The organism is Pseudomonas nitroreducens, assembly GCF_024170165.1.
Taxonomy (GTDB): Bacteria; Pseudomonadota; Gammaproteobacteria; order Pseudomonadales; family Pseudomonadaceae; genus Pseudomonas; species Pseudomonas nitroreducens_C.
In genome coordinates this window covers 169113-258135 of sequence record NZ_JALJXP010000011.1, presented here as the reverse complement: position 1 = coordinate 258135, position 89023 = coordinate 169113, and the positions used below count along the sequence as shown (strand labels likewise).

The following is an 89023-nucleotide window of genomic DNA, read 5'->3' as shown; positions in this document are numbered from 1 at the left end:
TCGTGAGGTGACCCCTGCAGGTTAGAAACTGTTACCCATGTGCCTGAACAAAACTGTCACCTATGTGGGTGAGTCGTACCGGGGCAAGACCTTTGGTTACTTTCTGTCGTTTGAGAAAGTAACTCGCCCGAGGGGGCGAAACACAGAGTTCGCGCGCAAGCTGGAGCGGCGCTGAAATACCCAAGCTGAGGCAGCACATCCCAAACATTGGAGCCAGGGCAGGCGCCGGCCCTGCCGACGGATCGCGGGCATGGCCCGCTCCTGCAGGGAAGCGTCAGCCGAGTACGGCAAGCACGCCCCCGATCACCGGCATCGCCGCCGCCGTCGGCAACGCCCAGCGCGGCCGCCAGGCCAGCAGCAGGACCAGCGCCGCGCCAGCGATCATCAGCAGGCACGCCCAGTAGACGATGCCCAGCTCGACGCCCATGCGGTGAATCGAATACGCCAGCGCCAGTGCACCATCCACCAGCGCCACGAGCCGCAGCAGGCGCACGCGGGACTGCGAGGGCGCGCTGCCGAACAGGTCGCGGTGATGGCGGGAAAGCGACAGGCAGGCCGCCGCCAGCGCCAGCAGGTTGAGGCCGAATACCAGCAGCATCAGGCGTACTCCTCCTCGTGACGGCTACGACGTGCCCGGGCCGGCTCGGCACGCTCCTGCCCCAGGCGCCAGCCGAGGAAGGCGCAGAGACCGCCGATCAGCAGCAGACCGAGATCGATACCGACCATCATCCAGTCCCCGTTGGCGACATGCGTCGTCACCCGGCCCGGCTCGGGGCCGAACAGGCTCAGCACCGGCAGCAGCAATGCCAGTACCGCGAGGGCAGCAAACTGCTCGCGAGCCATGGCGCGGCTGCCACGGCGCAGCAGCGCGTGGGCCAGCGCCAACAGCCAGATCACCACGAAAGCGTTGGCTTCCCAGCGAGTGCGCTGGAGCAGATCGGTCGGCAGCAGACGCGACGCCGCCAGCAGGCCGAGGGAAGCGATCGGCAGACCGCCGCAGACTGCGCCGTTGAGCGTGCGCACCAGCGCCAAGCCACGGTGGCCGCGAGTTTCACGCTTGCTGACCCACACCTGCAGGCCGCCAAACACCATCACGCAACCCACCAGGCCGAGGGCGAAATACATCACCCGCAGCAGGTCGTTGCCGAACTGCGCCATGTGCAGGCCGGTCAGCCAGGCATAGGTCTTGTATCCCGGCTTGTAGGGCTTCTGCACATGCAGCAGCGCGCCGCTGCCGGAGTCGAAGGACACGGTGCGCTGGTCGTTGACCATGCTCTTGTCCACCGCCTTGCGGATCTGCACCATCGCCGCGGCATCGCCCGGATTCTCGACGTTGATCCAGCCCACCTGGCTGTCATCGCCCCAGGCCTCGCGGGCCTTGAGGATCATGTTATCGATAGACTTGGTCGCCTTGGCCGGCTTGCCCAGCGCCTCGCGGTCGAAGGCGCCCTGCACGTCATGGAAGAAGTGCTCCATGTCGTTCTTGTAGGCCACCTTGATGCCGGCGGTCATATAGAAGGTGATGAAGATCGCCAGCCCCGTGTACGCCATCAGCAGATGGAACGGCAGGCCGAGCACGCCCAGCACGTTGTGCGCGTCCAGCCAGGCACGCTGCCTGGCCGCCTTCGGGCGCAGGGTGAAGAAGTCCTTGAAGATGCGCCGGTGGACGATCACCCCGCTGACCAGCGCCACCAGCATGAACACGCCGGCCACGCCGACCACGTAGAGGCCGAGGATGCCGCCGTGGAGTTCGTAATGCAGTTCGAGGAAGAAGTTGCCGCCAACCGTCCTGGGCAGCACCTCGCCGCTCTGGGCGTCCACCAGGAAGGACTGGAATTCGCTGAAGTCGGACGGCTCCCAGCCCGCAGTCCAGTAGGGCATGCGCTCGGTGGGCGGGTGCATCCAGTAGCCGTGGGCTTTCGGTGCACGCTCGACGATCAGCTCGCGCACCTGGTCGGCGCCGACCTTGGCCTCTTCCAGCTTGTGCAGCTGCGGGATCATCCAGCGGGTGAGTTCCTTGTCGAACACCGCGACGGTGCCAGAGAACAGCACGACGAAGAGAATCCAGCTGACCAGCAGTCCGGCCCAGGTATGCAGGCCGGACATGGATTGACGCAGGCTCATGGGCGCACCCCGTATGTGGTCGGCGCGAAGGCCGCCACGCCTAGCACGAGACTCAGGACAACCGGCAGCCAGACGGCGCGCCACGGGCTCTTCGCGCCGAAGGCATAGATGATCGCCGCGACCCAGACGATGAAGCAGGCCAGACTCGACAGCGAAACGCGGTCCGGACGCGACATCGGCAGATAGACGCTGAGGAAGGCGGTGGCGGTGTACGCCAGCGCATAGCCGCCGACGACGGCGCTGAGGATCCGGGCCGCGACGGCGCCGCCTTGGGTTGCGCTCATGCGGCGGCTCTCGGTTGGGTCGGGCGCGGGGAAACGCACATCGAGGTGATTCCTGCGAGGCGGCCCGGGTGTGGCCCAGGCACGCGATTGAAAAGCGGGATTATATGATATTAATTCTCAATTAAAAGAACTCAGCAACGCCGTTTGTGAGTATCTGTGTCGGAAATTCGCTGAACGGCATAGGTTGCGCTCACGTCCATGGCGCGCAGCAGGCTGTTCATCATCAGGTCGGCCTCGGCCGTGAGGCGCGGGGGCGGCTGCTCTTCGAGGATGCGCGAAACGCCGGGGGTCAGTTCGACGGCGGCCACCACGCTGCCCTTGCCGAACAGGTATTCGTAGATCAGCAGGTAGTCCGTGCCGGGCAGGTCCTTGAACTCGGCGATGCGCCGCAGCACGTTGATCGAGCCGAGTATCCAGTCGCGGCTTTCGGTGAATTCCAGCACGCCGAGGCTCCAGGTCTGGCTCACCTCGTCGTAGTGATTCCAGGCGGGCGAGCGCAGGTGCCTGCTCCAGCCCGCAACCCAGGCCGCCGCCGTCGTGCCCTGTCCCAGCTCGCACAACTCGCCCCAGGTGAGGCCGCCTCCTCGGTGGCGATTGCCGTCCAGCCACTGTTCGAGGTCCCTGAAACAGGCGGCGGAGCCCGCTTCCCGTACGAGGAACTCCTCGAGTCTGGCGCGGCTGATGGAGACCTTCAGGTATAACTGGCACGGCTCGGCCATGGTGCATCCTCTTTGCTGATCCAACGATTCACCTCGACTCACCCATCGCGAGCCAGAGGTGCTGAATCGATAATCCTAGAGGTTTGGCCTGTTCGCGGTTCGCCCTACCTTTTCGACCGTGGGGTGGTATTTTTCAGATCCTGTTGTACAACCGTTCAACTTTCCGCAGGCTTTTCAGTCAGTGCAGGGCGTATTGTCTTCCCCTTCCCTTTTTCTGCCGGCCCCAGGAGAGGGAAACGCTCTGGATTCACGTGAAGAAAAGGAACCGCCGGCTGGTTCTGAGCCCGATTTCTGTCAGCGCCCGCGAGACTGCGCCATGGCCCGTTCCAGCCCCTCGAAGACGCGGGGCGACAGGCACTGGGCAACATTGAAACGCAGGTAGCCACCCGCACTCTGGCTCAGACTGAACACATTGCCCGGCGCCAGCACCAGGTTGTCCGTCAGCGCCGCCCGCGAGACGTCGGCGGCATCCAGCCCGCCCGGCAGGCAGGCCCAGACGAACAGCCCGCCGCGAGGCTCCAGCCAGGGCTGGATATCCAGCGCGCGCAGGCGCAGCAAGGTCTCGCCCATGGCGTCGGCCAGGCGCCCGCGCAGGCTGTCCAGGTGACGGCGGTAGCTGCCCTTGCGCAGCAGTTCATAGAGCATTTCGGCGCTGAACGGGCTGTTGCCGAAGCTGGTCGCCAGCTTCAGGTCCACCAGCCGCTCGCACCATTCAGGCTGGGTGGCGATGTAGCCGCAGCGCACCGAAGCCGAGAGGGTCTTGGAGAAGCTGCCGACCTGGATCACCCGTTCCAGCCCGTCGAAGGCCGACAGGCGCGGCGCGCTCTCATGCTCGAAGTCGCCGAAGATGTCGTCCTCGACGATCAGCAGGTCATGGGCCTCGGCCAGTTTCAGCAGGCGGTGGGCGACCAGCGGCGAGAGCACCGCGCCGGTGGGGTTATGGAAAGCCGAGTTGGTGATGTACAGGCGCGGGCGGTGCTGTTCCAGCAGGGCCGCCAGGGCGGCGATGTCCGGCCCGGTCGGCGTGTAGGGTACGCCCACCACCTGCACGCGGTGCGCACGCAGCAGTGCCTGGAAGTTGAAGTAGCCGGGGTCGTCCACCAGCACGCAGTCGCCCGCTTCCAGCAGGAAGCGGCAGACCAGGTCGATGGCCTGTGTCCCGTTGTCGGTGAGCACCACCTGCTGTGGACCGACCGGCACGCCGTAGTCCGCCAGCCGCCGCGCGAGTTGCTCGCGCAGGCCGGAATGGCCATAGGGGCGGCCATATTCCAGCAGGCTCGATTGCGGCGCGCGGGCGATCTGCCGCAAGGCACGGCGCAATTCCTCCTCCGGCAGCCAGGACGGCGGCAGCCAGCCGCAGCCGGGCTTGAGCGAGGTGTCCGCGGCCTCCAGCGACTGGCGGGAAATCCACAGCGGGTCGATGCTGCGGTCCAGTGCCGGGCCGACGTCGGCCAGGGACAGCGGCGGAGCATGACCAGCGACATAGAAGCCGGAGCCCCGCCGCGCGGCGATCACACCGTCCGCAGCCAGCCGGTCGTAGGCTTCCACGACGGTGGTCTTGGACACTTCCAGCTGCTCGGCCAACTGGCGAATCGACGGCAGTCGCTCACCAGGCACCAGTGCCCGCGCGGCCAGACGCTCAAGCACGTGGTGCATCACCGAATCGACTCGCGTGCTTCTGGGTCTGCCCATGCCGCCCTCTCCTGCCCCGGAACCCTCTGTACCGGGAGAATGTGTACCGAGATAATTTACGGACAGTTTGCGCAAATTGTACCCTTCTGTCACTGGCCGCCCGGCGGCTCCGCGCGCATCCTCCAGGCTCGCTCTCCTGCCGGAAGACCCACCATGAACAACACTCACACTCTGGCCACGAACAGCAACCTCGGCGGCTGGCTCAGTGGCTTCCTCGGCGTCCTCATCTTCAGCGGCTCGCTGCCGGCGACGCGGGTCGCAGTGGCCGACTTCGACCCGACCTTCCTCACCCTCGCCCGCGCCAGCATCGCCGGCCTGCTGGCGGCGGCAATTCTTCTGCTGCTGCGGCAGAAACTGCCGGCGCGCAAGGACCTGATCCCCCTGCTGGTGGTTGCCGGTGGCGTGGTGGTGGGCTTCCCGCTGCTCACCGCGCTGGCGCTCAAGCACGTCAACTCCGCCCACGCCATCGTCTTCGTCGGCCTGCTGCCGCTGGCCACCGCGCTGTTCGGGGTGATGCGCGCCGGCGAACAGCCGCGGCCGGCGTTCTGGATCTGCTCGGGGCTGGGCAGCGCCGTGGTGGCGGGATTCGCCCTGTCGCAGAGCGGCGCGGGCAATTTCACCGGCGACCTGCTGATGCTCGCCGCCGTGGCGGTCTGCGGCCTGGGCTACGCCGAAGGCGGGCGTATCGCGCGCCACCTGGGCAGTTGGCAGGTGATCTGCTGGGTGCTGGTGCTGTCCTTGCCGCTGATGTTGCCGCTGGCCTGGTACACCCAGCCGGAAACCTTCAGCGGCGCCAGCTGGCCGGCCTGGATCAGCCTGGGCTACGTCTCACTGTTCAGCATGCTCATCGGTTTCTTCTTCTGGTACCACGGCCTGGCTACCGGCGGCATCGCCGCGGTCGGCCAGTTGCAACTGCTGCAGCCGTTCTTCGGCCTGGCGCTGGCCGGCCTGCTGCTGCACGAGCAGATCAGCCCGCTGATGGCCGGCGCCACCGTTGCCGTGGTGCTGTGCGTCGCGGGGGCGAAACGCTTCGCCCGCTGACCGCCGGTTTCCTTCCGCGTCCCGCCCGAGAAAAATCGCGGTATCATCGGGCGTTTGCGTACTCGGCTGGACTGCCGGAAGGACACTCGGATGAAGCCACCCGCCGAATCTCCACTGCCTGCCGTGGAGCGCGACGAACTCGCGCCCCGGCCACGGCTGACCTTGGGCAGCCACGTGCACAGCGGCTTCGACCTGCGCAGCGGACGCATGCAGAACATCTCCCGGCACCGTGCCGCGCTGGCGTTCCTGTATGGCGACATGCCGGTCTCGGGCAGCGTCACCCCGCGCTCGGGCCGCGAGATCCGGGTGTTCCGCGATGACCAGATCGTCCGCGTCAGCCGCGAGCTGGAACGGGAGCACGCCTGGCGCCTGGACCTGCGCGAACTGGGCTTCAAGCCGGCGATGCGCCGCAGCGATGCCCTGGAAGACAGCGCCGGGGAAATGTTCGAACTGCCCGACGACAGCGCCTGGCAGGAGTTCATGCGCGAAGGCCTGCCGCAACTGCGCGAACAGGGCTGGGAAGTCGACATCCGCACCGAATTCGTCTTCGACCTCACGCCGGTGGAAAACTGGTACGCCGAGATCGAGGAAACCGACGACCGCCAGTGGTTCGACCTGGAGCTGGGCATCGAGGTGGAAGGCCGGCGCATCAGCCTGCTGCCGGCGCTGATCGAGCTGATCCGGCGCATGCCGGCGCTGCTCGACCCGGTGGCCCTGGCCCGCCACGCCGACGATGAACAACTGGTGCTGCGCCTGGATGCCGGGCGCAACCCGATCCACACCTGGCAGACCGCCTCCGACCGCCCGCTGCGGGTCTCGCTGCCGTTCGGCAAGCTCAAGCCGATGCTGGGCACGCTGTCGGAGTTCTATACCGGCGAGCAACTGCCGGTGCGTCGCCTGCGCATGGGCGCGCCGGACGCCGCGCGCCTGACCGAGCTGGAAGAACTGCCATTGACCTGGCAGGGTGGCGAGCAATTGCGCGAGATCGCCCATCGCCTGCGCGACTACCGCGCCCAGCCGGCACAGATTCCCGCCGGGCTCAATGCCGAGCTGCGTGCCTACCAGCACGAAGGCCTGAGCTGGATGCAGACCCTGCGCGAAGTCGACGCCAGCGGCATCCTCGCCGACGACATGGGACTGGGCAAGACGCTGCAGTCCCTCGCCCACGTGCTGCTGGAAAAGCAGGCCGGGCGCCTGACCAGCCCGGCGCTGGTGATCATGCCCACCAGCCTGATCCCCAACTGGCTGGACGAGGCCGAGCGCTTCACTCCCGAGCTGCGCGTGCTCGCCCTGCACGGCGCCGGACGGCGCAAGGCATTCGCGAAGATCGCCGAGCACGACCTGATCCTCACCACCTACGCCCTGCTGCCGCGCGATGCCGAGAAGCTCGCCCTGCACGAGTATCACCTGCTGATCCTCGACGAGGCACAGAACATCAAGAACGCCACCACCAAGGCCGCCCAGGCCGCACGGCACCTGCGCGCACGCCACCGCCTGTGCCTGACCGGCACGCCGCTGGAGAATCACCTGGGTGAGTTGTGGTCACTGTTCCACTTCCTGCTGCCGGGCTGGCTGGGCGATGCGCGGCAGTTCGCCGTGGACTACCGCACGCCCATCGAGCGCCACGGCGACCAGGGCCGCCTGGCGCACCTGGCCGCGCGCATCCGCCCCTTCCTGCTGCGTCGCACCAAGGAACAGGTGGCCTCGGAGCTGCCGCCCAAGAGCGAGTTCATCCAGCACATCGAGCTCAGCGAGGCGCAACGCGACCTCTACGAAACCGTGCGCCTGGCGCTGGACCGCAAGGTGCGCGACGAGATCGCCCGCCGTGGCCTGGCACGCAGCCGCATTATCATCCTCGAAGCGCTGCTCAAACTGCGCCAGGTCTGCTGCGACATCCGCCTGGTGAACAAGGACGCCCCGCCGCCCACCGGCAAGTCCGCGCGCGCGGTCACCTCGGGCAAGCTGGTGTACCTGCTCGACATGCTCGAAGAGCTGCTCGCCGAAGGTCGTCGCGTGCTGGTGTTCTCGCAGTTCACCTCGATGCTCGCGTTGATCGGCGAGGCACTGGCCGAGCGCAACCTGGAGTACGCCCTGCTGACCGGCGACACCCGCGACCGCCGCGCGCCAGTGAAGGATTTCCAGGAGGGCCGCGTGCCGCTGTTCCTGATCAGCCTGAAGGCCGGAGGCGTAGGCCTGAACCTCACCGCCGCCGACACCGTGATCCACTACGACCCCTGGTGGAACCCGGCTGCCGAGAACCAGGCCAGCGACCGCGCCTACCGCATCGGCCAGGACAAGCCGGTGTTCGTCTACAAGCTGATCGCCCGTGGCACGGTGGAAGAGAAGATCCAGCGGCTGCAGCGCGACAAGGCCGCGCTGGCCGCCGGCATACTCGACGGCTCGGGCAGCGACTGGCAGCTGGACGACGCGGACATCGACGCGCTGTTCGCCCCTCTGCCCAAGGCAGTGTGATCCCTCGTCACCCCCTGCAGGAGCGGGCCATGCCCGCGATGGCACGCATGGCGCGCTCCTGCAGTCCGGCTCCGACGCGGTTGCCGGGCCCAGGTACGCGGGCAAGTTCGTGCCCTTCCATGCAGAGATCCCTGACAGCACGACAGGGAAACCCACTACATAGCCATTTGCCGATCTGAGGGATTCTACTGCTGCGCCGACGCAACCAGCCCGGCCCCGGCAGAGGCAGACGCCCCGGGCGAACCAGGGCTCTTGCCGGCGCAAATGAAGTGTTCATGCAGTCCTGGCCAGAGCCCCTCGCTGTCCGGGGCTGCTGCTTTTGTGCAACCCGACTCAGCGCATGCCCCAGCCATGACTCACCAGCACCGACTGGCCGGTGAGTGCCGCCGAGGGGAAACTGGCGAGGAACAGCACGGTCTGCGCGACATCCTCCAGCGTGGTGAACTCACCATCCACAGTGCCACTGAGCATCACTCGCTTCACCACCTCCTCCTCGCTGATACCCAACTCCTTCGCCTGCTCGGGAATCTGCTTCGCCACCAGAGGCGTGCGCACGAAACCAGGACAAACCACGTGGGAGCGCACACCGTGGGGGCCGCCCTTCTTCGCCAACGTACGAGCTAGCCCGAGCAGACCGTGCTTGGCCGTGACATAGGCGGACTTCAGCGGCGAGGCCTCATGGGAATGCACCGAGCCCATGTAGATCACCACCCCGCCACGCCCCGCCGGGTACATATGGCGCAGCGCTGCGCGGGTGGTGAGGAAGGCGCCGTCGAGGTGGATAGCGAGCATTTTCTTCCAGTCGGCGAAGGCGAAATCCTGCAGCGGGCTGACGATCTGGATGCCGGCATTGGAGACCAGGATATCGACGCTGCCGAAAGTGGCGACCACCCGCTCGATGCCACTGTCCACCGCCTGCTCGTCGGTCACATCCATGGCCACCGCCAGGGCCTTGCCACCGGCGGCTTCGATCTCAGCCACCACGCGCTGGGCGGCTTCCTGCTGCAGGTCGGCGATGGCCACCGCCGCACCCGCATGGGCCAGGGTCAGGGCGATCTGCCGGCCGATGCCGCTGGCCGCGCCGGTGACCACCGCGACCTTGCCGTTCAATGCATTCATCACAGCGCTCCAGGGGAAGATGGAACTCTCACTCTAGACGGCTCTATTCACGCAGTAGCTGAATGTCTCCATCGCGACTCTGGCGATACAGGGTGTAGGGCAGCGTCACCGTATCCGCGACTGCAGAAAAGCCCATGTCGAGAAATGCTACCGGTACTTCCATCGGCGCGATCTTGTAAAGCAGTCCTCCACGTGTCTGGGAGTCTCCACTCATCACACACAGGTTGTAGACCACCCCACCATAGACGCGCGGCAGCGTGTCACCACAACCCGTGCCCTTGAGCTCAAGATCGTCAACCTTGGCGACGCTGTCGCTGGTAAGCGTGCGGGTCGAGCCACACCCTGCAACGCAGACAGCGATTGTCAGGACCATCAGCAAACGAACAAGCATCACTCATCTCCCTTGAAACTCAGCTTCAACGTAGCTCGATACTGCCGTCGCGATTCTGCCGATAGATCGTATAGGGCAAGGCCAGGGTGTCGACGACACCCGATAGCGCCATGTCCAGCACCGGCAGAATCGGCCGGCCGAACTTGTAGTTGGCCGGTGTGGCGGCGGGCGTGTAACCATCCTGGACGGGAGGCTCGCCGAACAATTGGCAGGCATCCCACACGACACCGCCATAGACTCGTGGGATGGACCCGCAATAGGTGCCTTTCAGGCGCAGGTCGCTGGCCCTCACCACATCATCGCTGCGCAGCGTGTGGTAGGAGCCACAACCGCTGAGCAAACCGGCCATGAGCAGTGGCCAGGCCTTGTACATTCTCATATCGAAACTCCCTCTCGATAACGCAAGTGACAACTTACCAGCCCTTGAGCTGGTCCCAGCGCCAGTTGCGGTACTGGTAGATCAGTGTACCCAGCAACCCATAGGCCGCCGCCATGGCGAAGAGGATGAGGATACGGTCGGCCACGGCTGAAAGCGGCAGGTTCATCTGGTTCATTTCCACCACCGCGCGGATTGCCCAGGTGGAGGGAATCGCGTCGGCCAGCAGTTGCACCCACTGCGGCATGGCCTGGGGCGGCCAGGTGAAGCCGGCCATGTAGAACAGCGGCAGGGTGATGAAGGTCATGGTCAGGTAGACCGCCTCCTCCGACGGCAGCAGCTCGGCGATGAATTCGCTCATGGCGATCACCGCCAGCAGGAAGGGCAGCACCAGCCCCATCAGCATGAAGAACGAGGCCGTCTGCCGATACCCCATCATCCACGGCCAGATCACGTAGAACAGCATCGACAGGACCATCCAGATCGACAGCTGCGCGGCGTAGCGGCCGAAGCGGGTGGAGGCTGGCTGACGGAACGAACGTGGCGTCCCGCCGCGCAGGTTGAGGTTCACCCGCGTGCAGGAGAGCAGCAGGCTGTGCTGCAGGATCAGCGTCACCAGCCCCGGCAGGACGATGGCGGCGAAGCTGGTGCCGGGGTTGAACAGATCGGTGAGCTGGCCGATGGCAGGCTGCAGCAGGACGTTCGCCTGTACCTCGGAGAAACCGCCGCGCATCAGCCGCTCGCGGTTGTAGCGCAGCGACAGCTCGCTGTAGGTGGCGCTGATGTCCTGCTGGATCTGCCCGTTGGCCATGCGGTTGGTGGCGTCGCCGAAGATCGGCACGGTGACCGCCTCGCCGCGCAGCACGCGCTTCTCGAAATCCAGCGGGATCACCACGATGGCAAACAGCTTGCGCCAGGCCAGGTCGTGCTGCGCCGCGGGCAACTGGTCATAGCCGACCGTGGCGATCTTCGGCGCCGCATCCAGCTGGCGCACCAGATCGCGGGACACCGCGCTGTGGTCCATGTCGATCACCGCCACCGGCAGGTCATCCATGGTGCGGTGGGCGTAAGGCAAGGTAGTCAGCGCCACGGACAGCACCATCAGCAGCCACAGCGGCTTGCCGAGCATGCCGGTGAGGGTTTCGCAGAAGACCTTGTAGAAGTTCTCCATGGCGGCTCCTTACGCCGGGCTCAGGTCGAGGCGCCGACGCAGGCGCATCTTGGCGATCATGTAGGCGATCAGCGGGTAGAGCAGCAGCTTGCAGCAGGTGTAGAGCCCGGACTCGGCCGGCGCCTTGCGCAGGAACTGGTCGAACAGGCCGTGCAGGGTGTGGGTCAGCGGCTCGGCCTCGGAGATGATGCGGGCGATAGGCGGCATCGCCAGTTCCGGCAGCAGCACGCCGGAATAGGTCTGCGCCACGCCGATCAGCAGGCCGATCAGGGAATAGGCGCTGTAGCGGTTGGCGGTGAAGATGAACAGCATCAATCCGACGCTCTGCGCCGCTGCCACATAGCAGACGGTGATCGCCAGCATCCACCAGGGATTGCCGTTGATCCGCGCGCCATTGAGCTCCACCAGCAGGAACAGTTCGACCATCAGCAGCGTGCTGAACAGCAGCGTGTAGGGCGCCAGCTTGCCCAGCAGCCGCGCGCCGAGGGCCTGGGCGCGCAGGATGTGCGGCGAGGACGCACGCAGCTCCGGCGCTTCGCGCGCCAGCACGTGCACGGTGGCAACGATCACGAACAGTTGCAGCAGGTGGACGATGGCGGCGAACTGCTGGAAGTAGATGTAGTTGCCGCTGGCGTTGAACAGGCTTTCGTAGGACACACTGATGCTGGCCAGCGCCGGCATGGCGCGGTCCATCCCGGTGGCCAGGCGCGGGCGCAGTTCGGCATTGACCGAACTCATCAGGCCACTGAAATCCTGGGTCGAGTAGAAGCCGGCGGAATAGAACAGCGAGTTGTAGTACAGCTCGGCCACTGGCTGGCGGCCGGACAGCGCGTCCGCCTCGAAGTCACGGGGGATGTACAGCAACGCATAGTCATCGGCCATGCGCAGGCGGCGCAGGCCTTCCTGCAGGCCACCACCGAGCACCTCGACCTTGGCGTGGGAACCGGCATCCAGCTCGCGGACGATGCGCCGCGACAGGCTGCTGTGGTCGGCGTCGACCACCGCTACCGGCATGTCGAGCAGCGTCCCGGCCTTGTACACGCCGCTGATGACCACGAACAGCAGCAACGGCCAGAGCCAGCCGAGCCAGTGGATGGTCCAGCTGCGCAGGGCGACCCGCGTTTCGCTACCGAAGGCCTGGGCGAAACGCAGCAGGTTGCGCCTTACTGCTTCCACTGCCACAGCGCGCTCATGCCCGGGCGCAGGCCTTGCACCGGCTGGTCCGGGTACAGGCGCACCTCGAAGGTCTTCAGGTCGAAGTCACCGGTGGCGCGGGTCGCGCGCTTGGTGGCGAAGTCGCCGAGCGGTGCGATGTAGCTGACCTTCGCCTTCACCTCGATACCCTTGAGTGCCGGAACCTGGATCGCCACTTCATCGCCTTTCTTCACATCGGCGAGGATGTCTTCGCGCAGGTTGAACACGAAGTAGGCGTCGGACAGCCGCACCAGCGTCAGCAGCGGGCTGTAGGCGTTGACCAGTTCACCCTGCTCTGCCGGGATCGGTCCGACCTCGCCGTCCACCGGCGCCACCACATTGAGGTCGTCGGTCTGCGCCTGCAGTTCGAGTATCTGGGCGTCGGCTCGGCGCACGGCGGCTTGCAGCGCCTGACGGCGCTCCTCGCGGTCGCCCTGGTTACCCTGGTCGAGATTGGCCTGGGCCTCGGCGACGCGGTTACGCGGTTACGCGCCACATCGCGGCCGCGACGGGAAAGGTCCATCTGCGCCTGGGAAACGAAGCCGCGCCCAGCCAGCTCCTCGTTGCGCTGGTACTCCAGCTCGGCGTTGCGCAGTTCGGCCTGGGCCTGGGACAGGCTGGCCTGCAGGGCGCGCAGGGTTTCCTCGCGGGTGCCATGCAGGGATTCGTCGAGGTTGGCCTGCACCTGGTTGCGCGCGGCGCGCAGGGAGTCCAGCTGGGCCTGCAGCTCCGGGCTGCTGAGAGAGATCAGCACCTGGCCCTGCTTCACGTCGTCGCCGCGCCGCACATGCAGCACTTCGACCCGGCCCTTGGCCTTGGACGCGACGATGACGTTGGTGGCGTCCGCCTCACCCTGCAACAGCAGCGGCTGGGTGTGCAGGCGCAGGTAAAGGGTGACGGCGATGATCACCAGGATCAGCAGGGGAGCAAACAGTTTCCATCCCTTCATGGAGTGGTCTTCTCAGGCAGCGGATGCACCGATGGTAGTGCATCCGCTGGCGGAGCGGCGGCTCTGGACCGAAGCCGCCGGGCAATCAGCGCTCGTCGTCGCTGATCAGGTCACGCTCGCCGCCGCGCTGCGGCGAACTCGGCGAGGGGAAGCGCGAGGAAGCGTAGCGCACCACCAGGATCGCCAGCGCCAGCAGCAACAGGGCCACGGAGACCAGGATGATGCCGTCGTCGGGCACGTGGTTGTGCTGGATATCGGCGATCATCAGGCGGGTCAGCGCGGTCATCGCCACATAGATCAGGAAGCGCACCGGCATGTGGTTGGTCTTGAAGTAGATCCCGACCATGGCGCCCAGCTCGAGGTAGATGAACAGCAGCAGGATGTCGTCGATGCTCGCGTGTCCCTTGCCCACCATCTCGCCGAAAGCCACCGCCGCCGACCAGAACACCGTGCCGCCGATGGCGAACAGCGCCAGGTAGTGGAAGCCCTCCACCAGCAGGTTGCCCAGTGACTCGGCACAGCCGTGCATCCGCTCGCTCAGGCGCTCGGCCCAGTTCTGTTTCATTCGTCGGTTCTCCGCAATACAAGGCTTTGTTGGCGTGAAGCCTGCAAGTGCTACGCCATTGATCTTGCGCAGTCATGGCACAGATGCGCTGCGCGAATATGACTGCGAACTTTTTCGGCCAGCCCCGAGTCCATTCAGGGGCATGCCACAAAACAGGCAGGAACGAGTGATGGAAAGTCCCTTTCAGAAGCTGACCGACGCCTTCCAGGACCAGTACCGCGTCAATTTCAGCCTTGAACGGCCCGACGGCAGCATTGTCCTGACCCTCTCCACCGAGGCAGGCGTCGCCGCGCGCCGGCTGATCCGCCATACCCAGCTGCAGGACCCGGAACAGCTGCAGCGCTTCATCCAGAGCATCCGCTTCGGCATCGCCATCGAGCAAGGCGGCACGGCGCCGCAACTGCTGGCTGCCATGACGCGCGGCGAAAACGGCCTGCCGATCGCGTCCTGACGCCTCCCCTCGCAAGAATTCGTTCCCGCACAGCCATCTGACTGACGATTCATTGCGCCAGTCACCTGGCCGCGTTGCGCGCGCCCGCGGGGCGCGCGCACTGCTTTGGGCCACCGCCAATACTGGCCAACTACAGGCACATCCCTTGCCTGCGTCTACGCTGCTGGCAACGATTCGCACAGAGTCGGTAGCATTGCGCGATCATTTTACTGTATAAATGAACAGTAATTTCGAACTCCCCCAATCAAAGAGAAGGCACAGAGGTGATGAATGGCCGTCGAAGTGGTGTACCGCAGCAGCCGCGATCCGGAGCGCCTGTTCATGGATAAGGCAGAAGCCGACCGGCACGACAAGATGCTGGAGCTGGCGGAAACGCTGGCCGACGTGCTGCAGAAGGCGGTGCCTTCGCTGAAAGAGGATCAGGTCGAGGAGATCGGTATCTTCATGGCGAGGAATCGCGACGCCTTCGCCCGCGCCTTCAAGAACCAGCCCGATGCCCTGAGCGAGATCTTCAGCGAGCCTGCCGCCGAAGAGTGAGCTGGCGAGCAAGCCGCTTGAACCCGGGCGATGAGCGAGGCCGTCTTGATCATCGCCCCGCCTGCCGTCCCCAGCTCCCGACTGACGGGGCCGCCAGCGTCTGAAGGCGGCTTGTCCGGGTACTGGCCCTGATGCCAGAATGCGCTAAGAAAATTCCTATAAGATTCTTAACGCACCGTGCACCGGGAACTGTCGGCGCGCCGGCCTTGCCGGAGCGCGGATGTCCGCCGCGTGGTCGTGATCAGGACGACCGACCATGCATGATGCACCCGCTGCCGAACTCATCCGCTGCTCAGCCCTGAGCAAGAGTTTCCGGCAGTATGCCAAGCCCAGCGATCGCCTCCTCGATGACCTGAGCCATGCCTGGCCCCGCTGGCTGGGCGGCCGTCCACGCAACAGCGCCAACGAGTTCCACGCCCTGCGCGGCATCGACCTGACACTGAATGCCGGTGAAGCCGTCGCTATCATCGGGCGCAATGGCTCAGGCAAATCGACCCTGCTGCAACTCATCGCCGGGACCCTGAGCCCCGGCGGCGGCGCGGTCCAGGTGCATGGCCGGGTCTGTGCCATGCTCGAACTGGGCGTCGGCTTCAATCCCGAGTTCACCGGCCTGGAGAACGTCCGCCTGTACGCCGCCGTGCTGGGCATGAGCAGCCAGGCGATCGAACAGCGACTGCCCTCGATCATCGCCTTCGCCGAAATCGGCGACTTCGTGGACCAGCCGGTGAAGACCTATTCCAGCGGCATGTATGTCCGTCTGGCCTTCGCCGTGCTCGCTCACTCCGATCCCGAACTGCTCATCGTCGATGAAGCGCTGTCGGTGGGCGATGCGGCTTTCCAGGCCAAATGCATGCACTGGTTCCGCAACTTCCAGGAAGCCGGCGGCAGCCTGCTGCTGGTCAGCCACGACGTTGCCACCGTCCGCGCCATCTGCAGCCGTGCCATCTACCTGGAGTCCGGACGGATCAAGGCAGAAGGTCCGTGCGGCGAAGTCACCGATCTCTACCTGCATGACATCCACCAGACCCAGAATCAGGTGCTGGCGCAGCCGGCCGCCCCCTCCGAGGGCACGGCTTCGATCTGCCAGGTCACCGACGCAGCCTACCTCGCCCGCTGCCAGGCTTTCGAACAGCGCTGGATCAGCAGGCGCCAGGGCACCGGCGACAGTCGCGTTCGTCTGGTGGAGTTGCTCGACGCCTCCGGCGAGCCGAGCGAGCTGTTCCAGTTCGATGCTCCGGCGATCGTCCGCATTCATGTCGAGTGTCTGCGCAGCGCCGCCGTTTCAGTCAACTACAAGGTCCGCGACCGCCACCTGGTCTCGGTGATTGGCGCCGACTTCCTCATCGCCGAGCAGCCCCTGCTGACCATGCAGCCCGGCGAGATCCACTGCATCGAATACCGCACCCGGCTGCCACTGATGCACGGCGACTACAGTCTGCGTCTATCGATCAGCGAACCCGTCGACAAGCACGCCCAGGCGGTCTTCCACGACATCGTCGAGGTGGCGCTGCCCTTCAAGGTTCTGCCGGCCGATCGTGGCTGGATCTACACCCAGAGCTACCTGCCCAACCAGGTCAGCGTCCGCCAATGGCAGGACCAAACCCAACTCGAGAACGCCTGACACCATGCATGAACTCGAACAGCGCTTCCCCGAAGTTCGCTTCTACAACCCTCCACTCACTGAAGTGCAGGACAACGTCGAGATCGGCCCGCAGAGCCGGGTCGGCTCGATGACGCTGATCCACAGCGGCGCGCGCATCGGCGCCGGTGTCACCATCGGTTCGCACTGCAACATCTGCGACTGCCGCATCGGCGAACGCGTGTCGATCCAGACCGCCTGCCACATCACCCGGGGCGTCGTGGTCGAGGACGATGTCTTCATCGGTCCGCACGTGGTCACCCTCAACGACAAGCTCAAGGGTGGCCCCATGGTCTACCCGCGTATCTGCCGGGGCGCACGGATCGGCGGCGGCAGCGTCATCCTGCCGGGCGTGACCATCGGCGAGAACGCCGTGGTAGGCGCCGGCAGCGTCGTCACCAGGGACGTCCCGGCGGGCGCCACGGTAATCGGCAACCCCGCGCGCAGCCGCGCCGGTGTGACCGTCGAGCGCGACTGAGACGACGATGGAAGGATTCATCCTCAATCTGGCTCCCACCGGCATGCTGCCCACACGGGCAATGAGCCCTCATGTGCCGCTAAGCGTGGAAGAGATAGTCGCCGACGCCTGCCGCTGCGCTGCCCTGGGCGCCAACATGCTGCACCTGCATGCACGCGATGAACAGGGTCGCCCGACCTATCAGCGGGAGATCTACGCGCGCATCATCGGCGGCATCCGCGAGGTGCATCCTGAAGTCGTCATCTGCGTCTCCCTCAGTGGCCGCGATTTCGGCGAGTTCGAACAGCGTGCCGATCCGCTCGGGCTCACCGGCGACCTGCGACCGGACATGGCCAGCCTGACTCTCTCCTCGCTGAATTTCAGCCGCAGCGCGAGTGTCAACAGCCCCGAGATGATCCAGCGCCTGGCTGAGCGCATGGCCGAAGCGGGCATCCGCCCGGAGCTGGAAGTGTTCGACGCCGGCATGCTCAATTACGCGCACTATCTGCTCGAGCGCGGGCTGATCCAGCCGCCGCTGTACTTCAACTTCATTCTCGGCAATGTGGCGGGCGCGCAGGCCAGGCCAGGCGCGCTGGCGCTGCTGCTCAGCGAACTGCCGCAGGGCGCTCTCTGGAGCGGTGGCGGCGTAGGGGCCTGCCAGTTGGCGATGAACACCCAGGGCCTGCTTTACGGCAACGGTGTCCGTACCGGCCTGGAAGACTACCTGTGGCTCGATCCGCAGCGCCGCGTACTGGCGAGCAACGAACAGATGGTCAGCCGCGTGATCGACCTCGCCTCCCACTTCGACCTGCGTCCGGCCAGCGCCGCCGCGGTTCGCCAGGCACTGGGGCTGCGCCATGTCTGAAGCGACCTTCAAGCCCTTGCGTGTGCTCATCACCAACAACACCCTGGGCGGCCGTGCCGGTTCCGAACTCTACGTCCGCGACCTGGCGCTGGCACTCATGCGCCGCGGCCACTTGCCCGTGGCGTACAGCTCGCAGCTCGGCGAAGTCGCCGAGGAGCTGCGGCGGGCCACCGTTCCGGTGATCGACGACCTGAATGCGCTGAATACTCCGCCCGACGTCATCCACGGCCAGCACCATCTGGATGCGGTCACGGCGATGCTGCACTTCCCCCGCGTGCCGGCCCTGTACATCTGCCACGGCTGGCTGCCCTGGGAGGAAGTTCCTCCGGCTCTGCCCGCCATCGGTCGTTACCTGGCCGTGGACGACCTGTGCCTGGAGCGTCTGCTGACGACACCGGGTATTCCCCCGGAGCGCTGCGAAGTGCTGTACAACTTCGTCGATCTGCAGCGTTTCAAACAACGCCCGGCATTGCCCGAGCGTCCACGCTCCGCACTGATCTTCAGCAACTACGCGGCTGGCCAGCCTGCCCTCGAAGCCATGCGCAACGCCTGCCATCGCGCGGGCATCGAGCAGGTCGATGTGGTCGGCAGCGGCTCGGGCAACTCGGTCAAGGAACCGGCCCGGATTCTGGGCAACTATGACCTGGTGTTCGCCAAGGCTCGCGCCGCCATCGAGGCCATGGCCAGCGGCTGCGCGGTCATGGTTGCCGATCAGGTGGGCCTCGCCGGCATGGTGCGCAGCGACAACCTGGCCGAGCTGCGCCGCCTGAACTTCGGCGTGCGCAGCATGCAGCGCCTGCCGCTGGACGAAGATACCCTGCTGGCGCAGATCCAGCGCTACGACAGCCAGGACGCACGTCGGGTCAGCGACTGGATTCGCCAGGATGCCGATATGGAACGCGTGGTGGATCGCTGGCTGCAGATCTATGCGCAACTCATCGATGAGTCCGCGAACGGCAAAGGCACCTCGACGCCCGAATCCCAGCTGCGAGCGGGAGCCGCCTATCTGCGCTGGCTCGCGCCGACCCTCAAGAGCCAGTACCAGACCGCACACCATGCCGGGCAGCTGCAGCAAAGCCTCACCCACGCCGAAGGGCAGCTCCGCCAGCTCAACGAACACCTACAGGGCTGCGGCGCGCAACAGGCCGCGCAGGAGCAGCACAGCCAGCACTTGCAGGCCCGGATGGCCGAACAGGAGCAGCAGCACCAGCAACTACAGGCGATGCTCGCCGAGCAGGAACAGCACAACCGGCAGTTGCAGAGCCAACTGTCGGAATGGGAGCTGCGCAATCAGCAGTGGCAGCACCAGGCAACCGCGCAGGAGCAGCGCCTGCGCAAGACCGAGTCCGACCTTGCCGAACTTCTCGACTCGCGCGCCTGGCGTGCCCTCGCCCCCTACCGGAGCCTCAGGCGATGGTTGCGCAGAGGATGAGCACAGCTCCCGATAAGCCATTGCGCATTGCGGTCGTCGGTCTCGGCAAGATGGGCCGCCTGCACTGCGCGGCCTGGCAGCGCCTGCCCGATGTCCGGCTCACTACGCTGGTGGACTGCGACCCCGGGCAGATCGCCTGGGCGACGGCCCAGGGCATGACCTGCTTCGATAACGCCAGGGCACTGCTGGGCCGGGTGGACGCTGCGGTCATCGCCACGCCCAGCGACCAGCATGTCGACAGCGCCCTGCCCCTGCTCGAAGCTGGCATCCATTGTCTGGTGGAGAAGCCCCTGGCGCTGACTTTCACCGGCTGCCGGCAACTGATCGACGCCAGCCGGCACAGCGGCGCACTCCTCGCCGTGGGCCACAGCGAACGCTTCAACCCCGCTCTGCACCTGGCACGCAGCGCGCTCTCCGGTCATGCGCCCTGCGTCGAGGTGATACGCGCGGCCCCTCCTCCACCCGGCTCGCCGCGCGGCGACAGCGACGTGGTGCAGGACCTGATGATCCATGACCTCGACTGGCTGCTGGATACCCTCGGGGCTCCCGAGGAAGAGCTGCGCCTGCTCGAATGGCGCCGGCAGGACGGCCAACTGTCGCACGTCCGCTGCCAATTGAATTACGCCAACGGTCGCCGGGTGAACCTGACCGCGTGCCGTGAAAGCGACCGCCGGCAGCGCCAGGTAAGACTCTACGAGGGTGACCTGGCGAACCGGGTAATCGACCTGGACGTACGCTACGCCAGCCACGAGCCGGACGCCCTGACACGGCAGGCACAGGCCTTCCTGATGGCGCTGCGCGGCGAGCCCTCGCCCATCGCCCTGGGCAGCCAGGCCCTGGAAGCGGTCCTGCTGGGTGAACGCATCCGCACTGGCTGCCAGAGGGCAGAAACCGTACTGTGATTTATTCCCGGAGCAACGAATGACGACTGCGGTTCCCTTCATCGACCTGGTGGCCGACTGGCAGCCGCTGAAGGACGAAGTGCTGGCGAGGGTAGCCCGCCTGTTCGAGCATGGGCATTTCATCATGGGCCCCGAAGTGCAGGAGCTGCAGCGGCTCCTGGAGGCCGACTGCGGTGTCGCCCACGCCCTCACCTGCAGCTCCGGGACCATGGCCCTGCAATTGGCGCTGATGGCCCTGGACATCGGCCCGGGCGACGAAGTGATAGTGCCGGCGTTCACCTTCGCCGCTCCCATCGAAGCCGTCCTGCTACAGGGCGCCACACCGGTGCTGGCCGATATCCATGCCGAGACGCTCAATATCGACATCGAGTCCTGCGCCCGGCTGATCGGCCCGCGCACCCGGGCGATCATCGCCGTCTCGCTGTTCGGACAGCCGGCCGACTTCGACGCGCTCAATGCGCTGGCCCGCGAGCACGGCCTGCGGGTCATCGAGGATGCCGCACAGAGCTACGGCGCGACGCTTCACGGCCGACGCAGTGGCGGCCTGGCCGACATCGGCTGCACCAGTTTCTTCCCCACCAAACCCTTCGGCGGCGCTGGCGAGGGCGGCGCCCTGTTCACCCAGGACGAGCAGCTCGCCCAGCGCATTCGCGAGGCCCGCGATCACGGCCAGTCCGCCAAGTACCTGCATAGTTCGGTGGGTACCAACGGACGGCTGGATGCGTTGTCGTGCTGTGCACTGCTGGTGGCCCTTGGACGCCTGCCGGAACAGCTGGCCCGTCGGCAGGCGATAGCGCGACGCTACGACCTGGGACTGGCCGAAGCCGACAACCGCCTGCGGCGTCAGGGGATGCTGGCCGGTGCAAGCTCGGTCTACGCCCAGTATGCCGTGCGCCTCGAGGAACGTGACCGCCTCGCCGAACATCTGCGCAAGGCAGGTATCCAGGTAGCCGTCCACTACCCGACGCCCGCCCACCGGCAACCTGCTTTCGCCAACCGTTGCCGCCATGAAGCCCTGCCCAACGCTGAGCAGGCATCCCGTCAGGTGCTGTGCCTGCCGCTCTACCCCACCCTGACAGAAACGGCGCAGGAGCGCGTCGTCGATGTGCTGCTCGAGGGACTATTGCGGTGAGTGGACAACCACAAGACTCCCGGCCCATGCCGGTCATTGTTGGCGTGCCACGCTCGGGCACGACATTGCTGCGCTTCATTCTCGATGCGCACCCACAGCTGGCGATTCCTCCGGAAACCGGCTTCCTGCTCAACGCAGCCCTGTTGCACAATCCAGCTCCGGCCGCCGAACTGGCCCGGCAGTTGACTCTGCTGCCAGAGTCCGCTCCGGCCTGGGCCGACTTCGCGCTGGACGCGGACCACTTCATCGATGCCGCGGCCCGTCTGCCAGAACCGGCTGACCTCGCGCAGGTGCTGCGGCTGTTCTACAGCCTCTACGCCGCGCGCCTGGGAAAATCCCGCTTCGGCGACAAGACGCCCTCCTACCTGCAACACATGCGCACTGTCGCCGAGCAGTTACCGGAAGCCCGGTTCATCCATATCCTGCGCGATGGTCGAGACGTCGCCTTATCCTGGGGGCGGACCTGGTTCGCTCCCGAGCGCGAACCGGAACTGCTGACAGCGCGCTGGGCGCAGTTGATCGGCGATGCTCGCCAGCAGGGGCAGGGCCTGCCCTATCTCGAAGTGCGCTACGACCAGTTGCTCAACGAGCCCCGAACACAGATCAGGCGCATCTGCGAGTTCATCGAACTCGACTTCCATCCGGCGATGCTCGACTACCACCTGGGTTCGGCCGCTCGCCTCGAAGAGCACCAGGCTCGCTTTCAAAGCAATGGCCAGCTGCTGGTCAGCAAGGAGCAACGCCTGCACCAGCAGTGGCGCACGACCCTGCCGCCGGACACCAGCCGCCTCGACGTCTGGCGTCACCAGCTCAGCCCCGCGCAACAAGCCGCCTGCAAGCGAGCAGGCGGCGCGTTGCTGGCAGAGTTCGACTGAACCGGCTTCGGCCCGCCTACCCGTAGAGAATCCGCTCGGCCAGCACGTCAGCGATGCGCGCCGGCGAACGGTGATCGGCCTGGGCGTGGGCATAGACCTCGGTCAGGCGCTCGGCAATGCGCGACAGATGCGCGGTGATGGTCGGCAAGGACTCGCCCTGATGTTGCAGGGCGACGTAGATCAACCCGCCGGAGTTGATCACGTAATCCGGCGCGTAAAGGATGCCCCGTCCCTCCAGCTCATCGGCGACGTCCGGGTGCGCCAGTTGGTTATTGGCCGCCCCGGCCACGGCGGCACAGCGCAGGTGGCCGACGACGTTCGACGTCAGCACGCCACCCAGCCCGCAGGGCGCCAGGATGTCGCAAGGCGTGGTGAGCAGCGCTTCGTTGGGCACCGGGCGGGCCCCCAGTTGCTCGACGGCGAGTTGCACCTTGCCGGCGTCAATATCGCTGACCAGCAACTCCGCCCCCGCGGCCGACAGGTGTTCGGCCAGCGCGTAGCCCACATTGCCCAGGCCCTGGATCGCCACGCGCAGGCTGTCCAGGTCATCGCTGCCCAGGCGCGCCTGGGCGCTGGCGCGGATGCCCGCGAACACACCGAGGGCGGTGTGCGGTGAAGGGTCGCCACCATGGGTGGTGCTGGTGACATGGCGGGTGAACTGGGCGATGCAGTCCATGTCGGCACTGGAGGTACCGCTGTCCACCGCCGTGATGTACGCGCCGCCCAGGGAATCGATCGCACGGCCGAAGGCTTCGAAGAGTTCGCCACGATTGTTGACGTGCGGGGGGCGCAGGACCACCGCCTTGCCGCCGCCCTGACGCAGGCCGGCCAGCGCCGCCTTGTAGCTCATGCCCTGGGCCAGGCGCGCGGCATCGCGCAGCGCCGCAGCGTCGCTGGGGTAGGGCAGATAGCGGCACCCTCCCAGCGCAGGGCCGAGGCGGGAGTTGTGGATGGCGATGATGGCCTTGAGTCCCGTGGCCGGGTCCTGGAAGAGATGCAGCGACTCGAGCCGGGTGGCTTCCATCATGTCGAACATGGCGGCGCTCCCTTGCTGGGGGTGGACGGCGGTCCGCAGGCGGACCCCCTTCAGTATAGGCAGCGCCTGTCACAACACCTTCACGGGCGACGACCGTACCACTGGACGAGTGCCCGGCGCTCCGGTTACAACCGCAGGGTCAGCCGGAGAACGCCATGGACCCGCGTCAAGCCTGTCTTGCCTGTCTTGCCCAGGACCCGCCCGCCCTGTTCGAAGCGGCCTTGTGGATCGCCGCCGAGCACGAACCGCACCTGCCGCCGGAGCAGGCCCTGCGGCTGTTCGACTCGCTTGCGCACCAGGTCGCTGTGGCCCTGCCCCAGGGCATCGGCGATGCGGAGCGCGCGCAGTTCCTGCTGCGCCGGCTGAGCGAGCTGGGTTTCGCCGAGGACGACGAGTACCCGCTGCACCCGCGCGCCGCCCTGCTCCCCCAGGTATTGCAGCGCCGCCATGGCCAGCCGCTGTCGCTCGCGCTGATTGCCCTGGAGATGGCACGGCGCAACGGCATTACCCTGGTCGGCGTGAACTTCCCCGGACGTTTCCTGCTGCGCGTACCCGGCGCCGATCATCTGCTCGACCCCGCCACCGGCCGCCGCCTCTATACCCGCGACTGCCGTGACCTGCTGGCACGGCAGATGGGCGCCAACGCCGCACTGTCCGCCGAGCACCTGCGCACCGCCAGCGCTGCCGACATGCTGCAGCGCCTGTCGCGCAATCTGCGCCACCTGCACCTGGCCGCCGGGGAACCGCTGGCGGCGCTGAAGGATGCCCAGCGCGTACTGGAACTGGGAGCGCCCAGTGCCGGCGATCACCTCGCCCGCGCCGACCTCTACCACGTGCTGGATTGCCCGCAGGCGGAGCGCTACGACCTGGAGCGCGCCATGCTGCTCAGCGACGATCCCGCCGAGCAGATGCGCCTGGCCCAGCGCCTGGCCGAGATCAGCGTGCCGCCCAAGGCGCTGCACTAGCAGCCTCAGACCTTCAGCAGGCCGAGCTCCTTCGCCCGCGCGACCGCCTGGGTGCGGCGCTCCACGCCGAGCTTGCCGTTGATCCGGCGCGCGTGGGTCTTCACCGTGTGCAGGGAGATATACAGCCGCTCGCCGATTTCCAGGTTCGAGCAGCCTCGGGCGATCAGCTCCAGTACCGAGAGCTCGCGCAGGCTCAGCAGGTTGTGCGGGGCCATCTCACCGGAGTGCGGGCGCAGGCCGAACAGGCCGGGCTGGCGGCGCTGGGTGTCGCGCAGGGTCGAGAGCAGGCCGAAGCGCTGGGCCAGGGAGACCCCTTGGTCCAGCGCACTGCGCGCCTCTTCCAGGCTGCCGGCGATGAAGTGCGCCTCGGCCAGCCCCAGCCAGACGTCGCACGCCAGGGTGTTGCGCCCCTGGCGCAGCAGGTCCGGGAGCATCGCCAGCAAGCGCTGCAGGGCGGCGTCCACGTCGCCGTCATAGAGTTCGGCCAGCGCCAAATGGTGTTCGACTCGCAGTATCTGGTCCGGCGCCGCCGCCGGCGGGCAGAGGCGGTCGGTGCGATATCGCGAGGCCACGCGCTGCAGGACTTCCCGCGCCGGCCCCGCACGGTTCTGCCGCAGGTTCAGCGCGCCACTGGCCAGCAGCAGCGGCCCGCGGTAGATCGGCTCGGGAACATGCTGCAGTTGCATCAGCCGCTCGACTTCCAGCAGACGGCTGAAGGCGCCGTCCGTATCTCCGTCCACTGCGTCCAGCCAGGCCATGCCGGTAAAACCGTAGATCAGGCTAGGGTCGTGACTGCGCCGGGTTTCATTGAGACCGGCGATGAACAGCTCCCGGGCCTCCTCGTCACGCCCCTGGCGCAGGCACAGCCAGCCCCGGCGCAGGGCCACGCGGCCAGCCATGGCGTTGCAGGTGATGCGCATCTCGTCGAGGTATTCCTGCACCCGCGCCAGCAGCGCATCGGCACGCTGCAGCTCGCCGCGCTGCTCCAGCCACTGGGCGCGGTCCAGTTCCAGCAGCGCTTCGAAGGTGGTGCTGCCTTGCAGGCGTGCGCGCCGCAGCGCCTCGCGGTTGATCAGTCGTGCCTCGGCCAGGCGCCCCTCGGCCTGGGCCTGCTGGGTCAGCGCGGACAGGCAGATCAGGGTTTGCGCCCAGGCCTCCTCGGGCAGGTGCTGCAGGGCTTCGCGCAGCTGCTCGCGGGAGCCGGGCAGGCCGCGGCCATGGGTGAGCATGCCGCTCAGGCCCTGCCATTGGGCGATCAGCGCGCGCTGGCGGTGTTCACCGGGCATCGGCAGGAAGCGGTCGAAGCCGGTCAGCAGTGCTTCCACGTCATCCAGGCGGCCGACGAACAGTAGCGTCCAGGCGTTGAGAATGAGCAGGCGTGGTGTGCTGCACAGCAGCTCCTCGGGCAGCGACTCGCGCAGTTGCAGCACACGCTCGACGTTGCGCCCATGCAGCAATTGCTCCTCGGTCAGGCGTTGCAGCAGGCTGGCGGAAACGTCCGGCTGCTCGGCGTACAGCGAATGCTCGAACGCCGAGTGGATTTCCCCGCACTGGGTGAACCACTGGCAGGCGCGCCGGTGCAGGGTCGCCGCCGGCCAGCGCGACAGGCTCGCCAGCACCTCCGCGACCATGGGGGCCACCTGGAACCAGTGCTGGGTGTTGTCCACCGCCTCGATCAGCACGCCCCAGTCCTGCAGGCCGTCCAACCCCAGGCCGGGTTCGTCGAACAGGTAAGCACAGAGTTCGCGGTTGAAGCGGGCGACCTGCGCCAGGCCGCAAAGGGTTTCTGCCAGCTCCGCCGGCAGGCTCGCCAGGACTTCGCGCTGCAGGTAGTCCTGCAGCAGGCCGTTGCCGGTCTCGGCCACCTGGGTGGCGCAGGGCGCGATAGGTTCAGCTCCCAGGCTGAGCAGGCGCAGGCGCACGCCAGCGAACCAGCCATGGGTCGCATCCTGCAGCGCCTGGCGCTGGGCCTGCGGCCATTCCAGGCCGGCGGTCTGCAGGTAGGCATCGAGTTCGTACTGGGTCAGTGCCAGAGCGCTTGCGCCCAGCTCCAGCAACTCGCCTTCGAGCAGCAGGCGGGTGAGGTTGCAGGCCGGGCGGCGGCGGCTCGCCAGCCACCAGCCGATCTGCGGCGAGGCCACGGCGAGCAGGCGATCGAAGCAGTCGTCGAGGGCGGGATCGGGCGCGCGGGGATAGTCGTCGAGCATCAGCCAGACCGGCTCGCTGGCGTTTTCCAGCCAGGCCGCCAGGGCCGCTTCGCCCGACCAGGGCACGCCCAGCGCCTCGCCCAGACGCTCGCAGAACTGTTCGGGTTCGAGCGCCCGACCGCCCAGGCCCAGCCAGACCACGCGGGTGCCAGCTGGCGCCAGGCGCGCGCACTCGCTCATCAGCACCGTCTTGCCACAGCCGGGCGGCGCCACCAGCAGGCGCAGGCGACACTCGGTGGCGCTCAGGCTGGCATGCAGCCGTTCGCGGGGCAGGTGCTGGCGGGGCAGGCGAGGCAGCGCCGCACCATGCTGTGCAAGACTGTGCAGGGCGATTGTCGACATGGGCTTCTTCCGGCCATTTGCGGGCCAGACTATGCCGCCGGGCGGGGCGGGCAAAGGACCATCAGCCAGATTCATGGAGTGGTATAGCGCAGGCCGCCCTCCGGCCCGGGCAGAGGCAGCGCAGCGTGCCGACGGCAGAAAAAAGAAACCCGGCATCCACAGGGGATGCCGGGGCCAAGGAGCGGGGTGTTACTTCAGCGTACGCCGGTGTTGCGCAGTGCCGCCGGGGTGAAGTCGGCCATGGTGGCCTTGTTGCCGAACTGGTAGCCGCGCTTCTCTTCGTTGTTCAGGCCGAAGGTCACGTAGCGGCCGGCGAGGATGTCGTACAGCGATTCGGCGGCGTAGCCGGTGGCGAGTTCGGTGTAGAAGGTCATCTCATGGCCTTCGCCAACGCGCCAGAGTTGGCCGCGACCGTCGTACAGCTCGGACACCGCGATCTGCCAGCTGTCCTCGTCGAGGTAGAAGTGGCGCTGGCCGTAGATGTTGCGCTCACCCGACTTCAGGGTGCCCACCACTTCCCACACGCGGTGCAGTTCGTAGCGGGTCAGGTCCTGGTTGATGTGGCCCGGCTTGACGATATCGTCGTACTTGAGCTCCGGCGAGTTCAGGTGGTAGCTGTTGTACGGGATGTACATCTCGCGCTTGCCCACCAGTTTCCAGTCGTAACGGTCCGGGGCGCCGGAGAACATGTCGTAGTTGTCCGAGGTGCGCAGGCCGTCCGAGGCAGTGCCCGGGCCGTCGTACGCTACCTGCGGGGCGCGGCGCACGCGGCGCTGGCCGGCGTTGTAGATCCACGCCAGGCGCGGCTCCTTCACCTGGTCCAGGGTCTCGTGCACCAGCAGGACGTTACCGGCCAGGCGCGCCGGAGCCGTTACCTGCTGCTTGAAGTAGGTGAGGATGTTGCCGGTCTTGCTGACATCCTGGTCCCCCATGTTCTGCGGCACCGCGATCGATTCCTCGAAGCGGATCGGCGTGTAGCTGCCGTTGGTCTGCGGCACCACCTGCACCACCGAGCGGGAGATGTTGCCGCCGTGGTAACGGGTCAGGTGGTTCCACAGCGCCTGCACGCCGTTCTGGGGCAGCGGGAAGGCGTAGTAGCGGCTCTTCTCGAAGTTCTCCAGGCCATTGCCGTCGTTGATCGGCTGGACGAACTCCGCACTGCGCTTGATGGCCGCGTAGATGTCGTCAGGCAGTGCGAAGGTGCGGTGGGTCTTGTACACCGGGATCTTGTAGGTATCCGGGTAGCGCTTGAACATCGCCAGTTGGCCGGCGGAAAGCTTGTCCTTGTACTGGTCGACGTTCTGCGCGGTGATGGTGAACAGCGGCTTCTCGTCGGCGAACGGGTTGGAAAGGAAGCCCTTGGCGTCCAGCTTGCCGGCGGTGCGGGAGATGCCCCCGGTCCAGGCCGGGATGCTGCCGTCGGCATTGCCTTCCTTCTGCGAGCCCATGGGCGTCAGGCTGGTGCCCAGCTTCGCCACTTCGTCGGCGGACACCGCCGCCATCACGCCGCAGGACAGCAGGCTCAGGGCCAGCGCGCCGCATTGGAGGATTCTTGTCGTTCTCATGTCGATTCCTTGAGCAGGCAGGTCAGAAGTTCACGCCGAAGCTGAGCGATACGAAGTCACGGTCGACGATGGTGTTGTAATCGCCGCCGAAGAAGTTCGTGTAGTTCAGGCTCGCGGTGTAGGTGTTCTGGTAGTCCGCATCCAGACCGATGCTGGCGGCCTTGCTGCCTTCGTTGAAGACCGGGCCGTAACCATTCACGTCATGGGACCAGGCAAGGTTGGGCTTGAGGTTCACCCCGGCGAAGACGTTGTTGTAGTCCCAGATGGCGCGGGCGCGGTAACCCCAGGAGGACGAGGTATAGAAGCCGCCGCTGCCGTACTCGTTACGCGCGGTGGCATTCTCCGGGACGCCGTAGACCGAGTCGCGACCGTAGCGCTCGCCGACTTCGTTGGTCATGCCGCCGACGTAGGTCACGCCGACTTCGCCCACCAGGGTGACGCGGTCGGCGCCCATGGTCTGGTCGAAGAAGTGGGTGAAGGTGGTCTGCGCCTGCGTCACTTCCTTGCGGACGTAACCGTGGCTGACCTGGTTCGCCGTGGCCAAGGCGCCAGCCGCGCCGCCGCTGGTGAAGCCGCCGACTACGGTGGTGGCAAGCAGCGGAGTGAGGTCGGTGGTGTTGAGCTGCAGCGGCATGTTCGGCCGGTAGCTGATCTCGCCGTTCCACGCCGTGCCGGTGGGCAGGGTGGTGGAGAAGCTCAGGCCATACAGGCGGATGTCTTCGGGGTATTCCAGGAAGTAGTTGCCACGACCGAGCAGCAGCGGCTGCGCCAGCGCGGCGCCCCCGGGCACGCTGAGCGCGCGCAGGACGTTGCCGATGTCGGCAGTGCCGGCGTTCTTCATGCTCACGATCGGCGTGCGACTGTGGTAGTTCATGGCGTAGGCGCCATATTCCACATCATCGCCCAACCAGCGCAGGGCCAGGCCCCACTGTCCCGAGTCGCGTGCATCCTGGTCGGCGCCGCGCGGCACCATCAGGCCTTCGGGAGTCACGGTGACGCCCAGGGAGTTGAGCAGGGCCTTGGTTGCCGGTGCGTTCAGCGAGTTGACGGTGGCCGGATCGAGGATGTTGTAGTTGGTGTTGCAACCGTCGGCGGCGACGTCGGTGGTGGAGAAGAAGGTGCCGCAGTTGTCGAGTACTGTCTGGTCCCACTCCAGCTGGTAGAAGCCTTCCACCGACAGCGAGTCGGTCACGCTCTGCGACAGGTAGAGCATGTTCACCGGAATCAGGCCTTCCTTGATTTCCGAACCGGGGCGGCGGAAGGCAGAAACGTCGATGGGGTTGATGGTGTTGATGCTGTTGCCGATGAAGGTGCTTTCACCCCAGCTGACCACCTGCTTGCCCAGGCGCACGGTGCCCGGCATGTCGGCGATGGCGTAGTTGTAGTAGCCGAACGCGTCGAGCAGCTGTGCCCCGGAAGCCTTGGCGCCCTCCTTGCGGCCGTCGTCCGAAAGATCCTTGAAGGCTACGCCTTCGTCCTTCAGGCGGAAGTCATACCAGTACTTGCCACGGGTGAAGACGCCGAAGTCCCCATACTTCAGCTCCAGGTCGTGAATACCCTTGAAGATCTTCGAGAAGGTGTGACCCTTGCGGAAGTTCTGCCGGCCGTCGTCGTTGGTCTGGGTCATGCCGTGGCCGCCATTGGCGGCACCGATCAGATCCTGCTTCGGACTCTGGGTACTCCAACTGGCCCCGACGGACAGGCTGGAATCGAACTGTCCTTCGATCTCCCCGATATTGAAGTTGACTGCCTGAGCCTGGGTGGCGCATCCCAGGGCAACAGCGGTGGCGAGTAGTTGCGGTTGGAAGAATCCGCGCCTTGTTTTTGTTGTCATGCGGCTCTCCTGACGGTGTCTAGGTGGCTACACCCTACTGAGCGACCTGACGGGGAGTAAGCGCTCCAAGGTGGTATTTGGCGTGTCGCCCGAAAGAGTGAATCCCCCCTCTGGGACGGGCTCCGGCGGGCGATATTGGTGCAGGCGATGACGGATCATCGAGACGATGGATAGTGCCTTGCGCCCGACAGGTGCTTTGCCACTACCCGAGAAGCGCTGTCTGGGGCATCCTTAGCCGCCTATGCAAGCCATCGACCAACGCCCGACCGACAGTCACCTGACCGAGCAGACCCGCGAGGTGGTGCTGCGCTACCACCAGTGCTGGAAGCACCGCGACCTCGAAGCGGTGCTCGCGCTGTATCACCCGCAGGTGCAGTACAACGACTTCTTCCAGAACCGCACCCTGGGCTACACCGACCTGCGCGACTACGTGCAGGCCACCATGCCCAGCCGTCCGGAAGAGTTCCTCGACCACATCGACCGCATCCGCGTGGACGGCGACACCGCCTTCATCCAGTACCGCATCGCGGTCACCCTGAGCGGGCGCCTGGCGACCTTCCATTCCAGCGAAGCGATCACCGTGCGCGAAGGCCTGATCTGGCGCATCAACGAGTACGCCTCGGTGGTGCGCGAAGGTGGCGAGAGCCGCCCGCAGGCCATCGATCCGCGTCCGGCCACCAGCCGCCTGGGCCTCTCGCCGCGCCAGCTCAGCCAGCTGGCCAGCGACCTGGAAGACTATTTCAGCAAGAGCCAGCCCTACCTCGCGCCGGACCTCGACCTGACCCAGGTGGCCACCGCCACCGGCTACACGCGCAACCAGATCTCCTACCTGCTCAACCAGGTGATGGGCCTGAGCTTCTACCAATACGTCAACCAGACGCGCCTGACCCACCTGCTCAGCCAGCTGCGCCCGCCGCTGCCCTCGCGCATCGACGAACTGGCCTTCTCCGCCGGCTTCAACTCGCTCTCGGCCTTTTACCGCTGCTTCCGCCAGCAGACCGGCCAGTCCCCCCGCGAGTACCTGAAGCGCCTGCGCGAGGAACAGCAGGAGGCCTGATACGCCCCTGCCGGCGGGTACGCGAGCAATCCTCGCGTACCCGCGCGCACGACAGAACCCCGCGCCAAATCTAGGCTTGCCGACATTCCCCCTTCTTCCTTTCGGAGTCGTCTATGTCGGCATGGCGTCATATCAGTCTGTGGATGAACCAGCTGGACGATGATCTCGTCCCGCGGCCATCCCTGCAGGGCACCCTGGACGTCGATGTGGCCATCGCCGGCGCCGGTTACACCGGCCTGTGGACCGCCTATTACCTGAAGCTGCGCGCACCGCAGCTGAAGATCGCCATCGTCGAGGCCGAGACCGCCGGCTTCGGCGCCTCGGGCCGCAACGGCGGCTGGCTGATGGGCAACATGCTCGGCGAAGACCGCCTGCTGGCCGGCCTGTCGCCCGAACAGCGCCGCGCCTCCTACGACCTGCTGCACGACATCCCCGACGAAGTGGCCCGCGTGCTCGACCGCGAAGGCATCGACTGCGACTACCGCAAGGCCGGCGTGCTCTACACCGCCGCGCGCTACCCGGAGCAGGAAACCCGCCTGCGCGAATACCTCGCCCACCTGCACGCCGAAGGCCTGACGGAGGACGACTACCGCTGGCTGAGCAAGAGCGAGCTGGACGAACAGCTGCGCATTCCCAGCTCGCTGGGCGCCATCCACACCCCGCACTGCGCCACCATCGACCCGGCCAAGCTGGTCCGCGGCCTGGCCCGCGCCGTGGAACGCCAGGGCACGCAGATTTTCGAGAAGAGCCGCGTCACCCACTGGGCGCCCGGCCTGCTGCGCACCGACCAGGGCGAGCTGAAGGCTCACTGGATCGTGCCGGCCATCGAAGGCTACGCTGCCGACCTGCCGCCGCTGGGCAATTACCAGTTGCCGGTACAGAGCCTGCTGGTGGCCACCGAGCCGCTGCCCGAATCGGTGTGGGCCGAGATCGGTCTCGACAAGGGCCAGGCCTTCAGCGAATTCAGCCGCCAGGTCACCTACGGCCAGCGCACCCCGGACAACCGCCTGGCGTTCGGCGCCCGCGGCGGCTATCGCTTCGGCGGCAAGCTGCGCAATGATTTCAGCCTGACCGAGGATGAAGTCGGCCTGCGCCGCTACCTGTTCAGCGAACTGTTCCCGCAACTCAAGGACGTGCGCATCACCCACACCTGGGGCGGCAACCTGGGCATGTCGCGGCGCTTCCACCCGCACATGCTGATCGACCGTCGCAACGGCATCGCCCTCGCCGGCGGCTACGGCGGCGAAGGCGTCGGCGCCACCAACCTGGGCGGCCGCACCCTGGCCGACCTGATCCTCGGCCAGGACAGCGCCCTCACCCGCCAGCCCTGGGTCATCAACGACCGCAGCGTGCAGGACGGCCTGCGCGGCTGGGAACCCGAACCCTGCCGCTGGCTGGGCTACAACGCCATCATCCGCAGCTTCGTGCACGAGGACGATGTGCTGGCCAACCCCCACAGCGCGCCCTGGCGCCGCCGGCTGGCCGAGAAGGTCGCCGCCAGCATGGAAAACCTGATGACCTGGAAGGTCGGCTGAAGCGCCGACCTGCTTCCTGACCGTCAGTCCCCGAACAGAAAGCCCACTGGAGCCCCGTATGAAACTGACCCACCTGAAAGACACCCTGCACGCCCAACTCGGCGAAGCCAACCCGGTGGCCGTGCCCCTGGGCGAGCCGATCTCGGAAACCCGCGTGGAGTCCATCGAGCGCACCGACCGCGTGGAAACCGGCATCTGGGAATGCACCCCGGGCCGCTGGCGCCGCCAGATCGTCGAGCAGGAGTTCTGCCACTTCATCGCTGGCCGCGGCACCTTCACCCCGGACGGCGGCGAACCGATCGCCTTCCAGGCCGGCGACGCCTTCCTGCTGCCGCAGAACAGCCTGGGCATCTGGGACATCCAGGAAACCACGCGCAAGACCTACGTGATCATCGAGCGCGACTGATCACTGATTGGCATGATGGGAAGGCCCGGCGCTCGGGCCTCACTCGTTGCCAGTCGACACCTGTAGGAGCGAGCCTGCTCGCGAAGCGGAATCACCGGCGACACCAATGCCGGGCGGGTTCGCGAGCAAGCTCGCTCCTACAGACAGAATCAGAACTCCCCGTGCCGCCCTTCCCCGCCAGCGAAACGCTTCGCCCCATCCACCGTCTCGCCGCTTTCGATCACCGCCATCCCACCCTGGAATTCGTTGGCCAGCGCCACGTCGAACGACAACTCCCATTGCGCGAACACGCTCGCCCGGTCGGCCAGCATGCACAGCTGCGGAAACTCGGCGATCTCCCGCGCCAGCTCCTCGGCTGACTCCAGCGCCTGTCCACTGGGCACCACGCGATTGGCCAGCCCCATGGCCAGTGCCTCCTGTGCGCCGACCGGGCGGCCGGTGAGGATCAGGTCCAGCGCCCGACCCTGGCCGACGATGCGCGGCAGGCGCACGGTGCCGCCGTCGATCAGCGGCACGCCGAAGCGCCGGCAGAACACCCCGCACACCGCGTCCTCGGCCATCACTCGCAAATCCGCCAGCAGCGCCAGCTCCAGGCCGCCGGCCACGGCGTAGCCCTCGATGGCGGCGATCAGCGGTTTGGACAACTGCATGCGGCTCGGCCCCATGGGCCCGTCGCCTTCCATCTCCAGGCGGTTGCGCCGCTCGCCGTCCTCGGCCACCGCCGTCAGGTCGGCGCCCGCGCAGAAGGTCCCGCCGGCGCCGGTGAGCACGGCGACACGGGCTTCCCCGTCCTGCTCGAAGTCGCGCAGGGCATCGGCCAGCGCCTGGGCGGTCGGCAGGTCCACGGCGTTACGCACCGCAGGGCGGGCGATGACCAGGGTGGTCACCGGGCCGTTCTTCTGGATTATCACGCTCATGGCGAACTCCTCGGGCCAGGAATCAGAAACGCAAAAGGGCCGGCTTGGAGCCGGCCCTTTCACCTTACTGCGTTCGCCACCGTGGAACAGCCCCGCTGGCCGTTCCACCGGTCAGGCTGGCCGGATCAACCGGCGTATTTCTGCAGGTTGGCCATCATCTCGCGCAGCGCTTCGACGTTATCTTTCGGGTGTGCGGCGTTCTCGAAGTCGCAGATCTGCGCAAAGTTGGCCGCCACGTCCTCGACGCTGAAGCCTTCGCGCGGGTCGAAGCCCACGCCCAGGCTGCGCTCCCAGCGCACCTTGCCGATCCAGCCGCCGCCCACTTCGAACAGGCCCGAAGTCTCCTGGCAGGCTTCGCTGCCCAGGTACACCACCAGCGGGCTGACGAGTTCGGGCTTGAGCGCCTCGAACACCTGCGGCGGGATCAGGCCTTCGGTCATGCGGGTGCCGCCGGTGGGTGCGATGGCGTTGACGAAGATGTTGCTCTTGCGGCCTTCGATGGCCAGGTTGCGGGTCAGGCCGTAGAGGCCCAGCTTGGCCATGCCGTAGTTGCTCTGGCCGAAGTTGCCGTAGATGCCGGAGGTGGACGAGGTGAAGATCACCCGGCCATAGCCCTGCTCGCGCATGAACGGCCAGGCGGCGCGGGTCACCTTGTACGCGCCTTCGACGTGGACCTTGTAGACCAGGTCCCAGTCGGCGTCTTCCATCTTGTGGAAGGTCTTGTCGCGCAGGATGCCGGCGTTGTTCACCACCACGTCGATGCGGCCGAATTCCTCGACGGCCTGGCGGACGATCTTCTCGCCGTCGGTGACCGAGTCATGGTTGGCGATGGCGGTGCCGCCGGCTTCGCGGATTTCCGCGACCACGCGGTCGGCAGCCGAGGCGTTGGCGCCTTCGCCATGGGTGCTGCCGCCCAGGTCGTTCACCACCACCTTCGCGCCGTGCTTGGCGAACAGCAGGGCGTGGGCGCGGCCGATACCGCCACCGGCTCCGGTAACGATCACGACTTTTCCGTCGAAACGCAGGGCATCACTCATGATTGGGGCTCCAGGCAGGATGGTTTTCCGTCGAGTGTCCGGCAGTCACGATCCGGTCACAACCAAGACGACCAAGGCTGAATGGTGCTCGATAAGGCCAGGGGATGATCGGTCAGCGCATCGGCAGGTTCAGCTCCGAGCGCGGGCCGAGCTTGAACAGCCACCAGTCGTACTCGCTCCAGAACAGCAGCAGGCCTGAAGCCGGCAGCAGCGCCAGCGCCCCCAGGGCGGCGGGCACCCAGTCCTGCGTGAGCCAGGCGTAATAACCGCCGGCCGCGCAGATTCCGGCCAGCACCAGCAGCACGGGAATGGCGACGAAGGCGAAGTCCCGGCGCAGGTGCAGCAGCGCCCGATACAGCAGCGAACCCTGCGGCTGGCGGACAGGAATGACGGATCTGAGTGGCATGGTAGCGACCTCCGGCTGAACAAAGCCGGGGAAGCTACCGCTGCCACGCAGGGCCGATCTATCAGTCAGTTCCGAATCTAAGGGTGGATCGGTCCGTAGCTACGGCGCCCTTTCCTGTCGGAATGCCAGATAGTGCTGTAGCACCTGTTCCGGCGCCTCGACCTGCGGGTAGTGGCCGATGCCGGGCAGCTCGACGGTATCCGGTTGCGGGATCAGCTCGCGGTAGCGAACCACCATGTGCGCGCCGGAAATCGGGTCCTCCGGCCCGTCGATCAGGCGCAGCGGCACGGTCGTGCGCTGCATCGCGCCGACCCAGCGCTCGCGGTGCTGGCGACGGTCGAGGATGTAGTGGATCAGCCGGTGCATGACCCGTGGCCCGTCGTTGTGGCGGATCAGCTCCCAGAAGGCATCCAGCTCGGCGGCGGACGGCTGGGTCTGCGGGCCGAACACCTTGGCGAAGTTCTGCTCCAGGCGCTTGCGGTCGAACAGCCGGCCGAACAGGGAGCCGAACGGGCCGAGCAGCAGCTTCTGCGAGAGCACCGCGCGGTGGGTCTCGGGGAACAGCCCGCCGTTGAGGAAGGCCAGCGAGGCCAGGGCAAAACCGCCTTCCTCGTGCCGTGCCAGCAGTTCCTGGCCGACGCTGTTGCCGTAGTCGTGCACCAGCAGGTGCGCCGGCTCGCGCACGCCCAGGTGCTGCAGCAGCGCCTGCTGCAGGTCGGCCTGTTCGAGGATGCGGTAGTCGTGCCCCTTGGGTTTGGCTGAGTCGCCGAAGCCGAGCATGTCGCAGGCGATCAGCCGGTAGCGCTGGGCCAGCGGTTGCCAGAGGTAATGCCAATCCCAGGAGGCGGTGGGGAAGCCGTGGACCAGCAGCAGCGGAGCGCCGCTGCCGGCGCTCCAGTAGCGGATTGCCTGCCCACGGAAGCTGAAGTCACTGCCCTGCGCGCGCCAGTCGCGCAGGGCGATGCCGGCCAGCGCCATCAGTCGCGGTAGCCGGGGTTCTGCAGGTCCAGCTTGCGCAGCAGCGCCGGCCACGCCAGGGCGCCGCCCATGCCCTGCTTGCTCTTGGTCACGGCGGCGGCCATGGCGCGGGCGCCATCGAGGATCGGCTGCGGAATCAGGATCAGTTCGGCGCCGCCGCCCTGGGCCAGCACCTGGATTTCACAGGCGCGCTGCAGGGTGAACATCATCAGGAAGGTGTCGGCGATGGTGCCCGAGCAGGTCAGCAGGCCGTGGTTGGGCAGGATCATGAAGTTGGCCATGCCCAGGTCCGCCTGCAGGCGCGCCTTCTCGTCGTGGTTCAACGCCACGCCCTCGTAGCCGTGGTAGGCCAGGCTGGAAAGGACGAACAGCGACTGCTGGGAAATCGGCAGCAGGCCCTGCTTCTGCGCGGAGACGGCGATACCGGCAGCGGTGTGGGTATGCAGCACGCACTCGACGTCGTGACGCACGTCGTGGATGGCGCTGTGGATGGTGTAGCCCGCCGGGTTGATGTCGTAGGGGCTGTCCATCAGCTTCTTGCCTGAGGCATCCACTTTCACCAGGCTCGACGCGGTGATTTCGTGGAACATCATGCCGTAGGGGTTGATCAGGAAGTCCTCGGTGCCGGGGACCTTGGCCGAGATATGGGTGAAGATCAGGTCGTCCCAGCCCTGCAGGGCGATCAGCCGGTAACAGGCAGCGAGGTCGACGCGGGTCTGCCATTCGGCGGCGGAGACCTGATCCTTGACGTTCACGGTGGGCAGCGGGTGAGCGGCGTGCATGGTCGGTAGCCTCTTCGTTGTTGTTGTTCGATGGCGCAGTCTAGTCAGCGCGGCGAGCTGGCGACTGTCACGGAACTGACAGTTTCATCTGGCAGCGTCTGGCGAATGTCCCCCTATAAGCGCAGGCGGATAACTCAGCTTGCGTCAGCGGTTCCTCCACCTATAGTGGCGTTAGTCGCTGCCAGCGGCACCCGATCCACCCGGTGCCCGGCGACTCCCTCCAAAAGCGCTATCCAGACAGTGCGGCAGCCAGCTCGCACGTCAGGGCTGGCGGAAGCGTGCCCGATTTTCATCCCTGCCCCGGCGCCTTTCTGGCGTCTCCGAGTCACCTGGAAACATTTCGCAATATCTTTCGCAACATTCCTCAGTAGTACCCGGGAGTCGGGAGGAGACTCCAGCTCGGCCAACGAGGCAGCCGACGTGAAACGAACCGCCATCATGCAGCCGTACTTCTTTCCGTACCTGGGCTACTTCAGCCTGATCAAGCACACCGACCTGTTCGTCCTGTTCGACACCGTGCAGTACATCCACCACGGCTGGATCGAGCGCAACCGCATCCTCAATCACCAGACTGGCTGGTCCTACATCCGCGTGCCGCGGATCAAGCACCACCGCCATACGCTGATCAAGGACGTGCGCCTGGACAACGGCCAGGACTGGCGGCGCAGCCTGTTCTCCCAGCTGGACGTCTACCGCAAGGTCGCGCCCTATTACCGCGATGTGCGGGAAATGATCGCCGCGTCCCTGGACCATCCGTTCGAGGACATCGTCTCGGTGAACAAGACCACCCTGGAGGCCACCTGCGCCTACCTGGGCTTCCCCAGGAAAATGCCGGTGCTTTCGCACATGGAGCTGCCGATGGAGCGGCCGACCGCGCCGGACGAATGGGCGCTGAACATCTGCAAGGCACTGGGCGGCGTGGAGGAGTACTGGAACCCGCCGGGCGGGCAGAGCTTCTTCGACCGCGACAAGTACCACGATGCCGGGCTGACCCTGCGCTTCCAGGAGCCCAGGCTGCACCCTTACGACCAGAAGCGCCCGACCTTCGAGGCGGGTTTGTCGATCATCGACGTGATGATGTTCAACTCCCCAGCCGATACCTCGCGGATGCTCGACGCCTACGATCTGAGCTGACTGTCTTTACAGGCACCAGACCAGGACCGGCGCCAGCATCAGGTTGAACAGCCCGGTCAGGACCATCAGCAGGCCGGCTGCCGAACCTTCCTCACCGCCGAACTCATAAGCCCGGCTGGTCCCCGCGCCGTGGGCGCCAACGCCCAGCAGCGCGCCGCGGGCCAGGGCGGAGCGCAGCGGCAGCATCTTCATCAGCACGCCGCCGATCAGGGCGCCGAACACCCCGGTGATCATCACGAAGGCCGCCGTCAGTGCCGGCACGCCGCCCAGATCGTGGGACATTTCCATGGCAAACGGCGTGGTGATCGAGCGCGGGATCAGCGACAGGGTCACCTGGCTATCCAGCGCCAGCGCGTGGGCCAGTGCCCAGGAGCTGCCGATGGCCATGCTCGAGCCGGCCAGCATGCCGGTCAGCAGCGCCGGCCAGTGGCGGGCGAGCAAGGCGCGCTGCTGCCAGATCGGGATGGCGAAGGCCACGGTGGCCGGACCGAGCAGCGCCACCAGCCAGCTGGTGTCACGGGCGTAGTCGACATAACGCGCCTGCAGCGGGATCGCCAGGGCGAACAGCAGCACCGGCACGAAGACGATGGGCGACAGCCAGTACTGTTGGAAACGGCGGTAGAGGGTACGGCTGAGCAGGTAACCGCCCAGGGTCACGGCCAACCAGAACAGGGCTTGCTTATCGAGGCTCATGGCGAGATCTCCAGCGGCACATCCATTCCACCGCCAGGGCGGTGGACAACATCACCATCACGGTGCTGGCAGTGATCACCAGCAGAATCTTCCAGCCTTCGCTGCGCAGCAGCGGGCCATAGTCGAGCAGGCTCATCAGCGCGGGGATGAAGAACAGCAGCATCTCCGCCAGCAGCAGGCCGGCGCCGCCCTGCAGCAGGGCCGGGCGGATCGCCCCGCAGGCGAACAGCACCAGCAGCAGCGCCAGCCCGATGACGCTTCCCGGCACCGGCAGCCCGGTGAGGGTGGCGATCCAGCCGCCGATCCACCAGAAGGCGGCGAGGACGGCGAGTTCGAATATCAGGCGGGCGGCACGGCGGAACATGGCGGCGATCTCGGTGCGTTGGGCGGATGAAGAAAATCGGTTGGGAATGGTGCAAAGCCTACTCCCGCGCCTATCATCCCCAAAGCGAATAGATCGAATCGGAGCCATTCCATAATGGAATTCAAGCAGCTGCGCACCTTCGCCGAAGTCGTGCGCCACGGTAGTTTCACCCAGGCGGCGGTGCACCTGAACGCCAGCCAGTCAGCGGTGAGCAAGCAGGTCGCGCAGCTGGAGCAGAGCCTGCGCGTACAACTGCTGGAACGCAGCGGCCCGCACATCCGCCTGACCGCCGCCGGCGAAGTGGTGCTGCGCCGCGCCGAGGACATGCTGCGCCTGCGCCGCGAACTGCATACCGAACTGGACGACCTCACCCACCTGCACCGCGGCGAGCTGCGCCTGGGCCTGCCGCTGCTGGGGGCCGACGCGCTGTTCGCCGGGCGCTTCGCCGAATATCGGCGGCGCTACCCGAACATCGACGTGCACCTGATCGAAGGCGGCAGCAAGACCATGGAGGAAATGGTCTACAGCGGCGAACTGGAGCTGGGCGGCGGTCTCACCCCGGACGATCCCGGCTTCGACTGGCAGCCCTTCTGCAACGAGCCGCTGGACGTGCTGCTACCGGCCGCGCACCCGCTGGCCGGGCGCGGGAGCCTGGATCTGGCGGAACTCTCGGACACGCCCTTCCTGCTCTACCAGCAGAGCTTCACCCTCAACGACCGCCTGCTGCGCGCCTGCCGCGAGGCCGGATTCGAACCCAAGGAAGGCGGCCGCAGCGGCCAGGCGGACTTCCTCGGTGCGCTGGTCGCCGCCGGACAAGGCGCGGTGCTGCTGCCGCGAGTGGTGGCGAAGGACCTGGAGCGACCGGGGCTGGTCCGCGTGCTGCTGAGCGAGCCGGACCTGCGCTGGGACATCAGTTTCATCTGGCGGCGCGACGCCTACCTGTCGAATGCGGCGAAGGCCTGGCTGGCCTTGATGATCGAGATGCCGCTGCATCCCGAGGGCTCGGAGTGAGGCAGGTTCGCGAGCAAGCTCGCTCCTACGAAGAGCCGTGATCCGCTTGCCGGCAGGCTCCGGTAGATCGTAGGGCGCATAACCCGGAACGGGTTATCCGCCGGCAACTTGGCGGCGGATAACGCTGGCGCGTTACTAGCCCTGCCAGAGCTCGGTACGAAGCCTTTCAGAGCAGCACAGGAAACTCGCTGACGAGCCGCGGCCACTCCCGCTGCGCCTCGCGGTCATCGGCCAGCAGCGTGAAACCGGCGAATTCGAAAGCAGGCGACACAGTGCAGCCCACCAGCACGTAATCCCCCAGGCAACGCGCGGCCTGCCAGGAGTGGGCCGGCACGACGCGTTGCGGCAGGCTGCCCTCGCCCACCGGGCCGAGGGTTTCACGGCGCACGGCGGCATCCGGCCGCTCGGCGATGAGCAATTCCAGCGGCGAACCTTCGTGGAAGTGCCACAGTTCGTCGGCATCCACGCGGTGCCAGCGGCTGACGGTGCCGGCGGGCAGCAGGAACAGAATGGCCGACGACTGCGGCCGGCCATCGGCGCCCATCAGACCCGATTCGAACACCCGTCGATAGAAGCCGCCCTCGGGGTGCGGGGCGAGCTGCAGGGTGTCGATCAGGTAGCGGGCGCGGGGATGCATCAGGCCTTCAGCGCGGCGATGAAATCCGCCAGCCAAGGCTCGGAGTCGGTCTCCTGGTCCACCGTCTCGCTGCCGTCCAGGCGCAGCATCGGCACCACTTCCTGCACGCCCAATTCAGCGTACAGCTCGCGCACCTGCTCACCACCGCCGCAGTAGGTATCGCCGTAGCTGGAATCGCCCAGCGCCAGCACGGCGCCCGGACGACCGCGCCACTCGCCCGGCAGGCGGTCGCGGATGGCGTGGAACAGCGGCTGGAAGCTGTCGGGCAGGTCGCCCATGCCGGTGGTGGCGGTCACCACCAGGAAGGCCTCGGGAGCGAACTCGAGCATGGCGTCCAGGGTGGCGCGCGGGTCGTACCAGGCTTCGAAGCCGGCGGCTTCGAGCAGGCGCTTGGCGTGGCGCGCGACTTCTTCGGCGGTGCCGTAGACCGAACCGGACACGATGGCGACTTTCATGTTCACTCCCACAAGGCAAGACAAGGCCGCCCATTATGCCCCATCCGTGCCGCACCGCGCCGGGGCTGGTATAGTTTTGCCCTACCCGGCCGCTAGGACATTGTCCGCTGCGGCGCTCCCTGAAGTGGATTTTCGCGAGGCGCGCATGGGCCAGACCCCAGCCCCCATCCTGATCACCGGCGCCAGCCAGCGCATCGGCCTGCATTGCGCGAAACGCCTGCTGCAGGACGGCCAGCCGGTCATCGTGACCTATCGCCAGGAAAAACCCGGCATCGCCGAGCTGCGCGAACGAGGCGCCACCTGCCTGCGCGCCGAACTGGGTGACGAAGCCGGCATCCTCGCCTTCGTCGACGAGCTGGAGTCCCGCACCGACCGGCTGCGCGCGATCATCCACAACGCTTCCGCGTGGATCGCCGAGCAGCCCGGTGGCGATGCGCAGGCCTTCGAAACGCTGTTCCGCGTGCACATGCTCGCGCCCTACCTGATCAACCTGCGCTGCGCGCTCCTGCTCGAACGCGACGCCGCCGAGCGCGGCGCCCCGGCGGACATCATCCACCTCTCCGACGACGTCGCCCGCAAGGGCAGCGCCAACCGCATCGCCTACTGCGCCAGCAAGGCCGGCCTGGACAACCTCACCCTGTCCTTCGCCGCAAGCCTCGCGCCGCGCATCAAGGTCAACGGCATCGCGCCGGCACTGATCCTGTTCAACGAAGGCGACGACGACGCCTACCGCGCCCGCACCCTGGCGAAATCCGCCCTGGGCATCGAGCCCGGCCCGGACGTGATCTACCAGAGCGTGCGCTACCTGCTCGACAGTCCCTACGTGACCGGCACTACCCTGACCGTCAACGGCGGCCGGCACCTCAAATGACCCGCCCGGCGCGGGCGCGAGGAACTCCCACATGATCGAAGACCTGTCTCACCACTACCGTGAGATTCTCAAGGGGGTCGGCGAAGACCCGACCCGCGAAGGCCTGCTGGATACGCCCAAGCGCGCCGCCAAGGCCATGCAGTACCTCTGCCACGGCTATGGGCAGACGCTCGACGAAATCGTCAACGGCGCGCTGTTCGCCTCGGACAATGACGAAATGGTGATCGTGAAGGACATCGAGCTCTACTCGCTGTGCGAACATCACCTGCTGCCCTTCATCGGCAAGGCCCATGTGGCGTACATTCCCACCGGCAAGGTGCTGGGCCTGTCGAAGGTGGCGCGCATCGTCGACATGTTCGCGCGCCGCCTGCAGATCCAGGAAAGCCTGACCCGGCAGATCGCCGAGGCGGTCCAGCAGGTCACCAGCGCCGCCGGCGTGGCAGTGGTGATCGAGGCGCAGCACATGTGCATGATGATGCGCGGCGTGGAGAAGCAGAACTCGGTGATGAACACCTCGGTGATGCTCGGCGCCTTCCGCGCCTCCACCAATACCCGCCAGGAATTCCTGCAACTGATCGGACGGAGCAAGTGAAATGACGCAATTGCAGCCGGGCATGGCGCGAATCCGGGTCAAGGACCTGCGCGTGCGCACCTACATCGGCATCAAGGAAGAGGAAATCCTCAACAAGCAGGATGTGCTGATCAACCTCACCATCCTCTACCCCGCCGGCGATGCGGTGCAGGTCAACGACATCGAGCACGCGCTGAACTACCGCACCATCACCAAGGCGATCATCGCCCACGTCGAGGAGAACCGCTTCGCCCTGCTCGAGCGCCTGACCCAGGAGCTGCTCGATCTGGTGATGGCCAACCCGGCCGTGCGCTACGCCGAGGTGGAAGTGGACAAGCCCCACGCCCTGCGCTTCGCCGAGTCGGTGTCGATCGCCCTGGCCGCGCGGCGCTGACGCTGTTTTTCCCCATTGCACGCCCGTGCCAGCCGGCCAACGGGCGTTGCTGGCAGATCGCCCGCCTCTTAGAATCTCGCCAGCCCCGCCATGCGCCTCGATGCGCCTCGATGCGCCTTATGTTGAGAGACCTGCCATGACCGAGCCGATGAACCTGAGCGACGAACAGCGCACGGAACTTGAAGCCGCCGCGTTCCGCACCCTGGTGCAGCACCTGCGTACCCGCAAGGACGTGCAGAACATCGATCTGATGAATCTTGCCGGATTCTGCCGCAACTGCCTGTCCAAGTGGTACAAGGCTGCGGCGGACGACATGGGCCTGGCGGTCAGCCCGGATCAGGCCCGCGAAGAGATCTACGGCATGCCTTACGCCGAATGGAAGGCCAAGTACCAGACGGAAGCCTCGCCCGAGCAACAGGCGGCCTTCGACCACGCGAAGAAACACTAAGAGTTTGCCTTGATGACCCTCACTGATTTCCGCTCGCGCCTGCGCAGCGAGCAGCACCTGTTCACCGATACCCTGGCGTACATCGCCGAGCACTACAGCTACACCCCCAGCGCCTTCACCAACGGCAGCGTGGAAAACCCCGCCGGGCAGAACGAAGGCTCCTGCAAGACCCTGGGTTTCGCGATCCTCGAAGGCCTGAGCCAGGAAGAGTCGCTGCTGGCGTTCGGCGAGCACTATCGCGCCGTGCGCGAGCATCCCGAAGGCACCGATCACGCCAACATCCGCGCTCTGCAGACCACTGGCCTGGCCGGCGTCAACTTCGAGCGCCAGCCGCTTTCGCGCCGCGGCTGAGGTTATCCTGTTCGATGAAAAAGCCCCGCTGATGCGGGGCTTTTTCATGGGGCATCGCACCGGCGACGCCTTGCAGGAGCGACTGCCTTGCTCTGAAAGTCCGTGCGCGGAGTTTCCCTCTCCCTAACCCTCTCCCTGAAGGGAGAGGGGACTGGTTCGGTGCCGGCTGAAACTGATGAGTCAGCCAGCACGGATAGCTCCCTCTCCCTTCAGGGAGAGGGCGGGGGGAGAGGGGGCCCCAGCGCAGATGTTTCCAGGTAGGTAAGCGGACTCTGTCCACGATGCCCTAGCCTTCCGGCCGATCCAGCCGGCCAACGGTGGGCAGATCATCGAACGGCACCCACAACCGCCCATGCCACTCCAGCACGCCCAGATGCTGATCGGCCCAGCTCAGCTGCCGCTCCCTCGGTAGCAACGCCGGATGCTCTGCGCTGCGCAACGCCGGCACCACCTGACGATTGAGCCACTGGCGAATGCAGCGGTTCTCCGGATGGAAGTGAAAGATCAGCACCGCATAGGCACCGGACTCGCTGACCAGCAGGGCCTTTTCGTAGTCGCCACAACTGTCGCGTACCCAGCAGCTCTGCAGTTGGTCGGCATCGAGGCTGTTGTGCAGGCGCTCGTCCAGCGGGCGGTTGATCAGCCGCCCCAGGTCGCTGACGCAGAACCAGGGCTCGTCGTCGAGCAGGAAAGCGCGCAACTGACGGCGGTGGCGGATGAAGGTGGTGGGGATGAGGATTTCATTATCCATGGCGGACCTCCTTGGCTCGGTGGTCGCGCAAGACAACTGAAGCAATTGTCTGGTGCATAAACGGATACCCAAGTTGTTGTTGAATACACCCTTGTTGAGAGGGTGATCGGGCACTTCAACACCGCACTTGGAACGGCCCGCAGATTTCCCTCGTTGCCGAGGTTTTTTATAGCTGCGCGCTACCCGACCATAGCGAATGCCATAGCCGCGAATTACCACTTGCCGATGGCCAGACAAGCGAACCAGTGAGGTGTGTTGAAGCACCGACGGCAAAGTTACTGCTTCTACTTCGACGCGGTTAGCTCACTCGGGACGGGAAAGAATGATAGGGAAGTTTCGTACGCGAAACCGCGGAATCAATTCATAGGATTGCGCATAGGACGCAGGCATTTGTCCTAACGCTGTCGTTTCAAATGTCTGAAGGAGCGAGCTTGCTCGCGAACCTGCAAGGCACGGTGCCAAGCGGTTCGCGAGCAAGCTCGCTCCTACGAAGAGCATCAGCGCCGAAACCGGCTTTGGTTTTGGCTCTGAAGGCTTCCAGAGAAACATCCGCAAGCGCCGAATGCCCCGTTCAGGAGGCCTCGTTGAAGCGGAGTTTCAGGGGTTGAGCGACATGGATGTCGCGAGAGCCGCGATGGGCCAGGGATGGCCCTTCGTGGGGGGACGCCTAGTTCGGGCCCCTGAAACTTCAATTCAACGAGGGAATTTTTCGCCTAAGCGAAAAACCGGATGTCCGGGGCAAGACCTTTTGGTTCCTTTTGGGGCGTTTGCCAAAAGGGACTCGCCCGAGGGGGCGAAACAAGAGGCCTGCGCGCACTCCGAAGCGGCGCTGGAACACCAACGTCAAAGCGGTCAATCAGTACGTAGGGCGCATAACCCGGAACGGGTTATCCGCCGATGCCAAGACGGCGTATAACGCTGGCGCGTTATACGCCCTGCGACGAGCACCCGCCTCACCGAGCGGAAAAGAAAAAGGCCCCGCAAGCGGGGCCCCTTCCTGCACGCCGGCTCTTCGGGCCGTTACAGGGAATCCAGGTAACGTTCCACATCCAGCGCGGCCATGCAGCCGGCGCCAGCGGAGGTAATGGCCTGGCGGTAGACGTGGTCGGCCACGTCGCCGGCGGCGAAGACACCGGGAATACTGGTTGCGGTGGCGTTGCCGTCACGGCTGCCACTCACCACCAGGTAACCGTCCTTCAGCGCGAGCTGGCCTTCGAACAGCGAGGTGTTGGGCGTGTGGCCAATGGCGACGAACAGGCCATCCACCGTCAGTTCGGAAGCCTCCCCGTCGTTGTGGCGCAAGCGCACACCGGTAACGCCCATGTCATCACCCAACACTTCCTCCACCTGGGCATTCAGGCGCAGTTCGATCCTGCCCTCGGCGATGCGCGCACGAAGCTTGTCCTGCAGGATCTTCTCGGCGCGGAAGCTTTCGCGGCGGTGCACCAGAGTGACCTTGCTGGCGATGTTGGCCAGGTACAGGGCCTCTTCCACGGCAGTGTTGCCGCCGCCGACCACCGCGACTTCGCGATTGCGGTAGAAGAAACCGTCGCAGGTGGCGCAAGCGGACACGCCCTTGCCCATGAAGCTCTCTTCCGAGGGCAGCCCCAGGTAACGCGCGCTGGCGCCGGTGGCGATGATCAGGGCGTCAGCCGTATAGGTGCCGCTGTCGCCCTTGAGCACGAACGGCTTGCCGGCCAGGTCCACGCCGTGGATATGGTCGAAGACGATCTCGGTCTCGAAACGCTCGGCGTGTTCCTGCATGCGCTGCATCAGCGCGGGGCCGGTCAGGCCATGGGGATCGCCCGGCCAGTTGTCGACCTCGGTCGTAGTGGTCAATTGGCCGCCAGCCTGCATCCCGGTGATCAGCAGCGGCTTGAGGTTGGCGCGAGCGGCATAGACAGCGGCGCTGTAGCCGGCGGGTCCGGAACCCAGAATGATGACCCGTGCGTGACGATCGGACATGACAGCCTCCTGGAGGGGATGGAGAGACGCGGCAAAGAAAAGGGAGCTGCCAAAGCACCAGGGGGAAGGTTGGGAGGGCGGCAGCTCCACGTAAAAGTTTCTTGCGCGATCCGCATGGCCCGGAGACCGTGGGCAATGCGGTGTGACCCAAGTCACAATTCGAATTGTCCTGCAGAACGCCGGGAATCCCTTGAGATAAGTCAGGGATTTCCGTAGTCGCCCCAGCCTCCTTGAGATAAGTCAGGGAGCTGTGGATCGACCCTCGAACTTGTTCGATACCAGATGGCGCGCAGCTTACCGCCGCCGCCGCGTCCTGCTGAAATGTCCAATATCAATGCCCTCCATAGCCTGCCCCTATGCAGCGGGCACCCATTGCCTGGATAGCTAGACTCAAGAAACCAAAGGTCACCCGTATCACCATGAACCTTCGCGCCCGCCTGCTATGGCTGTGCCTGCCCCTGTTCATCGCGAGCCTTGCCGGGGTCTGGCTGCTGTCGGACATGATCCTGCTCGACCGCTTCGATCGCGGGGACCGCCAGCGTCTGGCCGACGAGGTGCGCATCGTCCACAACCGCATCGCCTACGAGAAGCAGCGAAACCTCGACATCGTCCACAGCTATGCCTGGTGGGACGCCAGCTACCAGTTCATGCGCCTGCCGCAGGCGCGCTTCGTCGAGGACAACCTGGATCAGGATCTGCTGGGCATCCTCGGCTTCGACTACGTGCTTTACGTCGATCGCGACGGGCACATCCTCGCCCAGCAATGGAAGCTCGACGAACTGGCCCAGCGCTTTCCCGGCCAGCAGGTGCCGGACAGTGCCCGGCTGCGCCAGAGCATCCTCGGAACAGCGTTGCGCCTGGGCGCGCTGGACATCGACGGCGACCCGCGTCACAGCCTCGACCAGCTGTTGCAGGTGGACGGCATCCCGCAATTGCTGCTCAGCTACCCGATCAGCAACACCTCGGGTACTGCCGAACCTGCCGGCGCGGTCATCGCCGGCGTGCTGCTCGACAACGCGCGCATGTCCAACCTGCAGACCCAGATGGGCGCGAGCCTGCGCCTGGTGCAGGACGAGGTGAAAGGCAACGACTGGCGCACCCTGAACATCCCTACCGGGCGCGGCGCCACGCTGCTCAGCCCGCGACGCCTGCTGGACGAGAACAGCCAGCAGATGTCCCTGCTCTACCTCGACTCCCACGGCAAGCCGCAACTGCGCCTGGAGCTCACCAGTCCGCGGCCGCTCTACCAGCAGGGCCAACAGTCCGTGCGGCTGTTCCTCTACCTGACACTGGCACTGCTCGGCGGCGCCATCCTGCTGGCCTACGTGGCGCTGGAGTTCCGCATCATCCGCCGGGTCACCAGCATGAACCGCGAGGTCGCGGTCATCGGCCAGGACGACACGCCCTCGCGCCTCAGTCCCCAGGGCACGGACGAACTGGGCCAACTGGCGAACGAGATGAACCGCACCCTCGACCGTCTGGAACAGAGCGAGGCACGCGACCGGGCGATCCTCGACGCGATCCGCGACGGCTACTTCGAGATGGACACCCAGGGCATCATCCGCACACTCAACCCGGCGCTGTGCCGGATGCTGGGCTACAACGCCGACCAGCTCAGCGGTCAGCACTTCAGCATCCTGCTGCAGGAGAAAGACCTGCTGCGCGCCCGCAGCCTCTATCAACAGGCCCGCGACGACGAGCAGGAAACCACCTTCTCCGCGCCCTTCAAGCGCCGCGACGGCCGGCTGGTGAGCTGCGAGACGCGGCTCTCGGCGATCCGCGACGGCCAGGGCGAGTTCCAAGGGTTCCGCGGCATCCTGCGCGACATCAGCGATCAGGTCGCCTACCAGAAACAACTCATCGACCTGGCCTACCGCGACACCCTCACCGAACTGGGCAACCGCAAGGCCTTCAACGAACAGCTGCAGCAGGCCGTCGTGCACAGCAATCGGGTCGCGCTGCTGTACATCGACCTGGACCGCTTCAAGCAGGTCAACGACCGCTTCGGCCATGCCCTCGGCGATGCCCTGCTCAGCACGGTCGGCGAGCGCATGCGCGGCAGCCTGCGCCAGCCGGACCAGGCCTTCCGCCTGGGCGGCGACGAGTTCGCCGTACTGCTGGAGAACGCCGAGCCCGATCAGGCCGAAGCCCTGGGCTTGCGCCTGCTGGCCGTACTCGGCGCCCAATACCACCTGGGTGGCCAGGTGATCGACTTCGTCACTCCCAGCATCGGCATCGCCTTCTACCCTCAGGATGCCGACGACGCCGACGCCCTCACCCGCGCCGCCGACATCGCCATGTACCAGGCCAAGCAGCAACGCAACCGCTGCTATCGCTACACGGCCGCCTGAGCGTCGCTCCGCCAACACATACCCGGCAAAACAGACGGCTCGCCGGCCGTTCGCCGGGTCTGCTAAGGTCGCCAACGGTTCACCCACGGAGAAGCCAATGTCCACCCTGAGCGGCCCGCAATACCTCAGCGAAGGCCTGAAACTGATGATGCGTCCCGGCCTGCGGCTGTTCGTCCTGCTGCCCCTGAGCATCAACATCCTGCTGTTCGTCGGTCTGATCGGCTTCGCGGTCAACCAGTTCAGCCACTGGGTCGATTGGCTGATGCCCAGCCTGCCGGACTGGCTCAGCTTCCTGCAGTTCATCCTCTGGCCGCTGTTCGTGGCGCTGGTACTGCTGATCGTGTTCTTCACCTTCACCATGATCGCCAACATCATCGCCGCGCCCTTCAACGGCTTCCTCGCGGAAAAGGTCGAGGTAGTGGTGCGTGGCACCGACGACTTCCCCGAGTTCAGCTGGGGCGAGCTGATGGCCATGGTGCCGCGCACCATCGGCCGCGAACTGCGCAAGCTCGGCTACTTCCTGCCGCGCGCCATCGCGCTGTTCATCCTCAGCCTGATCCCCGGCCTGAACCTGATCGCCGCACCGCTGTGGCTGATCTTCGGCGTGTGGATGATGGCCGTGCAGTACATCGACTACCCGGCGGACAACCACAAGCTGGGCTGGAACGAGATGCTCGCCTGGCTGCGCAGCAAGCGCTGGGCGTGCATGGGCTTTGGCGGCATCACGTACCTGGCGCTGCTGATCCCGCTGGTCAACCTGGTCGCCATGCCCGCCGCCGTGGCTGGCGCCGTGCTGTTCTGGGTGCGCGAAGGCGGTGACAAGGCGCTGGTGAAATAATCACCGGTGCCGTACGAAACGTCCTGTTTGACGCGCAAGTGCTGACCGCTGCCGGGGAAATCCGTCCAATGACGCTCTTCCCCGGCACCGAGACATCCATGCGCTCACTGTTCGCCCTCTTCCTCGCCCTGCCCCTGGGAGCCCCCCTGGCCGACGATTACGACAGCCGGTTCAGCAGCACACTGCCGACGCAGCCGGCCGCCCCCGAAGCGCTGCCGAGCGAACCGGCTTTCCGCATTAACCGGGACGGTTCGCTCGTTCGGCCACCGGACGAGCGCCGGATCGACAGCGGCAATCCCCTGCTCGACGCCGATGAGTCCCGCGAGCGTGCCAACTGCCAGCGCATTCGGCAGCGCGTCGCCGAGCAGGGAAAATTCCCCTCCTTCGGCTGCAACTGAGCCGCTGTCACCTATCGATCATCGCTCTGTCATCGGCGCGCCACCGCGCGCCGGGACACTGCGAGCATGACCACGACTCCCCTGCGCATCGCGCTGATCAGCGAGACCTTTCCGCCGGAAATCAACGGCGTTGCCAACACCCTTGGCCGGCTGGCCTCGGGGCTGTTGCGCCTCGGGCACCAGATCCAGGTCGTGCGCCCGCGCCAGCAGGGCGACGAAGGCCGGCACAGCGATGGCGAACTCGTGCTCACCCGTGGCTGGCCGCTGCCCGGCTACCCCGGCCTGCAATGGGGCCAGTCGTGCCTGCACAAGCTGCTGCGCCACTGGCACAGTACCCGCCCGGACGTGCTCTACATCGCCACCGAAGGCCCGCTCGGCCTTGCCGCCCTGCGCGCCGCACGGCGCCTGCGGATTCCAGTGATCAGCGGCTTCCACACCAATTTCCAGCAGTACAGCGCGCACTACGGCTTCGGCCCGCTGATGCGGCTGGTGACGCTGTACCTGCGCTGGTTCCACAACCGCACCCAGCAGACCCTGGTGCCCAGCGCCAGCCAGTCCGTGGAGCTGCAACGGCGCGGTTTCGAGCGACTGGCGCAGCTCTCGCGCGGCGTCGATAGCAAACTGTTCAACCCCTCCCGACGCGATGAAACGCTGCGCCGTGAATGGGGCCTGGGCGAGCGCGACATCGCCGTGCTGCACGTCGGCCGACTGGCGGCGGAGAAGAACCTGTCGCTGCTGGGCAGCAGCTTCCGCGCGCTGTGCGCCGCGCACCCGCAACTCAAACTGCGGCTGGTGATAGTCGGCGATGGCCCGCAGCGCGCACACCTGCAGAAGGCGCTGCCCGAAGCGGTGTTCTGCGGCCTGCAACGCGGCGAGGACCTGGCCCGGCACTACGCCAGTGGCGACCTGTTCCTGTTTCCCAGCCTGTCGGAAACCTTCGGCAACGTGGTGCTGGAAGCCTTGGCTTCAGGGCTTGGGGTGGTGGCTTTCGACCAGGCAGCCGCCGGCCAGCACATTCGCCACGGCCACAACGGTGTGCTCGGCGTACCGGGGGAAGACCAGAGCTTCTTCGAAGCGGCCAGTTGGCTGCTGGGGGACCCGGAGCGTCTGCGCCGGGTGCGCCTCAACGCGCGCCACCACGCCATCCATCAGGCGTGGGACACGGTGGTCGAGCGTTTCGAGGGCTATCTGCAGGAAGCCTGCCGCACGGCCCTGCCGGGGAAGAATCCCGGCCTGGGCCATGCTGAGGTGCACAAGTAGGAATCAGGTGAAGGGCTTGGGCTCGGCAGCGAAGGACAGGCTCATGGCGCCCGCGCCGAGGTTGATGCCGCCGGTGGGGCTGAGCATCGCCAGGTGCACCTGGATGCCTTTTGCCTCGCAGGCATCCTCCAGCGCCGCGAAACCGGGCAGGTCACGCAGGGCAGAGGGATCGCCGGCGTAGCTCAGGCACATCTGCGGCGCGAGCAGCTCACCCGCCTCGACCCGCGCACGAGCGAAGTTGAGCAGGCGCTCGGCGGACTTTTCGTAGTTCGGCGACACCGAGACCGGCTTGTCCTCGCCCTGCACCAGGCTCAGCACCGGCTTCATGTCGAGCATCGAGCCGATGCCGAGGAAGGCGCCGCGCAGGCGGTCACCGATGCTGCTGCGGTCGCCCTTCTGGAAGCCGCGGCGGCGGATGTGCCCCAGGTCGCTGGCGACCAGGAAGGTGTTCATCTGCTGGCCGAGTTGCTCCAGGCGAGTGCGCACGGCGTTGGGATGCTGGTCTTCGCCGAGCAGACGCACACCTTCGGCGGCCAGCACGGCGAGGCCGGCGAACACCGTCTGGCTGTCGATCACCCGCAACGCGAACGGCCCGGCGATACCGGCGGCGGCGCGGCGTTCCTTGTAGCTTTGAAGCAGGCTGAAGGAAGCCTGGGTGGCGTGCTCGAAGATCGGGCTGCGCTGGCTGGTCACGGTCAGGCAGATCACGTAGTCGAAATCGGTGACCAGTTGCTCCAGGAACCAGTCGTGGGTCTGCGCCGGCGTCAGCGGCTCGCTGCCGTCCTCGGGGCCGACCTTGGGCAGATCCTGGGAATAGAATCTGAGGGTGGTGTCGGGATCGCGATCATCGACGATGCGACGCTCGCCCACACGGATGCCGATGGGCAGCACGCGAATGTTGTTGGCAGCAAGGAATTCCGGGGGAAGGTCGCAGGTTGCATCGACCACCAAGCCGATCCGCATGTCTTACTCCTATGGCCGTATCCCGGCCTATTTTTGTGTGAACGCGGTCATACTCTGCCCGTTTCAGACCGGGAAGTCAGCATGCGGAAAGGTGGGTCTCGGAAAAGATTTGTAAACGCCTAGGACGGGGATTTCAGACTATTCAGGCCATTTATGACGAGCCATAACCAAGGAACGGATTGCCCGCTCCTACAACAGCTCCGTGCCTCGATATCCCGTGTAGGGTGCATAACGCCTACGGCGTTATCCGCCGTCTTAGCGGATAACCCGTTCCGGGTCATGCGCCCTACGGGGGAATGCCGTGCCATGCGGTTCGCGAGCAAGCTCGCTCCTACGAAGAGCCCGGCCCCAGCCAGGCTCTGGCTCTGGCTCTGGCTCTGGCTCTCAAAAGACTTCTAGAGAAATGCCCGCACGCGCCGAACGGCCCCGTTCAGGAGACCTCGTTGAAGCGGAGTTTCAGGGGTTGAGCGGCATGGATGCCGCGAGAGCCGCGATGGGCCAGGGATGGCCCTTCGCGGCGTGCCGCTGAAACTTCGTTTCAACGAGGGTATTTTTCGCCCAAGCGAAAAACCGGATGTCCGGGGCAAGACCTTTTGGTTCCTTTTGGGGCGTTTGCCAAAAGGGACTCGCCCGAGGGGGCGAAACAAGTAGCCTGCGCGCACACTGAAGCGGCGCTGGAACACCCAGGTCAAAGCAGTCAAACAGGATTAACATTCGAGCAAGAAATGACGCCGGCCCTGCCGACGGATCGCGGGCGTGGCCCGCTCCTACAAGGGATTCCGTGCAAAGGCTCAGCAAAAGAAAAAGCCCCTGGCACCATCGGCGCCAGGGGCTTTTCATTTCAGCGGTTCGCGAATCAGGCCAGCGACATCAGCGCCTCGCGGCTGAACGGCTTGATGTCCTCCAGGCGGCCATCACGCACTTTCACTGCCCAGTCCGGGTCGACCAGCAGGGCGCGGCCGACGGCGACCAGGTCGAACTCTTCCTTGTTCAGACGCTCCAGCAGACCGTCGATACCCGACGGCTGGGCGACTTCCTCGGTGTTGCCGAAGAAGGCCAGGAACTCGCTGCCATCCAGGCCGACGTTGCCTACGGTGATGGTCGGCTTGCCGGTGAGCTGGCGGGTCCAGCCGGCCAGGTTGAGGTCGGAGCCTTCGAATTCCGGAATCCAGAAGCGGCGGGTGGAGCAGTGGAAGATATCCACGCCGGCATCCGACAGCGGCTTGAGGAAGGCTTCCAGCTCTTCGGCGGTCTGCACCAGGCGGGCGCTGTAGTCCTGCTGTTTCCACTGGGAGAAGCGGAAGATGATCGGGTAGTCGGGGCCGACGGCCGCGCGCACGGCCTGGATCAGCTCGATGGCGAAGCGCGAACGGTTGGCCAGGCTGCCGCCGTATTCGTCGGTGCGCTTGTTGCTGCCGTCCCAGAAGAACTGGTCGATCAGGTAGCCGTGGGCGCCGTGGATTTCCACGCCGTCCATGCCGATGGCCTTGGCATCGACCGCAGCCTGGGCGAAGGCGGCGATGACGTCCTGGATGTCCTGCTTGGTCATCTCATGAACGAGCACGGTGCCATCCTTTTCCTTGCCGCTGGGGCCATAGCCCGGGACGCTGGCGTCCGGCTCGGTGCCCAGGCGGCGCACGGCGCCAACGTGCCACAGCTGCGGAACGATCTTGCCGCCTTCGGCGTGCACGGCGTCGACCACCTGCTTCCAGCCGGCCAGGGCGTCCTCGCCATGGAAGCGCGGTACGTTCGGGTAGCCATTGGCGGCCTGGTGGTTGACCGTGGTGCCTTCGGTGACGATCAGGCCGACGCCGGCAGCCGCGCGGCGACGGTAGTACTCGACCACCTGGGCATGGGGTACGCCGCCCGGGGTGAAGTTGCGGGTCATCGGCGCCATCACGATGCGCGTGGGCAGTTCCAGACCGCCCAGGCGGAAAGGCGAGAACAGGGTGTCTACGGATGCGGTCATTGAGGTCTCCATAACGACCAGGCGACCGGTCGTCTCGTTTTTAAGAAGGGGAAATGATGACTCAGGCAGATCAAGCCTGAAGCAAGTGCTCCAGGCGTTCGATAAAGCGTTCCACCGGTTTGAGCGACGCGCTGACTTTCATCCGCGCCAGCACGCCCTGCCAGGCGTTGCCGATGAATTCGGCCAGGGATTCGGCGTCTTCCGCTGCCGGCAGTTCACCGGCGCGCTGGGCGTCGGCCAGACAGCCAGACAACGTGTCGATGGACTGCTGGAGGATGCCGTCGACCCGCTCGGCGATGGCCGGCGACAACTCGGCCATCTCGAAGCTCAGGCTGCCGATGAAGCAGTGGTATTCGAGCTTTTCCTGGCGGGCGAAATGCGCCAGGAGTTCGCGGTAATAGGTGAGGATGCGCGCCCGCGGGCCCAGTGCCGGGTTGCCCAGCGCCTCGGCGTAGCGGGCCAGGCGTGGTGCGTACAGGTGCTCCAGGGCCTGCAGGGCGAAGTCTTCCTTGCTCTCGAAGTAGTGATAGAAGGAGCCCTTGGGGATGCCGGCGGCCTGGACGATGTCCTGCACGCCGGTGCCGTGGTAGCCGCTGCGGGTCATCGCCAGGGAGCCCTTGGCGAGGATCAGGTCGCGTTTGTCGAGTCGGATGCTGTTCATGGGCGCAAGAATATGACCGGTCGTCTCGCTTTTGCCAGCACCATTGATCGCAGTGATTTTCCTCCAGAAACGGATCAGCGAAGGGCCGGGCTTTCCAGCAGTTCCGCGACGCCTTCCTGCAGCAGTTCGCGCAGGCGTTCCACCACCGCTTCCGGCTCGGCTTCGCTACGGTGCAGGCACAACCCCAGCGGCGCCATCAACGGCAGCCCGGCGCGCTCGGCGTCCAGCCGTTCGACGCTGGCCGGCAGGCCGATCGGCGTGCGCAGGCCAATGCCCAGTCCCGCGCCAACGGCCGCCCAGATGCCGGACAACCCGGCACTGGTGAACGCCACGCGCCAGGCGATGCCGGCCCGATCCAGCGCCGCCGTGGCCGCGCTGCGCAGCAGGCACGGCGCCTCCAGCATCACCAGAGGCAGGGGTTCCGCGCCAGGCGACGGAAGTGCGCCCGGCGCACCGATCCAGCATTGCCCGACGGCACCGATGCGCTCCATGTGCGGCGTGCGTTCGCCGGTTTCCCAGGCCAGCGCCAGGTCCAGTTCGCCGCCGCGCACGCCTTCGATGAGCTGCTGGTTACGCGCCGTGCGCACCTCGATGCGCACCTTGGGATGCGCGCGGGCGAAGCGCGCCAGCACGGCGGGCAGCAGGGTTTCACCGAAGTCTTCCTGCAGGCCGAGACGCACCCGGCCTTCCAGCGCGCCGCCACGCAGGGCGCCGGCGGCTTCGTCATTCAGCTCCAGCAGACGGCGGGCGTAGGCCAGCAGCGTCTCGCCCGCCTCGGTCAGCGCCATGCCGCGGCCTTCGCGGCGTAGCACCGGGGTACCGGCCTGCTCTTCGAGCTTCTTCAACTGCGCGCTGACGGCAGAAGTGGAACGCCCCAGACGATCCGCCGCGCGGGCAAAGCTGCCCAGTTCGATGCCGGTGACGAAGGTGCGCAGCACGTCGAGGTCGAAGTTGATGCGGGCCATGGCAACCATCCTGATTATTAGAACTGTTGGTTAAATATTTCCCGATTTTCCGAATTAACTTGCCGAGCTAGCCTGAGCTCGTCAAGCCACAGAAGAGGAACGGCACGATGTCTTCTCCACCCCAGGTTTCCCCCGACCTGCAGCGGCAGGCACCTAAGCTGGCGCAGATCACCGAGCAAGTGCTGTTCGGCGACATCTGGCAGCGCCCGCAGCTGGCCCCGCGCGAGCGCAGTCTGGCGACCGTTGCTGCACTGGTCGCCATGGGGCGGCTGGAACAATTGCCCTTCCATCTCCAATTGGCCCGCGACAACGGCCTGACCCGCGAAGAGCTGGGCGAGCTGATCACCCATTTGGCTTTCTATAGCGGCTGGCCGACGGCCGCCTCTGCTCTCAACCGTCTCGAAGAGGAGTGACACCATGCCTACCGTCCGCATCTCCCTGCTCAAGGGCAAGCATCCGGAATACCTGCGCGAACTCGCCGACACCGTCTACGACGCCATGCACGATGCCTTCAACGTGCCGGAGGGCGATCAGTTCGTGATGATCCACCAGCTCCAGCCGGAAGAGTTCGTCTTCAATCGCCACTACCTGGGCGGCCCACGCAGCGACGACTTCGTGCTGATCGCCATCACCATCGGCCGCCCGCGGGACTCGCAGACCAGGCAGGCGTTCTACCGCCGACTCAACGCGCTGCTGGGCGAGCGACTGGGCATCGCCAGCGAGGACGTGATGGTGCAGATCACCAACAGCGAGGCGGACGACTGGTCCTTCGGCGGCGGGCGCATGGGCGTGCTGACGAAGCCCGATGCGCTCAGTGCCAGCTGACGCGCTGCTCCAGCGGGAAGCGCAGGCGCGGGTTGTAGACGCCATTGTCGGCAGCCCGCCCCACCGCCAGCAGCATGATCGGCACCGCGCGGCGGGGAACCTCCAGCACCTTGCGCAACCGTACCTCGTCAAAGCCCTCCATGGGGCAGGTGGCGTAGCCGTGGCTCTGCAGGGCGAGCATCAGGTTCTGCGCCGCCAGCGAGCTGGACTTCACCGCCCATAAACGCATCTCGGCGTGGCTGTTGGGCTGGCGCATCAGCGCTCGGCGCAAGCCGACCAGTGAGTAGAGCGCGCGCTTGAACAGCCCGCGCAGGCCGAACACACCCTGGTTGTACTGGAAGGGCGCGGTGCGCTGGTAGAAGTCACGCACCTTCTCCGGCACCTGCGGCTCGGGCCACTGATCGAGGATGGCGGCGCAGGACTCGCGCCAGGTGTCCGGCCGTGCCAGCACGGCGATCAGCACTGGCGCGGTGCGCGCGGCGTTCTGCCCCAGACACACCGGCACCAGTCGACGGCGCAGCTCGGCGTCGCGGATTACCTGGAAGCTCCACGGCTGCAGGTTACAGGCGTTGGGCGCCAGCACCGCCTGCTCCAGGCAATCGCGCAGTACGGCATCCGGTACCGCTTCGTCGAGGAAACGCCGCACCGAGCGGCGCTGTTCGATCAGGGCGCGCAAGGCATCGGGGGTGGCGGGGAGGCAGGCGGACTCGGCGGCGAAACGGCTCATGGCGGGCTCCGGAAGCAGGTCGCCCGATTAAGCCGTCACCACTGGCGCGGAACAAGCCGAAAGGGAGAAATGCCGGCGGGATTGGCGCTTGCGCCCTCTCCCGCCGGGGGAGGATCAGGCGCCCAGCGCCTTCTCGACGGCCTGGATCAGCGCCGGATCATCCGGCGTGGTGCGCGGGCTGAAGCGGGCCAGCACGCGGCCATCCGGGCCGAGGAGGAACTTCTCGAAGTTCCAGGTGATGTCGCCGGGGAACTCGGCGCCCTCGCCTGCCAGCAGGCGGTACAGCGGGTGGCGCTCGGAGCCGTTGACCTCGAGCTTGCCCGACATGGGGAAGCTCACCCCGTAGTTCAGCGAACAGAACGACTGGATCTCAGCTTCGCTGCCCGGCTCCTGCCCGGCGAACTGGTTGCACGGCAGGCCCAGTACCACGAACCCCTGGTCCTTGTACTGCTGGTAGAGATTTTCCAGAGCGGCGTACTGCGGGGTCAGGCCGCATTTCGAGGCGACGTTGACCACCAGCACGACCTTGCCCTTGAGCGGGGCCAGCGGCAGATCCTGGCCGTCGAGACCATGCAGCGTCAGATCGTGAAAAGCGCTCATTGCTTGCTCCTTGAAGAAGTAGGCACGAAGTGCCCGCGCAGGGAGCGGACAACCTGTCCGTCATGCTGCGCAATCCCAGTCGATGCGGGAAAAATGCCCTGGCATTCATTGCAGTTACAGCCACTTGCATGAGAAAGGCGCCCGAAGGCGCCTTTCCCGTTTGAGCTTAGCAGCTCAATGATGGCTGCACCCGGTCGATAGCCGACCGTGTGACGGCTGTCAGTGGTGGTGACCACCTTCGCCATGGACGTGGCCATGGGCAACTTCTTCGGCGGAAGCGTCGCGGATGTCGACCACTTTCACCTTGAAGTTCAGGCGCTGGCCGGCCAGCGGGTGGTTGCCGTCGACGATCACGTCATCGCCTTCGATGTCGCGGATGGTAACGATCTGCATGCCGCCGTCCGGAGCGGAAGCGTGGAACTGCATACCGACTTCCAGCTCGTCCACGCCTTCGAACATTTCACGGGTCAGGGTGGCAACCAGCTCGGCGCTGTATTCGCCGTAGGCATCGGCCGGCTCGACGGTCACGTCCAGCTCGTCACCGACCTGCTTGCCTTCCAGGGCCTTTTCCAGGCCGCCGATGATGTTGTGGGCACCGTGCAGGTAGACCAGCGGAGCGCCGCCGGCGGAGCTGTCGATGACCTCACCCGCGTCGTTGGTCAGGGTATAGTCGATGGAAACCGCCTTGTTGGCCGCGATCTGCATGGTTCGAAACCTATCTGATATAGAAGTTGAGCGCGTAAGTTTACGCGGCGACGCCCCCGAATGCGACCCGAAGACGGACGGACGGGATCACGCGGCCCCGCCGCGCCTGCTTGACTTTCATCAGGACGAAGACGGCCACTGGGTGGCAGTCTTGTCCTGCGGTCATACCCAGCACCTGCGCCACCAGCCGCCCTGGCAGTCGCGGCCCTGGGTGCTGGACCCGCAGCAGCGCAGGGCGCAGATCGGCCGCTGGTTCCCCTGCGGCTGGTGCGCCAAGGAAAACGACAGCAACAAGGAGTAGGCATGCCGGCTCGCAATATCCTGGTGATCAACTGCGGCAGTTCATCGATCAAGTTCGCCCTGGTTCGAGAGGGGCGCGACGACTTCATCCTCCACGGCCTGGCCGAACGCCTCGGCGCCAACGGCGCCAGTCTGCGCTGGCAGGGCGAGACCGACGAGCAGCCGCAGACCCTGGAACTGCCCGGCGCCGACCACAAGGCCGCCCTCGCCCGCCTGCTGCCGTTGGTGGCCCAGGCCGCCCAGGGCGAACTGCACGCCATCGGCCACCGCGTGGTGCACGGCGGCGAGCGCTTCACCCAGGCCTCGCGCCTGACCGATGAGGTGCTCAGCGCCATCCGCGAGACCTCGCCGCTGGCGCCGCTGCACAACCCGGCGAACCTGGTGGGTATCGACGCCGCCATGGCGCTCTACCCGGACCTGCCGCACATCGCGGTGTTCGACACCGCCTTCCACCAGAGCCTGCCCGAGCGCGCCTACCGCTACGCCATCCCCGAGCCGCTGTACCGCGAGCAGCATGTGCGCCGCTACGGCTTCCACGGCACCAGCCACCGCTACGTCAGCCACCAGGCCGCGGAAATGAGCGGGCTGGCGGTGGGCGACAGCTACTGGCTGTCCGCGCACCTGGGCAACGGCAGCTCCACCTGCGCCATCGCCAACGGCCAGAGCCGCGACACCAGCATGGGCCTGACCCCGCTGGAAGGCCTGATGATGGGGACGCGCTCCGGCGACGTCGACCCGAACCTGCACAGCCACCTGGCGCGCACCCTGGGCTGGAGCCTGGAAAAGATCGACCACATGCTCAACCACGACAGCGGCCTGCTCGGCCTGTCGGGGCTGTCCAACGACATGCGCACCCTGGAGAACGCCCGCGAGCAGGGCCACGCCAATGCGGCGCTGGCCATCGAAGTATTCTGTTACCGATTGGCCAAGTCCCTGGCCTCGCTGACCTGTGCGCTACCGCGCCTGGACGGCATCATCTTCACCGGTGGCATCGGCGAGAACTCGGCGCTGGTGCGCAACCTCACGGTCAAGCACCTGCACGTGCTCAATCTCGAACTCGACGGCGAAGCCAACGCCCGCTGCGTGCGTGGCGTCGGCGGGCCGATCCACCTGGCTGGCCACCCCCGCGTGCTGGTGATCCCGACGAACGAGGAAAAGCAGATCGCACTCGACACCCTGGCCGTGCTCGACTGAAGATTCATCGGTTGCGCCCCACAAGGGCACAGACCATTCCCGCACGGCTTAAGGAGCCCGGATGCACACCTTCTTCCTCGCACCGACCGGTTTCGGTGTCGGCCTGACCTCTACCAGCCTGGGCCTGATCCGCGCCCTGCAACGCGCCGGCCTGAAGGTCGGTTTCTTCAAGCCCATTGCCCAGCCCCACGCCGGCGACGACGGCCCGGAGCGCTCCAGCGAACTGGTCGCGCGCACCCACGGCCTCAACGCGCCTACCCCGCTGTCGCTGTCCAAGGTCGAGCGCATGCTCGGCGACGGCCTGCTCGACGAACTGCTCGAGGACATAGTCGGGATGTACAACAGCGCCGCCGTCGACAAGGACGTGATGATCGTCGAGGGCATGGTGCCGACCAAGCACGCCAGCTACGCCGCACGCATCAACGCCCACCTGGCGCGCAGCGTGGACGCCGAGGTGATCCTCGTCTCCGCGCCGGACAACGAGACGGTCAGCGAACTGTCCGACCGCATCGAGATCCTCGCCCAGCTGTTCGGCGGCCCGCGCGACCCGCACCTGGCCGGCCTGATCGTGAACAAGGTGCGCGGCGGCGAGAGCGACGACATGCCGCGCGATGCCGAAGAAGCCGCACGGCTGTTCGGCGAACGCCTGAAGGAACATTCCCCGCTGCTGCGCGACGGCGACGTGCGCCTGCTCGGCTGCATTCCCTGGCAGGACGAGATGAACGCCCCGCGCACCCGCGACGTGGCCGACCTGCTGGACGCCAGCGTGCTCAACGCCGGCGACTACGAACAACGCCGCGTGCAGAAGATCATCCTCTGCGCGCCATCGGCGCCCAATACGGTGCACCTGCTCAAGCCCGGCGTGCTGGTGGTGGTGCCGGGCGACCGCGACGACATCATCCTCGCCGCCTGCCTCGCCGCCATGAACGGCGTGCCGCTGGCCGGCCTGCTGCTGTGCTCGGGCCTGATGCCGGACGCGCGGATCATGGAGCTGTGCCGCAGCGCGCTGCAGAGCGGCCTGCCGGTGCTGACGGTGAAGACCGGCTCGTTCGACACCGCCGGCGACCTGTCGCGGATGAACAAGGAAATCCCGGTGGACGACCGCGAACGCGCTGAGCGCGTTACCGAGTTCGTCGCCGAGCACATCGACTTCGGCTGGCTAAAGGACCGCTGCGGCTCCCCCCATGAGCTGCGCCTGTCGCCGCCGGTGTTCCGCTACCAGTTGACCCAGCGCGCCAACCGCGCCGGCAAGCGCATCGTCCTGCCCGAAGGCAGCGAGCCGCGCACCGTGCAGGCCGCCGCCATCTGCCATGCCCGCGGTATCGCCCGCTGTGTGCTGCTGGCCAAGCCCGACGACGTGCAGGCCGTGGCACAGATGCTGGGCATCGTGCTGCCCGAGGACCTGGAAGTGGTCGACCCGGACCTGGTGCGCAGTCGCTACGTCGAACCCATGGTCGAGCTGCGCAAGGGCAAGAGCCTGAACGCACCGATGGCCGAGCAGCAACTGGAAGACAACGTGGTGCTCGCCACCATGATGCTCGCCCTGGACGAAGTCGACGGACTGGTCTCCGGCGCCATCCACACCACCGCCAACACCATCCGCCCGGCCCTGCAGCTGATCAAGACGGCGCCCGGCTACAACCTGGTGTCTTCGGTGTTCTTCATGCTGTTGCCCGACCAGGTGGTGGTCTATGGCGACTGCGCGGTGAATCCCGATCCTTCGGCCAGTGACCTGGCGGAGATCGCCCTGCAGAGTGCCGCCTCGGCGCAGGCCTTCGGCATCACCCCGCGGGTGGCGATGATCAGCTACTCCACGGGCGACTCCGGAACCGGCGCAGATGTCGAGAAAGTCCGCGAAGCTACGCGCATCGCGCAGGAAAAACGCCCCGATCTGTTGATTGACGGCCCCTTGCAGTATGATGCCGCCGCCATCGCCAGCGTGGGCCGCCAGAAGGCGCCCGACAGCCCGGTGGCCGGACGCGCCAACGTATACGTGTTCCCCGACCTGAACACCGGGAACACCACCTACAAGGCGGTCCAGCGCAGCGCCGACTGCGTCAGCATCGGACCGATGCTGCAGGGCCTGCGCAAACCGGTGAACGACCTGTCGCGTGGAGCGCTGGTGGACGACATCGTCTATACCATCGCGCTGACGGCGATCCAGGCGGACAGCGGCAAGGACGGCTGAAACCCAAGGCACGAGGGATGTGCCCAAGAACGCATCACGCGCCCGGCCGACCGGGCGCCTACGTACAAGGACCATTCCTCGATGTTGAGTTTCCTCCCGCACACCCTGCGCGGCATCCTCGCCACCCTGATCCTGGTGACGAGCACGCTGTGCTGGTGCATTCCGCTGCTGGGCATGTCGATCATCAAGCTGCTGCTGCCCTTCCAGGCCGCGCAGCTGGCGCTGGGCAAGGTCATGAGTGTGATCGCCGAAAGCTGGATCACCTGCAACAAGGGCTGGATGAACCTGGTCCGCAATACCGGCTGGAACGTGCAGGGCCTGCAGGGTCTGCACTACGACCATTCCTACCTGGTCACCAGCAACCACCAGAGCTGGGTGGACATCCTCGTCCTGCAATACCAGCTCAACCGCCGCATTCCGCTGCTGCGCTTCTTCCTCAAGCAGGAGCTGATCTGGGTCCCGGTGATCGGCCTGTGCTGGTGGGCGCTCGATTTTCCCTTCATGAAGCGCTACACCAAGGCCTACCTCGCCAAGCACCCGGAAAAGAAAGGCAAGGACCTGGAAACCACCCGCAAGGCCTGCGCCAAGTTCAGCCGCATCCCGGTGGCGATCTTCAACTTCCTCGAAGGCACCCGCTTCACCCAGGCCAAGCATGACGAGCAGAACTCGCCGTTCCAGCACCTGCTCAAGCCCAAGGCCGGCGGCATCGCCTTCGTCCTCGACGCCATGGGCGAGCAGCTGCGCACCCTGGTGAACGTCACAATTCACTACCCTGACGGCCGCCCGACCTTCTGGTGCCTGCTGTCCGGCCGCCTGCGCTCGGTGGTGGTGCGCTTCGAGGAGCTGGAAATCCCCCGCCAGTTCATCGGCAAGAGCTACGACCAGGACGAGGGCTACCGCGCCGAGTTCCAGCTGTGGGTGAACCAGCTGTGGGAGCGCAAGGACCAGCTGCTGACCCAGCTGCACCGTGAGTTCCCCGCCGCCAGGGCCTGACTCGATCCGCCGAAGTCCTGTCGGCGAATAACGCTGGCGCGTTATCCGCCCTACGAAAGCGACACCAACGATGGATCACGGCGCGTAGGAAAATCATCGCGGACAGATTCCGCTCCTACGCCCCCTTCCCGTCAGGCACAAAAAAGCCCGCCAATCGGCGGGCTTTTTCATGGACAGTGCTTACTGCTGGTACTGCTGGGTCTGTGCGTTGGGCAGGGCCTTCAGGTTCACTTCCACGCGACGGTTCTGCGCGCGGCCGTTGACGTCGGCGTTGGATGCGATCGGCTGGTCCGGGCCCATGCCACGGGTGCTGACGCGGGAAGCGTCGACGCCCTGGGAGGTCAGGTAGGCGGCCACGGACTGCGCACGGCGCTGGGACAGGTCCATGTTGTGCTGGCGGCTGCCGGTGCTGTCGGTGTAGCCGACGATCTCCACGCTGTTCTGGTTGAACTCCTTGAAGGAGTTGGCCAGGTTGTTCAGCGGGGTGTAGAAGGACGGCGCGATGTTCGCCGAATCGGTGGCGAAGGTGATGTTGCCCGGCATGATCAGCTTGATGTCGTCACCCTGGCGCTCGACCTGTACGCCGGTGCCCTGCATCTGCTGGCGCAGCTTGGCTTCCTGCTTGTCGGCATAGTAGCCGTAGCCGGCAGCGGCGGCACCGATGGCGGCAGCGCCGATCATCGCACCCTTGCCACGGTTGTCATGGTTGATCGCGGCACCGGCCACGGCACCGGCCAGAGCGCCCAGCGCACCGTACTTGGCAGTCTTGCTCATGCCGCTTTCGGCCGGCGGGGCCTGGGTGTTCGGGTCATAGGGGTTCTGGGAGGCGCAACCGGCCATGAGGGCAAAGGCGGTGGCAGCCGCAACCATGGACAGACTACGTGCGGTGAACATGTCGGATGACTCCTCGAAATAGCGAAACACCCATTAGCGGGCGGCAGATTAGAGCTTAGGTCGTGCAAATAATTCCGTAGCAACCTTAAGCGCGGATGAAGGGATTCTCCCTCATCTCGTCGCCCAGGTTGGTATCCGGGCCGTGACCGGTGACCACGGTCGCGTCTTCGTCCAGCGAGTACAGGCGGTCGCGGATCGAACGCTCGATGGTGGCGTAGTCGCCGCCCCACAGGTCGGTGCGGCCGATGCTGCGGCGGAACAGCGTGTCGCCGGCGATCAGCAGCTTGTCCTGGGGAAACCAGAAGCTCATCGACCCCGGCGTATGCCCCGGCGTATGCAGCGCCACGCCGCAACCGCAGGCCAGTTCCTCGTCATCGGCCAGCCATTGGTCCGGTGAAGGCACCGGAGTATAGGGGACGCCGAACATGCGGCACTGCATCTCCAAGTTATCCCAGAGGAACTGGTCGTCCTTGTGCAGGTGCAGGGTCGCGCCGGTCTTCTCCTTCATCTGCCCGGAAGCGAGGAAGTGGTCCAGGTGCGCGTGGGTGTGGATGATGCTGACCACCTTCAGCCCCAGCGCGTCGAGGCGCTGCAGGATGAGTTCATGATCACCGCCCGGATCGACGACGATGGCCTTCTTCGTCAGCGGGTCGCCGATGATGGTGCAGTTGCACTGCAGGGGGCCGACGGGGAAGGTTTCGCGGATCAGGGCAGGCTGTTCGCTCATCGAAGACTCGCTCGGTTGCGGAAGAACACGGCGGGTATTTTCGCCGATTCCGCCGCACCCTGGCGAGTCGTACCGGGTCGAGGATTCAGTCGCCCTGGCGGTAGTCCGTGGGCAGCTTGCCGGTCCACTTGCGGAACGCCCGGCGGAAATTCGACGGGTCGTTGAAGCCCAGCAGCAGCGCGATTTCGTAGAGTGGCAGATGGGTCGTGGTGAGGTACTGCAAGGCCAGGCGCTTGCGCACATCGTCGAGCACTTCCTGGTAGGTGGTGCCCAGGTTCGAGAGGTGTCGGCGCAGGCTGCGCCCGCTGGTGTGCAGGTCGGCGGCGACGCTTTCCAGGTCGGGGAACTCGCCGGGGCGCGCCAGCAGCAGGCGGCGGATGCGGGTCAGCAGTCCTTCCTGCACGTCCAGCGTGGCCAGCAGTGCCTCGCACTGCTGTTCGCACATCTGCACGGTGGCCGGGTTGGCCAGCGCCATGGGCCGCTCCAGGTATTCGCTGGGCAGGCCGATGAAGTGGAACGGCTGGTCGAACAGCACCTCACAGCCGAATACCTCGGCGTAGCGCTCGGCATAGGCCGGCTCGGCATGGGCGAAGCCGACGCTGACACCCTGCAAGGGTTCGCCCACCAGGAAACGGGCGATGGTGTGCAGGCTGGTCATCAGGCCTTCGGCGGCGAAGCGGCTGGTGGGGCCCAGGGGAATCGACTCGCTGGCGCGCAGGTAGGACACGCCGCCGTCTTCCACCATTTCCAGGTCGTAGGCCAGGCCGAGCACGCGGTAGTACTTCAGGGCAAAGCCGATGGCGCGCCCGAGGTTGGCGCTGGACAGCACCGCGTAGCCGAGGATGCCGTGGGTGGAGACGTTCAGCCGCTGCCCCAGCAGCAGGCCGAAGGCCGGCTCGTTGCAGTGCGCCAGGGCGGTACTGGAGAGCTGATGGAAATCGATGAAGGACAGCCGGCCGTTGGGGCTCTGCAGCACTTCGGGGCGCACGCGGGCCAGCTCGAACAGGCGCACACGCGGCACGCCCAGCTCTTCGGCGAGATCGAGAAGTGCCTGCGCGTAGGCGACGGGCACCAGTTCGGCGGTGAAATTGAGCGGTTGTTTCATCGTTCTTCTTATAGTGACCGCTGGCCGGATATGACCGGAAAGTTGGCAGACAATAACCTTGTGACGCTTTCCCTACAAGCCCAGAGTAATGACCATGGACAACCACAACAATGGAGCCGCCATGGCCAGCACCACCCCCGCAGGACTGGAGATCAAGCCCCGGCACATGGACTTCGATCTGCCCGATCCGCTGCCGCGTCACTGGCACAGTGGAGACGCCTTCAAGTCCCATCTGTTCGACGCCATGTCGGTGCTGTTCCCCGACGGCGAGCGCTTCTTCATCGACTCGGTGCGGCAGTTCCGCGACCAGATCAGCGACCCGGTGCTGAAGGAGCAGATCCGTGGCTTCATCGGCCAGGAAGGCCACCACAGCCGCGAGCACCTGACCTACAGCCAGCGTCTGCGCGACCAGGGCTACGACATCACCGCCATCGAGAAGCGCGCCCAGGCGCGCATCCGTTTCACCCAGAAGAAATTCCCGGCCAAGCGCCAGCTGGCCGCGACCGCCGCGCTGGAGCACATCACCGCGATCATGGCCAACGGGCTGCTGACCGACCCGCGCACCATGGAAGGAGCCGACCCGGTGATGCAGCGCCTGTGGCGCTGGCACGCGCTGGAGGAAACCGAGCACAAGGCGGTGGCCTTCGACGTCTACAACCAGGTCTGCGGCAGCCGCAAGCTGCTGCGCCGGGCGATGCGCATGGCGACCTTCTTCTTCGTGCTGGATACCTTCCGCGGGCTGGTGCACATGCTCAAGGTCGACGGCCTGCTGTGGAACTGGCGCGTCTGGCGCGACGGCATCAAGTGGACCTGGGGCAAGCACGGCGTATTCCGCCCGCTGCTGCGCGAGTACATGGACTTCTTCAAGTCCGACTTCCATCCCTGGCAGCACAACAACCTCGACGTGTTGTACGAGGTGCGCAAGGAATACGACGCGCAGCCGATGGCTCACGCCGGCTGATTCGCCCTGCGCTTCGAACGCCGCCCCGCTCAGCCGGGGCGGTGTCGTCTCTGGCGTCAGGCAAGGTCTTCCCCTGTAGGAGCGGATTCATCCGCGATAGGCATCGCTCAGGTAGAGGAAGTGCTGGCGGAAACAATCGCGGACGGAGTCCGCTCCTACGCTCCATGAAAAAGCCCGGCACATGGCCGGGCTCTTTCATCACGCGATCAGCACTCAGGCATGCAGGAAACGCAGCGCATCCGCCGCCGACTCCTCGGGGATTTCCTCCATCGGAATGTGCCCCACGCCCGGATAGACCTTCACCTCGATGCCCGGCACGTCGCGCTGCCACATCGGCACATGGCGCGGTGAGATCCAGCGGTCGCGCTCGCCCCACATCAGCATCGTCGGCACCTTCAGCGCGGCGACGCGGTTGGGGGTGGTGGGCAGTTCCTCGCGGTTGGCCTTCACCAGCACGCGGAAGATGTCGATCATCGCGCGGCGATTGCCCGGCCGGCGGCTGATGTCGTAGTAACGGTCGATCACCCCCGGCTTGATTTTGCGCGCATCGCCGTAGACTTCCTTGATGCCCTGGGCCACCAGGGCGCGCGGCATCCACATCGGCATCATGATGCCGGCGCCGGGCAGCACCGCGCTGGCGATCATCAGCGGCACCTTCTGCATGTAGTAGCCGGCCGGGTCGATGAGGATCAGTCGTTCGACGCGGTGGGCGTTGGCCAGCGCGTAGTTCCAGGCGATGTAGCCGCCCAGGGAGTTGCCGGCGATAGACACCTGCTTGAGGTCCAGGCGGTCGAGGAACAGGCCGAACACCTTGACCAGGCGCTCGCCGTCGTACTCGCGGTCCTGGCCGCCGCCGGTGAGGCCGAAGCCGGGCACGTCGAGGCGGATGATACGGAAGTGCCGGGACAACTCGGCAACCCAGCCGTCCCAGGTATGCAGCGATGCCATCACGCCGTGGACCATCACCAGCACCGGCTTGTCCGGGTTGCCTTCGTCGCGGTAGTGGATGTCGAAACCGTCGACGTGGATGAACTTCGAACCGGATTCGGGCGAGGCATAGCGGGCCTTCAGCGCGGCCAGCGGCAGGGGACCGAAACCATAGCGGGCCAGGCCCTCGGCCAGCGGTGGTTGCGCAGACAATGTGGCGGTCATGGACGAGTGACTCCCGTGCTTGTTGTTCTAAAGCCCGAATCACACCACAGCGCCCGCGCCGCCGCGCCCAACCTAGGTAGTGTCGAGGCTCGTCACGGGATGACGCAGGCCTTGCACCCCGTTAACCTAGCCCGACCCGCCCTCGCGCAAGGAAAGCCCGTTCGTGCCGATCCTCATTCGCCGTTCGCTGTGGCCGCTGGCCGTGCTGATGCTGCTCCTGTGCCGCCCGGCCCTGTCCGCCGACCTGTACTACCTGGGCCAGAAGATTCCCGACATCCAGCGCAACTGGACCAGCGCCGACTACCAGGTGCTGATCGACGCGCTGAAGAAGATCGACGAGACCCAGGTCAACGGCCTGCCCCGGCGCAGCGGCGAGTTCACCGGGCCGATCTACCAGCGCATGGTCAGCGAGGAGAACTTCCGCCCGCAGCTGAACATCTACGCGCCGCTGGAGCTGCGGCAGAACGAGGCGCGCGAGGTGCTGTTCAAGCTCAAGGAGCTGATGCGCCTGTACTTCAACTTCCGCGCCGCCAAGCAGCCCTACGGCGCCGAGGCGCTGGGCCTGATGAGCTACTCGCTGCGCGAACAGGCGATCCTGTTCAACCTGACGGTGGAATTCTGGATGACCCTGGCACAGAGCGAGCAGCGCAATCCGGTGCGCCTGCAGGGCATGCAGGAAGCCAAGGCCGCCGCCTCGATGCTCACCAGCAGCGCGCTGGACTACCTCGGCCTCACTGCGCAGTTCGACCGCCAGGACCTGGTGCTCTACAGCGCCGAACTGGCCAAGCAGTTGCCCGAACTCTTCATCCACCTGCCGCCGGAGGTGCGCGTGCAATTGCTGATGCGCGTGGATGAACTGTCGCAGAAGCACGCCTACCCGGAGGTCCGCGAGAACATGCGTGACCTGCTGCCGGTGCTGCAGGCGATCCAGGCGGACGTGCAGAAGCAGCTGGCCGCCCCGGCCAAGGGGCAGCCCGTGCCCAAGGGGCTGGACCTGAGCGCGCCGCCGGAGGCGGAGAAGAAGAAAGGGATGTGATCCTGGCGCCAGTCGAGAGGATTGCAGGACCGTAGGGCGCATAACCCGGAACGGGTTATGCGCCGATTGCCTCGCGGCGGATAACGCTGGCGCGTTATCCGCCCTACGATCTTCGGAGCGGGGTACCCCTAGCGCAACAACCCCAGCTCCTTCGCCCGCGCCACTGCCTGGGTGCGGCGTTCGACGCCGAGCTTGTCGTTGATGTGGCGGGCGTGGCTCTTCACGGTGTGCAGGGAAATAAACAGGCGTTCGCTGATTTCCTGGTTCGAGCAGCCCTGGGCGATCAGTTCCAGCACCGCCAGCTCGCGCCCGCTCAGGCAATCGTTGAGCACCGCACCGCGCTCCGGCGGGGCCGGCAGGCGCTCGCGCAGGGCGTCGATGGCCGGCGACGAAGCCCGCACCGCCAACTGCTCGCGCAACCATTCCGGATGCTGCAGCAGCACTTCATGCAACGGAATCAGCAGGCCGACCGCCAGACCATTGAGGCACTCGCCCAGCTCGAAGGAGGCTTCGCGCTCGCGACCGTCCTGCAACAGCAGGGCGACCAGCTGGCCCTGGGCGAAGCGCGCCTGCAACTGCGCGCCACCTTGCAGGGCACCGCTGGCCACGGCGCGCAGCCGCACCTCGGCGTCGGCCATGCGGCCTTCGCGGCGCTCCAACTGGGATTGCAGCATCTCCACGTTGCGCGGCAACTGCGGCGAGCATTCCGGCGGAGTAGCCGGATCGTCGCCGGTGTAGGTGTCGCGCAGGCGCTCCAGCCAGGCGCTGGCCAGTTCGACCTGGCCCTGGCCGAGCCAGAGCTCGCATTTGATCAGGGTGATGGCCGACAGGTAGTAGACCGGCGGCACATCCCATACATGCATCATCCGCTCGACCTCGGCGAGGTGGGCGAAGGCGCGGGTGTAATTGCCCAGCCGCCCTTCCAGGCTGGCGAGCACGCAGAAACCGATCACCAGGCTGATGTCGCGGCAGGCACGGGCTTCCTCGATGCCGGCCTTGAGGCATTTGCGCGCTTCGTCCGGCTGCAGCGCGAGGCTGCGCAGGTAACCCTGGTAAAGCATCAGTCGGCCACGCACCGCGTAGCGGCGCTGAGAAGACAGGCCGGACAATCGCGCCAGACCCTGACGCACTTCTTCCTCGGCGCGCAGCACTTCGCCGCGCGCTTGCAGAACGCGGGCACGGTCGTAATGCACCATGGCTTCGAACAGCGGATTGCCGAAACGCTGCGCCAGCTCCAGCGCTTCACGGTTGAGCCCGCGAGCGCGCCACAGGTCGTCGCGCACGATGGCCAGGTTACTCAGGGTCGACAGGCACAGCAGGCGCGGGCCGAAGCGCTCCGGGCCAAGGCCGTGCATGGCCTCCTCGCAGTGCCGCTCGGCCGCCTCGATCTCGCCGCGGCCACGGGCAATCACACCCGCCAGCGCCTGCCACTGTGCGAGCAGGTCGCGCTGAGCGGTGGCATCGGCGGCGGGCAGGAAGCGCGACAGCTGCGCGGCCAGTTCTTCGGCCGCATCCAGCTGGCAGGCCAGCGCCAGCGCCCAGCTGTACAGCACGATCAGGCGCGGCGTGCTGGCCAGCAGGCTGTCGGGCAGGTCCATCTTCCAGCGCAGCAGCGTGGCGACATTCTGCTCGGCCAGCAGTTGTTCCTCGGACAGACTTTGTACCAGGCTCGCCGCGACCTCCGGGTGGCCGGCGCGCAGGGCCTGCTCCACCGCGTCGTCGAACAGCCCCTGGGCGCTGAACCAGCGGCAGGCGCGAAGGTGCAGCGCGGCGGCCGAAGGCCCGGAGCCGGGCAGCGGGCGCGCCAGCAACAGGTCGGAAAACAGGTGGTGATAACGGAACCACTGGCCCTGCTCGTCCAGCGGCACGAGGAACACCTGGTGTTGCTGCAGATGCCGCAGGATCGAGGCGCTGTCGTGCGCATCGCGCAGCGCATCGCACAATTCGGCGGAGAAGCGCTCGAAGCGCGCGGTCTGGGCCAGGAACATCTGGACCTCCGGCGACTGCTTGTCGATCACCTCTTCCAGCAGGTAGTCACGGATCAGCTCTTCGGCGCCATGCACCGACAGATCGGGCACGTTGGCCGCCAGTTCGTCGCCGTGGGCCAGCAGCCACAGGCGCAGCCCGGCGATCCAGCCTTCGCTGCGCTCGACCAGGTTGTCGAGCGCGTTGTCATCGAGCTGCGCGCCGTTGGCGCTGACCAGCTGCGCGGTTTCCTCGACGGTCAGGCGCAGGTCCTGTTCGGTGAACTCCAGCAGCTGCCGCGACAGGCGCAGGCGCGCCAGGTGCCAGTCCGGCCGCTGGCGACTGGTGACCAGCACGACCAGGCCGGCGGGCTGGTGATTGAGGAGGAATTGCAGGCAACGGTCGAGCACTGCCCCCTGGGCCAGGTGGTAGTCGTCGAGCACCAGCAGCAGCGGGCGGTCCACCGACAGGCTGTCCACCAGCTCATCGAGCAGGTCGTCGAGCCAGGCTTCGAAGGCGAACGGCTGGTGGCGCTGGCGCATCTTCAGCAGGGCCAGGGCTTCCTCGCCGAGGGTGGGAAAGTGCAGGCGCAGGCCTTCGAGCAGGCGTTCGAGGAAACGTCCGGGGTCGCTGTCCCTGGCACTGAGCCCCAGCCACAGGCTGCGCCAGTGGTCTTCCAGCGTCTGACAGAATTCGATGGCCAGCGAGCTCTTGCCGAACCCGGCCGGGGCGGATACCAGTATCAGCCGTCCCTGCAGCCCCGCAGCCATGCGCTGGCACAGCCGCGAACGGGCGACGTGGCCATGCGGCAGCGGCGGTCGGAAGAAGCGGCTGCCGGCCGTGCTGGGGGGAACATCGGTCAGACTTGGCAGAGTCGAGAAGTCGGTCATCGGCCTGGCTCTTGCTCTAGCTCTTATAGCGGTCAACGAAGGTCACACTGCCGTCCGAGCCTAGCCGCTCGCGGTCGGGAATAGAAGTCGATTTTGTTACCTTTGCTCACAACATGACCAGAAAGCGTCCTACATTCCGCCCTCCATTCACCTGACAGATGATCCCCCATAAAAAAACCGGCCCGAGGGCCGGTTTCTTTTTCACCGCGGAACCACCCGTGGGGATCGGGGGATCAGCGCACGCCTTCCTGGCGAAGCGCTGCCGGGGTGAAGTCGCTTTCCGAAGCGCTGTAGTTGAAGTCGTAGGCGGATTTCTCCTCGTTCTTCAGACCCAGCACCAGGTAGCGACCGGACAGCAGGTCATACAGGGTTTCCGCGGTGTACCACGGTACCTGGTAGTTGTAGTAGTACTGGTTGAACGCCTCGGCCACGCGCCACAGGGTGCCACGACCGTCGTAGTGGTCGATTTCCACGGCCTGCCAGGTGTCCTCGTCGATGAAGAAGTCACGCTTGGCGTAGATGTGGCGCTCGCCCGGTTTCAGGGTCGCGGTCACGTGCCAGACGCGGTGCAGCTCGTAGCGGGTCAGGTCCTGGTTCAGGTGGCCGGGCTTGATGATGTCCGAATACTTCAGCTTCGGATCGTCGAGCTTGTAGTTGTTGTACGGAATGTACAGCTCCTGCTTGCCCACCAGCTTCCAGTCGTAGCGGTCCGGCGCGCCGTTGTACATGTCCAGGTTGTCGGAGGTACGCAGGCCGTCGGCGGCGGTACCCGGGCCGTCGTAGGAAACCTGCGGAGCGCGGCGTACGCGGCGCTGACCGGCGTTGTAGAGCCAGGCCAGGCGCGGTTCCTTCACCTGGTCGAGGGTCTCGTGCACCAGCAGTACGTTACCGGCCAGACGAGCCGGAGCGGTCACACGCTGCTTGAAGTAGAAGAGCACGTTGCTCGGCTTGCTGGCGTCATAGTCCTTCAGGTCGGTACGGAAGACGAACTCGTCCTGGAAGTACACCAGCGAGTAGGAGCCGTTGACCTGCGGAGTGGCCTGGGTGACCAGACGGCGCACGTGGCCGCCGCGGTAGCGGGTGATGTGGTTCCAGATGACTTCCAGGCCGTCCTTGGGAATCGGGAACGGGTTGGCAGTCTGGAAGTTCTCCAGGCCGTTGCCGCCCTGCAGCAGTTTGGTGGCCGTGGCGTTCTTCCTGGTCGCCTCCAGCACGCTGTCCGGCACGGTAGCGGTACGGTGCGACGGGTACACCGGCATCTTGTAGGTGTCGGGGTAGCGCTTGAACATCGCCTGCTGGCCGGGGGTCAGCTTGGCCTTGTACTGGTCCATGTTCTGCGCGGTGATGGTGAACAGCGGCTTCTCGCTGGCGAACGGATCGCTGAGGAAGCCCTTGCTGTCGGCGGTGCCGGCGTTCTTGGCCAGGCCGCCGGTCCAGGCCGGGATGCTGCCGTCGGCGTTGCCGGCCTTTTCCGCGCCCATGGGGGTCAGGGTGGTGCCCAGCTTGGCCGCTTCGTCGGCAGAGACGGCCGCCATCACCTGGGAGGCGATGAGGCTGAGCGCCAGGGCGCCCGTGTGCAGCAGGATCTTTGTTGTTCTCATTCGTTTATCGTCCTCGTTGAGTCTTTGCCCACCGCGCTGGCCGCCCTTGTCGGATGCTTCCGGAAAACCGGGGCGCGGTTTTGTCTGCTGCCCCGCGCGGCCGGGTCACCCGGCCGCGCGGATGGCCCGCCGCGAGGGCGGGCCGCTTGCCGGTTGAACGGCCGGCTTAGAAGGTCACACCGAAGCTCAGGCTGACGAAGTCACGGTCATCGACGGTGGAGTACTTGCCGTCGAAGTAGTTGGTGTAGGCCAGGCTTGCGGTATAGGTGTTCAGGTAGTCGGCATCGATACCCAGGCTGACGGCCTTGCGGCCTTCCTCGAAGTTGCCGCCGGGGCCCGGGGAGTAGCCGTCCACGTCGTGGGACCAGGCCACGTTGGGCTTCAGGTTCACACCAGCGAAGACGTCGTTGTAGTCCCAGATCGCGCGGGCACGGTAGCCCCAGGAGTCAGCGGTGGTGAAGCCGTCGCTTTCGCACTTGCGCGACACGTTGTTCTGCGGACCGGAACCCAGGGTAGAGGCGTTCAGCGCTTCGCAGGTCGGACGACCGTTAAGGCTGCCGTTCAGCGGACCGGGGCCGAAGACCGGGTCGCGGCCGTAGCGCGCATCGTTCTGGCTTTCCAGGCCGCCGACGTGGGTCCAGCCGACTTCGCCCACCAGGGTCAGACGCTCGGCGCCCATGACCTGGTCGAAGAAGTGGGTGAAGGTGGTCTGCAGCTGGGTCACTTCCTTGCGGCGGTAGCCATGCAGATCCTGGCCAGCGGTGCCGGTCAGCACGGAAGCATTGTCGTAGACGTGGTTGCCGCCGATGGCTACCGGGTCCAGGCCGGAATACAGGATGTCCGTGGTGTTCAGCTGGACCGGAGCATTCGGACGGTAGCTGATCTCACCCTGCCAGGCGGTGCCGGTGGGCAGCGTGGTGGAGAAGCTCAGGCCGTACAGGCGGATGTCTTCGGGGTACTCGATGAAGTAGCTGGAGTTGCCCGCCATCGCCGCCGCGCCGGCCTGGGCCGCCAGGGACGGGCTGATCGCCGCGATGCTGGTGATCAGCTGGTTGATCTGCGCCACCTTGGACGTATCAGCGCCACGGCCGGAGAAGATCGGCAGGCGGCTGTGGTAGTTCATGTAATAGCCGCCGAACTCGGTGTTCAGGCTGTCGGCGAAGTACTTCAGGGAGAAACCGTACTGGCCGCTGTCACGGGCGTCGCGGTCCGGACCGCGCTTGACCACGATGCCTTCGTTCCACGGCGACGGGGTCAGCGCCAGGCTCGGGCCGAGCAGGGAGTTCAGGGTATTGATCGAAGCCTGGTTGTTGGTCAGCACCGCCAGGTTCTGGGTGCAGCCGTCAGCCACGACGTCCGGCTGGGAGAAGAACGTGCCGCAGTTGTCGACCACCGTCTGGTCCCACTCCAGCTGGTAGAAGCCTTCGGCGGAGAGGTTCTCGGTGAGGTTCTGCGACAGGTAGAACATATTCACCGGCACCAGGGCTTCCTTGATCTCGGAACCCGGACGGCGGAACGCGGTGACGTCGAACGGGTTGATCACGCTGATGCCGTTCTGGATGAAGGTGCTCTCGCCCCAGTTCACCACCTGCTTGCCCAGGCGCACGGTGCCCGGCAGGTCGGCGATGTTGTAGTTGTGGTAGATGAAGGCGTCGAGGATTTCCGCGCCGGAGGCCTGGGCGGCTTCCTTGCGGTTGTGGTCGGAGAGCGGCTTGAACTCGGTGTTCTCGTCCTTCTGTTCGAAGTCGTACCAGTACTTGCCGCGAACGAAGACGCCGGTGTCCTCGTACTTCAGTTCGAGGTCGTGGATGCCCTTGAATATCTTCGAGAAGGTCTTGCCGGCCTTGTAGTTCAGGTGGCCGTCGTCGGAGGTCTGGGACAGGCCCTTGCCACCGTTGTTGACGCCGATGAGGTTGCTGTTCGGATTTTCCGTCGACCAGCTGGCCCCCACGGACAGCGTCGAGTCGAACGAACCTTCGATTTCCCCGATGTTGAAACTGACGGCGGAAGCCGGCGTCGCCAGCGTGGATGCCAGGCTCACTGCCAGCGGCAACCGTGCCAGGCGCCAGATATGTTGCATGGTTTTCATCGACGCTACTCCATGTGTTTTTTGTTATGAGTAGCGGCGACTATAGCCAGCGACCTGACATGCTTGATCGCTCTAAAGTGTGATTTGTCTTACAAAGGCCCTGACTAGACGCTTGCGCAGGCCCGAGATGGCGTGATCACTGGGCTGCGCCGTGCCAAGCGCTTGCTTGGCACGGCGCCCGAAAACCGTGACTTGCCGGTCGTCGGTCACACCGTGGAGAGGAAAGCGCTGCCGGCCTCCTGCCATTGGGCGATGTCTACCCGGATACGCTTCTTGTCGAGCTTGCCGACGCTGGTCTTGGGAACTTCAGTAACAACGGCGATCTGCGAGGGAATCGCCCACTTGTTGATGTGGCCCTGCTCGACGAAAGGCTTGAGGTGTTCGCGCAGCGCCCTGGCATCCAGCGCCTGCCCCTCGCGCAGCACCAGCAGGGCGAACGGGCGCTCGCCCCACTGCGGATCGGGCACGCCGACCACTGCCACCTCGCGCACCGCCGGGTGACGGCTGATGAGGTCTTCCAGCTCCAGGGACGACAGCCACTCGCCGCCGGTCTTGATCACATCCTTGATGCGGTCGCGAATATCGATGAAGCCCATGCCGTCGAGGGTCGCCACGTCACCGGTGTGCATCCAGCCACCGGCCCAGAGCTCCTCGCCCTTCTCCGGTTCGCGGAAATACCCCTGGGTCAGCCAGGGCGCGCGCAGCACCAGCTCGCCCTGGGACTCACCGTCCGCCGGGTGGAACTGGCCGTGCTCGTCCATGATCGCCGCCTCCACCAGCGGCACCGGCACGCCGGCCTTGATGCGGTAGGTAATGCGTTCATCCTCGCTGCCGGCACACAGTTCCTGGTTCAGGTAGCCACAGGAAATCAACGGGCAGGTCTCGGACATGCCATAGGCCGCGGTGAGCTGGATGCCACGGGCCTTGGCGGCGTCGTACAGCGCATGGTTGAGGGCGCTGCCGCCGATGATGATCTTCAACCCGCCGAAGTCGTGGTCCTTGGCCCCGGCGGCGTTGAGCATCATTTGCAGGATGGTCGGCACGCAGTGGGAGAAGGTCACCTTCTCCTCGCGGATCAGCTTGCACAGCAGCTCCGGCTCGTAACGGCCCGGGTACACCTGCTTCACCCCCAGCATGGTCGCCACGTAGGGCACGCCCCAGGCATGCACGTGGAACATCGGGGTGATCGGCATGTAAACGTCATCGGTGCCCATCAGGCGGATGCTGTCGAGGCTGCCGATGGTCGCCGCCATGGCCAGGGTGTGCAGCACCAGCTGGCGGTGGGTGAAGTACACCCCCTTGGGGTTACCGGTGGTGCCGGTGGTGTAGAAGGTGGTCGCCACCGAGTTCTCGTCGAAGTCGGGGAAGGCGTAGCGCGGGCTGGCGGCGGCCAGCAGGGTCTCGTACTCGCCGACGCAGTTGGGCAGCGTGCTGCTCTTGTCGGCGCCATCGGTGATCAGCAGGGTCTTGTCCACCGTGGTCAGCTGCCCGGCGATGCCCTGGTAGAGCGCGACGAACTCGCTGTTGACCAGCACGAAGCGGTCATCGGCGTGGTTCATGGTGTAGAGGATCTGCTCCGGCGAGAGACGGATGTTGATGGTGTGCAGCACCGCGCCGATCATCGGAATGGCGAACATGCACTCCAGGTAACGGTGGCTGTCCCAGTCCATCACCGCCACGGTGTCACCGGCCTTCACGCCGGCCTCGGTCAGCACGTTGGCCAGGCGCGCGACGCGCTCGTTGAAGGTGGCATAGCTGTAACGCACGGTGTCGCGGTAGACGATTTCCCGGCCTTTCTCGTAACGGCTGCCCGACAGCAGCAGGCTCTTGATCAACAGCGGGTACTGGTAGGCGTTCTGTGCAGCGGGGATGACACGGGTCTTCAGCATGGCGTACGCACTCTCAAGGCTGGATCTCATCAGGATGAGACCGACTCTAGAGCGCCCCGTGTGTCCATTCATCAGTCAAAAGAGTGATTTGCCGATGACTCTATGGCCACATCCGGTCACGCGGTAGAATCCTGACGCCCGGTCGTTCACGCCCGGTACCTTTCCCCGGAGTCCGCACAGGGCCTGCGAGCTGGAGCAGAACAAGGCGGAAGCAGGCGAGGGAGCGGAGTTTACATCTTGTAAATGAGCATCCCGATGCCTGCTTCCGACACAGTTGTGCCGACGCGCAGCCGGCCCTGCGCGGACTCCTACAACAAGAGCTAAGAGGTTAGTCATGTCCGAGATCGTCATCGTCAGCGGCGCCCGTACTCCCATGGGCGGCTTCCAGGGCAGCCTGTCCGGCGTTTCCGCCGTCGACCTGGGCGCCATCGCCATCCGCGAAGCCATCTCCCGTGCCGGCATCCAGCCCGAGGACGTGCAGGAAGTGATCATGGGCAACGTACTGCCCGCCGGCCTGAAACAGGGCCCGGCCCGCCAGGCGTCGCTGAACGCCGGCCTGCCCGCCGCCACCGGCTGCACCACCATCAACAAGCTCTGCGGCTCGGGCATGAAAGCCGTGATGCTGGCCCACGACCTGCTCAAGGCCGGCACCAACAGCGTGATGGTCGCCGGCGGCATGGAAAGCATGTCCAACGCCCCCTACGTCATCGAGAAGGCCCGCACCGGCCTGCGCATGGGCCACGGCGAGATCAAGGACCACATGTTCCTCGACGGCCTGGAAGACGCCCGCACCGGCCGCCTGATGGGCTCCTTCGCCCAGGAAACCGCCGACAAGTACAACGTTACCCGCGAAGAGATGGACGCCTACGCCATCGAATCGCTGCAGCGCGCCCAGGCCGCCATCAAGGACGGTTCGCTGGATTCGGAAATCGTCCCGGTCACCGTCACCACCCGCAAGGGCGAGACGGTGGTGAAGGACGACGAGCAGCCGCTCACTGCCAACCTGGACAAGATCCCCGGCCTGCGCCCGGCCTTCCGCAAGGACGGCACCATCACCGCGGCCAACGCCAGCTCGATCTCAGACGGCGCCTCCGCGCTGGTCCTGATGACCGCTGAAGAAGCCGCGCGCCGTGGCCTGAAACCGCTGGCGAAGATCGTCGCCCACGCCACCCAGAGCCAGGATCCGGCCGAGTTCACCCTGGCCCCGATCGGCGCCATGACCAACCTGTTCAAGAAGGCCGGCTGGAGCAAGGACGACGTCGATCTGTTCGAGATCAACGAAGCCTTCGCCATGGTCACCATGCTCGCCATGCGCGAACACGGCCTGGACCACGCCAAGGTCAACGTCTACGGCGGTGCCTGCGCTCAGGGCCACCCGGTCGGTTCCACCGGCTCGCGCATCATCGTCACCCTGATCAACGCCCTGCAGAAGAAGGGCGGCAAGCGCGGCGTGGCCTCGCTGTGCATCGGCGGCGGCGAAGCCACCGCGGTAGCCATCGAGCTGGTCTGATCCTCGGTCCGGCATGAACAAGGGGCGCTTCGGCGCCCCTTGTTCGTTTCCAGCCGCCTATACCGGCACTGGGCATGGCACACCGCCCGCCCAAAGCACGGAAAATTCCGCCCCCATCATCCGAACACGGGGGGCAAGCACCCGCCACCACGCTCCCTAGCATGGACAGTCTCTTCATCTGAGAGTGCTTTCCCATGTCCGACGACTTCAACGATGACGAGCCCGCTCGCCGTCGCTTTCTGAAGCACACCCTCACCCTCATCCCTGCCGTGACCTTTCTGGGCGGCGCCAGCCTGGTCACCGGCAACGCCAGCGCCACTGCGCCGGCAGCCGCGACGGACCAGGAGCGGATAGCCCCCGCGAGTCATGTACCGCTGTACTTCAACGATGTGGAATGGCTCTTCCTGCTGGCCGCCTGCGAGCGTCTGATTCCCAGCGATGACAACGGCCCCGGCGCGGTCGCCGAAGGCGTGCCGGAATTCATCGACCGGCAGATGGAAACCCTCTACGGCCACGGTGGCATCTGGTACCTCAAGGGCCCCGCCCTGCCAGCAGCGCCGGAGCTGGGCTTTCAGAGCCTGCTGGCGCCGCGCGACATCTACCGGGTCGGCATTGCCGCGCTGAACGCCCATTGCCAGCAGCAGTATGCCGGCAAGTACTTCCACGAGCTGGCGGCGGCCAGGCAGGAAGCGCTGTTGAGCGCGCTGGAAAAGGGTGAGATGGCCCTGGGCGATGACTGCTCCGGTCCGATGTTCTTCCAGCAACTGCTGCAGAACACCCGCGAAGGCTGGCTCAGCGATCCCCTCCATGGCGGCAACCGGACCATGGCGTCGTGGAAGCTGATCGGCTTCCCCGGGGCCCGCGCCGACTTCACCGACTGGGCCGCGCGGCCCAACGCCCCCTATCCCCAAGGCCCGGTGAATATCGCCGGGCACAGGAGCTGACCGCATGAGCGCATTGAAGATGGCGCCCGTCGATGCCGTGGTCATCGGCCTGGGCTGGACCGGCTCGATCATGTCCCGGGAGCTGACCGACGCCGGCCTCGAGGTGGTCGCACTGGAGCGCGGGGAAATGCGCAATACCTCCCCTGACTTCGCCTACCCGCGCATGGCCGATGAACTGACCTACGGCATCCGCTACAAGCTGTTCCAGAACCTCGCCAAGGAAACCCTGACCATTCGCCACACTCCCGCCGACCAGGCCGTGCCCTACCGCCGCCTCGGCGCCTTCCTGCCCGGCAATGGCGTGGGCGGCGCCGGCGTGCACTGGAACGGCCAGCATTGGCGTATGCAGCCCTATGACCTGCAACTGCGCAGCAACACCCTGCAGCGCCACGGCGCCAATGCCATCCCCGAAGGCATGACGATCCAGGACTGGGGTGTGACCTACGAAGAACTGGAGCCCTTCTTCGACCACTTCGAGAAGGTCTGTGGTACCGCCGGCCAGGCCGGCAACCTGCGCGGCCAGCGAACCGGCGGCGGCAACCCGTTCGAGGCGCCACGACAGAACCCCTACCCCACCGCGCCGATGAAGACCCTCTACGCCGGCGAACTGCTGACCCAGGCCGGCAAGGAATTGGGCCTGAGCGCCTTCCCCTGCCCTGCTTCCAACTGCACCGAGCCCTACACCAACCCCTACGGCGTACAGATGGGGCCGTGCAACTACTGCGGCTACTGCGAGCGCTTCGGCTGCTTCAACTACTCCAAGGCCTCGCCGCAGACAACCATCCTCCCGGTCCTGCTCACCCAGCCGAATTTCCAGCTGCGCACCCAGTCCAAGGTCATCCGCATCAACACCGACTCCAGCGGGCGCAAAGCCACCGGCGTCACCTACATCGACGCCCAGGGCCGCGAAGTCGAGCAACCGGCTGACCTGGTGATCCTCAGCGCCTTCCAGCTGCACAACGTGCGCCTGCTGCTGCTCTCGAAGATTGGCGAGCCCTACGACCCGGCCAGCGGCGAAGGCGTGGTCGGCAAGAACTACGCCTACCAGACCAACTCTGCAGTGAACCTGTTCTTCGACAAGGACAAGCACTTCAACCCCTTCGTCGGCGCCGGCGCGGGCTACACCTGCCTGGACGACTACAACAACGAAGCTTTCTTCAACCAGACCAACGGCTTCGTCGGCGGCGCCTACCTGTCTTCCTCCACCAGCGGCGGGCGGCCAATCCAGCAGATGGTCCTGCCGGACACCGCGCCGGCCTGGGGCAGCGGCTGGAAGCAGGCGATCAAGGACAACTACAACCACAACATGGGCCTGCATGCCGAAGGCTCGAGCATGGCCTACCGCGACTGCTACCTCGACCTCGATCCGACCTACACCGACGAGCACGGCCTGCCGATGCTGCGCATGACCTTCGACTGGAAACCCAACGACATCCTCCAGGCCCAGTTCATGGTCCAGCGCATGGAGCAGATCGCCCAGGTGCTCAACCCCAGGCACAGCGTCTCCTCGGCGCCCAGGCCCGGCTCGCGCTTCGACTGGCGGGCCTACCAGAGCACCCACACCACCGGCGGCGCCATCATGGGCGAGAACCCGAGGCAAAGCGTGGTGAACAAGTACCTGCAGAGCTGGGACGTGCCGAACCTGTTCGTCCTCGGCGCCAGCGCCTTCCCACAGAACATGGCCTACAACCCCACCGGCATCGTCGGCGCGCTGGCCTACTGGGCGGCCAACGCCATCCGCCAGCAGTACCTGAAGAACCCCGGCCCGCTGGTATCCGCCTGAGGAGGCACGTCATGAAATCCATACTGCTTTCGCTGACCCTCCTGCTGGTCATGGACTCGGCGCAGGCCGACGCGGCCGAAGACCTGGACGCCGCCATTGACCGCGGCCGCTACCTCGCCCAGTTGGGCGACTGCGCCGCCTGCCACACCGTCGATCCGCGGCGCCCCTTCGCCGGCGGGCTGGCGCTGCAATCGCCACTGGGCGCGATCTTTTCCACCAATATCACGCCGGATACCCGCAACGGCATCGGCTCGTACACGCTGCAACAGTTTGCCGATGCCCTGCGCAAAGGCCTCGCTGCCGATGGCCGCAACCTGTACCCGGCGATGCCCTATCCGTCCTTCTCGCGGCTCAGCGATGAAGATGTCAGCGACCTCTACGCCTACTTCAGGCACGGCGTGCTGGCCGATCCCTCGGCGAATCGCATCAGCGACATCCCCTGGCCATTGAACATGCGCTGGCCGCTGAGCGTCTGGAACACCCTGTTCAGCAAAGCCGAACCCTACCGCCCGGTCGCCACCCAGACTCCGGAGTGGAACCGCGGCGCCTATCTGGTGCAGGGGCTGGGGCATTGCGGCACTTGCCATACGCCACGTGGCATTGCCTTCCAGGAGAAAGCCCTGGACCAGAACGGGGCGGACTACCTGGCAGGCGCGAAGCTGGCCGGCTGGTATGCGGCCGACCTGGCCGGTGTCACCGACAGCAGCCTGCAGGACTGGTCCGAGGCAGACCTGATAGAGTTCCTCAAGGCCGGTCGTAATACCCACACGGCCGCCTTTGGCCCGATGGGCGAAGCCGTAGCGCACAGCACCCAGTACTTCCAGGAGGCCGACCTCAAGGCCATCGCGGTCTACCTCAAGTCCCTTTCCTCTGGGCGTGAGGTGGCCAGCGTGGGCAGCGACTTCACCACCGTGAACCTGGTCGAAGGCACGCCGAAAACCGTCGGCGAGGAGCTCTATCTGGATAACTGCGCCGCCTGCCACCGCAGCGATGGCCGCGGCTACCGCAGCACCTTCCCGCGCCTGGCGGGCAACTCGGCGGTGCTCGGTGCCAGTCCCGACTCGCTGATCCGCCTCATCCTGAACGGAGCCAGCGTGCCCGTCACCCAGGCTGCTCCCACGGGCCTGAGCATGCCCGCGTTCGGCTGGCGGCTAAGTGACAGGCAAGTGGCCGAATTGACCAGCTTCCTGCGCTCGGCCTGGGGGTATCAGGCCACACCGGTCAGCCCCGACCAAGTAGCAGACATCCGCGCTCTGCAGTAGTCCCGAGGGCGCCGCGAGGCGCCCCGTTCAAGCCGGTTCAGCGCAACTGGGTGAACGCCAGCTTGATCCCCAGCCCCACCAGCACCACGCCCATCATCCGATCGAACCAGTGCCCCATGCGCGCGAAGCCCGCGCGCACCCGCTGCTGGCTGAACAGCAGCGCCACCAGACAGAACCAGCCGGCCGTGGCGCAGGCCAGGTAAACGCCGTATCCCGCCTGGACCAGCAGCGGCGTGTGCGGGTTGATCACCACGGTGAACAGCGAGAGGAAGAACAGCGTGGCCTTGGGGTTCAGGCCATTGGTGACGAAGCCGGCGACATAGGCGCCGCGTGCAGTACGGGCGACCGGCGCAACGACGGTTTCGGCCGCTGCCGGATCGGCCGGCCGCGCCCGCAGCGCCTTGAAGCCGATGTACAGCAGGTAAGCCGCCGCCAACCATTTCAGCGCGTTGAACAGCACGATGGACTGCGACACGATCAGGCCGATGCCCAGCAGCGAATAGGTCACGTGCAGGAAGATCGCGCTGCCCACGCCCAGCGCCGTCCAGGTTCCGGCGCGACGGCCGTGGGCCACGCTCTCACGCACCACCACGGCGAAATCCGGGCCGGGGCTGGCCACTGCCAGCAGGTGAATGAACGCCACCGTGAGAAATTCCGCCCAGTACATCGTGCCTCCGAACAGCCATCTGCAAAGCCCACTTCTATACGAAGCCACGGGGCCACCACAAGTGCCCGGACCGCGCCTGGCCTGCCTCAACGAGCCACCGCAGAGGATACCGCGTGGAGTACCGGCAGCCTGTCCAGTGGACAGGCCTGCCAGGGTGAAAGGAATTCGGCGAACGGGCAGATGCCATCGAGCAACGCCATGCCGCTACGCAGCAGCTGCCGGCCGGCATCCCGATCCGGAGTGGCCAGCGCATGACCGATGACCACCGAGATCAGGTACTGCTCCCAGTCAGCGAATGCCGAGCGCGCCTGTCGCGCCATGTGCCGCAGGGCATTCCACAGGCTCGCCTCATCCAGCAGGCCGGCGGCGAAGGCCAGGCGCGCACCGAAGGCGGCCCGCTCCAGGTCGTAGCCCAGCGCCGTACGACAGCCGTCCACCCGTTCCGGATCGTGCCCGGCCTTGAGCAGAGCCCGACGCGCCTGCTCTAAGCGTTCCTGCCCCGCCTCGCCAGCGCCACTGCCCCGGCGATCCACGCCAGCTTGCAACTGGGCATCGAAGCGCGCCCGGCTGCCGGTCTCCAGCAGCCAGTGCAGACGCTCCTTCACCGGCCCCGGGCCCTCGGCACGCCAGTTCCGTGCCAGCCACAAGCGGTGCAGTTCCGGCTCATCGGGCGCGATCGCCAGTCGATCGGAGCGCACGCCGGCGCTGAGTGCGATCAGTGATCCGAAGGCCAGCAGGAACAGGCGAGGCTGGCTGGCGAACGGCGCAATCTCGTGTCCGATCTGCAGAACCACACCGTCTGCACGGATGCCTGCCAGCGGATGGGCCCGCCACTGTCCCGCTTCCGCCATCAGTTCCCTGTAGGCACGGATGGCCAGCGAGTCCTGTTGGCCGTCGCGTTGCAGGGTGGCCCGCACCAGCACACAGGACGCGGCATAGCTTTGCCAGTCGCCGAAGTGGCGCACGGCTGCTTCTGCCACCCAGGCCAGGCAAAGCCAGGCCTCGGCCTCGGCGAGATAACCGCAGGCATGGCAGCGCCGCGTCAGCCAGGCAATACACTCGTAGTCGTGAGCCGCCATGGAAATGTCCTTCGGCAGGACCAGGCCGGCCTTGCCCCAGGCCCGCTTCGCACGTTGCCAGCGCAGCCGCTGCTCACCATCGAACGCGCTCGGCTCGTTGCGTTGCAGGCGGCGGAAATCCTCGTCCAGCGGCAAACTGTGCGCTTCCAGCAGCATGCTCTGCAGCGTATCGCGCGCCGATTTGCCATCGCGGATACCCCAGCATTCCTCCAGATCCGCGGCCAGCCGTTCGGTCATTTCGCCACGCTCGCGCACCAACGCCACGCCCACCGGCCCTTCGCAGGCGGCCATCAGGGAGCCGAAGCAGAGCAGCGGCTCCAGGCCGTTGGGGCGCAGCTGATGGCGACGTCGCGCGCAGGGAACGTGAGGAAGGGACGCCGAGGAACCCACGCGGGACCAGACCCATGCACTCCAGAGTCCGGCGGTCGTGATGCCAAAGAGCGTCAGACCGGAGATCAGCCAACCCATCATCGCAAGTCACCTCGGGATTTCGATGGGATCACTCTAAGTAGCTGGCACGGGACAGCAGATGAGGGAAAACCGAAACGCCTGTCAGACTTTTCACTCAAACATCTACCATCAATACGCAGTTCCCTCCGTCCACATCCGCGGGCAGACCGGGTTGTCCACGGCGGCGGTTCTGCCGAGAATCCCCTTCATCCCGCCCTTCCGCTCAAGGTGTCATCGCTCATGAATCCTGCTCGCGCCGTCTTCCTCGACCATGCCTCCCTCGACCTCGGTGACCTCGACCTCGCGCCGCTGCGCGCGCCGTTCGGCGAGCTGGTCCTGCACGGGCGCAGCGACACCGAGCAGGTGGCCGAGCGCCTGAAGGGCGCGCAGGTGGCGATCAGCAACAAGGTGCGCATCGGCGCCGAGGCCATCGAGCAATGCCCGGACCTCAAGTTGATCCTGGTGGCCGCTACCGGTACCAACAACGTCGACCTCGATGCGGCGCGCCGCCACGGCGTGACGGTGAGCAATTGCCAGGGCTACGGCACCCCGTCGGTGGCCCAGCACACCCTGATGCTGCTGCTCGCCCTGGCCACGCGGCTGCCGGACTACCAGGCGGCGATCCGCGAGGGTCGCTGGCAGAAGGCGCCGCAGTTCTGCCTGCTGGACTTCCCCATCGTCGAGCTGGAAGGCAAGACCCTCGGCCTGCTCGGCCACGGCGAACTGGGCGGTGCGGTGGCCAGGCTGGCCGAAGCCTTCGGCATGCGCGTGCTGCTCGGCGCGTTGCCCGGCCGCCCGGCGCGTGCCGATCGCCTGGCGCTGGACGAACTGCTGCCGCAGGTCGACGCCCTCACCCTGCATTGTCCGCTGACCGACGCCACCCGCAACCTGATCGGCCAGCGCGAACTGGACCTGATGAAGCCCGGCGCCTACCTGATCAACACCGCCCGCGGCGGGCTGGTCGACGAACAGGCGCTGGCGGACACCCTGCGCCGCGGCCATCTCGGCGGCGCGGCATTCGACGTGCTCAGCGTCGAGCCGCCCAAGGACGGCAACCCGCTGCTGGCCGGCGACATCCCGCGCCTCATCCTTACCCCACACAGCGCCTGGGGCAGCCGCGAGGCCCGGCAGCGCATCGTCGGCCAGTTGAGCGAAAACGCCGCGGGCTTCTTCGCCGGCGAGCCGCGCCGGGTGGTGGCACCATGAGCCTGCATCTGGTCTGCGGCGACGGCGCCGCCGAAGCCCTGCATCGGGCAGTCGAGGCCGGCGTGCTGACCGAGAAGAAAATCCGCGTGATGCCGGACGACCTCGCGGTCGGCCCGTTGAGCGATGTGGATAACCCGCCCTGCCTGCAGCGCGCCGCGTTCTGGCACGAGCTGGGCGGCGACGTCCTGCGCGAGCGGGAGATTGCCATCGAGATGGCCACCGAGGTGAACTGGCTGCACAGCCCGGACGTCGCCTCCATCACCCTCTGGCACGGCGACAGCGCCAGCGAGCAACTGCTGCTGCGCCGCGTCTGCGCGCTGCTGCCCGCGAACATCATCCTGCGCAGTGTCGGCGCCGGCAGCGGCCAGTGCCGCAGCGAGGACCGCCACGCCATCGCCATGCTCAAACCCGTCGAACTGGCCAACGCCCTGGCCGCCAGCCACGAACTCGACGCCGCCGAGCGCCAAGGCCTGGCGGCGGACTGGCAGCGCGCCCTGACCGAAAACGCCGAGTTGCGCCTGTGGCTGGATGGTCAGTTGAGCGGCAGCGGTTATGCGCACATCGACCGCATCCTGCTGGACAGCGCCAGCGCGTCCTGGCGCCCGGTGCAATCCGTGATCGGGCCGACCATGGCCTACGTCGACGGCCTGTTCGTCAGCGACCTGCTGGCGGCCTGGCGCCTGCGCGAACAAGTCGCGGCCGGGGCGCTGGAACTGCGTGGCGACGACTTCTGGAAGAATGCCGAAGTGCGGCTCGCCTAGGCTCGGCCGCGGCAGCCCTGCTAAACTCGCGCCCTTTTTCGCCAGGAGGCCGCATGTCCAACGCCCCCACCAGTGAAGTGCTGCTGCGCCAGACCGAGCGCTTCCAGGGCCGCGTCCTGCTCGCCGGCCTGCCCGCCGATGCCCTGCTCGGCGACTTCCCGCAGGCCCAGGGCTGGAGCTGGCATGCCGGCGAAGCCCGGCAGCTGGAAAGTCGTTATCCCGGCCGTTGCCATTTCGGCGCCACACCGCCCGCAGCCCCTTTTGAGGCCGCGGTACTGTTCCTGCCCAAGTCCCGCGAGCTGACCGACTACCTGCTGGCCGCACTGGCCAGCTGCGTGCCGGACGGCGAGTTGTACCTGGTCGGCGAGAAACGCGCCGGCGTCGAGCGCGCCAGCAAGCAGCTCGGCGAACTCGGCCGCGCCAGCAAGCTGGACAGCGCCCGCCATTGCCAGCTGTGGCACACACACATCGACGGCGCGCCGGCTGCGCCCGATCTGCACGGCCTCGCGCAACGCTATGAACTGCCGCTGGCCGATGGCCCGCTGCAGGTCATCACCCTGCCCGGGGTGTTCAGCCATGGCCGCCTAGACCGTGGCAGCGCACTGCTGCTGGAGCATCTGGACAAGCTGCCGAGCGGCCACGTGCTGGACTTCGGCTGTGGCGCCGGGGTGCTCGGCGCCACGCTCAAGCGACGTTATCCACAGAGCCGCCTGACCCTGCTGGACGTCGACGCCTTCGCCATCGAAAGCAGCCGCCTGACCCTGGCTGCCAACGGCCTGGAGGGTGAAGTGATCGCCGCTGACGGCATCGACGCCGCGCCAGAAGGCCTCGCCGCCATCGTCAGCAACCCGCCCTTCCACCAGGGCGTGCACACCAGTTACGCCGCCACCGAACACCTGCTGCGCCAGTCGGCACGCCACCTGGCGTCCGGCGGCGAACTGCGCCTGGTGGCCAACAGCTTCCTGAAATACCCGCCGCTGATCGAACAGCACCTGGGCCCCTGCCGCACCCTGGCC

83 protein-coding genes and 2 pseudogenes (1 of these 85 running past the window's edge) are annotated in these 89023 nt (G+C 66.1%); 41 read left to right on the top strand and 44 right to left on the bottom strand.

Going from position 1 to position 89023, the window contains the following annotated elements; genetic code table 11:
* Positions 1-274 precede the first annotated feature (274 nt).
* From J2T47_RS21850 to J2T47_RS21830, 5 genes are all read right to left on the bottom strand, one after another.
* On the bottom strand, positions 275-598 hold the full coding sequence (locus J2T47_RS21850) for a DUF3325 domain-containing protein (protein WP_253451554.1): 324 nt from the start codon (positions 596-598) through the stop codon (positions 275-277).
* Positions 598-2124, bottom strand: a complete 1527-nt coding sequence (locus J2T47_RS21845) for a PepSY-associated TM helix domain-containing protein (protein WP_253451552.1) — start codon at positions 2122-2124, stop codon at positions 598-600. Before J2T47_RS21845 ends, J2T47_RS21850 begins: the two co-directional genes overlap by 1 nt.
* Positions 2121-2408 (bottom strand): DUF3649 domain-containing protein, encoded by a 288-nt coding sequence (locus tag J2T47_RS21840; RefSeq protein ID WP_253451550.1) that lies wholly within the window; start codon positions 2406-2408, stop codon positions 2121-2123. The genes J2T47_RS21845 and J2T47_RS21840 overlap by 4 nt, the downstream gene beginning before the upstream one ends.
* 131 nt (positions 2409-2539) lie before the next feature.
* The gene (locus J2T47_RS21835) at positions 2540-3127 is read right to left on the bottom strand and encodes a hypothetical protein (RefSeq protein WP_253451548.1); all 588 of its coding nucleotides are present in this window, start codon (positions 3125-3127) and stop codon (positions 2540-2542) included.
* Between the two features lie 294 nt (positions 3128-3421).
* Positions 3422-4819 (bottom strand): PLP-dependent aminotransferase family protein, encoded by a 1398-nt coding sequence (locus J2T47_RS21830; protein WP_253451546.1) that lies wholly within the window; start codon positions 4817-4819, stop codon positions 3422-3424.
* A 153-nt stretch (positions 4820-4972) separates the two neighbouring features.
* On the opposite strand from J2T47_RS21830, the gene J2T47_RS21825 reads away from it, so the two are divergent.
* Both J2T47_RS21825 and J2T47_RS21820 read left to right on the top strand, forming a co-directional pair.
* A complete protein-coding gene (locus J2T47_RS21825) occupies positions 4973-5860 on the top strand; it encodes a DMT family transporter (protein ID WP_253451544.1) in 888 nt (295 codons plus the stop codon).
* A 441-nt stretch (positions 5861-6301) separates the two neighbouring features.
* Positions 6302-8332 (top strand): DEAD/DEAH box helicase, encoded by a 2031-nt coding sequence (locus J2T47_RS21820; RefSeq protein ID WP_253451565.1) that lies wholly within the window; start codon positions 6302-6304, stop codon positions 8330-8332.
* Between the two features lie 333 nt (positions 8333-8665).
* On the opposite strand, the gene J2T47_RS21815 is transcribed toward J2T47_RS21820, so the two are convergent.
* From J2T47_RS21815 to J2T47_RS21785, 7 genes and pseudogenes are all read right to left on the bottom strand, one after another.
* Complete coding sequence (locus tag J2T47_RS21815; RefSeq protein WP_253451542.1) at positions 8666-9451, bottom strand: 3-hydroxybutyrate dehydrogenase; 786 nt, start codon at positions 9449-9451, stop codon at positions 8666-8668.
* Between the two features lie 43 nt (positions 9452-9494).
* Positions 9495-9842, bottom strand: coding sequence for a YceK/YidQ family lipoprotein (locus tag J2T47_RS21810; RefSeq protein ID WP_253451540.1), 348 nt, complete (start codon positions 9840-9842; stop codon positions 9495-9497).
* 25 nt (positions 9843-9867) lie between these two features.
* Positions 9868-10221 (bottom strand): YceK/YidQ family lipoprotein, encoded by a 354-nt coding sequence (locus J2T47_RS21805; protein WP_253451538.1) that lies wholly within the window; start codon positions 10219-10221, stop codon positions 9868-9870.
* Positions 10222-10255: 34 nt separating this feature from the next.
* On the bottom strand, positions 10256-11389 hold the full coding sequence (locus tag J2T47_RS21800) for an ABC transporter permease (RefSeq protein WP_253451536.1): 1134 nt from the start codon (positions 11387-11389) through the stop codon (positions 10256-10258).
* A gap of 9 nt (positions 11390-11398) precedes the next feature.
* The gene (locus J2T47_RS21795) at positions 11399-12571 is read right to left on the bottom strand and encodes an ABC transporter permease (RefSeq protein ID WP_253451534.1); all 1173 of its coding nucleotides are present in this window, start codon (positions 12569-12571) and stop codon (positions 11399-11401) included.
* Positions 12553-13532 (bottom strand): annotated as a pseudogene (locus J2T47_RS21790) (HlyD family secretion protein). The gene J2T47_RS21795 and the pseudogene J2T47_RS21790 overlap by 19 nt, the downstream one beginning before the upstream one ends.
* An 85-nt stretch (positions 13533-13617) precedes the next feature.
* On the bottom strand, positions 13618-14097 hold the full coding sequence (locus J2T47_RS21785; protein ID WP_253451532.1) for a phosphate-starvation-inducible protein PsiE: 480 nt from the start codon (positions 14095-14097) through the stop codon (positions 13618-13620).
* Between the two features lie 169 nt (positions 14098-14266).
* Here J2T47_RS21785 and J2T47_RS21780 point away from each other — a divergent pair, with 169 nt between their 5' ends.
* The 9 genes and pseudogenes from J2T47_RS21780 to J2T47_RS21740 all read left to right on the top strand — a co-directional run bounded on the left by J2T47_RS21780 (position 14267) and on the right by J2T47_RS21740 (position 22387).
* Positions 14267-14548, top strand: a complete 282-nt coding sequence (locus J2T47_RS21780) for a DUF3509 domain-containing protein (RefSeq protein ID WP_253451530.1) — start codon at positions 14267-14269, stop codon at positions 14546-14548.
* Positions 14549-14818: 270 nt separating this feature from the next.
* Positions 14819-15085 carry a YebG family protein gene (locus J2T47_RS21775; protein ID WP_017519065.1) on the top strand — a complete coding sequence of 89 codons (267 nt, stop codon included), beginning with the start codon at positions 14819-14821 and terminating at the stop codon, positions 15083-15085.
* Between the two features lie 256 nt (positions 15086-15341).
* Entirely contained in the window at positions 15342-16706 is a 1365-nt protein-coding gene (locus tag J2T47_RS21770; RefSeq protein WP_253451528.1) for an ABC transporter ATP-binding protein, read from the top strand.
* A gap of 307 nt (positions 16707-17013) precedes the next feature.
* Positions 17014-17166, top strand: a pseudogene (locus tag J2T47_RS29505) (DapH/DapD/GlmU-related protein); the annotation flags it as partial.
* A 43-nt stretch (positions 17167-17209) separates the two neighbouring features.
* Positions 17210-18046, top strand: a complete 837-nt coding sequence (locus tag J2T47_RS21760) for a 3-keto-5-aminohexanoate cleavage protein (RefSeq protein ID WP_253451527.1) — start codon at positions 17210-17212, stop codon at positions 18044-18046.
* Positions 18039-19478: a glycosyltransferase gene (locus J2T47_RS21755; protein WP_253451526.1), complete on the top strand. Its 1440-nt coding sequence runs from the start codon at positions 18039-18041 to the stop codon at positions 19476-19478. Before J2T47_RS21760 ends, J2T47_RS21755 begins: the two co-directional genes overlap by 8 nt.
* Positions 19475-20380 carry a Gfo/Idh/MocA family protein gene (locus J2T47_RS21750; RefSeq protein ID WP_253451524.1) on the top strand — a complete coding sequence of 302 codons (906 nt, stop codon included), beginning with the start codon at positions 19475-19477 and terminating at the stop codon, positions 20378-20380. The genes J2T47_RS21755 and J2T47_RS21750 overlap by 4 nt, the downstream gene beginning before the upstream one ends.
* 19 nt (positions 20381-20399) lie before the next feature.
* On the top strand, positions 20400-21512 hold the full coding sequence (locus tag J2T47_RS21745) for a DegT/DnrJ/EryC1/StrS family aminotransferase (RefSeq protein ID WP_253451522.1): 1113 nt from the start codon (positions 20400-20402) through the stop codon (positions 21510-21512).
* 26 nt (positions 21513-21538) lie between these two features.
* Positions 21539-22387, top strand: a complete 849-nt coding sequence (locus tag J2T47_RS21740; protein WP_253451520.1) for a sulfotransferase family protein — start codon at positions 21539-21541, stop codon at positions 22385-22387.
* Positions 22388-22403: 16 nt separating this feature from the next.
* Here J2T47_RS21740 and J2T47_RS21735 read toward each other — a convergent pair whose 3' ends face one another.
* Entirely contained in the window at positions 22404-23423 is a 1020-nt protein-coding gene (locus J2T47_RS21735; RefSeq protein ID WP_253451516.1) for a Glu/Leu/Phe/Val dehydrogenase family protein, read from the bottom strand.
* A gap of 155 nt (positions 23424-23578) precedes the next feature.
* On the opposite strand from J2T47_RS21735, the gene J2T47_RS21730 reads away from it, so the two are divergent.
* On the top strand, positions 23579-24388 hold the full coding sequence (locus tag J2T47_RS21730) for a SirB1 family protein (protein WP_253451515.1): 810 nt from the start codon (positions 23579-23581) through the stop codon (positions 24386-24388).
* A 5-nt stretch (positions 24389-24393) separates the two neighbouring features.
* Here J2T47_RS21730 and J2T47_RS21725 read toward each other — a convergent pair whose 3' ends face one another.
* The 3 genes from J2T47_RS21725 to J2T47_RS21715 form a co-directional block, all read right to left on the bottom strand.
* Positions 24394-26937: a LuxR C-terminal-related transcriptional regulator gene (locus tag J2T47_RS21725; RefSeq protein WP_253451510.1), complete on the bottom strand. Its 2544-nt coding sequence runs from the start codon at positions 26935-26937 to the stop codon at positions 24394-24396.
* Between the two features lie 194 nt (positions 26938-27131).
* On the bottom strand, positions 27132-28502 hold the full coding sequence (locus tag J2T47_RS21720; RefSeq protein WP_253451508.1) for a DUF1329 domain-containing protein: 1371 nt from the start codon (positions 28500-28502) through the stop codon (positions 27132-27134).
* A gap of 22 nt (positions 28503-28524) precedes the next feature.
* The gene (locus J2T47_RS21715; protein WP_253451506.1) at positions 28525-30336 is read right to left on the bottom strand and encodes a DUF1302 domain-containing protein; all 1812 of its coding nucleotides are present in this window, start codon (positions 30334-30336) and stop codon (positions 28525-28527) included.
* 304 nt (positions 30337-30640) lie between these two features.
* Between J2T47_RS21715 and J2T47_RS21710 the strand changes: the two genes are divergently transcribed.
* From J2T47_RS21710 to J2T47_RS21700, 3 genes are all read left to right on the top strand, one after another.
* Positions 30641-31393 carry a helix-turn-helix domain-containing protein gene (locus J2T47_RS21710; protein WP_437181010.1) on the top strand — a complete coding sequence of 251 codons (753 nt, stop codon included), beginning with the start codon at positions 30641-30643 and terminating at the stop codon, positions 31391-31393.
* 113 nt (positions 31394-31506) lie between these two features.
* The gene (locus tag J2T47_RS21705) at positions 31507-32928 is read left to right on the top strand and encodes an NAD(P)/FAD-dependent oxidoreductase (protein ID WP_253451502.1); all 1422 of its coding nucleotides are present in this window, start codon (positions 31507-31509) and stop codon (positions 32926-32928) included.
* A 58-nt stretch (positions 32929-32986) separates the two neighbouring features.
* Positions 32987-33334 carry a cupin domain-containing protein gene (locus tag J2T47_RS21700; RefSeq protein ID WP_253451500.1) on the top strand — a complete coding sequence of 116 codons (348 nt, stop codon included), beginning with the start codon at positions 32987-32989 and terminating at the stop codon, positions 33332-33334.
* A 149-nt stretch (positions 33335-33483) separates the two neighbouring features.
* On the opposite strand, the gene J2T47_RS21695 is transcribed toward J2T47_RS21700, so the two are convergent.
* The 5 genes from J2T47_RS21695 to J2T47_RS21675 form a co-directional block, all read right to left on the bottom strand.
* Positions 33484-34251, bottom strand: a complete 768-nt coding sequence (locus tag J2T47_RS21695; RefSeq protein WP_253451498.1) for a crotonase/enoyl-CoA hydratase family protein — start codon at positions 34249-34251, stop codon at positions 33484-33486.
* A gap of 125 nt (positions 34252-34376) precedes the next feature.
* A complete protein-coding gene (locus tag J2T47_RS21690) occupies positions 34377-35288 on the bottom strand; it encodes an SDR family oxidoreductase (protein WP_253451496.1) in 912 nt (303 codons plus the stop codon).
* Positions 35289-35400: 112 nt separating this feature from the next.
* Positions 35401-35694, bottom strand: coding sequence for a hypothetical protein (locus tag J2T47_RS21685; protein ID WP_253451494.1), 294 nt, complete (start codon positions 35692-35694; stop codon positions 35401-35403).
* 99 nt (positions 35695-35793) lie between these two features.
* A complete protein-coding gene (locus tag J2T47_RS21680) occupies positions 35794-36672 on the bottom strand; it encodes an alpha/beta fold hydrolase (protein ID WP_253451492.1) in 879 nt (292 codons plus the stop codon).
* Entirely contained in the window at positions 36672-37454 is a 783-nt protein-coding gene (locus J2T47_RS21675; protein ID WP_253451490.1) for a class II aldolase/adducin family protein, read from the bottom strand. Before J2T47_RS21675 ends, J2T47_RS21680 begins: the two co-directional genes overlap by 1 nt.
* A gap of 420 nt (positions 37455-37874) precedes the next feature.
* Here J2T47_RS21675 and J2T47_RS21670 point away from each other — a divergent pair, with 420 nt between their 5' ends.
* Positions 37875-38588: a WbqC family protein gene (locus tag J2T47_RS21670; RefSeq protein WP_253451488.1), complete on the top strand. Its 714-nt coding sequence runs from the start codon at positions 37875-37877 to the stop codon at positions 38586-38588.
* Positions 38589-38594: 6 nt separating this feature from the next.
* Here J2T47_RS21670 and J2T47_RS21665 read toward each other — a convergent pair whose 3' ends face one another.
* A complete protein-coding gene (locus J2T47_RS21665) occupies positions 38595-39281 on the bottom strand; it encodes an LrgB family protein (protein ID WP_253451486.1) in 687 nt (228 codons plus the stop codon).
* Entirely contained in the window at positions 39268-39645 is a 378-nt protein-coding gene (locus tag J2T47_RS21660) for a CidA/LrgA family protein (RefSeq protein WP_253451484.1), read from the bottom strand. The genes J2T47_RS21665 and J2T47_RS21660 overlap by 14 nt, the downstream gene beginning before the upstream one ends.
* A gap of 114 nt (positions 39646-39759) precedes the next feature.
* Here J2T47_RS21660 and J2T47_RS21655 point away from each other — a divergent pair, with 114 nt between their 5' ends.
* Positions 39760-40656: a LysR family transcriptional regulator gene (locus J2T47_RS21655; RefSeq protein WP_253451482.1), complete on the top strand. Its 897-nt coding sequence runs from the start codon at positions 39760-39762 to the stop codon at positions 40654-40656.
* 166 nt (positions 40657-40822) lie between these two features.
* On the opposite strand, the gene J2T47_RS21650 is transcribed toward J2T47_RS21655, so the two are convergent.
* Positions 40823-41293 carry a cupin domain-containing protein gene (locus tag J2T47_RS21650; RefSeq protein WP_253451480.1) on the bottom strand — a complete coding sequence of 157 codons (471 nt, stop codon included), beginning with the start codon at positions 41291-41293 and terminating at the stop codon, positions 40823-40825.
* Entirely contained in the window at positions 41293-41748 is a 456-nt protein-coding gene (locus J2T47_RS21645) for a flavodoxin (RefSeq protein WP_081516248.1), read from the bottom strand. Before J2T47_RS21645 ends, J2T47_RS21650 begins: the two co-directional genes overlap by 1 nt.
* A gap of 145 nt (positions 41749-41893) precedes the next feature.
* On the opposite strand from J2T47_RS21645, the gene folM reads away from it, so the two are divergent.
* The 5 genes from folM (at position 41894) to J2T47_RS21620 (ending at position 44383) form a co-directional block, all read left to right on the top strand.
* Positions 41894-42619, top strand: coding sequence for a dihydromonapterin reductase (gene folM, locus J2T47_RS21640; protein WP_253451478.1), 726 nt, complete (start codon positions 41894-41896; stop codon positions 42617-42619).
* A 31-nt stretch (positions 42620-42650) separates the two neighbouring features.
* Entirely contained in the window at positions 42651-43211 is a 561-nt protein-coding gene (folE, locus tag J2T47_RS21635; protein WP_253451476.1) for a GTP cyclohydrolase I FolE, read from the top strand.
* A gap of 1 nt (position 43212) precedes the next feature.
* Positions 43213-43584: a dihydroneopterin triphosphate 2'-epimerase gene (gene folX / locus J2T47_RS21630; protein ID WP_253451474.1), complete on the top strand. Its 372-nt coding sequence runs from the start codon at positions 43213-43215 to the stop codon at positions 43582-43584.
* Between the two features lie 136 nt (positions 43585-43720).
* Positions 43721-44032 (top strand): DUF1244 domain-containing protein, encoded by a 312-nt coding sequence (locus J2T47_RS21625; protein WP_253451472.1) that lies wholly within the window; start codon positions 43721-43723, stop codon positions 44030-44032.
* Positions 44033-44044: 12 nt separating this feature from the next.
* The gene (locus J2T47_RS21620) at positions 44045-44383 is read left to right on the top strand and encodes a HopJ type III effector protein (RefSeq protein WP_081516253.1); all 339 of its coding nucleotides are present in this window, start codon (positions 44045-44047) and stop codon (positions 44381-44383) included.
* Between the two features lie 286 nt (positions 44384-44669).
* On the opposite strand, the gene J2T47_RS21615 is transcribed toward J2T47_RS21620, so the two are convergent.
* Together J2T47_RS21615 and trxB are read right to left on the bottom strand one after the other, a co-directional pair.
* Positions 44670-45134: a BRO-N domain-containing protein gene (locus J2T47_RS21615; protein ID WP_253451470.1), complete on the bottom strand. Its 465-nt coding sequence runs from the start codon at positions 45132-45134 to the stop codon at positions 44670-44672.
* Between the two features lie 1020 nt (positions 45135-46154).
* The gene (gene trxB, locus J2T47_RS21610; RefSeq protein WP_253451468.1) at positions 46155-47099 is read right to left on the bottom strand and encodes a thioredoxin-disulfide reductase; all 945 of its coding nucleotides are present in this window, start codon (positions 47097-47099) and stop codon (positions 46155-46157) included.
* A 419-nt stretch (positions 47100-47518) separates the two neighbouring features.
* On the opposite strand from trxB, the gene J2T47_RS21605 reads away from it, so the two are divergent.
* The 4 genes from J2T47_RS21605 (at position 47519) to J2T47_RS21590 (ending at position 51946) form a co-directional block, all read left to right on the top strand.
* A complete protein-coding gene (locus tag J2T47_RS21605) occupies positions 47519-49450 on the top strand; it encodes a sensor domain-containing diguanylate cyclase (RefSeq protein WP_253451466.1) in 1932 nt (643 codons plus the stop codon).
* Positions 49451-49547: 97 nt separating this feature from the next.
* Positions 49548-50288 (top strand): sulfate transporter CysZ, encoded by a 741-nt coding sequence (cysZ, locus tag J2T47_RS21600; protein ID WP_253451464.1) that lies wholly within the window; start codon positions 49548-49550, stop codon positions 50286-50288.
* Positions 50289-50356: 68 nt separating this feature from the next.
* Positions 50357-50686 carry a hypothetical protein gene (locus tag J2T47_RS21595; protein WP_253451462.1) on the top strand — a complete coding sequence of 110 codons (330 nt, stop codon included), beginning with the start codon at positions 50357-50359 and terminating at the stop codon, positions 50684-50686.
* A 66-nt stretch (positions 50687-50752) separates the two neighbouring features.
* Entirely contained in the window at positions 50753-51946 is a 1194-nt protein-coding gene (locus J2T47_RS21590) for a glycosyltransferase family 4 protein (RefSeq protein WP_253451460.1), read from the top strand.
* A gap of 3 nt (positions 51947-51949) precedes the next feature.
* On the opposite strand, the gene J2T47_RS21585 is transcribed toward J2T47_RS21590, so the two are convergent.
* The 4 genes from J2T47_RS21585 to J2T47_RS21570 form a co-directional block, all read right to left on the bottom strand.
* Positions 51950-52909: a DegV family protein gene (locus tag J2T47_RS21585; protein WP_253451458.1), complete on the bottom strand. Its 960-nt coding sequence runs from the start codon at positions 52907-52909 to the stop codon at positions 51950-51952.
* An 856-nt stretch (positions 52910-53765) separates the two neighbouring features.
* Entirely contained in the window at positions 53766-54878 is a 1113-nt protein-coding gene (locus J2T47_RS21580) for an NADH:flavin oxidoreductase (protein WP_253451456.1), read from the bottom strand.
* Positions 54879-54948: 70 nt separating this feature from the next.
* The gene (locus J2T47_RS21575; RefSeq protein WP_253451454.1) at positions 54949-55539 is read right to left on the bottom strand and encodes a TetR/AcrR family transcriptional regulator; all 591 of its coding nucleotides are present in this window, start codon (positions 55537-55539) and stop codon (positions 54949-54951) included.
* A 74-nt stretch (positions 55540-55613) separates the two neighbouring features.
* Positions 55614-56504 (bottom strand): LysR substrate-binding domain-containing protein, encoded by an 891-nt coding sequence (locus J2T47_RS21570; RefSeq protein WP_253451452.1) that lies wholly within the window; start codon positions 56502-56504, stop codon positions 55614-55616.
* A gap of 107 nt (positions 56505-56611) precedes the next feature.
* On the opposite strand from J2T47_RS21570, the gene J2T47_RS21565 reads away from it, so the two are divergent.
* Entirely contained in the window at positions 56612-56917 is a 306-nt protein-coding gene (locus J2T47_RS21565; RefSeq protein ID WP_253451450.1) for a carboxymuconolactone decarboxylase family protein, read from the top strand.
* A gap of 4 nt (positions 56918-56921) precedes the next feature.
* Positions 56922-57329: a tautomerase family protein gene (locus J2T47_RS21560; RefSeq protein ID WP_253451448.1), complete on the top strand. Its 408-nt coding sequence runs from the start codon at positions 56922-56924 to the stop codon at positions 57327-57329.
* Here J2T47_RS21560 and J2T47_RS21555 read toward each other — a convergent pair.
* The 3 genes from J2T47_RS21555 to J2T47_RS21545 all read right to left on the bottom strand — a co-directional run bounded on the left by J2T47_RS21555 (position 57316) and on the right by J2T47_RS21545 (position 59361).
* Positions 57316-58056 carry a nitroreductase family protein gene (locus J2T47_RS21555; protein ID WP_253451446.1) on the bottom strand — a complete coding sequence of 247 codons (741 nt, stop codon included), beginning with the start codon at positions 58054-58056 and terminating at the stop codon, positions 57316-57318. The two genes, J2T47_RS21560 and J2T47_RS21555, sit on opposite strands and share 14 nt — an antisense overlap.
* Positions 58057-58170: 114 nt before the next feature.
* Entirely contained in the window at positions 58171-58656 is a 486-nt protein-coding gene (locus J2T47_RS21550) for a glutathione peroxidase (protein WP_253451444.1), read from the bottom strand.
* Between the two features lie 219 nt (positions 58657-58875).
* Positions 58876-59361: an FKBP-type peptidyl-prolyl cis-trans isomerase gene (locus tag J2T47_RS21545; RefSeq protein ID WP_017519102.1), complete on the bottom strand. Its 486-nt coding sequence runs from the start codon at positions 59359-59361 to the stop codon at positions 58876-58878.
* Here J2T47_RS21545 and J2T47_RS21540 point away from each other — a divergent pair.
* The 4 genes from J2T47_RS21540 to J2T47_RS21525 all read left to right on the top strand — a co-directional run bounded on the left by J2T47_RS21540 (position 59330) and on the right by J2T47_RS21525 (position 64036).
* Positions 59330-59662, top strand: coding sequence for a DUF3565 domain-containing protein (locus J2T47_RS21540; RefSeq protein WP_253451442.1), 333 nt, complete (start codon positions 59330-59332; stop codon positions 59660-59662). The genes J2T47_RS21545 and J2T47_RS21540 overlap by 32 nt on opposite strands.
* A 2-nt stretch (positions 59663-59664) precedes the next feature.
* Complete coding sequence (locus J2T47_RS21535; protein WP_253451440.1) at positions 59665-60855, top strand: acetate kinase; 1191 nt, start codon at positions 59665-59667, stop codon at positions 60853-60855.
* Between the two features lie 61 nt (positions 60856-60916).
* The gene (pta, locus tag J2T47_RS21530) at positions 60917-63043 is read left to right on the top strand and encodes a phosphate acetyltransferase (RefSeq protein ID WP_253451438.1); all 2127 of its coding nucleotides are present in this window, start codon (positions 60917-60919) and stop codon (positions 63041-63043) included.
* Positions 63044-63124: 81 nt separating this feature from the next.
* A complete protein-coding gene (locus J2T47_RS21525) occupies positions 63125-64036 on the top strand; it encodes an acyltransferase (protein WP_253451436.1) in 912 nt (303 codons plus the stop codon).
* 180 nt (positions 64037-64216) lie between these two features.
* On the opposite strand, the gene J2T47_RS21520 is transcribed toward J2T47_RS21525, so the two are convergent.
* The 3 genes from J2T47_RS21520 to J2T47_RS21510 form a co-directional block, all read right to left on the bottom strand.
* Entirely contained in the window at positions 64217-64930 is a 714-nt protein-coding gene (locus tag J2T47_RS21520) for an OmpA family protein (RefSeq protein WP_253451434.1), read from the bottom strand.
* 85 nt (positions 64931-65015) lie between these two features.
* Positions 65016-65657: an MBL fold metallo-hydrolase gene (locus J2T47_RS21515; protein WP_253451432.1), complete on the bottom strand. Its 642-nt coding sequence runs from the start codon at positions 65655-65657 to the stop codon at positions 65016-65018.
* Between the two features lie 85 nt (positions 65658-65742).
* Positions 65743-66762, bottom strand: coding sequence for an AraC family transcriptional regulator (locus J2T47_RS21510; RefSeq protein WP_253451430.1), 1020 nt, complete (start codon positions 66760-66762; stop codon positions 65743-65745).
* 121 nt (positions 66763-66883) lie between these two features.
* Here J2T47_RS21510 and J2T47_RS21505 point away from each other — a divergent pair, with 121 nt between their 5' ends.
* Positions 66884-67723: a metal-dependent hydrolase gene (locus J2T47_RS21505; RefSeq protein ID WP_081516440.1), complete on the top strand. Its 840-nt coding sequence runs from the start codon at positions 66884-66886 to the stop codon at positions 67721-67723.
* 213 nt (positions 67724-67936) lie between these two features.
* On the opposite strand, the gene J2T47_RS21500 is transcribed toward J2T47_RS21505, so the two are convergent.
* Positions 67937-68875: an alpha/beta fold hydrolase gene (locus J2T47_RS21500; RefSeq protein WP_253451427.1), complete on the bottom strand. Its 939-nt coding sequence runs from the start codon at positions 68873-68875 to the stop codon at positions 67937-67939.
* Between the two features lie 163 nt (positions 68876-69038).
* On the opposite strand from J2T47_RS21500, the gene J2T47_RS21495 reads away from it, so the two are divergent.
* Positions 69039-69911, top strand: a complete 873-nt coding sequence (locus J2T47_RS21495; RefSeq protein WP_253451425.1) for a hypothetical protein — start codon at positions 69039-69041, stop codon at positions 69909-69911.
* Between the two features lie 128 nt (positions 69912-70039).
* Here the strand turns inward: J2T47_RS21495 and J2T47_RS21490 are convergent, their stop codons facing one another.
* The 4 genes from J2T47_RS21490 to J2T47_RS21475 form a co-directional block, all read right to left on the bottom strand.
* Positions 70040-72766 carry a LuxR C-terminal-related transcriptional regulator gene (locus J2T47_RS21490; protein ID WP_253451422.1) on the bottom strand — a complete coding sequence of 909 codons (2727 nt, stop codon included), beginning with the start codon at positions 72764-72766 and terminating at the stop codon, positions 70040-70042.
* Between the two features lie 233 nt (positions 72767-72999).
* Positions 73000-74367: a DUF1329 domain-containing protein gene (locus tag J2T47_RS21485; RefSeq protein ID WP_253451420.1), complete on the bottom strand. Its 1368-nt coding sequence runs from the start codon at positions 74365-74367 to the stop codon at positions 73000-73002.
* Between the two features lie 166 nt (positions 74368-74533).
* Positions 74534-76456 carry a DUF1302 domain-containing protein gene (locus tag J2T47_RS21480; RefSeq protein ID WP_253451418.1) on the bottom strand — a complete coding sequence of 641 codons (1923 nt, stop codon included), beginning with the start codon at positions 76454-76456 and terminating at the stop codon, positions 74534-74536.
* Between the two features lie 206 nt (positions 76457-76662).
* A complete protein-coding gene (locus J2T47_RS21475; protein WP_253451416.1) occupies positions 76663-78345 on the bottom strand; it encodes a fatty acid--CoA ligase in 1683 nt (560 codons plus the stop codon).
* 334 nt (positions 78346-78679) lie between these two features.
* Here J2T47_RS21475 and J2T47_RS21470 point away from each other — a divergent pair, with 334 nt between their 5' ends.
* The 4 genes from J2T47_RS21470 (at position 78680) to J2T47_RS21455 (ending at position 83844) form a co-directional block, all read left to right on the top strand.
* The gene (locus tag J2T47_RS21470) at positions 78680-79855 is read left to right on the top strand and encodes a thiolase family protein (protein WP_253451414.1); all 1176 of its coding nucleotides are present in this window, start codon (positions 78680-78682) and stop codon (positions 79853-79855) included.
* Positions 79856-80049: 194 nt separating this feature from the next.
* Positions 80050-80799, top strand: a complete 750-nt coding sequence (locus tag J2T47_RS21465; protein ID WP_253451412.1) for a gluconate 2-dehydrogenase subunit 3 family protein — start codon at positions 80050-80052, stop codon at positions 80797-80799.
* A 4-nt stretch (positions 80800-80803) separates the two neighbouring features.
* Positions 80804-82582, top strand: a complete 1779-nt coding sequence (locus J2T47_RS21460) for a GMC family oxidoreductase (RefSeq protein WP_253451410.1) — start codon at positions 80804-80806, stop codon at positions 82580-82582.
* 11 nt (positions 82583-82593) lie between these two features.
* Positions 82594-83844: a cytochrome c gene (locus tag J2T47_RS21455; RefSeq protein WP_253451408.1), complete on the top strand. Its 1251-nt coding sequence runs from the start codon at positions 82594-82596 to the stop codon at positions 83842-83844.
* A gap of 37 nt (positions 83845-83881) precedes the next feature.
* On the opposite strand, the gene J2T47_RS21450 is transcribed toward J2T47_RS21455, so the two are convergent.
* Both J2T47_RS21450 and J2T47_RS21445 read right to left on the bottom strand, forming a co-directional pair.
* Positions 83882-84511, bottom strand: coding sequence for a LysE family translocator (locus J2T47_RS21450; RefSeq protein ID WP_253451405.1), 630 nt, complete (start codon positions 84509-84511; stop codon positions 83882-83884).
* 86 nt (positions 84512-84597) lie between these two features.
* Complete coding sequence (locus J2T47_RS21445; RefSeq protein ID WP_253451403.1) at positions 84598-86061, bottom strand: DUF1266 domain-containing protein; 1464 nt, start codon at positions 86059-86061, stop codon at positions 84598-84600.
* 219 nt (positions 86062-86280) lie between these two features.
* On the opposite strand from J2T47_RS21445, the gene J2T47_RS21440 reads away from it, so the two are divergent.
* The 3 genes in view from J2T47_RS21440 to J2T47_RS21430 are tightly spaced (at most 53 nt apart) and all read left to right on the top strand, a layout consistent with a single transcriptional unit that may run on beyond the window.
* Entirely contained in the window at positions 86281-87246 is a 966-nt protein-coding gene (locus J2T47_RS21440; RefSeq protein ID WP_253451401.1) for a 2-hydroxyacid dehydrogenase, read from the top strand.
* The gene (locus J2T47_RS21435; protein WP_253451399.1) at positions 87243-88007 is read left to right on the top strand and encodes a DUF1835 domain-containing protein; all 765 of its coding nucleotides are present in this window, start codon (positions 87243-87245) and stop codon (positions 88005-88007) included. The genes J2T47_RS21440 and J2T47_RS21435 overlap by 4 nt, the downstream gene beginning before the upstream one ends.
* A gap of 53 nt (positions 88008-88060) precedes the next feature.
* On the top strand, positions 88061-89023 hold the 5' portion of the coding sequence (locus J2T47_RS21430; RefSeq protein ID WP_253451397.1) for a class I SAM-dependent methyltransferase. The gene runs 39 nt beyond the window's last position; 963 of the gene's 1002 nt are visible here — the first part of the coding sequence; it begins with the start codon at positions 88061-88063; its stop codon lies beyond the right edge, outside the window.

Excerpts from the sequence above, each read along its gene's own strand:
- J2T47_RS21445 (WP_253451403.1), bottom strand. The coding sequence starts at position 86,061 with ATGATGGGTTGGCTGATCTCCGGTCTGACGCTCTTTGGCATCACGACC.
- J2T47_RS21625 (WP_253451472.1), top strand. The coding sequence starts at position 43,721 with ATGACCGAGCCGATGAACCTGAGCGACGAACAGCGCACGGAACTTGAA.
- folE (WP_253451476.1), top strand. The coding sequence starts at position 42,651 with ATGATCGAAGACCTGTCTCACCACTACCGTGAGATTCTCAAGGGGGTC.
- J2T47_RS21590 (WP_253451460.1), top strand. The coding sequence starts at position 50,753 with ATGACCACGACTCCCCTGCGCATCGCGCTGATCAGCGAGACCTTTCCG.
- J2T47_RS21690 (WP_253451496.1), bottom strand. The coding sequence starts at position 35,288 with ATGAGTGATGCCCTGCGTTTCGACGGAAAAGTCGTGATCGTTACCGGA.
- J2T47_RS21725 (WP_253451510.1), bottom strand. The coding sequence starts at position 26,937 with ATGTCGACAATCGCCCTGCACAGTCTTGCACAGCATGGTGCGGCGCTG.
- J2T47_RS21770 (WP_253451528.1), top strand. The coding sequence starts at position 15,342 with ATGCATGATGCACCCGCTGCCGAACTCATCCGCTGCTCAGCCCTGAGC.
- J2T47_RS21485 (WP_253451420.1), bottom strand. The coding sequence starts at position 74,367 with ATGAGAACAACAAAGATCCTGCTGCACACGGGCGCCCTGGCGCTCAGC.
- folX (WP_253451474.1), top strand. The coding sequence starts at position 43,213 with ATGACGCAATTGCAGCCGGGCATGGCGCGAATCCGGGTCAAGGACCTG.
- J2T47_RS21520 (WP_253451434.1), bottom strand. The coding sequence starts at position 64,930 with ATGTTCACCGCACGTAGTCTGTCCATGGTTGCGGCTGCCACCGCCTTT.
- J2T47_RS21700 (WP_253451500.1), top strand. The coding sequence starts at position 32,987 with ATGAAACTGACCCACCTGAAAGACACCCTGCACGCCCAACTCGGCGAA.
- J2T47_RS21705 (WP_253451502.1), top strand. The coding sequence starts at position 31,507 with ATGTCGGCATGGCGTCATATCAGTCTGTGGATGAACCAGCTGGACGAT.
- J2T47_RS21620 (WP_081516253.1), top strand. The coding sequence starts at position 44,045 with ATGACCCTCACTGATTTCCGCTCGCGCCTGCGCAGCGAGCAGCACCTG.
- J2T47_RS21580 (WP_253451456.1), bottom strand. The coding sequence starts at position 54,878 with ATGACCGCATCCGTAGACACCCTGTTCTCGCCTTTCCGCCTGGGCGGT.
- J2T47_RS21515 (WP_253451432.1), bottom strand. The coding sequence starts at position 65,657 with ATGAGCGAACAGCCTGCCCTGATCCGCGAAACCTTCCCCGTCGGCCCC.
- J2T47_RS21745 (WP_253451522.1), top strand. The coding sequence starts at position 20,400 with ATGACGACTGCGGTTCCCTTCATCGACCTGGTGGCCGACTGGCAGCCG.
- J2T47_RS21510 (WP_253451430.1), bottom strand. The coding sequence starts at position 66,762 with ATGAAACAACCGCTCAATTTCACCGCCGAACTGGTGCCCGTCGCCTAC.
- J2T47_RS21645 (WP_081516248.1), bottom strand. The coding sequence starts at position 41,748 with ATGAAAGTCGCCATCGTGTCCGGTTCGGTCTACGGCACCGCCGAAGAA.
- J2T47_RS21845 (WP_253451552.1), bottom strand. The coding sequence starts at position 2,124 with ATGAGCCTGCGTCAATCCATGTCCGGCCTGCATACCTGGGCCGGACTG.
- J2T47_RS21440 (WP_253451401.1), top strand. The coding sequence starts at position 86,281 with ATGAATCCTGCTCGCGCCGTCTTCCTCGACCATGCCTCCCTCGACCTC.
- J2T47_RS21470 (WP_253451414.1), top strand. The coding sequence starts at position 78,680 with ATGTCCGAGATCGTCATCGTCAGCGGCGCCCGTACTCCCATGGGCGGC.
- J2T47_RS21785 (WP_253451532.1), bottom strand. The coding sequence starts at position 14,097 with ATGAAACAGAACTGGGCCGAGCGCCTGAGCGAGCGGATGCACGGCTGT.
- J2T47_RS21820 (WP_253451565.1), top strand. The coding sequence starts at position 6,302 with ATGTTCGAACTGCCCGACGACAGCGCCTGGCAGGAGTTCATGCGCGAA.
- J2T47_RS21730 (WP_253451515.1), top strand. The coding sequence starts at position 23,579 with ATGGACCCGCGTCAAGCCTGTCTTGCCTGTCTTGCCCAGGACCCGCCC.
- J2T47_RS21810 (WP_253451540.1), bottom strand. The coding sequence starts at position 9,842 with ATGCTTGTTCGTTTGCTGATGGTCCTGACAATCGCTGTCTGCGTTGCA.
- J2T47_RS21545 (WP_017519102.1), bottom strand. The coding sequence starts at position 59,361 with ATGCAGATCGCGGCCAACAAGGCGGTTTCCATCGACTATACCCTGACC.
- J2T47_RS21715 (WP_253451506.1), bottom strand. The coding sequence starts at position 30,336 with ATGACAACAAAAACAAGGCGCGGATTCTTCCAACCGCAACTACTCGCC.
- J2T47_RS21735 (WP_253451516.1), bottom strand. The coding sequence starts at position 23,423 with ATGTTCGACATGATGGAAGCCACCCGGCTCGAGTCGCTGCATCTCTTC.
- J2T47_RS21480 (WP_253451418.1), bottom strand. The coding sequence starts at position 76,456 with ATGAAAACCATGCAACATATCTGGCGCCTGGCACGGTTGCCGCTGGCA.
- J2T47_RS21525 (WP_253451436.1), top strand. The coding sequence starts at position 63,125 with ATGTTGAGTTTCCTCCCGCACACCCTGCGCGGCATCCTCGCCACCCTG.
- J2T47_RS21740 (WP_253451520.1), top strand. The coding sequence starts at position 21,539 with ATGCCGGTCATTGTTGGCGTGCCACGCTCGGGCACGACATTGCTGCGC.
- J2T47_RS21570 (WP_253451452.1), bottom strand. The coding sequence starts at position 56,504 with ATGGCCCGCATCAACTTCGACCTCGACGTGCTGCGCACCTTCGTCACC.
- J2T47_RS21455 (WP_253451408.1), top strand. The coding sequence starts at position 82,594 with ATGAAATCCATACTGCTTTCGCTGACCCTCCTGCTGGTCATGGACTCG.
- J2T47_RS21460 (WP_253451410.1), top strand. The coding sequence starts at position 80,804 with ATGAGCGCATTGAAGATGGCGCCCGTCGATGCCGTGGTCATCGGCCTG.
- J2T47_RS21760 (WP_253451527.1), top strand. The coding sequence starts at position 17,210 with ATGGAAGGATTCATCCTCAATCTGGCTCCCACCGGCATGCTGCCCACA.
- J2T47_RS21780 (WP_253451530.1), top strand. The coding sequence starts at position 14,267 with ATGGAAAGTCCCTTTCAGAAGCTGACCGACGCCTTCCAGGACCAGTAC.
- J2T47_RS21490 (WP_253451422.1), bottom strand. The coding sequence starts at position 72,766 with ATGACCGACTTCTCGACTCTGCCAAGTCTGACCGATGTTCCCCCCAGC.
- J2T47_RS21565 (WP_253451450.1), top strand. The coding sequence starts at position 56,612 with ATGTCTTCTCCACCCCAGGTTTCCCCCGACCTGCAGCGGCAGGCACCT.
- J2T47_RS21465 (WP_253451412.1), top strand. The coding sequence starts at position 80,050 with ATGTCCGACGACTTCAACGATGACGAGCCCGCTCGCCGTCGCTTTCTG.
- J2T47_RS21660 (WP_253451484.1), bottom strand. The coding sequence starts at position 39,645 with ATGTTCCGCCGTGCCGCCCGCCTGATATTCGAACTCGCCGTCCTCGCC.
- J2T47_RS21695 (WP_253451498.1), bottom strand. The coding sequence starts at position 34,251 with ATGAGCGTGATAATCCAGAAGAACGGCCCGGTGACCACCCTGGTCATC.
- J2T47_RS21815 (WP_253451542.1), bottom strand. The coding sequence starts at position 9,451 with ATGAATGCATTGAACGGCAAGGTCGCGGTGGTCACCGGCGCGGCCAGC.
- J2T47_RS21805 (WP_253451538.1), bottom strand. The coding sequence starts at position 10,221 with ATGAGAATGTACAAGGCCTGGCCACTGCTCATGGCCGGTTTGCTCAGC.
- J2T47_RS21595 (WP_253451462.1), top strand. The coding sequence starts at position 50,357 with ATGACGCTCTTCCCCGGCACCGAGACATCCATGCGCTCACTGTTCGCC.
- J2T47_RS21535 (WP_253451440.1), top strand. The coding sequence starts at position 59,665 with ATGCCGGCTCGCAATATCCTGGTGATCAACTGCGGCAGTTCATCGATC.
- pta (WP_253451438.1), top strand. The coding sequence starts at position 60,917 with ATGCACACCTTCTTCCTCGCACCGACCGGTTTCGGTGTCGGCCTGACC.
- J2T47_RS21685 (WP_253451494.1), bottom strand. The coding sequence starts at position 35,694 with ATGCCACTCAGATCCGTCATTCCTGTCCGCCAGCCGCAGGGTTCGCTG.
- J2T47_RS21835 (WP_253451548.1), bottom strand. The coding sequence starts at position 3,127 with ATGGCCGAGCCGTGCCAGTTATACCTGAAGGTCTCCATCAGCCGCGCC.
- trxB (WP_253451468.1), bottom strand. The coding sequence starts at position 47,099 with ATGTCCGATCGTCACGCACGGGTCATCATTCTGGGTTCCGGACCCGCC.
- J2T47_RS21615 (WP_253451470.1), bottom strand. The coding sequence starts at position 45,134 with ATGGATAATGAAATCCTCATCCCCACCACCTTCATCCGCCACCGCCGT.
- J2T47_RS21475 (WP_253451416.1), bottom strand. The coding sequence starts at position 78,345 with ATGCTGAAGACCCGTGTCATCCCCGCTGCACAGAACGCCTACCAGTAC.
- cysZ (WP_253451464.1), top strand. The coding sequence starts at position 49,548 with ATGTCCACCCTGAGCGGCCCGCAATACCTCAGCGAAGGCCTGAAACTG.
- J2T47_RS21575 (WP_253451454.1), bottom strand. The coding sequence starts at position 55,539 with ATGAACAGCATCCGACTCGACAAACGCGACCTGATCCTCGCCAAGGGC.
- J2T47_RS21825 (WP_253451544.1), top strand. The coding sequence starts at position 4,973 with ATGAACAACACTCACACTCTGGCCACGAACAGCAACCTCGGCGGCTGG.
- J2T47_RS21750 (WP_253451524.1), top strand. The coding sequence starts at position 19,475 with ATGAGCACAGCTCCCGATAAGCCATTGCGCATTGCGGTCGTCGGTCTC.
- J2T47_RS21540 (WP_253451442.1), top strand. The coding sequence starts at position 59,330 with ATGGAAACCGCCTTGTTGGCCGCGATCTGCATGGTTCGAAACCTATCT.
- J2T47_RS21585 (WP_253451458.1), bottom strand. The coding sequence starts at position 52,909 with ATGCGGATCGGCTTGGTGGTCGATGCAACCTGCGACCTTCCCCCGGAA.
- J2T47_RS21830 (WP_253451546.1), bottom strand. The coding sequence starts at position 4,819 with ATGGGCAGACCCAGAAGCACGCGAGTCGATTCGGTGATGCACCACGTG.
- J2T47_RS21555 (WP_253451446.1), bottom strand. The coding sequence starts at position 58,056 with ATGAGCCGTTTCGCCGCCGAGTCCGCCTGCCTCCCCGCCACCCCCGAT.
- J2T47_RS21840 (WP_253451550.1), bottom strand. The coding sequence starts at position 2,408 with ATGAGCGCAACCCAAGGCGGCGCCGTCGCGGCCCGGATCCTCAGCGCC.
- J2T47_RS21450 (WP_253451405.1), bottom strand. The coding sequence starts at position 84,511 with ATGTACTGGGCGGAATTTCTCACGGTGGCGTTCATTCACCTGCTGGCA.
- J2T47_RS21560 (WP_253451448.1), top strand. The coding sequence starts at position 56,922 with ATGCCTACCGTCCGCATCTCCCTGCTCAAGGGCAAGCATCCGGAATAC.
- J2T47_RS21755 (WP_253451526.1), top strand. The coding sequence starts at position 18,039 with ATGTCTGAAGCGACCTTCAAGCCCTTGCGTGTGCTCATCACCAACAAC.
- J2T47_RS21800 (WP_253451536.1), bottom strand. The coding sequence starts at position 11,389 with ATGGAGAACTTCTACAAGGTCTTCTGCGAAACCCTCACCGGCATGCTC.
- J2T47_RS21775 (WP_017519065.1), top strand. The coding sequence starts at position 14,819 with ATGGCCGTCGAAGTGGTGTACCGCAGCAGCCGCGATCCGGAGCGCCTG.
- J2T47_RS21505 (WP_081516440.1), top strand. The coding sequence starts at position 66,884 with ATGGCCAGCACCACCCCCGCAGGACTGGAGATCAAGCCCCGGCACATG.
- J2T47_RS21665 (WP_253451486.1), bottom strand. The coding sequence starts at position 39,281 with ATGAGCCTCGATAAGCAAGCCCTGTTCTGGTTGGCCGTGACCCTGGGC.
- J2T47_RS21850 (WP_253451554.1), bottom strand. The coding sequence starts at position 598 with ATGCTGCTGGTATTCGGCCTCAACCTGCTGGCGCTGGCGGCGGCCTGC.
- J2T47_RS21500 (WP_253451427.1), bottom strand. The coding sequence starts at position 68,875 with ATGACCGCCACATTGTCTGCGCAACCACCGCTGGCCGAGGGCCTGGCC.
- J2T47_RS21720 (WP_253451508.1), bottom strand. The coding sequence starts at position 28,502 with ATGAGAACGACAAGAATCCTCCAATGCGGCGCGCTGGCCCTGAGCCTG.
- J2T47_RS21680 (WP_253451492.1), bottom strand. The coding sequence starts at position 36,672 with ATGGCGCTGGCCGGCATCGCCCTGCGCGACTGGCGCGCGCAGGGCAGT.
- folM (WP_253451478.1), top strand. The coding sequence starts at position 41,894 with ATGGGCCAGACCCCAGCCCCCATCCTGATCACCGGCGCCAGCCAGCGC.
- J2T47_RS21650 (WP_253451480.1), bottom strand. The coding sequence starts at position 41,293 with ATGCATCCCCGCGCCCGCTACCTGATCGACACCCTGCAGCTCGCCCCG.
- J2T47_RS21550 (WP_253451444.1), bottom strand. The coding sequence starts at position 58,656 with ATGAGCGCTTTTCACGATCTGACGCTGCATGGTCTCGACGGCCAGGAT.
- J2T47_RS21655 (WP_253451482.1), top strand. The coding sequence starts at position 39,760 with ATGGAATTCAAGCAGCTGCGCACCTTCGCCGAAGTCGTGCGCCACGGT.
- J2T47_RS21605 (WP_253451466.1), top strand. The coding sequence starts at position 47,519 with ATGAACCTTCGCGCCCGCCTGCTATGGCTGTGCCTGCCCCTGTTCATC.
- J2T47_RS21675 (WP_253451490.1), bottom strand. The coding sequence starts at position 37,454 with ATGCACGCCGCTCACCCGCTGCCCACCGTGAACGTCAAGGATCAGGTC.
- J2T47_RS21435 (WP_253451399.1), top strand. The coding sequence starts at position 87,243 with ATGAGCCTGCATCTGGTCTGCGGCGACGGCGCCGCCGAAGCCCTGCAT.